Here is a 115,343-nt window from a genome sequence, read left to right on the forward strand (position 1 = left end):
TGACAGTATTGTTTATACAGATCACTGGCATAGTTATAATGCTTTGGACATAGCAGGTTTTAGACATTATAGAATCAATCATTCAAGCCATTTTGCGAATGGGCATAATCACATCAATGGCATTGAGAATTTCTGGAATCAGGCGAAAAGAACGCTAAGAAAATATAATGGAATACCCAAGGATTCTTTTCACTTGTTTATTAAGGAATGTGAGTTTAGATTTAACTACGGTAGTCCAAAACAACAACTAAAAACTTTGCGGTTTTGGACTGAAATTTGAATCTTATCTAGTACAGCCCCTTATTTTCTAATTTTTACTCTTTTCAATCAGTTTAAACAGTATGCATAATCCTCATTGAAATAAATAACAGGAATAAGTGCGATGGATTTAATCGAATGGCAGGATTTTTTAAAAGTAGAACTGCGTGTCGGTAAAATTATACAGGCTGAGGTTTTTGAAAAAGCACGTAAGCCTGCGTATATCTTGCATGTGGATTTTGGCGAAGAATTGGGGATTAAAAAATCCAGTGCGCAAATTACCAAGCTGTACCAACCAGAAGATTTAATCAGTAAACTGGTGGTTGCAGTGGTGAATTTTCCTAAAAAACAGATTGGTCCGATTCAGTCCGAATGTCTGGTCACTGGGCTTCATAATGCAGAGGGAGATGTGGCGCTTTGTGTGCCTGATTTTGACGTGCCAGTGGGAACAAAATTATTATAGTTTTAATGCATTAAAAAACCGAGATTCAGCAGAAATCTCGGTTTTTTGAAGCGGTCAATCGGACGTTAACGTCGTGATTTAAAGCTGACATCGACTTGTTTGGGGCGATAAAACCAACCCATGATTAAGAGTAACAATGAAAAGCCTAAGATTGGCCAGTCACTTAAACGGGTATATAGCGTTTCACCCTGCATCGCAGGCAATTCACCACGGAGCACGGCTTCTTTATCAATGGGTGCTTGTTTAACAATATGACCATTCTGATCGATAAACGCAGTTACACCTGTATTGGTGGCACGAATAAACCAGCGTCCATTTTCTTTAGCGCGCATCTGCACCATTTGTAAATGCTGCATGGGGCCTGCGGTTCCAGTAAACCATGCATCATTGGAAACCGTCACCAGAAAGTCACTATTTTCCGCATTACGTCGGGTTAAATTTGGATAAGCAATTTCATAACAAATGGCTGCTGCAAGTGGATGGCCTTTAATCATCAAGGGTTTTTGATCACTCGCCCCCTGACTAAAACCACTCATCGAAGGATCATTTTGTAAGGCAGGCAACACCCAACTCAGTAGTCCAGAAAGTGGAATATATTCACCAAAAGGGACTAAACGTTGTTTTTTATACAGTCCTGATGAATCACTGCCCGAGGCCATAATACTGTTGTAGTACTGTGGCGTTCCAACCTGCTGAGAAGCGTTCATATCCCAATACGGAATACCTGTCACCCATGCTGAACCTGTTTTCTTGGCTTGCTGCTGCATGGCATCTAGAAAAGGTTCGATGTCGGTTTGAAACATCGGAATGGAGGATTCAGGCCAAACGATTAAATCACGCCCCCATTCTGTACGGGTCAAATTAGCATAGATCATTAAGGTTTTAACTTGATATTCAGTCAGCCATTTTAGATCTTGCGGAATATTACCTTGAATCAGAGATACAGATAGGGGTTTGCTGTTTTTGGGCTGTACAAATTCAATTTTCGACGCTCCCCATGCACCCAATAATAATAGGGCTGATGGAATCACCCAGAAAATACGACGTTGTAAAATTTCAACCAATGCGCAGGCCAGTATGATGACCGCAAAGGAAACTCCGAAAATTCCGAATAACGGCGCATAACCATCCAGAAAACGTTCGGTGAAAGCATAACCTGCAAAAAGCCATGGGAAACCTGTAAACACCCAAGTTTTTGCCCATTCAAAGAAGATCCAGAGTGGTGCAAACGTCAGCGGTGTTTCTGGGAAAAACCGACGATATAGCCAAGTTTGAACTGCGGTAAACAGTCCCATGACTAAGGCCATAAAGCCAATCATGAGTACACTTAAAACAGCATTGGTATCGCCGTAGACATGGATCGAGGTATAGAGCCAAAATGCTCCGACAAACCATAAGCCAAAACCATAGGCCCAGCCAATCCCAAACGCTTGTTTGGCTGTACGGTTTTTGAGAGAAGCATATAATAATGCTGGCGACAAAATCGCCAGCCACCAGTAATAGTAAGGCGCAAGTGCCAGACTAAAAATAGCACCAGCACAGAGTGAAATCAGCAGGGGAATAATAAAGGGGAGTTGTTTTTGTTGCTGGGAAGATCCTAACAATGTATTAAAATATGTTCTCATTTACGAACAGCTCGAATCAGATGAATGGTACGTGCATCTGCTTCAACGATGGTAAATTCCCAATTTTCAAGTTCAACGGTCTGACCCTGCAAATCACTGACTAAACCAATTTCCTGAAGCAATAAACCGCCCATAGTTTCTACTTCATCGTCAGAAAAGTCTGCATCTAAAACTGTATTAAAGTGTTCAATCGGTGTAAGTGCCTGTACCAACCAAGTGTTTGCTGTTTGCTGTGTTGGATCCGGCACAATGTACTGCGCCTCTTCATCGGCATTGTCATGTTCATCTTCAATTTCACCGACAATTTCTTCTAAAATATCTTCAAGCGTGACCAGACCAGATGTCGTCCCGTACTCATCAATCACAATCGCGATATGCGTTTGCGTGTGTTTAAGCATACGTAAAACCTGATCCGAACGAGCACTTTCTGGAACAAACAGCGGTTGTCGCATTAAGGCACGTACATCAACTTTCGCACCTTGTTCGGTCAGAAAAGGCAGTAAGTCTTTAGCAAGTAGAATTCCCACTACATTATCAGGTTGATCGGATGAGAAGACAGGAAAACGAGAATGTGCTGATTCAACCAGAACGTGCAAAATATCTAGTAATTCATCGTCTTCTTGCAAGCTGATCATGGCAGTGCGTGGAGTCATGACTTCACGAATTTTGGTGGCAGGAAGGTCTAGAACGCCTTCTAGCATTGCCACAGTATCGGGTTCTAAAAAACGCTGTGAATCCTGAACGAGTTTTAACAGTTCGTCACGGGTTTCTGGTGCAGTGCCTAACCATTTTCTTAAGCCACGCATACCCCACGATGGGCCTGATTCCTCTTGCATGATCTTTCCTAAAGACTCTTAATGTGTCAATCAATGATTTTTAATCATACCGAAGAAAAATGGCTTATGCATTATTAAAACGATTGGAAAACGTAAATGATTCAAATTGATGAGTCAGCTTTTTTTGCTTTTTCTAGGAGACTTAACTTTATGGTAAACTATGCCCCTGTTTTTGAACTCAAGTATAGGCATGTTTTCACCAGATTTAACTCCGACCATTCAATTGAATACACGCGGTTTGCGTTGTCCTGAACCTGTGATGATGCTGCATCAAGCCATTCGGAAGTCTAAGTCAGGGGATGTGGTGGAGGTATTGGCGACTGACCCATCCACTTCATGGGATATTCCCAAGTTTTGTATGCATCTGGGACATGAATTGTTGGCTCAGGAAGAATTGCTGGATGCAGCAGGTTTAAAAGAATATCGTTATCTGGTGCAAAAAGGATAATGATGTCGACCTATTTTTCAGGTTTATTACTAGGGTTTTCCTTAATCTTAGCGATTGGCGCACAAAATGCTTTTGTTTTAAAACAGGGTTTGCTCAGACAACATGTCTTTTGGGTGTGTTTAATCTGTGCGGTTTCAGATGCATTGCTGATTTCATTGGGTGTTTTTGGTTTCGCAAGTTTACTCAGCAAACAAGTATGGTTGATTCAAGCAATGAAATGGTTTGGTGCCATTTTTTTATTCGCTTATGGTTTACGCAGCTTTTATAGCGCTTATACCACCAAAGACGGGTTACATGCGGCAGGGCAGAAAGTCAATTCTTTAGCACAGACTTTAATTTTATGTTTAAGTTTTTCGTGGCTGAATCCGCATGTTTATCTGGATACCGTTGTGCTATTGGGTTCTATTTCTTCTCAATATACCAATAAAACTGCTTTTGCTGCTGGAGCGGTGACAGCATCGTTTGTTTTCTTTTTTAGTTTGGGTTTTGGTGCAAGATTGCTTGAACCCGTATTCGAAAATCCAAAAGCTTGGAAGGTTTTGGATATCATTATTGGTGTAGTGATGTGGTTGATTGCATGGTCTTTGCTTGATTCATAAGCTTGCAATGCGTCAGTAAAATGATCAAGCCTTATACAAAGGCTTGATTTTATAAATTTAAATTGCATATCGACTCAGTAAAGTCACTGGGGTTTTGCCACTTAAATACGCTTCGGGTAAAAATACAATATGACCGCCATGCGTCTGAGCCGCATCGATGATATGGTGAATAACATCGGTAGGCGTAGAGTCATCTTCTGGTGCGGCGCTAAATTCTATACGCTGCTCGTTTTCGTCAATAAAACCATTTACCGAATAACCTTGTTGTACATAGAGCGTGTCGATATTGCCCTGTAAAGCAGCCTGATAAATGTGTTGTAAATCAGTCACAACCCGCTCACTTCCATAAACTTGATCCAGTTGATTGGCATGATTTTGATGAATTTTATTCTGATAATCTTTTAATGCATTTTGAACACTGTCTACGATATGGCGTGGTTCGCTATTCTCCAGTTGAGTGACATTGTCGACCTTGATAATAATTTGGTTAGGATGATCGCAGATGGTTTCGTAGAAACTGATATTGCGACGATCAGCAACAAGCACAATTGGCAAAGGTTTTTGTGCATGAATCACCTGTACATTTTTATCCACTCGATTTAAAAACTCTTTAAGATAACGATCTTCCTGTGCAGCAGCAGATCGCTCTGCGGCAGTCAGACTATATAATGTTTCATTTTTGACTGGAAAAGCCCCATGTGGCAAAAGCGGAGTGAGTTCAAGATCCAGTTCTGAAAACTCATGAATAACGCGATTATTGGATGCTTGTATCAGGCGGCCCATTTCGCGGGTCACGACCACAATATAATAATCCAGTGCATAAGATAGTTCTCGAATAAAGTCGCGCAATACAAATTGCGTATCAATCATAATTCTGGCTTGAGTTTTAAACGGTAAACAAATCACCTCGACCTGATCAGCGGTCGCAAAAATGGCCAAAGTATCTAGATAATAGTTGGGATTTAATTCATCCGTTTTTTCATGAATACGCTTTAAAAATTGGGCAACAAAAACTTTGTCATAAGTTTTCAGTAATTGTTCTTCGAGTTGTTTGAGTTGATTTTTTAGTGCGATATGGTCTTGTTGATTATCTGGAAAAGTACGATGGGTCGGAACAAAAATCGAAACTGCGGGGTTAGCACGTATATTTTGAAGTGATTGCAGTGTGTGTTTTAAATCAAGCATGACTCTCATCCTTTTTTCAAATCATGTGAAGAAAAGTGATCCCTTGCCCAAGATGTGATCTGAATATGGATTCATAGACAAAGACTTGAGTAAATTGGCTAAAAGGTGATAAACCCGCAATTAACAAAGGAATCAGAAAAAATAAAATGTTTAAAAATTAGTCTATGCATTTCTGCGCTCAAATTAGGTAACAAAGATTGATAGAAATGTAAGCAGATGAGCAGAATGAAAATAACGCACTGGCAAAAAATAAAAATGCACCGCAATTTAAATTACGGTGCATTTGAAAACAGATTAAGTTTTATCGTTCGGGGGGATGAGAAGCCGTTATAGCTTCGCAAGATGAGATATAGCAAAGCACTGCTTTGCTATAACGCAAGGAATTTACATATTCGGATAATTCGGACCACCGCCACCTTCAGGTGTTACCCAAGTAATGTTCTGTGATGGATCTTTAATATCACAGGTTTTACAGTGGACACAGTTGGCGGCATTGATCTGGAAGCGCTTATTGCCTTCACCTTCATCCACAATCTCATAAACCCCTGCTGGGCAATAACGCTGTGCAGGTTCATCCCATTTCGGTAAATTGACATTGACTGGAATACTTGGATCGGTCAATTTCAAATGCGACGGTTGGTTTTCTTCATGTACCGTGTTGGAGACAAACACTGAAGATAAACGGTCAAAAGTCAACTTGCCATCTGGTTTTGGATAAGTCGGTTTAAAGGTGGCTTTATCCTGAGTCTTTAATACGCTGTAGTCTGGTTGTAAGTCATGCAAGGTAAACGGTACTTTAAAGATATTTTGATCCAGAAAGTTAAACGCACCACCAATCCACAAACCAAACTTATGCATTGCAGGGCCAAAGTTACGGCTACGATGTAACTCTTCTTTGAGCCAGCTATTGTCAAACTTTTGCGTATAAGCGGTGAGTTCTTTATCAAAGAAGTCTTCACCTTCGAGCACACGGGCAATGGCTAAATCACCACCTTTTTCTACACCACGCGCAATCGCTTCAAAGACTGCTTCACCACATAACATGCCTGATTTCATGGCAGTGTGAGAGCCTTTGATTTTGGCAAAGTTTAAGAAGCCAGCATCATCACCAATCAGACAGCCACCCGGGAAGGTGAGTTTAGGTAAAGAGTTTAAGCCACCTTTCACAACCGCACGAGCGCCGTAAGAAATGCGTTTACCGCCTTCTAAATACTGCTTAATCAGAGGATGGGTTTTCCAGCGCTGCATTTCCATAAATGGGAACATATGCGGATTTTCATAAGATAAATCCACGATCATTCCCAAAGTCACTTGGTTGTTTTCAGCGTGATATAACCACCAACCACCCGAAGAACCAGTTTCAGTCAGTGGCCAGCCTGAACCGTGCATGACCAGACCTTCTTTGTGTTTGGCTGGATCAATTTCCCACAGTTCTTTAATCCCGATACCGTAATGCTGCGGATCTACATCTTTATCCAGATTAAATTTGCTGATTAAGCGTTTACCTAGATGACCACGACAGCCTTCTGCAAACAAAGTGTATTTGGCATGGAGTTCGTAACCTGGCGCAAAATTATGCGTCGGCTCACCATCTTTACCAATGCCCATGTCGCCTGTTTGTACGCCTTTGACGGTACCATCTTCATGATACAAAATTTCAGCAGCAGCAAAGCCCGGGAAAATAGACACTTCTAATTCTTCAGCTTTTTGACCTAACCAGCGCACCACGTTGCCGAGCGAGATGACATAATTGCCATCGTTATGCATGGTTTTTGGCACCATCCAGTGCGGTGCTTCCTGCGATTTTTCATCAGAGAGCAGGAAGTAGGTTTTGTCTTCAGTCACAGGGACATTTAAAGGCGCACCTTCTTCTTTCCAGTTCGGAAATAGCTCATTGATGGCACGTGGCTCAAGGACCGCACCAGACAAAATATGAGCGCCCACTTCGGAGCCTTTTTCGACGACGCAGACGGATAGATCGGGTAAATTATGTTCAATCGCAAGTTGGCGAATTTTAATCGCAGACGATAGACCCGCAGGTCCAGCACCAACGATCACTACGTCAAACTCCATCGCTTCGCGTTCGATGTGCTCCATGTAGGACTCCTCATATTGCTAAGGGTGGCAACCGTCACATCAGCGCTTCGGTGCTGCCATGAGTGTTCTTTAATGTCTAGACACAAACAGACAATCGTGTCTTAAATAGTTTGCGGCTAGTATAGTTTCAAACCCTGATCTAGCCAATTGGCTGAGTCGTTATATTTTCTCGTCAGCAAGGCATAAACCATGGTAAATCATCATCATTCGTCTCAAGAGACAAACCAGTCAACATCGTTAGATGATAAAAACTTAATGAGTATCGCACAATATCTAAAAGATGCACAGCAAAGTCACAAAAGGTCAATTCCACCTCTTGACCAATGGCATCCAAAGCATTGCGGTAAAATGGATTTGATCATAAAAGCCAATGGAGAATGGTGGCACGAAGGTCAATTGATCAAGCGGCAGGCGCTTTTAGACCTATTTTCTAAAGTGCTTTGGAAAGAGGATGCAAAGTATTATTTAAAGACGCCCGTTGAGCAAATTGAGATTGAAGTTGAAGATGAACCTTTGCTGGTCAATCAAGTCGATGTGGTCGAGATTGAATGTAAATCTTTTATCCAATTAACCACCACCAATCAAGATATTGTGATTGTGGATGAGGAACATCCAATTTTTATGCGTGGTTATGTAAGTGAAGCAGGGGAAGAGGAGTTACGCCCTTATGTGCATGTGCGCTTTGGTTTAAATGCTTTAATTCAGCGCGCCGCTTTTTATCATTTGATTGAGTTGGGTGTTTTGACTGAAAATTCTGATGGAGAAGCTGTTCTTGAGTTAAAAAGTGGTGATTTGCTCTTGCAATTGAGCAGTTGAGGTTTAAGCTTAATTCTGAATCTGACATGATGGATTTATCCAAAGAAATGACCGCAATACACCCTATTCATGCTGAATTAAAATCCAGACTTCAAGCATCTAAAGATGCGCCGATTGGTATTTTTGATTCTGGTGTGGGGGGATTAACCATTGCACAGGAAATCGTTCAGCATTTACCCAATGAGCAGATTATTTATTATGCCGATACTGCACATGTTCCTTATGGGCCACGCTCAGATCAGGAAATCCGGCAGTTAACCGCACAGGCGATTGAATGGTTATATCGTCGTGGTTGTAAAATGGCAGTTGTGGCATGTAATACAGCCTCAGCATTTAGTCTGGATTATTTGCGCGAACATTATGGAGCGTCTTTTCCAATCGTTGGCTTAGTGCCTGCGCTCAAACCGGCAGTGCTACAAACTCAGTCTAAAGTCGTTGCAGTATTGGCAACACCTGCAACATTTCGTGGGCAACTGATTAAGGATGTGATTCAAAATTTCGCGCATCCAGCAGGGGTAGAGGTTTTAGCTGTCACCTGTCTGGAACTGGTGCCTTTTGTCGAAGCAGGCGAACAAATGAGTCCCGCTTGTTTAACGGTATTACAACAATGTTTACAGCCTGTCGTGGATCAGCATGCGGATTTTTTGGTGTTAGGCTGTACTCATTATCCGTTTTTAAATGAAGCAATTACTCATCTTTTTGGGCAGAAACTGACATTAATTGACTCAGGTTTGGCGGTGGCGAGGCAAACAGCCCGCATTTTGATTAAAAATGAGTTATTATTTGACGAAATTCGTCAGAATCATCTACAAATTGAGTGTTTTGTCAGCGGAAATAATGCAGATGAGTTAAAGTTTGTGTTAAAACATATGATTAAAGATCATATGACTTGGCGTATTCACAATATTGATGATTGAAGAGTATGGCGATGACTGCATAAATTTTAGATCTAAATTTGAGGTTGTATATTCGTACATCACACGGAACGTGGTGAGGAATGTTAAATTTTAGGGGATAACCATGCTGGATAAGCGTTATCAAGTGTTTATTTCAACTTCTGGTGCAGAGATGCAACCAGAACGTATGGTATTGGCACAGACACTCATCGGAATGGGATTTTTTTCATGGGGGCTTGAGCAACGTACACCACTGAGTACCTCCATTGCGCGTCGTCAAATTGACGATTGTGATTATGTTGTATTATTGCTTGGTAGTCAGTACGGGGAACAATCAGTTTCAGGGGTAAGTTATCTACATCTTGAATATATTTATGCCGTAACCAAACAAAAACCGATCATTGTCTTTATGCATGATGCGCCAGAAAGCCGTGACGCTGCGTTGCAGGATAGCAAACCAGAATTAAAAGAAAAATTTCATGAATTTCGTAAACAGCTCCAACAAGAGGTCGATCAGGTTTTTTGTTATCACAGCCTGCGCGACTTAGAGCTGGCGGTGCGTTTCAATATGTCACAAATGTTGGAGCGTTATCCTGTATTGGGTTGGGTCAGACCGCAAAATACCCAAGTTTTACAAGATGAAATTGATAGTTTACGCGCTAAAGTCACTCGTCTGGAAACCGAGCAAGGTAAGCGTGAAAATGATCCTTTGGTCGCAATGCCAAGAGTGTATACCAATGAAATTTATTCTTTTGAATACCGTGTTCATGCCTATCAGGATGGTAATTTTCAGGAACTCAAACCTGAACGTAAGCTGACTTGGTTGCAGATTTTATCCATTTTAAGTGTGGTCTTTAAAATCCCGACACCTGAGGAATATTTTTCTAAAAGGATTAATGATTATCTGAATGAAACGGGGCTCGAAGATGCAAGGTTAGTCTTACCGCGAGCACATGCAGTTGCGCGTTCGCAAATTAATATCCGTGCATTGCATCATATTAAAATGCAGATGCGACAAAATGACTGGATTGTCCCCGCTGGTCGTGATGAGCGTCAGCGTTTATTGTGGCAGCTTACACCTAAGGCTTTGAAATTACTGGAAACTCAACAGCCAGAACCTCAACGCACGACGCAAATAAAAACAAATTAGTCATTTATTTTGAAAAAGCCATAAAACTGTTAAAGTAAGCGTACTCCACAGATTTTCATGTACGCATTGAACAGGAAAAAGAATGTCTACTGCATCTAAGCCAAAAGTGACTGTTATTTTAGCCAATTTGGGAACTCCTGATGCAGCCACTGTTCCAGCAGTGAGGCAGTTTTTAAAACAGTTTTTGTCAGATTCACGGGTGATTGAAATTCCCGTACTGCTTTGGCAAATTATTCTACGCTGTTTTGTTCTGCCTTTTCGTCCTAAACGCGTGGCGCATGCCTATGCAACAGTTTGGCGTAAAGATTCACCCATGCGAGAAATTCTTTTTGCGCAGACTGAACGTTTGAAATCTGATCTTACGGATGCTTATCCGCAGTTTGATTTAAGGGTGGTTCCTGCCATGACTTATGGTCAACCGGGAATCACCTCATTATTGCAACAATTGGCGCAATCTCCTCAGGATCATATTTTATTATTGCCTTTATTTCCGCAATATTCTGCGACCTCAACCGCGCCACTTTATGATGCTTTTGCCAAATGGATTCCACAGCAACGTAATTTACCGGGCTTAAGCATTGTTAAAGAATATTATCGCCATCCTTTATTTATTCAGGCGCTAGTGCAAAGTATTCGGGATTTTCAGAATCAGCATGGGACAGCAGAAAAATTATTAATGTCTTTTCATGGAATTCCCCAGCCGTATGCTGATAAAGGTGATCCTTATGCAGATCAATGTCGGGAAACCGCGCGTTTAGTTGCCCAAGCACTGGGGCTCGAACACAATCAATGGGCCATTAGTTTTCAGTCACGTTTTGGCAAACAGGAATGGGTTAAACCTTATACAGATCAATTGCTTGGAGAGTGGGCGCAACAAGGTGTGAAATCTGTACAGATTTTGAGCCCTGCTTTTTCTGCGGATTGTCTGGAAACCTTAGAAGAACTCGCGATTCAAAATGCAGAATTGTTTTTGAATGCTGGTGGTGAGGCTTATCAGTACATTCCTGCATTAAACGACTCAGATGCCCATGTACAATTACTCCGCAAACTCGTTCAAGCCCATTTAAATGCGCTTGAAATCACCTTAGCTCAATAAAACATCATGATGTTTCGCCAGAGGTTGTTATGCTGCAAGTTAAAATAGTTCCTGTAACGGCTTTCGCTCAAAATTGTTCTATTGTTTGGGATAGCCAAACTAAAGACGCAATTTTAATTGATGCAGGGGGAGATGCAGCCAAACTAAGACAAGAAGTCGAAGCACTTGGCTTAAAGGTCAAAGCATTGTGGTTGACCCATGGACATCTTGATCATGCAGGGGCAGTTGGTGAATTAGCTAGAATCTGGAGTATTCCTGTGATTGGCCCGCACAAAGAGGATCAATTTTGGCTAGATATGATTCAGGACGTGTCCCAACGTTATGGATTTCCAGTTCCTGAATTTGTACATGTAAATCAATGGCTTGAAGGTGGTGAAGTCTTGACATTAGGTGAGCATCAGTTTGAAGTAAGATTTGCGCCTGGACATACCCCTGGACATGTGATGTTTTATAACCAACAATATGCATTATTATGGACAGGAGACGTGTTGTTCAAAGGCTCGATTGGGCGGACTGATTTTCCGAAAGGCAATCACCAACAACTACTGGATTCGATTCAGCGTGAGTGTTTTAGTCTACCCGATGATACACAGTTTATTTCAGGACATGGGCCGATGAGCAGCATTGGCTATGAAAAACAATTTAATCCTTTTGTTGCAGGTAAAGCAGGTTAAAAGAGATACAATAAAAGGACAATGATTGAACTTGCAATCATTGTCCTCAATTTTAAGAATGAAATAAGCTGTGAAATCTTTGTTTGGCTTCCCATACGACTAAACCACTTGCAGCTGCAAATAGTAAAGCAATAATAAATAAAACGGCATCTGAAGCCATAAAACCTAAAACGAGGAAGATTAAACAGCAAATAGCAAAAACGGCAAAAAGTATTCTCAATAAAAGCATCCAAATTCTCCTATGAAGAGAAGATTTGTATTATTGACAAGTATTTTAATCTCTGTATGTGTAATTTTGTTTACAAATTACACGATTTTGAGTAAATTTTGCAACGAAAGATGACCATCGAGGCGGGGATATCAGTTTAGCTATCGTAATCATAAGGGTTGCCATTTTCCGATGTTGGAGCATCTTGAGTCTGTAATTTATAGTCCTCATTGGCCCATGCGCCAAGATCAATCAGTTTACAACGCTCTGAACAAAAGGGACGAAACTCATTGCCTTCCCAGACAGAGGGTTCTCCACAACGGGGACAGGGAAATGTGCGTGGCATAGTAAAATCCTCAAATTCATCATCAAGATATTAGGCAAAGCTCAAATCACTTGTTAGACTTAGCCTGATTTCAATACCTAGTTTGAATAGTTTGCTGTGATTATCTCGATTCGTCAATTTCAAGCCCAGCGCATGCAGGCGCCGCGTGATTTTAGTTCCATTGAAAATATCCCCATTTGTGTTGAAATTGGTGCGGGTAAGGGCAAGCATGCCTTGTTATTTAGTGGTGAACATCCAGAACAAACATTGTTTGCCATTGAGCGTACCAAAGAAAAATTTTTGGCGATGCAGAAACAAAAAGGATTGGAACCGCGGGATAATTTATACCCCGTCCATGCGGATGCTTTGCCGTGGATCGTCCATGCGCTTTATCCGCAACAAGTACAACATTTTTTTATTTTGTATCCTAATCCTGAACCGCATAATCCTGCACAGCGTTGGCTGAATATGCCGTTTTTTGAGTTTTTGCTGTCACGTTTAAAACCGCAAGGTACGATTACTTTAGCGAGTAACATCCCAGATTATATTGATGAAGCGGAACAGCAACTTTTGCACCTCTGGCATTTGCCTTACGTTAAACAGCGCATTGCATCTGATTCGGCACGTACCCATTTTGAGATCAAATATCTAGAGCGTGCTGAACTTTGCCAACAGCTCATCATCACGAAACCTGAAAGCTATCAGACTCGGTTTGATGAATTTTTGCCATTGCAAGGGCAAGGTCATGCCGAGTAAGCAGGTCGTGATCGTTGGGGCGGGTCCTGCGGGACTAGCCTGTGCCGAAGTTTTGTCTGAACTGGGTGACTATGACATTACCATCTACGAGCAAAAGCCATCGGCAGCACGCAAGTTCTTAATGGCGGGAAAAACAGGACTCAATATTAGTCATGCTGAAGATTTAGATCATTTTATATCACGCTATGATCATGCCAAATGGTTGCGCCCGATGATTGAAGGTTTTCATGCTCAAGACATTCAGGCATGGATGAAAGGTTTAGGGATTGAATCGTACATTGGTAGTTCAGGACGAATTTTCCCCAATGAGATAAAAGCCGCGCCATTATTACGCGCATGGCTCAAGCGTTTGCAAGATCGCGGCGTAAAATTTCGTTACCGCCATCAAGTCTTGGCAATACAGAATCAGTCTTTGACGGTTCTGGATTTAGTGCAGCAACAGCAGCAGCATATTACGGCTGATGCGATTGTAATGGCGTGTGGGGCGGTGTCGTGGCCACAACTGGGAAGTGATGGCAAATGGCAAAACTGGTTAGATGCATCGATTATTCAGCCTTTTATTGCCAGTAATGTCGGGGTGTTAGTCAATTGGTCTGAATATTTGCAACCCATTTTCGGACAACCGCTTAAGCGGATTCAGGCGTGGGTAGCTGGTCAAATACCTCAGTTTGGCGAAATGGTGATCAGCCATTATGGACTAGAAGGTGGCTTGGTTTATCGTTGTAATCGCGATTTGCGTGAAGCGATGCAGACGCAAGGTCCCGCAATTTTATATTTGGATTTACTGCCAGACCTGAGCCAAGAACAAATTTTACAAAAGTTACAACAAGGCAAAAAGCAGTCTTTAAATACCTTATGGCAAAAGATTGGCTTGGATAAAACCAAAATTGCTTTGATTCGTGATGTCGTCAGTAAAAATGACTGGAATGATGCGATCAAAATGGCGCAGCATATTAAACAAATTGCCATTCACATACAGGGTTTTCGTCCAATTGAAGAAGCGATTAGCTGCGCAGGCGGTATTCGACTCGATGCATTAAATAAGCATCTGATGCTAAAGAATTCCCCTTATATTTTTGCTTGTGGTGAAATGCTGGATTGGGATGCACCCACAGGGGGGTATTTACTTACAGCCTGTCTGGCGACAGGACGAACAGCAGCACAAGGTGTTCATGCACAACTAAATTCTGATTAAATTGAAATTCACTATTTTTGTTATCCTCAAAACCTGTTAATTTGTCTGAAAAATCAATAATTACACGGAGTATCTTCATGTCACAAGCTGCATTATTGACGGGAAGCTGTTTATGTCAGGGCATTCGTTATGAGATTTCAGGTCATGGCTTGGGTGATATTATTCAATGCCATTGCCAACGTTGCCGTAAAGCCAATGGCACAGCTTATGCAACCAATACGCCTGTGCATGTGGATGATTTTAAAATTGTGCAAGGCGAACATCTGCTTAAGAAGTATCAATCCACTCCAACCACGCAGCGTTGTTTTTGTAGCGAATGTGGTTCGCCCATCATGAGCATAAAAATAGATACCCCTGAATTTTATCGTTTGCGGATTGGAACTTTAGATACCAAAATTGAGCAAAAACCGAGTATGCATATTTTTGCCGCGCATAAAGCAGAGTGGGACACGATTTGTGATGACTTACCGCAGTATGCAGAACGACCATAGGTCGAAAAGCTAGGAGTTTACTGTTTTTATCTCAAATAGCGGACTTTGATAGAGTTTAAGTGAATCGTTGAAATAGTATCTAAGATTTTGATAAAAAGAAAAATTAATTTTACTCAAAAGGCGGGAGGGCCGTTTTTATTAGACTGCCTTATTATCCCCAACTTCTGCAAAGACATGACTGGCATTATCCATCTTCTATTGAGCTAAATTTCTAAACATGAATTTGGTTCATCTTTTAATGAAACAAAATCGTTTTTATTCATGTTTGTCTTTAGGTATAAATGACCCTATAGAATTTAGGGGAGTAGATTTTGCCATGAGTAAAGAGTTTGCATGTTCAATTAAACGTATTCGTTTTGATGAAAACTATCAACCCGCAGATAGTACACGTCTTACAACTAATTTCGCCAATTTGGCACGTGGTGAAAGCCGTGAGCAGAATCTGCGCAATACCCTCCGCATGATTAATAATCGTTTCAATGCCTTAGCACAATCAGACAATCCCAATGGTGATCGTTACTCACTTGAAATCGATATTATTTCTGCCGATTTGGATATTGAAGGGAATGGTACAAGCTTCCCAATCATTGAAATGCTGAAAAGTACAATTATTGATCATAAAACCAATCAGCGTATTGAAGGAATGATTGGAAATAGCTTTTCATCATATGTTCGTGACTACGATTTCAGCGTAGTGCTTAAAGAACATAATAAAGAAAACTCAACATCTTATGCACCTGAAAACTTTGGTGATTTACATGGCAAGCTGTATCAATATCTTGTAAATTCTGACACCTTTAAGGCAGAGTTTAATCAACAACCTGTGATTTGTCTGAGTGTTTCGACCGCGAGAACGTATCATCGCACGAGCAATGAACATCCTATTTTAGGCGTTGAATACAAACAAGACCAATACTCACGGACTGATGAGTATTTCCATAAAATGGGCTTACAGGTTCGCTTCTTTATGCCAAAAGGGAGCGTTGCACCTTTAGCCTTCTATTTTGCAGGTGATTTACTGCGTGATTACACTGATTTTGAATTGATTAGTGCAATTAGTACCATGGAAACTTTCCAAAAGATTTATCGCCCTGAAATTTACAATGCAAACTCATCAGCGGCACAAGTCTATCAAGCAAGTCTGGAATATCCAGATTATTCATTAACACGCATCGTCTATGATCGTGTGGAACGTGGTCAATTAGCAGTAAAACAAGGTAAATGGACTGAGGAAAACTTTATTAAGCCTTACCAGAATATTCTTGAACGATGGGCTGCCAATTACTCCGATAAAAACAATTCGGATAAAAGTTTGGATAGAAGTCACCCGAATAAAACCGCTGCTGTGTAACTAAATATAGAAGATTATTGAAGATGAAACGATTATTACCAACCTCAACTGCGGGTAGCCTACCAAAACCATCATGGATTGCAGAACCTGAAAAACTCTGGTCACCGTGGAAATTACAAGGTGATGAGCTGGTACAAGGCAAGCGTGATGCTTTAAGTTTATCGCTACACTAGCAGCTATTGGCGGGCATTGATATCGTGAGTGATGGTGAACAAACTCGCCAACATTTTGTCACCACATTCATTGAACATCTGGATGGCGTTGACTTTGAAAAACGTGAAACGGTTCGAATTCGTAATCGTTATGATGCCAGCGTACCGACCGTTGTCGGTGCAGTATCGCGTCAAAAACCCGTATTTGTAGAAGATGCCAAGTTTTTACGTCAGCAAACGACTCAACCGATTAAATGGGCATTACCTGGTCCAATGACCATGATTGATACGTTGTATGATGCGCACTATAAAAGTCGTGAAAAATTGGCTTGGGAATTCGCCAAAATTTTGAATCAGGAAGCTTTGGAATTAGAGGCGGCAGGTGTCGATATCATCCAGTTTGATGAGCCTGCGTTTAATGTATTCTTTGATGAAGTCAATGATTGGGGTGTGGCAACGCTTGAACGTGCGCTTGAAGGTCTGAAGTGTGAAACGGCTGTGCATATTTGCTATGGCTATGGTATTAAAGCCAATACCGATTGGAAAAAAACACTGGGTTCAGAATGGCGACAGTACGAAGAAGCTTTTCCTAAGTTACAACAATCGAAGATTGATATTATCTCACTGGAATGTCACAACTCCCGTGTACCGATGGATTTGATCGAGTTGATTCGTGGCAAAAAAGTCATGGTCGGCGCGATTGATGTTGCCACCAATAGCATTGAAACGCCTGAAGAAGTCGCTGATACCTTGCGCAAGGCACTGCAATTTGTGGATGCAGACAAACTGTATCCATCGACTAACTGTGGTATGACGCCACTTTCTCGTGATGTGGCACGAGGCAAGTTACAAGCACTCAGCGCAGGTGCAGAAATTATCCGAAAAGAACTCGCAAACGGGTAATACTCGGTATAGTCAGATCTAAGCTCAATCGTTTGATGCTATGGGTGATCAAACGATTGAGCTGATTGAGGAATAAAATGATGATTGAAGCGTCAGACTTTCGAAATGCAATGTCTTTATTAAGCAGTGCGGTCAGTGTGGTAACCACAGCAGGCGCGTCTGGTCGTTATGGCTTTACTGCCTCTGCGGTATGCAGTGTGACGGATACGCCACCGACATTGTTAGTTTGTATGAATAAAGCATCAAGTTCCCATGCACATTTTTTAGAAAATAAAATTTTAACGGTGAATGTATTAGGCGCAGATCATCAGCATATTTCTCAAGCATTTTCGTCAAAATTCAGTCCTGAACAAAGATTTGAACATGGATTCTGGACGGAACTCGCAACAGGTGCGCCAGTTTTAGAAGATGCTTTAGTGAATTTTGATTGTGAAATTGATCAGGTTCAGGACGTTGGAACCCATACGATTTTGATGTGTCGTATTGTGGCGATTCAACAAAGTCAGCAGACTCAAAGTTTGGTGTATTTTAATCGTGGCTATCATCAAGTTGGGCATCAGATTGTGCAGCATGAAGAACATTCTATTGTGCATCGTGTAAAACAGATAGAAAGTGTTTAATATGATTTTTGCATGGAATGATCTAGGTCAATGATTGATTCATCTTGAATCATGGTTAGAAATAAACTGATTGATGTGGGGGAGTTGTGAAATTTTAGGAAATCTGAATAGAAACAAGATATATAGCCAAAATTATAGAATGCGATGAAAATCTTGAATTTATTCTAAACATTAAAGTTTATAATGAGATTCTAGAGCTATTTAGTTCTTTAATATCCGCATCTATTGATCTCAAAAAATGACCTTAAACGAGATAGCATGTAAGTTCTGGCTTACATCAATTCAGGAAAATTGCCCATAGTCATCACAATCCAATTTTCCTATGATGAACTCATACAGAACAGGATGTTTGAAGACGTAAAACAACAACAATTAGTCAATCATCAGGATCGTGAGGGATGACAGGAGTTAACCCTAAAACGGAAATGCGAAAAAACCCAGACAGGATGTCTGGGTTTTTTTATGACTTTATTATTTTATTTTGCAGTGAGTGCCTGACCTTCAAAAGTCACACCATCCCAGCCATGTTGCATAAACTGACGAATATTTTGATGATCTGTACTTTCTGGTGTTGCAAGCACAGAAGCATAATGTTCTGCAAACAGACTTAAAGTTTGTGCTTGATCCAGACCTTCAATTTGAGCAAAAGAAAATACTTTAGCACTGCCTTGATTTTCAGTGGCAGCATTGTGTTGTTGACCGTTTTTAAATGCTGTTGGGTGATGTTCAAAACGTGCTTCGATATGCGCCAAAACATCAGCAAATTTGGCTTCACCATTTTGAAGCTGTTGCAAGAGTTCGTGTACCATGATTTTCCGTGATTCAATGACAAGTCAAAAGTATCACGAAGCATAGCATTGAATTTATGGGTTTCAGCATTCATTTGAGCAAATAAGCTAAAGAAAACTTAGTTGCAATTACTTTTACCAACAAGAGCAGGGACAACTGTGGATAACTTCATGTTTATACACAAGGCCGAATTTTGGCCAAAAAAAGAAGCCTAAGTGGAGGAGATAGTTGCTTAGGCTTCGAATAGGATTCAGTATAAAACTAAAAACTTAAGGCAAGATTAACGCTTAAAACGTGAAAAACGTTTGTTAAAGCTTGCGACACGACCTTCGTTACTGGCTTGACGGACTTCACCTGTATAAAACGGATGAGATGCACTAGAAATATCCAAAGTCACATAGGGATAAGTCTTACCTTCATATTCACGCGTTTGCTTGGTTTGGATAGTGCTACCAATCACAAAATAGGCATCTGCATTGGTGTCATGAAAGAGCACTTGTTGATAGTCAGGATGTATACCGTTACGCATGGGAAACCCTCCAATTGAGTTATTTTTAGTTATGTTATAATATTTCATTTAATAAGTCAAATAAGGACGAACTTCGCTAAAAGTTCAATGCCCGCGATTAGTTTGGAACAAGTTCTTCAAATAAATCATTCAGGTTATCATCGACTTTTAAATGGATAAGATTCCAATAATGTCCTGAAATGGTTCGATTCACCATCAGCGTATCAGGTGATGGCTTAAATACATCCCAGTATTTCAAGGATTTTTTCACTAAAATAACGCCATCATGATGCGCAGAATTCTGAGCAAAATCATATTGGGTTGTGAGAGGGCGTAACAGGACTTCTAGCCATTCTAAATAAAGCGCTTGGGGGAATAATCCTTTCTCTGAAAGCGAATGTAAAGCATCCAGATGATTTTCGATTGCTGCAACATCTTGTTGGCGTGCTGCTTGTACCAAATGTTTAAAATGTTCAATAATTTCAATATCTAAGGTTTTTACACCGCCAAAGTCATAAATAATCACACTGCCATCTTCACGAAATGCAAAATTTCCCGGATGTGGATCACAATGGAAGCGTTTTAAATAAAAGATTTCCTGACCTAAGGCGCGTATTAGACGACGACCAATTTCATTACGAATTTCGATAGGCCATGTACTGGCGGTTTCAATCGACTCTCCACGCTCCAGACTTAAAGTTAAAATACGACGTGAAGAATAGTTTTTATATACCGTTGGAATAATGATTTTATCATCTAGTTGTTCATGGAACGTTTTAAAAACCTCAAGGTTTTGCGCTTCAATTTCATAATTTAATTCATCAGACAGACTGTCCTGAATTTCTGCAAAAAGTTTATCCTGAAGTTTCTTATCAATCTTGATCACACCCATCAAGCGTAAAGCCAAACGAACCTGTTTGAGGTCACTTTCACAAGCTTCATCTACGCCCGGATATTGCACTTTGACTACTACCTCTTGTCCATTGGGCAGAACAGCACGATGAACCTGTCCAATAGATGCAGCGGCAAAGGGTTGTTGTTCAAAAGATTGAAAAATGGTCAGTAAAGGTTGTCCTAATTCTTTTTCAACTTGTTGCTGAATTGCGCTAAATGGAACAGCAGGTGCTTGGCGTTGCAGTTTGGCAATGGCTTTGGCGACTTCTGGTGGAAAAATGTCTTTGTATTGTGAGGCGATTTGTCCAACTTTCATGACCGCACCTTTCATTTCGCCCAAAGTATCTGCAATTTGAACGCCAATATCCTGAAAAAGTTTGGTTTTCGCCGCAAGTTTTTGTTCATCATCCGCGGTTAAATTTCGAATCGAGCTTGAGACTGTTTTAGTCGCGATACTGGCAGTCATTCCCGCAAGTTTCATAAAACGTCGACCTGGAGAACTCGTATTTTTAGCCATCTCTATTTTACCTTTTATCCGCGCTGGATTCAGTCTTGATCATAGGTGACAAAGTCCAAATTGCCTACTTCAAATTGTTAATAAACTAGAATCAATTCTAAAAACAAGGGTTTAAATATATTGCATTTTTTATGCAAAGTATTACAAAAACCATTTCATAAACAATGCGTTAATCACTATAACAGCTTCATTTTTTTGGTGCTATGTTGATTTGCATAGCCTAAAAAACACTGAAGAGATTTTCCACTATGAGCCAACTAAATACAGCGGTTTCTTCCCATACTTCTTATGCTCATCGAGCAAATTCTGTGCCATTACAGGTGTTTGAACAATCACAAAATGCACATATTATTCAAAACGATGCCGAAGCAATTCAGGTTGCCAAGCAATTGGCTCACGAATTTGCCAAAGAAGCTTCCTTGCGTGATCAAGAACGCCGTTTGCCTATCAATGAAATCCAGCAATATTCACAAAGTGGTTTATGGGGAATTACCATTCCTAAAGCATTTGGTGGCGCACAAGTTAAATATCGTACTTTGGCGGAAGTGGTCAAAACCATTTCTAGTGTCGATTCTTCACTGGGACAATTACCACAAAACCACTGGGCATTTTTAGAGCATTTACGTCTGGATGCCAGCTTGGAGCAACAACGTTTTTTCTTTGATCTGGTGCTCAAGGGTATTCGTTTTGGTAATGCTTTTTCAGAAAAAGGCAGTAAAACGGTCGCAGATTTGACCACCACCATTCATAAAACCGCAACAGGATATGAAGTCAATGGACAAAAGTTTTTTGCCACAGGCGCATTGTTAGCGCACTGGATTCCAATTGTAGCGATTAATGAATCAGGTCAGCCTTTTGCTGCTTTAGTGCCACGTGAAACCGAAGGGGTGAATGTTATTAATGACTGGTCTGGATTTGGGCAACGCACCACTGCCAGTGGTAGTGTTGAATTGAAAAAAGTTCCTGTACGTGAGGAATATGTCGTTCCGATTTATCAAGCCTTTGAACGACCGACCGCAGCAGGCGCGATTTCCCAGTTCATACAGGCGGCGGTAGATGCGGGGATTGCGCGTGGTGCGATTGAAGAAACCATTCAATACGTAAAAAAATACAGTCGTCCGTGGATTGATTCAGGTCTTGAACGTGCGACCGATGATCCCTACACCATTGCCAGTATTGGTGACTTAAAAATTAAACTTCGTGCAGCAGAAGCGGTATTGGATTTGGCTGCCGACCAGATTGATCTGGCGATTGATGAGCCGACAGAACAGCATGTTTCTCAGGCGACTTTACTGGTTGCAGAAGCAAAAGTGTTGACCACTGAAGTGGCAATACTCGCAGCGAATAAGCTATTTGAATTGTCAGGCACGCGCTCGACTTTGTCTGAGCTCAATCTGGATCGACATTGGCGTAATGCACGTACCCATACGCTACATGATCCTGTGCGCTGGAAATATCACATTGTTGGAAATTATTACCTAAACGGTGTTCAGCCTCCGCGTCATGCGTGGAGTTAAGGACTTGAACATAGGACTTCTTTCATCATTGTTTATACCCTCTTTATTTTTCTCCTAAAGGCAGAAATGAAAAGGACTTATGAAAGAAGTCTATAACAAAAAACAAAATGAGGATAAAAAGATGAGTCAGTTTGAGCAAATTAAAGATCAGCTTTCTTTGGGCGCAGATTATGAGGCGGTCGCTGCGAAGTACCGCCCTATTTTTAACAAAATTGAAGCAGGTGCCTTAGAACGTGAACAACGCCGTCAATTGCCTTATGAGCAAATTCAATGGTTAAAACAGGCGGGTTTCGGTGCATTACGTGTTCCTGTTGCCTATGGCGGGGCTGGTGTGTCATTGCCACAGCTTTTTCAATTATTGACTGAATTAGCTCAAGCCGATTCTAATATCGTACAGGCATTACGTGGACACTTTGCTTTTGTAGAAGATCGTTTAGTTGCGCATAGCACGCAGCCACAAAATGACTGGTTTGAACGGTTTGTATCGGGTGATATTTTTGGCAATGCATGGACAGAAGTGGGTTCTGTCCAGATTGGCGATGTAAATACGAGAATTACGCAAGATGAAGCAACAGGTAAGCTGCTGGTCAATGGAGAAAAATATTATTCAACAGGCAGTATTTTTGCAGACTGGATTGATTTATTTGCCTATGATGAAGTCAGTCAGCAGCATGTGATTGCCGCAATTGATCGGCATGCTTCAGGAGTTCAGGTTGATGATGATTGGGATGGTTTCGGTCAAAAAACCACAGGAAGTGGAACACTCCATTTGGAACAAGTAGAACTGCCTGCTGCGCATATTATTCCCTTTGATCAGCGGTTTAAATATCAGACCGCTTTTTATCAGGTGGTGCATTTGGCAACATTGTCTGGGATTGCTCAGGCTGCGGTGGAAACCTTTAGTGAGGAAGTTCGTGAGCGTAAACGTATTTTTAGTCATGCCAATACTGATCTGGCACGACACGATCCACAAGTACTTCAAGTGATTGGAAAAGCATCTGCACAGGCTTTTGCCAGTGAAGCAATTACGCAAGCTACAGCCGAAGCATTACAACAGGCTTATCTCAGTCATTTTGCCGAATCTGATGAGAAAGAACGTCTGGCCAACATTGATGCTGAACTGGAGTCTGCACAAGGGCAAGTGGTCATTGCAGATTTGGTGCTGGATCTGACCAGTAGACTGTTTAACGCGCTCAGTGCATCTGCGAGCAGCACTACTAAGCAACTGGATCGTTTCTGGCGAAATGCACGAACAGTATCTTCGCATAATCCACTTATTTATAAAGAAAAAGTCATTGGTGACTGGGTGGTGAATCAAACCGAACTTCCTTTTGTCTGGCAAATTGGTGCCAGTCCGAAAGCCAAGTCAGCCTGATAAAAAAATAGGTAATAAAAATGCCAATCAAATCCGATTGGCATTTTCTTTTAAATCAAACATATTGGATGATCAGATTTCTTTCATGTTTGTTCAAATCCTATTTATTTTTCTCATATAGGTAAAAGAAAAGGAACATGAAACAAGTCTATGGTTGTGCCGCAAGTTTACGATTATTGCTATACAACCGCGCCAAAAGTAGAACGCAAGCAATGCTGAGACCAATAATAAGTCCGAGCCAAACTCCAGCAGGCCCCATCTTTGCAACCCGTGCCAGATAGATCCCGACTGGAAATGCAATCACCCAATAAGCAATCAGCGTAATCCACATCGGGCCTTTGGTATCTTGCATACCACGCAGACAGCCTGCCGCACCTACTTGCCATGCATCCATCAATTGATATGCCATTGCAAACAATAACAAATATAAAGCCACGTTAAATACCGCAGGATCCTGAGTATAAATCGCCACAATTTGTGGACGGGCAAACCAGATTAAACTCATGGTACAAATCGCAAAAAAAGTCGCAGTTGCTAAACCCAGTTTTTGTACATGACGCATGGCCACCCAGTTTTTTTCCCCATAATACATACCCACCCGAATGGTCAGTGCAATTGCGAGTGACATTGGAATCATAAACAACTGAGAGGTGACTGACATCGCGATTTGATGTGCAGCAACCAACGTATCGCCGAGTGGACTTAAAACAATCGCACCTGTACTAAAAATGCTGACTTCAAAAAATACAGCCAATCCAATAGGAAGCCCCAGTTTTAAAATTCGTTTCACTAAAACAGGATTGATTTTTTCCCAATGTGAAAATACTTGAGTTGATCGATAAGCTTTGGCACGATAAATATAATTGGCTAAGGTGATCAACATGAGCCACTGTAGGGTTGCTGTTGCAAAACCACAGCCCGCACTACCTAGATGAGGTATTGGGCCAATGCCATACATAAACAGATAATTGAGTGGAACCAACACCACGAGCGCCAATAGGCTAATTACCGTCACAGGGCGAGGATAACCTAAGGCTTCGGAATAGCCACGTAATGCGGCATACATCGTCACCGCAGGCATACCAAAACCAATCGCGTGTAAAAACAATCCTGCTTTCGCTTGCAAGCTTTCTGGCACACCGAGCAATGGCAACAAAAATGGCATGATCTGTAAAATCAGCATCGCGATGATGCCCAGAATAAACGCGACCCACAAAGACTGCCTGACAATCACAGGAATATTTTCTGGCGTTCTTGCCCCTTTGGCTTCAGCAACCAGTGGGGTAGTGGCAATCATGATCGCACTAAACAGCAACATGACTGGCATCCACAAACCGACACCGACCGCAATCGCAGCCAAATCATTGGCAGATAAATGTCCTGCCATAATGGTATCGATCAGACCTAATCCTGCTTGTGCAAATTGTGTGATCAGAATCGGCCACATTAAGTGAAACAGTTGTTTTAGTTCAAAGCGGAATCCCGCGACATTTGACACAAAAAATACTCATCTATAAAAGAAAATTATCGCTGTAAGGTCAACATGACCCCAACGAAAATGATGATCGCCCCAAGTAGGCGTTGCCAATTGACAGGCATTTTCTCTGTCCCGAGCCAGCCAAAATGATCTAACAATAATGACATTGCCAGTTGGCCAAAAATAATCAATCCAGATAATGTGAGAAAACCCAATTTGGGAGCAGTATAAATGCTCAGGCTAATCGCAAAACCCCCAAAAAACCCACAAAGCCACAAAAACCACGGGATTTGGCTGAATTGTTGCAATGAAGGTTTAGGCTGATTTTGTAATAAAACCATCAGCGCCAATAAAATTGTACCGACTAAAAAAGATAAAAAAGCAGCTTGTAAAGGGGAGTGGAGATAACTACGTAACTGCGTATTTAATGCCGTTTGAATCGCCATCGCAACGCCAATCCCAAGCGCTAGAGGTAAAAAGAATAGCAACTGTGAACTGATTTTGAGCATTGTTTTTCCATGTCATTATTCTTCATTTCACTTCAGTCTAAAGCAATTCAACGCGCTTCGGCACAACGAATTGCGGTAGTCATGTTACACTAATGCAGTTGTATTGCCTGAGCGTTGTTCTTGACTGGTTTACTTGATCCTACCCAAATTCCACTTTCTTTATATATTCATATGCCGTGGTGTGTGCGTAAATGTCCTTACTGTGACTTCAATTCGCATGCTGTACCCAACGGTGCATTGTCATTGGAACTTGAACAACAATATTTAAATGCATTGGTGGCCGATTTTCAGACACAGCTTGATTTTGCTCAAGGACGTAAAATTCACAGTGTGTTTATCGGCGGGGGGACGCCTTCGCTGATTTCGGCACAAGGTTATCAATGGTTATTTACACAATTACGATCTTTGCTTGAGTTTGAACAGGGCTGTGAAATTACCTTGGAAGCTAATCCGGGCACAGTGGAATATGATCCTTTTGCCGATTATTTAAAATCTGGGATTAATCGCTTGTCAATTGGGGTGCAAAGTTTCAATCAGGAGCATTTACAACGATTGGGACGTATTCATAGTTCAGCCAATGCGATTGAGGCGATCAAACTGGCAAAACAGGCAGGTTTTGAGCGTGTTAATGTTGATTTAATGCATGGCTTACCTGAACAAACTTTAGAGCAAGCCTTACTTGATTTAAAACTCGCGGTTGAAAATGGCGCAACGCATATCAGTTGGTATCAACTCACGATTGAACCGAATACCGTATTTTTCAGAACGCAACCTGTCTTGCCACAGGATGAAATCCTTGAACAGATCCAATTACAAGGTGAGCAATATTTAAAAGCACAGGGCTTTATCAATTATGAAGTTTCGGCATGGCGTAAAGAGCGACCCTCTGCCCATAATTTAAATTATTGGCAGTTTGGCGATTATCTGGCGATCGGGGCGGGAGCGCATGGCAAAGTTACCCAAGCAGATGGGATTTATCGTTTTCAGAAAACACGCTTACCGAAAGATTATCTAGCCAAAATCCCTGCTGATCATCTCCAGATGAAAAAGATTGAAGCGGATGAATTACCCTTTGAATTTATGATGAACGCCTTACGTTTAAATGAGGGTGTGCCAACCTATTTTTATGAACAGCGTACCGGTTTATCCCTGTCTGAAATAGAACCTGCCCTAAATGGTTTACGTCAGAAAAAATTACTCGTCGCTGATTCTGAACGTATTGCCTGTACGGAACAGGGACATTTGTTTTTAAATTCGGTACTTGATGCTTTTTTGTAATCTTGCAATAAAAAACACAAATCCTGAAAATAAAGAGCGTCCCTAAATCAGTGTCATTCATTCTGATTTGGGGCGCTCTCATTTTGATTATTTAGAATTTATAGGTGAATGTTGCGGTAAAGTTTCTTGGATCACCATAGACGTTATAAACGCTTTGTTTATATTCTTCATCAAATAGATTGGTCAAATTGATACGAACGTCCATATCTTTATTAATTTGATATTTTGCCATCGCATTCACCAGTGCATAGGATTTTTGTCGATCTTCCTGTAGCTGCAAAGGCTTTAGATTTGCCACTTGACTGTATATTTCACTTTGCCAATTCACACCAGCACCAAGCGTTAATTGATTGATTTTATAACTGGTAAATAATTTGAATAATTGTTTAGGAATTTCTGCTGCATTTAAGCGAATACCATTATTGTCTTTGGCATCCGTATAAGTATAGCCTGCCTGAATATTCCAGTTTGGTAAGATTTCACCTGCAACGGTTAATTCCCAGCCTTTGGTTTTCGTGTCGTTGGCTTGAACATAATAAGTCGAGCCATCTGCTTGAGTACCACCAACCACCGAGGTATCCATTTTCGACATAAAATAAGCAAGACTGGTATTCAGTAGACCATCGTAAAATTCAGATTTTAAACCAAATTCAGAGGTATTTCCTTCTTCTGGATCGAGGTAATTATTGTCAATATCTTTACGTGATGATGGGTTAAAAATCGAAGTGTAACTGGCATACGCAGATAAATAATGATTAATGTCGTAGATTAAACCTGCATAAGGTGTGAACACACCATTTTCTTTTTGTTTGTTCTCTGGGCCATTGTCACGTTCCCAATAACTCAAACGGCTACCTAAAACTAATTTTAGCGGATCAAGCAGTTGCAGATTTGCTGCGCCAAAAATCCCCAGTTGTTTTGAGTCAACATCCGTTGCCAAGTCTTTGGATGGAATATCTCCATAACTAATCGGTTGTCCATTCCAGTTTGAAATAGATGCAACGCCATTACGAGCCAGTTTAAATAAATTTTTATCGGTGAGGGTGTAGCCATTTACACCAAATGAAAGCGTATGCTCATGGTCGAATGCTGTAAATTTCCCAGTTGTATACAAGTCTAAAGAATGGACTTTAGGGGCAGTATAAATACGACCATACACAATAGACATTCGATCCTTGTCTGGATCAAAGAAAGTCGAACCTGCCACACCCACCACACGATCCATTTCCGAGTCAGAGTAGCTATAGTTTGCAACGCCTTTCCAGTTGTCATTAAACTGGTGTTCGACACCTGCCAGTATATTTAGACGCTCCGTATCTGAATAGGCGAAATCTGTTGCAGGATTATCCTTTCGGTCAAAGATGGTCTGTACTGAATTAATTACACCCGTCTGGGTTCGGGTATAAAAAGGGAATCCTTGTGCTGTTGCGTCATTGGCACGTGTTTTTTCATAAGTCAACGCACTGGTCAGTACCGTTTTATCGCTGACATCATAATCCAATGCACCGTATATGAGTTTGTCGGAAAAATCATAGCGATCTTGCCAGTTGTCTCCCTCCTGAGCGGACATGACCATTCTTCCTTTAAGATCGCCTGTTTGATCAAGTGGGCCTGATACGTCTACTGTGCTGCTATAATTGTTCCACAAACCTGCTGAAACTTGGACAGAGCCTTTTAGATCATCAGTTGGTCTTTTTCGGACTAAGTTAATACTGGCGGCTGGATTTCCTGAGCCAGTGGTTAATCCTGTTGAACCACGAATGACTTCAATTTTTTCATAAATTGCCGAATTTTCTAATGCGGCAATATCCTTGCCATAAGTTGCCCCATAAGACGTGGGAATACCATCGCGTAAATAGTTTGAAATGGAAAAACCACGAGCACTAAAGGTACGATAGCCTGCGGCGCGTTGTCCTTGTTTGAAGGCTGAAATACCTGGCGTTTGATCCATGACATCTTCAAGTGAAGTCAGATGTTGGTCTTCTATCTGCTGACTGGTAATGACTGAAATAGATTGAGGCGTTTCTTTCTGGGATAGATTGAGCTTGGTTGCACTGGTAGATTTACGCGAGGTATAAGTTGGATTGTCTGCTGTCACTGTTATCAGTGGAAGCTGTGCAGAATTAGATGTCTGACCTTGCTGTGTTGCAGTTGAATGAATTGACTGTAACTGACCAACTTCACGCGGCTGAGTTTTAGAATTAATGATGCCCCATGTCCCATCCTGACGCTTCACTAAAGTTAAGCCTGTTCCTTTCAATAATCGGGTAATCCCTTGTTCAAATGTATATTGGCCATTTAAACCTTGTGTCTTTTTACCTGCGACCAATATTGGATCATAAGAAAGTTCTGAATTGGTTTGGCCTGCAAATAGTGCCAGAGCTTGATCTAGATTGCCTGCGCGAATTTGAACAGACTGAGTCTTAGATAAAACAGGAGCTGTTTCTGCGGCTAAAGAGATTGTTGAAAAACTACTGAACAAGGTGCCTAACATGATCGAATGGATAGCGATGGTTAAAGGACTTTTAAATCGAAAAAGTGTAGTAGATGCTGCTGACATGAAGATTCCCCATAAAAATTGTCTGTGATCAAAAGATGTTCTGCTTATAGCCTTATCACCTGAGAATCAAAAACAGCTCATAGATTGGTTATTTATTTTTTATTTTGATTAACTGTATGAAATTTATAGTTTTAAAAATTATAAAGATTAAGTTATTTACAAAACGTCACATAGTATCGATAATTATTATTATTTTCTCTTTGGTTTAGCAAGATGCTTTCCGATCAGATTTTGACAAAACAACAAGTCAATCAACACATTGATGGTTTATATCGCGAACATCAATCATGGTTATATGCTTGGCTGTGTAAAAAAATGAGTAATCACTGTGATGCAGCCGATTTGACTCAGGATACTTTTGTCAAAATTATGAGCCGTTATGCTGACTATTATTATTATGAACCACGGGCGTTACTGACGACTATTGCCAAAAGCTTGATGTTTAATTTGTATCGACGCAAAAAAATTGAACAAGCCTATTTGAGTGCTTTAGCCGACGCTTATCCTGAACATAGCATTTCTCTAGAAGAGCAGATGTTATGGATCGAAACCTTATGTGAGTTATGTGACATTATCGACGCACTACCAGAACGGCAGAAGCAGGTGTTTATGCTGTCACAATTACAGGGTTTAAATTATGCCCAAATTGCACAACAACTTGATATCTCAATTTCAACGATTAAGCGTGATTTAACCCATGCCATGGCAGCTTGCTTTATGGCGATGGAATGATGCCAGTTTTAATATTTTGGCTGTTATATGAATATCCCTTTAAAGACTAAAATAGATCGTGCTAGACAGCGTGCCTATCGTGAAGCTGCTGAATGGTATATGCAGATGCAGGAACAGGCTTTTGATGCAAAGCAAAAAACATGTTTTGATCAATGGCTAGCTGCTGATGTATTGCATCAAGAGGTCTGGGCAAATGTCATCATGTTTGATGAAAAATTGGGTCGAGTTCCCAAGACGGTCATGGCTCAAACCATGCAGCAACTCAAGCCAAAACCGCAAATTGCGACTAAATTTAGCCTCATTTTGTTTGCGCTATGCATTGCGCTTTATGCGGTGCAGGGAATTCGTCAGCAAGATTATTTACCTGAGATGTTGAGTTTTGACCCCGTTGATATTTATAAAACACATATCGGGGAGCAACAACAACTAACTTTGGCCGATGGCAGCCAACTTTGGTTAAATAGTAATAGCAAGATTCGGGTCAAATACAATACCAAGCAACGCCGTATTGAGCTTGCTCGTGGTGAAATTTATATTGAAACACATCAGGATATTCAGCAGCGCCCATTTACGGTACATACCGCAGATGAAGATTTACTGGCACTGGGAACGGTGTTTAATGTGCGCCATTTAACAACCCAAACTGAACTGATCGTCAAACAGGGTATTGTGCGTACCCAACCACGTTATGCTACCGATTATCAGGATATTGCTGCACAGCATACCGTGAGATTTGATGCACAACAGATCTACCATGAAAATTATAGTGATATGCCACTACTCTGGCGACAACAGCTTTTGGTGGTACATAGTATGTCGTTAAAACAATTTATCACTGAGTTATCCCGCTATCATCAACAACAAATTGATATTGACCCTAGTCTGGAAAAAATTCTGGTTTCTGGTGCGTATTCTACTCAGGACTTATCCAGAACATTGAATATGTTGCAAACTACTTATCATTTTAACGTTGTGCATAACCAACAGAATCGCATCGCCCTACAACCATAAAAAAAAGCTATCGCATCGCCCTACAACCATAAAAAAAAGCTGAGGAAAGAGGACCCTCAGCCTATAAAAGATAGTTTGATTAACGTGTGGTATAACCACCGTTGGCAAAAATCGTTTGACCTGTAATCCACCAGCCTTCTGTCACCAGAAAACGTACTAAAGGTTCGATATCTTCAATTTTGGTAAGCCCGCCAAGCGCAGAAGCTGATTTATGATAAGCCACTGCTTCTGGTGCTTCCTGACCATAGAAAAATGGCGTATCCATTGGACCTGGTGCCACCGCAGTCACTGAAATACCGCGTTCACCAAACTCTTTAGATGCAGCGCGAGTATAATGTTCAACTGGTGCTTTTAAGCCCTCATACGTCGAATAAAGCCCTGTATATGCTGCGAGTAATGAGGTCACAATGGTACAAATTTTGCCACCATCATTGAGATGACGACCTGCCGATTGAATAAAGAAATAGGCAATTTTGGAGTTGATGTCGCTCATCGAATCGAATTCAGCTTCGGTGGTATCCACAATCGGTTTTTTAAGAACTCGGCCTACAGTATTAATGGCAATATCTATTCCACCAAAATGTTGTTTAGTTTTGACAAAAAGTTCCTCAATCCGATCAATTGAACTGAGATCTGCTTGTAGCAGAATTGCATCGATACCTAAAGCTTTCACCTCAGCCAAGGTTTTTTCTGCATCAGCTTTGCTCGATTCACTGTTGTAATGAATGGCCAGTTTGGCCCCTTGTTCCGCAAATTTACGCGAGATTAATCCGCCTAAATTTTTCGCACCGCCTGTAATTAAAACCACTTTATCTTTTAACGTTTGTGCCGCCATGATGTTCTTTCCTTTAATGGAACTATTTTTGGATATTTATTAGTCTAGTTCTGAATCATGTAACCATCAATTATGCTAATTTAGTTTCACTATTCAGAAATCACGAACAATCAGATGGATCGTTTACAGCAATTTGAAATCTTTGTAGAAGTTGCCAAAAGGGAAAGTTTTAGTGAGGCAGCATTACGGTTGGACTTACCCCGATCTACGGTGACTTCAGCCATTCAAAGTCTGGAGTCATTTTACAAAGTCCGATTGTTTCAACGAACCACACGACGGGTGAGCCTGACTCAGGATGGAAAACGAATTTTGCCCGATTGTCAAAATCTTCTCATGGATTATCAACTGCTTGGACAGATGATTCAGACTCATCATCAGGATTATCAGGGGATTTTAAAAGTGGATATGCCCAGTCGTATTTCGCATCAAATTGTGGTGTCTGCATTGCCTGATTTTTTTCAACAATATCCTGATATCAAAATTCAACTGCATAGTTCAGATCATTTAACCAATCTGGTCGAACAAGAAGTTGATTGTGTGGTGCGTGTCGGAGCACTTGAAAATAGCAGTCTGATTGCCAAGTCTGTCGGGTTATTAGCGATGGTGAATTGTGCCAGTCCAATTTATTTACAGCGCTGTGGTGTTCCGCAAACATTAGAGGATTTACAAAATCATATTATGATTAATTACCCAAGTGGCGTAGGTGAGCAACAGGGTGTCTTCTTTTACGGGCAAGAGCGGGTCAAATTAATGGCTCAATTAAGTGTCAATAATACTGAGGCTTATATTCAGGCAGCACGTTCTGGACTCGGAATTATTCAAATTCCTTATTATGATGTGCGTCAGGATCTGGAACAGGGCAGATTGATAGAAATTTTAAGTGATTACACCTGTCCTGCCTTACCTTTAAATGTGCTGTATCCTAATCGGCAGTATATACCGCGCCGTCTGGATGTATTTATGAGTTGGCTGATTCCTGTGTTGAAACAGCAGTGTTGCTTAGAGTCTTAAAACAAGACCACCTCCATGTTAGGACGTGGTCTACAAAATGATCGAGCTCTATTCAGTGATGTGATGGCTCAGGTTTAGATTTTACCCACCAGATCAATGGATGGCGCAAGCGTTGCATCACCTTCTTTCCACTTGGCAGGGCAGACTTCACCCGGGTGATTATAGACATAAACGGCTGCTTTGACTTTGCGTAGTAATTCCTGAGCATCACGACCAATACCCCCGGCATTGATCTCTACGATTTGGATTTTACCTTCTGGATCAATTACAAAGGTTCCTCGATCAGCCAGACCTTCAGCTTCAATCAGCACTTCAAAGTTTTTAGAAATGGTCCAAGTCGGATCGCCAATCATAGCGTACTGGATTTTACCAATCGCATCTGATGTATCATGCCATGCTTTATGCGTGAAGTGAGTATCTGTAGAAACAGAGTAGATCTCGACACCTAGCTTCTGAAATTCTGCATATTGATCGGCAAGGTCTTCAAGTTCAGTGGGGCATACAAAGGTAAAGTCAGCAGGGTAGAAAAATACTACAGACCATTTTCCTTTTAGATCAGCGTCAGAAATATCAATAAATTGACCATTTTGGTAAGCAGTAGCTTGAAAGGGTTCGATTTCAGTATTGATTAAACTCATTGTCTTGATCCTCTTAATGGTATGAGAAAGCTCTTAATGTGAGAACCAAGATAACGCATTTATGTAAATCGTAAAAACAGTTATTTTTTATAAAATTAATCGAATATTTAGATTTTAAATCGTATTGAATGTCATGAAATATTCATGCTGAGAAAATAAAGTATCCATAAAAAAAGCCTCAATATGATGTGTTGAGGCTTTTTAGAATCTGGTGGGTCGTCCGCGACTCGAACGCGGGACCAACGGATTAAAAGTCCGCTGCTCTACCAACTGAGCTAACGACCCTGAGCAAGCATTTAAGCCATGCTAGGAGTATCAAAACAATCAATGGTGGGTCGTCCGCGACTCGAACGCGGGACCAACGGATTAAAAGTCCGCTGCTCTACCAACTGAGCTAACGACCCTGAGTGAGGATAAGTAAACTTAAAATATTGCTTTAAGGATTTACCCGAACGCAAAAAGAAAAATTAATTTCAAAAATTGTTCAAACTCGACTGGATTCAGAGGAAAGTAAACTTTCTAACACTGTATCGTTTTGATGGAGCGTATTTTAGCAAGATCTTCAACTAACACAAGAGAAAATTGAAAAACAATCGAATAACTGTTTATAAAAAGCACGATTTTCTCTTGTTTAGTCAAAAAATATGCTAGAAACGGTATTTATACGCCTGAATGTTCTCAAAAATCTCAGCAGTTACATCACAATAGGCTTCTGCATTTGGTAACAGTACCAGTAAACGCTCATCGGTTTGACTCGGATCAAATGCCTGTTCCTTGAGTTTATTTTTCTGATATTTAAAGGTTCCAGTGGTTTCGACCACTGCTTGAACACGTAAAAATACAGGGATAGCATAGGCTGGCAAATTCTTTTTGAACTGATTGACCATTTCGGTCAAATCCTGCTCATTTAATTCTGCGCCATCGCTCAGTGTGATAGCCGCCATACCTGCTCGACCATTGGTATTTGGAATTTCAACGCCATAGACCACTGCTTCTGCGATTTTGTCATAGTCGCAAATCATATTTTCTACTTCAGTGGTCGATACGTTTTCACCTTTCCAGCGGAAAGTATCACCCAGACGATCGACAAACTGTGCATGGCGAAAGCCAATGTCACGGACCAAGTCCCCAGTATTAAAGTAAGAGTCACCTTTTTTAAACACATCTTTTAAGATCACAGACTTATTTTTCTCAGGATCGGTGTAACCATCGAAGGGGGAGCGACGAGTAATTTTACCAATGAGCAGTCCCACATCGCCTGTTTCAACTTTGATACAGTGACCTTTTTGATCGCGAATGGCTTCCCCTTTTTCTTTGTCATATTGCACAATTGCATAAGGAGTCGGAGAGAAGCCAACAGTATTGTCAAAGTTGAAAATATTGCTAAAACCGACATTGCCTTCACTCGACGCATAGAGCTCTAGGACTTCTTTTACTCCAAAACGTTGTTTGAATTTGTCCCAGATATTAGGACGCATGCCATTACCAATCATTTTCGTCACACGATGGGCACGGTCAATTTCTGAGGGTGGTGCATCCATAAGATAGCGGCACAGCTCGCCCACATAGCCAATCGCAGAGGCATTAAATTTTTGTACATCTTTCCAGAAGGCACTGGTCGAATATTTACGACGAATAGCAAGCGTAGCACTCCCCGCAATCACGCCACACCAACACACCACAATACCCGTTGCATGATAAAGCGGTAGGGTAACATACATGACATCATCAGTTTTTAAATCAAGGATATGCCCATAGGTTCCATACGCCAGTGTCCAGCGACTATGGGTGAAAATCACCGCTTTAGGTAATCCTGTAGTGCCTGAGGTATAGATATAAAACAATCCATCCTTACCCTGAACAGTATGAGTGGTCGCTGGATTGAATTTGGCAAAATGATCAATTTTTTCTGCCAGATTGACATAACCAGCTGGAGCAGAACCCACGTTTTGACGTGTGGCCTGATCTGCAAACCAATGAAAGCGATCTTCAGCAAGTTTGATATCGGCACGAATGTCATCAATACAGGATTGAACTTCCTCGCCCAAAATCAGCGCAATTGGATTGACCAGATTGATACTATGCGTGAGTACCTTACCTGTTTGAGAGGTATTGACCAAGGCACTGGTGACACCAATTTTAGCTAGACCAATAACTGTTGCGATCAGCTCGGAACGATTTTCCAGCATCACCGCAATAACATCACCCTTACACGCACCTATCGAAAGATAATAGTGTGCAATCTGGTTGGCCCATTCATTTAAATCTTGATAGCTGTAGCGCTCATCTTCAAATAATAAAGCATCACCTTGAGGATTACGTTTGACTGCTTTTTCAAAGGCAATACCCAAACCTGCTGGTGTAGATGAAGTACGCAAATAGGCTTGCTTAAGACCTGCAAGAATGTGCGGTACTTTGGGCAAAAAAGCAGGGAGGCGTGAAGCAACATTAGCAAGCGTAATGATATCGGGTTGTGCAGTCTGGCTCATATACATCCTATTATTTTTCGATCTATCCAATACAGTTTTATGACTACGGGCTACGACGACGTAGACATTAAAATGACGCAGAAGTTGTTTTAAAGGTTTTGCACTAGTGCAATCAACCTAATCTGACATAAAGTATCAAAAAAAACCTAGTCACCGAAATGACTAGGCTTTCATAACTTACATGCAATTGTGCAAATTATTCCGTAGTTGTGCTGGCCTTTTTCGGTGGACGACCACGTGGACGACGCGGACGACTTGGTTTATCCGCATCGGCAGCAGTCTCTTGAGTGGCTGATTTTTCAGTTGTTTCATCATTGGCTTTCACTTCTGATGCTTGCTCTGAAGCCGTTACTTCATTTAATTCAGCTTGCACAGGTTGAGTTTGAGCTGCGCTCGAAACGTTTTCTGATTCAGCTTTTACTTCAGGCTGTGCGGTTTCTGTCGGTGCTGTCACTTTTTGCTTAGAAACAGGTGTTGCTGTTTCAGGCTGTTGCTCAGGCGATGCGACAGTTTCAGAAACATCAGTGGCACTCGCTACGGTTTCAAAAGCAACGGCTTCGATTTCTGCGTCTTGTTCATTCACCGTTTCAGCTTTTGGCTCAGCTTGAGCTTGTTTGGCTTGCTCATGTGCTTGTTCTGCGGCAAGTTTTGCTAAACGACGACGTTCACGAGGGTCATTTGCTACACGTGTTGCAGGCGCCTCTGGTGGCGTTAATGGTAACACCTCCGCTGCCTCACTTTCTTCAAGCGCTTTCTTGCTTGGAAGTTGTGCATCACGTGTTACAGGTTTTTTGTCTTCCTCAACCGTTTTTGCTTCTGCGACCTGTGAACTGGCATATTGCTCAGTAAACTTGACCAAAGCACGATTAAACGTTGGCACAAGTCCAAACTGTTCGATCAGTACGGTACAGTCTTCACCATAGACATGGCGAATGAGGCTACCCAAAGTATAGTTAGCCAACTCAGGAATTTGTGATGGCTGTACTTTTGGTGCTGCTACTTTAGATTGCTGTGCTTCACGTTGCTGACGACGACGCATACGCGGATCATTGCTAGCACGTTTCACTTGTGAGCGAGTTTGCTCGGTCGCAACTTCAGTGGATTTAGTCGCTGCTTCAGAAGGTTGAGCTTCAGTTACAACGGCTTCTTCAACTGGATTTGCAACAGGATTTTCAGCCTGTTTTGGTGATTCCTTTGGTTCAACTTGTGGATTTAATGCCACAATTTCGCTTTGCGCTTGATCGACATTAATCACCAGTGCTGTCGTCATCATTTCATTACGTGGCGCATCAACCACATCGACTGTGACCTGTTTTGCATCATTGGCTACAGGCTTATTGGTCGTTTGATGGGCATTGTCTAATACACTTTGGTCACGGTTGCGATGTGGGCGATTTGGACGTTGCTGATTGTTACGGTCACGACGTGGTACGGCTTCTTCAGCATGTACTTCAGTTTGCGCCTGATTTTGCGTGTGGTTTTGTTCTTGTGGCTGCTGACGCTTTTGCTGACGTTTGAGTTCACGTTGCTCATGGCGTGACAGTTGGACCACTTCTTCATGAACTTGAGCAGGTTGTTGCTCTTGATTTGGCTCACGTTGTTGTGGTTGTTCACGCTCGGTACGTTCGCGCTGATCTTTGTGTTTACGCTTTTTGTTGTTGTTTGGACGATTATTTTTCTCGTCACGTTCAGTGATATTGTCACGTGCTTCCTGTTTAGCTACAGGCGTTTGAGACATATACGCATTATTGCCAGATGCCGCAACAGTGACGGTTTCGGTCACACTAGCAACGTTCACCTGACCAAATTGACCACGACTAACTGCACCACCATTCACCATTTGCTCAATCGCTGATGCTGCATTTTGGGCAGAGCGTGACTGATCAACGGTTTGGGCCTGTTTTTGTACAAACAGATTTTCTAACCATGCGCATGGGCTTGCAGCTTTAGGAGCAACCGTGGCTTGTGCTGTTGGCGCAGGTGTTTGAGCCGTAGCTTTACGTTTATTTTGCTCAGACTGAACAGGTGCAGCAGCATGACTATGATCTGCTTCTTCCAGATGCCATTCAGATGACTCGTAGCCAAGTTCCTTTTCACTTGAACGTGTCGCTTCAGTACGCTCATAGCTAGAAGGTGCAAAACCTTCAGGATTATACTGAATTTCGTAGTGAGGTGTTTCCAAGTGAGGGTGTGGCAACACGGTGACACGAACACCTGAAGTTTGTTCTAAATACACCAGACTATGGCGTTTTTCATTCAGCAAAAATGCTGCAATTTCAACAGGAACTTCAACCTGTACTTCACCATGGCGTTCACGTAGTGCAATTTCTTCCACTTTACGCATAATCGAAAGTGATAAAGAGCGTAGATCACGCACCATGCCTGTACCATGACAACGTGGGCAGACATAACCTGTGGCTTCTTCTAAAGATGGACGTAAACGCTGGCGGCTCATTTCCATCAAGCCAAAACGTGAAAGCTGACCAAACTGGATACGTGCACGATCACTTTGGGTTGCTTCACGCAATTTGGCTTCGACCATACGCTGGTTGCGGTCTTTGGTCATGTCGATGAAATCGATCACCACCAAACCACCAATATCACGCAAACGCAATTGACGTGCAATTTCTTCAGCCGCTTCAAGGTTGGTATTCAGTGCAGTTTCTTCAACATCATGCCCACGTGTTGATTTAGCCGAGTTAATATCAATCGAAACCAACGCTTCAGTCTGGTCAATGACAATTGAACCACCAGATGGAAGCTTCACTTCACGTTCATAAGCGGTTTGAATTTGACTTTCAATACCAAAGTGAGCAAACAAAGGCTCATTTAATGTATAGGTTTTTAGCTTGTCTAATTGACGCGGCATCACTGCTTTTACAAAGTTATAAGCTTCGTTATAGGCCTGTTCGCTATCAATCAGGATTTCAGAAACATCATCACGCAGGTAATCACGAATCGCGCGAGTCACCACACCTGCTTCTTGATGTACCAACATCGGAGATGGACCCGAGTTTGCTGTGTTTTGGATTTGATTCCATAAGTCGAGCAAATGTTGCAGGTCAAGCTGTAATTCTTCTTGTGAACGACCAATCCCCGCAGTACGTACAATCACGCTCATTCCACGAGGAATATTGAGTGATGCCAACATTTCTTTCAATTCTTCACGAACTGAACCCGAAATTTGACGACTAATACCGCCACCTTTAGGATTATTTGGCATGAGGACCAGATAACGACCTGCAAGTGAAATAAAGGTGGAAAGCGCAGCACCTTTATTGCCGCGCTCTTCTTTTTCCACCTGTACCAAAAGCTCAGTACCTTCGGTAATCAGTTCGCGGATATTTGAAGTTTGACGTGGGTCAGCCTTAAAGTAAGTATTGGCGATTTCGCGCATGGACAAAAAGCCCTGACGCTGCGCACCATATTCAACAAATACGGCTTCTAGAGAAGGTTCTACGCGAGTCACATGACCTTTGTAGATGTTGGATTTTTTTTGTTCGCGGGTACGATTTTCTAAGTCAAAATCGTAAAGACGATTACCAGTGATAAGTGCAACGCGTACTTCTTCAGCATGGGTTGCATTAATCAACATACGTTTCATGGGTGTGACACCTAATAGTGACTCACTCAGACAAAATGCGAACATCGATAAAGCGGACAACTGTCGGCAGTCATCATGCATCTTATTTAACCCAGATCACAAAAGTTTTTTGCTCTGGCTGCTAAATTCCCTGATCTCACGTGTAGCTTCGGTGAATGATGCTGGTGATGATGTCAGCAGTCGCGTATTCATCCCGTTTCGATTAACGGCGAGTCCTGACTTTTCACTGGCGAGTGAGCGGTGCATTGGATGATGACTTTCACTGTCACGGAGCTTGAAGACTTATCTTGTAAAGTCTTGATACGGAATGATCATCGTATCGGTGCTCGGCAGTTCCAATGCATCAACGCTTGAGCCTGAAAGGTCATGATGACGCAACGTGTCTGATGTGCATCAGTTTACGTTTAATAACCAACATTAACGGTTGGCGACATATATTTTTCAACAAACTGCATATGCAAAAGCATAATTAAACGCAACAGTTTGTCATTTTGCCGATATAATAAGCCTTCGGCGTCGGCATATTCTTTTGGGACCTTTCCGAGATTTTGATGAAATCTTGAACGAAAATCAATTTCATAAACATTGAAATATTTTTCGTTTTGGTTCACTTACGGCGGTATCCGTGCGCTGACTATATCAAACCTTGCAGCATCTGCCTATGGGCTAAATAGATGTTTCTTGTGAAATCAACTGTCTAAGTGGTTATTTTTCACTCAAATTTAATAAATAATCGGGTTTCAAATACTGTATGAATTCTACACAGCAATGGCAAAGTGTCACTTGGTTTGACGTGGACGAGCATCAAGCAGGGCAGCGCATTGATAATTTTTTATTTAGCCGATTAAAAGGTGTGCCGAAAAGTCGAATTTATCGGCTAATTCGTGAAGGACAAGTGCGGGTCAATAAAAAACGAATAAAAGCGGAAAGCAAGCTCAATATTGGCGATCAAATTCGTGTGGCTCCGATTCGTTATGAACCCAAAGATGAAACTGCTGCGCCTGTGAGTGATCAAGTGGCACAAAGCTTATTAAAGCGTGTGGTCTATGAAGATGAAGGCTTATTGGTCGTGAATAAACCAGCGGGAATCGCGGTACATGGCGGGAGCGGTGTTGCATACGGTTTGATTGAGGCAATGCGCGCCGCAACAGATAAAAAGTACTTGGAACTGATTCATCGGATTGACCGAGATACCTCAGGTTTGGTCATGATCAGCAAAAAACGCAGTACTTTAAAACATCTACAGGATCTATTACGCGAGCATAAAATTCGTAAGACTTACGCCGCCTTAGTGAAAGGTCAGGTCAGTCTGGATAAGCAACTGATCGATGCACCATTGTTACGTTATGAACTGGCCAATGGCGAGCGTCGTGTCCGTGTGTCTAAAGAGGGCAAGCCGAGTAAAACCGAATGGGTGATTGCAGAACGCTTTAAGGAAGCCACTTTGGTTTATGCTTCGCCCTTATCTGGGCGTACCCATCAGATTCGGGTACATGGTTTGAGTATTGGTCATCCATTGGTGGGTGATGATAAATACGGGCATCAAACGGTTTACACGGGCCCAGAAGCGCGACGTTTATGTTTGCATGCTATGCGTCTGGAAATTCCTGATTATCCCGTCATTGAAGCACCATTGCCTGAAGATATTCAAAGTGTCGTGGCACAGTTGAGAGCGCAAAAATGAATCGACCAGAACTGATTATCTTTGACTGGGATGGCACACTATTTAATTCAGTGGGACAAATTGTGGAAAGCCTTAAATTTGCCGCAGCAAAATATGAACAACCTTTAACAGACGAAGCTGCCCAAAGCATTATTGGTCTGGGTTTGCCTGAGGTGATGCAAACCTTGTTTCCGCAAGTTCCACATTTGCAACAGGATATCTTGGTCAGTTATGGCGAGCATTATGTGCAAAATTCTAAGCATGACGCATGGTTTGACGGCGTAGCCGAACTTTTGCAGGATTTAAGAGATCAGGGCATGAAACTGGCGGTTGCCACGGGTAAAAGTCGTCGTGGCTTAGATCGTGTTCTCACCCAGACCCAGAGTCATGAGCTCTTTGATATTACCCGCGCAGCCAGTGAAACTATGTCTAAACCGCATCCCTTAATGCTTGAAGAGATTTTGGCGTTTACAGGCGTAGATGTGCAACATGCGATTATGGTCGGAGATAGTAGTTATGATCTTGAAATGGCGATGAATATAGAGATGCCGCGTATAGGAGTGAGCTATGGCGTGCATGATATAACCGTGCTTCAACAATATCAGCCCTTAACTATTGTTGATGACATTGCGGGATTACATCATTATTTGAATCAATTGATTCAAATAAACATAGACGCATAAAATTCAAATCATTTTTTCCAGCGCTAGTTTTAGACAGGTTTAGACTCGTCTATTAACCCGATATAAAACTGGCCGCGATATTAATACAAATGGCTAAAATGGTCGTATTAAAGCCAAAAGCCAACATGGCATGGAAAATATTGAGTAGCCGCATGGGGCGGGAAGTAATCGACACATCAGCGGTTTGAGCTGAAGTACCAATGATATAACTAAAATAAACAAAATCTGGATACATCGGATCTTGAGTTTTGGGGAAATCTAAACCGTCATCTTTGCCATCAGAACGCGCCATATAAAAATCATGGGCATAATGTAAAGCAAATGCAGTATGCATAAATAGCCATGCCGAAATAATGGTTAATATGGATAAACCTAAGTGCCAATATTGAAAAGGCGTATTTTTAGTGATCGAGGAGAGTTGCATCACAATCGCAATAAGACACATCAATAGTGCCAGAATGACCAAAAGCATGATCACCCATTTACTTTCATCCTGTTTTTGAGCTTGAGATTGCATGGCAGAATGATCTGCCTGCCACATCATTTTTTTGGCATGAATGAGATATATGCCGACAGAAATATTCCAGCTCAACAAAATGATTGTTGACCAATGCCAAGTTGTGCTGAACGTTAACACTACGGCAATCACGACGCCAATGCATAACGAAATAAAAAAGTGGGGACGATTATAAATACCGCTTTTCAGCCCCTGTAATCCAGTTTTCAACCCATGTAATACAGATAACATGCTCAGGTTTCTCCTGAAAAAATCGTTTTAATTTATTTGAGTGTTAGGTTTATTGATTTTCATAGAACTGATGTGGCGACTGTGCCTGTGATATTCATCGATCATGCAGCCCTGATCATTTACTTTAGTCAGGATTTACTCAGAACAAAATACTTTTGATAGCTGTTCGAGTAATATTTTTGTATGGTTTGACGTCTGCTGCGAATTAAAATTGATAAATAAGGGTAACTTTGGCAAATCAATCGCCAATGTCGCAATCACAAGATCAGAACTGAACATGTTCTTTGCATATGCAGGTAAAATCGTGCACCAATTCTGGTGTTTTAGCTGATTGATTTTGATCAAAACATCAGTCATTTCCTGAGTATGTAGAGTAAAATCATGCTGCTGGATAAATTCGTAAATAAGTGCATATAAGCTGGGAAATTGTTCTGCACTAGGTAATACAAAATCCAGATAGCCCAAGGCATGTAAAGGAATCACTTTTTCTTTGGCGAATGGATGGTTCTTTGGCAAGACAAAAATTAGAACTTCATCGAATATTTTTTGACTGCAAATGGTCTCGGTATTGAGATTTTGATGCGTAAAAGCAATGTCGAGCTGATTTTGCATCAAGGCTTGAATATTCTGTTGTTCATCCAGATAAGTGAACTCAGTGATCAGTTCGGGGTGTTGAATACGTAATTGCGGCAGTACTTGCGGGAAAATGTGTGCCTCGGCTGTTGCTACAAAACCAATGCGTAAGCGTTGCTGTTTTGTTTTTGCAATTTGCCTTGCTGTGGCGACTGCCTTATCGGCTTGCATCAAAGTCAAACGAGCTTGCTCTAAAAAAGCCGCGCCTTCCTCGGTTAGTTCAACTTTACGTTTGGTTCGATTGAATAATTGAACACCGACATATTCTTCTAAATCTTTAATCTGTTGGCTTAACGACGGTTGAGCGGTATACAGTTTTAGCGCTGCTTTGCTAAAATTTAATTCTTCAGCAACAGTGACAAAGTATCGAAGATGTCTTAACTCCATCGAATGAATCCAAAAATATGAGCAATACAATTGGATTTGAGTATAAAGCACAAATCAGGCAAGCAGAAACAACAAGTAGAACCGATATATTTTAAACGCTAATATTCAGGGTAAAGGATCATTATAGAGACCCTTTAACAACAAATGACAACAGGAAAAGTCTTTGTAAATAAATCGAGTACCGCTATAACAACAATGAATGAAAAAATAAGAACAGGGTTTTGCGATGGCTGAATCAAATAAAATCGTGGTATATGCGGCATTATTGGGCAATCTCATCATTGCTTTGGTTAAATTTGTCGCAGCTTATATAACGAATAGTTCGGCGATGTTGAGTGAAGCCGTACATTCTGTGGTGGATACACTCAATGAAATTCTATTGTTGCATGGATTAAAACAGTCACAAAAACCGGCCAATTTTCGCCATCCTTTTGGTTATGGCCGTGAACTTTATTTTTGGGCTTTTATTGTATCTTTGCTGGTTTTTGCATTGGGTTCGATCGTTTCAATTTATCAAGGTATACAACATATTCGCCAACCCGAAGAAATGGTTTCGCCCATGATTAATTATATCGTGCTTGGCATTGCGATTATTTGTGAAGGGATATCCTGGCGAGTCGCACTGAAAGGATTTCGTAAAGAAAAGGGCTCATTGGGTTATTTTGAAGCATTTCGACGCAGTAAAGATCCGACGACCTTTACTGTATTATTTGAAGACTCTGCCGCATTGATTGGTCTATTTATTGCTTTAATTGGGATTACCGCAGCGCATTATCTAAATATGCCTGTATTAGATGGGGTGGCATCTATCTTGATCGGTGTTGTATTGGCGATTTCTGCTTTTTTATTGGCGCGTGAAACCAAAGGTTTATTAATGGGTGAAACAGCCAATCCTGAGTTGCGTGAAAATCTATTATTGATTGCCCAACAAGATCCAGCAGTTTTTTCGGCAAATGGTGTCTTGACTGAACAAATGGGCGCTCATCAGGTTATTGCATCTTTAAGTCTTGAATTTAAAGATAATTTAACTTCAGATGAGATTGAAGCTTGTGTCAATCGTATCGAAATGACAGCAAGACAGATTTATCCTGAAATTGTCGCACTGTTTATTAAACCTCAATCTAAGCAAGTCTGGTTGCAGCGAATGAAAGGTCGGTTACAAGAGAAATAAATTGAGGAGTAGCATAATTTGATTTAATCGTTAAGATGGATAAACACCCGACCCTAAACTATTGCTGTATAACCGAATTACCCTATGAAAGAGAAGCCGACATTAACGTATCAATTGCCGACTCAATCCTGCTGGACACATACATGGAGTAAACCACCATTTCGGTATGCAGATTCAGAACATGCGAGCAGCAATCACTTTCACAATCAGATTAAACGCTCTGGTGCAAAAGGATCAAAAGAATTATTACGTTGGCTTGCCACGCGTGAATCATTTACATGGCAGGTCGATATTCAGCAGGAATATGAGTCTAGAATCAATACACCAATTGGATTACCTAAGAATCGTCCTAATGCGGATATGGATGATTGGCAAGTCTGGTTTGTGGGACATGCTACTGTTTTGATTCAAATTGGCCCCTTTAATTTTTTGACGGATCCAGTCTGGTGTGAATATGCCAGTCCGTTGCAGGGGCGTGGTCCTCGTCGGGTTTGTCCAGCAGGCATTGCACTGGAGCAATTGCCGACCATTCATGGTGTGTTGCTCAGTCATAATCATTATGACCACATGGATCTGGCAACGTTACACTGGCTACACCAGAAATTTGCCATGCCGATTTATACAGGGTTGGGCAATCGTTATTATCTTTCTAAAGATTTTCATGTGATTGAAATGGATTGGTGGCAAATGATTCCGTTTCATGATGAAGTCACCATTGCCTACACCCCTGCACAACATGGTTCAGGGCGCGGCTTGCGAGATCAAAATAAGGCATTGTGGGGCGGATTTTCACTGATTACTCAAAAGGGACACTGTTTCTTTGCAGGAGATACCGCTTATTCTCCACATTTTAAGGAAATCCATGAACGCTTTGGAGATGCACGAATTGCATTGTTACCGATCGGAGCTTATGAACCTCGTCAATTGATGCATTATGTGCATATGAATCCACAGGATGCCTTGCATGCACATTTAGACTTACAAGCACATCGCTCTATGGCAATTCATTATCGAACCTTTCAACTGACGGATGAAAGCCGTGATGAGCCTGAGCAGGAGTTGAGTCATTTACTCAAAACTTCATCGAAATTTGTTAATCCATTTTATTGTATTAGAGAAGGACATAAGTTAACGGTTTAATTCATTTTTTCCTATTTTATGTGAAAAGTAAAATAAATTTTCACGAAGTGACAAGCATATTATGTTAAACGTATGCTATAAAAAATAAAAAGATCAAAAAAAGAGGTCACTTCAGTATGAAAATAATGAGGATTTTAATCATTCTCATCACGCTATTTACCAGCTTATTTCTCATCATTGGAGGAATAAGCTTAATTAGTGCAGGTGGATCGTTTTATTACCTTTTACTGGGTTTAATTTATCTAGCAAGTAGCTTTTTATTATATAAAAATAAAGTACTTGGTTTTTATTTAACGATTATTGCGTTGGTTTTGACTGGTCTTTGGGCAATTTCCGAACGCGGTTTTGCGTTTTGGCCAATGCTAGCGAGAATTATGGTTCCGTTGGGCTTGGCTTTTGTTGCGTTATATGCGTTACGAAAAGAGCATTATCATGCCAAAACGTTAGGCTTGAGTTTAGGCTCACTGGTGATTTTCATTGGGATGGCAATTGCAGCATTCTTTCCGCATGATGCCCAATATGCAAATGGCAAGTCCTATCAAGCGCATACGCCTTTTGGAATGCCTGAAAACTGGACAGCCTATGGCCGTACCAATGAAGGAACCCGATTTTCACCGTTTACCTTGATTAACCGTGATAATGTCAAAAATCTGCAAGTTGCTTGGACCTATCAAACTGGCGATAAAGGCCCTGGGGTCGATCAAAACACGCCACTACAAATCGACAACTTGCTCTATAGCTGTTCACGTAACGGCATTATTGCTGCTTTAGATGTCGATACAGGAAAATCAGTCTGGAAGTTTGATGCCAATGGTCGATCGCCTATGTGGCAACGCTGTCGAGGTTTGGGATATTTTGATGCACGTGTGGCAAGACCTCAACGTTCAATTGGGCAAGTCGCATTAACCCGTGAAAATCATCGGGCACAATGTCAGCAGCGGATTGTACAAACCACCAATGATGCACGTTTATTAGAGCTGGATTCGAAAACGGGTCAGCCTTGTCAAGAATTTGGTCAGCAAGGATATGTTGATTTGAAAGCAGGCATGGGAGAGGTCAAACCTGGTTTTTATTTTCAAACGTCAGCACCACTGGTTGCAAACGATACTATCGTGATTGGTGGATGGGTGGTCGATAATCAGGAAGTTGCTGAACCATCTGGTGTGATTCGTGGCTTTGATGCCAAAACAGGCGAACTGAAATGGGCATGGGATTTGGGTAATCCTGCGATTGATAAATTACCGCCTGAGGGGCAAACCTATACACGAGGTACGCCAAATTCATGGACGACTTTAAGTTATGATGACAAACTCGGGTTAGTTTATGTTCCACTTGGCAATAATACGCCTGATTACTATGGTAAAGAACGCCCTGAATTTTCGAATCAATATAATTCATCTTTGGTGGCATTGGATGTTGATACAGGCAAAGAAAAATGGCATTTCCAAACCACGCACTATGATCTTTGGGACTATGATTTGCCATCGCAGCCTGCATTGATGGATGTTCCAGATCAAAATGGTCAGATCGTTCCAGCGGTAATGCAAACCACGAAACGTGGACAAATCTTTCTGCTAAATCGTGAAACAGGTCAGCCAATTGCTGATGTCGTGGAAAAACCAGTACCTTCAAAAAGCCCGATTCCAGATGAAAAACCACTTTCTCCAACTCAGCCATATTCGGTGGGTATGCCAACCATTGGTGCTGATCATTTAAATGAGAAGAAAATTTGGGGTGTTACCTTATTTGACCAACTGGTATGTCGGATTCAGTTTAAAAAAATGAGCTATGAAGGCGACTTTACGCCAGTCGGGTTCAATAAAACATTGGAGCAACCTGGAAATTTAGGCGGAATGAACTGGGGAAGTGTGGCCTATGATGCTAAAAATCAGATTGCCTATATGAACGATATCCGTATTCCATCTATATTCTGGTTGGTAAAACGCGATGAGTTTGCACAGGTTAATAAAAAATATCCATCCGATGGTACAGGACATGGACCTTCACCACAGACGGGTACGCCGTATGGGATGGTCACCATGATGTGGACATCTGCCATGGAAACCCCATGTACTGAGCCACCATTTGGTACCATTAGCGCGATTGATATGAAAAGTAAACAAGTGCTGTGGCAAGTTCCAGTAGGAACCACAAAAGACTTAGGGCCTTGGGGCATCAAGTCTCATATTCCTTTAGCGATGGGGATGCCAACCTATGCAGGTACATCGGTAACTGCTGGCGGGGTGCTATTCTTTGCGGGGAGTCAGGATTATTACCTACGTGCTTATGATGCAGCAACGGGTCAAGAAATCTGGAAATACCGTTTGCCAGTGGGTTCTAGTGCCACTCCAATGACTTATGTGTCGCCTAAAACAGGGAAGCAATATATTGTGGTTTCTGTCGGTGGTGCAGCACATTCTAGCGAAGTGGGAGATTATGTGATGGCTTTTGCCTTAAATCAGTCATGATCAATTAATAGATTAAAATGTAAAACAGCCAGTAATTTTACTGGCTGTTTTATTTTAGATAAAAGATCACTCAAATAAGTTAATCTTCATCTCTAGCAATGAAACTTACAATAAACCAGGATTTCCCTGTGCAGGATCAGTGGCACGAGCTGCTTGTGCATCTGCAACAGTTTTACCCAATGCTTTTGCGACACCTTCGCCATAAGCTGGATCGCAGGCATAACAGTTACGAATATGACGATATTGGATAAAGTCTAATGCGCCACCGACATTACGTGCGGTATTGTCAAATAAAGCCTGTTTTTGTTCAGCATTCATCAAATTGAACAAAGCACGTGGTTGGCTGAAATAATCGCTGTCGTCTTTACGGTAATCCCAAAAATCTGCATCCCCATTAATTTTTAATGGTGGTTCGCGGTATTGAGGCTGTTCTTGCCACTGATGGAAACTATTTGGTTCATAGTGTGGAAGCCCACCATAGTTACCATCCATACGGCCTTGCCCATCACGGCGGTTACTGTGAACAGGACAGCGAGGAGCATTGACTGGAACCTGAATGTGATTGACACCTACGCGGTAACGATGTGCATCAGCATAGTTCACCAAACGTGCCTGTAACATACGGTCTGGAGAGTAGCTGATACCAGGAACTAGATTACTCGGTGCAAAAGTCGCTTGTTCAACATCTTGAAAATAGTTTTCAGGGTTGCGATTCAGTTCAAATTCACCGACTTCAATCAGTGGATAATCGCCATGTGGCCAAACTTTGGTTAAATCAAATGGATGGTATGGGACTTTTTCCGCATCAGTTTCGGGCATAATTTGAACACATAATTTCCATTTTGGAAAATCACCACGTTCAATGGCATTAAACAAATCAGATTGACTACTTTCGCGGTCTTTACCAATGAGAGCTTCGGCTTCAGCATCGGTTAGGTTTTTAATGCCTTGTTGAGTGCGGAAGTGAAATTTAACCCAGAAGCGTTCGTTATTGGCATTGATAAAGCTATAAGTATGGCTACCAAAACCATGCATATGACGATAACCATCTGGAATACCACGGTCAGACATTACGATGGTAACTTGGTGAAATGCTTCAGGTAAAAGTGTCCAAAAATCCCAGTTGTAAGTAGGATTACGTAAGTTGGTTTTAGGATCACGTTTAACTGCTTTGTTCAGATCAGGAAACTGGCGAGGATCACGGAAAAAGAAGACCGGCGTATTATTTCCCACCATGTCCCAGTTACCTTCTTCGGTATAAAACTTTAAGGCAAATCCACGAATATCACGCTCTGCATCAGCTGCACCACGTTCACCTGCCACGGTAGAAAAACGGGCAAACATTTCAGTTTTTTTACCAATTTCACTGAAAATTTTAGCGCGGGTATATTGAGTGATGTCATGAGTTACAGTAAATGTTCCAAATGCACCTGAACCTTTGGCATGCATACGGCGTTCTGGAATGACTTCACGGGCAAAATTGGCTAACTTTTCATTGAGCCAGAGATCTTGAGTAAGAAGAGGGCCACGTGCACCTGCCGTCATACTATTCTGATTGTCTACAACAGGCGCACCTGCATCAGTAGTAAGGTGGGTGACTGGACACTTTAGTTTATCGTCACTCATTTTAATTCTCCATAAACAGGGTCTTGTGATTAAAATTCTAATAATGTCATGGGTATAGCAATACTATATAACTAACATTCCCAACCTTAAATGACATTGGATATTTTGTAAAAAATAATCGAATCTGTGATGCCTGAGGTCAATATCTTATGCAACATAAAAGCGCTGTATTGCAATGTGATGAATCGACTTAAAGAGGGCAACCATTCCATGTAAATGATTCATGCATTTAACATACGCTGTATTTTGTACAATGTAAAAACGATTAAATTTATTTTTATAAGAGATAAAATCGATTATTATCAAGATGTTTGGATAAATCCATAAATGGCGATTTGAATATCCTGTTCAAGGCGTTCCCAGTCAGTTATTTGATCGTGTTGCGAAACCATCAGCGTTTGGGAAATAAAACCATAACTAATACGATGAATATTGAGTGCAAGCCATTCAACATCCATCAGCACATGTTCGGGATGTTGCTTTAGCACAAAACACCACGCCTCTACGTGTTGTGAATAATGCTTCTGATAAATCTCGGTATTTGAAATTTGTCGTTCCAGAAGAAATAATTTCTTCCAGAGAGGGCCGTGTTCAGCAATCCGTTCAAGCTGTAAGTGGATCAATGCCTGAATATAGGTATTCAAATCGGGACTTGGTTTGAGAGCTTTTTCAGACGCTTGCTGTAGAGACAGTGCATTACGCTGTACATAATGATGAATGGTTAGCGCGAGTAGATCTTCTTTTTGGCTGAAATATTCATAAAAAGTGCCGAGACCAACACCTGCCAGATCGGTAATTTCCCGAATCGTGATTGCACTCGCTTCTTTCTCCAGTAAAAGCTGAACAAAACTATCCATCAGTGCATCCTGAGTAAATCTGGCTCTCGACTGCTTGGGCTTTCTACGTACTTTGATACTGGTGATTTTCATAAATTAAATCCGAACACTTCAGGTCTGATTTGTTCCTATACTGTTATAAAAAGAATCAAGGATAAGCAATGAATACAAGGATGATCCATCAGATCGAAAATCAGTTTGATGAGCTACAGAACTATAACTTATATCGAACCGATCCTGTTTTACAAGAAATCCTGATGCGTTATGGCAGTCAGGATCAAGCGTTGCTTGTAGAATTGGGCGAGAAAGTCGGTACTACTCAGGCCTATCTATGGGCTGATCAAGCCAATCGACATACGCCTGAATTACACGCCTTTGATGCGCGCGGTCGTCGTATCGATAATCTGGAATTTCATCCTGCATGGCATGCGTGGATGAAGTTAAATCGTCAATATGGCGTACATGCGCATCCGTTTATTGCGGCGCAGTCTAAGACAAACTGGGTCGACTGGGCTGCGCGGTTTTATCTCAGTGGACAAGTGGAATGTGGAAATTTATGTCCAAATGCCATGACTTTAGGCGCTATTCCTTTATTACAGCGTGAACCCAAGCTATGGCAGCAGTTAGGAGAAAAGCTGTTATCGACAAACTATGATGAGCGTGATGTGCCCATTTCAGAAAAATCATCGATCTGGATTGGCATGGGCATGACTGAGAAACAAGGTGGCTCAGACGTTCGTGCCAATCAAACTTTGGCAAAACCGATTGCAAGGTCTGGTCGGGGGCAGGAATATTTACTCACAGGGCACAAATGGTTTTTTTCAGCCCCGATGTCGGATGCACATTTAGTGGTTGCACAAACCCCTGAAAATGGATTGGGTTGTTTCTATGTGCCGCGTTGGTTAGACGATGGCACAAAAAACAGTGTGCATATTCAGCGTCTTAAAGACAAAGTCGGCAATCGTAGTAATTCAAGCAGTGAAGTTGAGTTTCATGATGCATGGGGCATGATGATTGGAGAGGAAGGGCGAGGTATTCCGACCATCATAGAAATGGCAGCATATACTCGGTTGACCTGTGTGGTGGGGAGTTCTGCCATTTTGCGTCAGGCTTTTGTGCAATGTCTGGCTTATACGCGTCAGCGCAAGGCATTTGGCAAAGTCCTCGCTGATCAGCCTTTAATGCAGGCTGTTTTGACAGATTTGGCATTAGAAAGTGAAGCAGCAGTCCAACTCAGCATGCATTTAGCTGCGAGTTATCAAGATCAGAATGATCTGTCACAGGCATGGGCGCGTATCATGACCCCTGCTGCAAAGTTCTGGATTTGTAAGCTAGCCGTTGAACTGACAGGTGAGGCGATGGAAGTGTTTGGTGGTAATGGTTATGTCGAAACTGGAATGATGGCACGACTATTTAAAGAAGCACCTGTCAATTCAATTTGGGAGGGTTCGGGTAATGTCATGTGTCTGGATGTATTACGCGCGATTCAACGTCATCCAGCATCGATTCAGACTTTATTTGAATCTTTTTATGACGTGACCTCGCAGGTGCCACAACTGCACAATGAAGTTAATGAACTGTTGGATGTTTTGAGACAATCGCCTGAACAACTGCAATTTATGGCAAGAAGTTTTGTGAGTCGTTTAGTAATACTTGCTCAAGCCGTATTATTAAAACGTTATGCACCTGATGACGTTGCAAATACTTTTATCCAGTCGCGTTATAGTATGTTTCATGGTCGTGTGACAGGATTAATTTTAATGCCAGAAACAGATCCAGCAGCAAGAGTAGTACAACAGATATTAGAGCGTAGCTTACCAATCTAAAAAACGCTCAATTGAGAATCTAAGATAAAAATAAGGGCACAATCGATGTGCCCTTATTTATCAGAATCTTAGTTGGGTCAATTTAAACGGATAAACGATTGGATTTAACCATATCGCCCAAACCATGCTTTTTAAAATAATATTCCATCCAGCTTTTAACCATCAACGGATTATTCATTTTAACCACTTCACTCAGTAACTTTTCTGCATCACTCATGGGTACGTGGCAAATGGCTTTACGTACCCGTAAAATATTACTCGAACTCATGGAGAGTGTATTGAAACCCATGGCCATCAATAGAATCGCGGAGAAAGGGTCTCCCGCCATTTCGCCACAAATACTCACAGGCTTTTCATATTTATGGCATTCTTTCACCAGACGTTGCAAAGCACGTAATACCGATGGATGAAAATGTGAATACACGCTAGAAACGCGAGGGTTATTACGGTCAACCGCCAGTAGATATTGAATCAGGTCATTTGATCCCACAGAGAAAAAGTCGACCAATTCTGAAAACTCATCGATCTGCAACAGTACGCTTGGAACTTCGACCATAATCCCAATTTTGGGTTTGGTAATTTTAACCTGTTCTTCTTCCTGTACGGCAATCCAGTCGCGTTCCAATAAATACAAGACTTCTTCGACTTCGCTGACGCTCGTCACCATAGGCAATAAAATATGCAGGTTATTTAAACCAATGCTCGCTTTGAGCATGGCGCGAACCTGCGTCGAGAAAATCTCTGGATGATCAAGGGTAAAGCGTAAACCACGCCAGCCCAGTGCCGAGTTTTCTTCCTCAATACTAAAATAAGGTAGGTCTTTATCTGCACCAATGTCCAGTGTGCGCATGGTCACAGGTTTGTTGGCAAAGTGACTGAGTTGTTGACGATACATGGCGCGTTGTTCTTCTTCGCCTGGAAAGCGATCACGCAACATAAATGGAATTTCACTGCGGTACAAGCCCACGCCTTTGGCACCACGCTGAACACCGCGAACCACATCAATCATTAAGCCTGTATTGACATATAAACGGACTGCAACACCATCAGGCGTAATGGCATCGCGGGTTTCGTACTGTTTTAAATCTTTGGCGATTTGTTCTTCTTCTTTTTGAATCTCTTTATAACGTTGGCGCATCCGTCGTGGGGGATTGATAAAAACACGTCCCTGATAGGCATCGACAATCATCTCTGCATCATCAAGCGTGTTAATTGGCAGCTCAGTGACACCAACCACGGTTGGAATGCCCAATGCACGTGCCACAATCACCATATGTGAATTTGCCGCGCCTTCTGTGGTGACAATGGCAGCAATATTATCGACAGGCAGTTCTACCAGTGCGGCTGTGCTGATTTCTTCACCAATAATAATACTGTCTGGGCTAATTTCACGATGACTAGAATCGGCTTCCTGTAATGAGGCCAAAATCCGTCGCCCAAGATCTTTTAAATCTGAAACGCGTTCACGCAGATAATCATCTTCCATTTGCGCAAACAGACTGATGTGTTTATCAATCACACGGCGTACCGCACCTTGCGCCCAGTTTCCTGCCCGAATCAGTTCCTTAATCTCGGCAGGCAGCGCATTTTCATCCAGCATGCGTAAAAATACGCTAAAGAGTGCGCGTTCTTCTGACATCAGTGAATCTTGCATCTTTTCATCAAGCGATTGAATTTCAGTGCGTACTGAAAGAATGGCTTGATCTAGAAGTTGTAATTCATCACTGATATCTTCGGCTTCACGATCAGGAACGGCTGCCAAGTCCGCAGGAGGATAAAGCACAATCGCCCGACCTAAGGCAATACCTCCCGCGCCAGAAACACCTTGAAAGGTCTTATAAGCTGCGCCTGAGGTAGGCTTGCGAAAGACATCGATATTACCCACCGCATGGGCATGTGCAATCACCCCCGAAAGTTGAGCGCACAATGTCACTAAAAACGATTCTGCTGCTTCACTAAAATCCTGAGGTTCTTTATTTTGAACCACCAATACACCCATCACCTTACGGCGATACATGACGGGTACGCCAAGAAAGGAGTGATAAATTTCTTCACCTGTTTCAGGTAAATAGGCAAAGCGTTCGTGTTTGGAGGCATTTTCCAGATTGACAATTTCTTCGCGCTGTCCGACCAAGCCGACCAAACCTTCACCGACATGCAATGAGACATTGCCGACAGAATCTGGATTGAGACCTTTGGAAGCCATGAGTAAATAACGCTGATTGCGTTCATCCAGTAAATAGATAGAACAGACATCAACTTTCATGGCTTCGGCGACTTGATTCACCATAATGTCCAAAGATTCATGCAAACTCACCGACGCATTGATCTCCTGAACAATCCGTCTTAAGGTGTCGAGTTGCATGTTTGACATGAATATATGCTCCAAAAAATGAATCGCGCTTAGTGATGTTATAACAGCACTCAGTCAAAAAATCACTTGCTAAAGAAGTGATTTTTCAGCCGATTGTTGTTGCGGCAATAACATACATAATTCCATCATGGCTCTGCGGTAAACATCACGTTTGAAGTTCACTACTTGACCCAGTGGATACCAATAGCTGACCCATTGCCATTCATCAAACTCGGCAGGGTCAGAGAGGTTTAACTGAATATTGCCCGCAGGAGCGGTGAGTTTCAGTAAAAACCATTTTTGTTTTTGTCCGATACAGACAGGATCTGAGTCCGGTCGAATGTATCGGTGTGGCAAACGATAACGCAGCCAACCTTTGGTTTGCGCAATAATCTGGACATGTTCAGGCAAGAGGCCGACTTCTTCTCTCAGCTCACGGTAAAGTGCCTGTTCAGGGGTTTCTCCAAACTGGATTCCTCCTTGTGGAAATTGCCAAGCATTGTGACCAATGCGTTTTGCCCATAAAACCTGTCCGTTATCATTTGCCAAAATGATCCCGACGTTGGGTCGGAAACCTTCAGAGTCGATCATTTGGCTACCTAAATTTTATCAATATCGTTGACTTTGAAATCGGGGGCGGTCACTCTTGAAGCCCAGCGCGAAAAGATCAAAGTAAAATGCATTTAAATTGCTATGATCTTAACGAATTTCTATCGACTAGCGGAGATAGATTTACATTTTTTTTCTTAAATTTCAGTTTTAACGAGTATTTTCATGAAATTGGCTTTGTTTGATCTTGATCACACCTTACTCAATACAGATTCTGACCATTCTTGGGGAGAGTTTTTGGTCAATGAAGGTTTGGTCGATCCCGTACATCATCGTCAGATGAATGATCAATTTTATGAAGACTATAAAGCTGGGCAACTTGACCCGATTGCTTATAATGAGTTTGTTTTTCAGTTTTTGACGCGGCATGACAATGCCTATTTAACCGAATTGCATCAGTTATTTATGCAAAAGGTGATTCGCCCACAAATGCGTCCACAAGGTTTTGTGGCGATTGAACATCATAAAGCCTTGGGGCATGAGATAGTCGGAATTACCGCGACCAGTGATTTTATCACTGCGCCTATTTTTCGTGAGTTTGGGATTACAAACATTATTGCCACCAATGCCGAAGTGGTCGAAGGCGCTTATACAGGCAAGGTCGCAGGATTGCCATGTTATCAACAAGGTAAATTACTTCGTCTGGATCAATGGCTGGATGGGCGTCAAGTGAACGAATCTTGGGCGTATTCAGATTCGATTAATGATCGGTTCTTATTGGAATATGCAACCCATGCCATTGCGGTAAATCCAGATGATCGTTTAGAGAAGTTGGCGCAAGAGAAAGGATGGGAAGTTCAAGATTGGTCGATTTAAGTTTTCAGTCTAGAGATAGGTTTAGTTTGTACTTTGATTAAACAAAGAGTCTCTACATTTTTAGATTTGGGTCGAGGTTGTCTATTTTTATGTATATCTTACTTTTCAAAGATGAGATGAAAAGTAACAAAAATCTTTTGCTGGATTGACGGTGCATCCCTGCAACCGCAATCCAGCGTGGCGACATCCATGTCGCCTGTCACGATGACCCTCATGGGTTAAGCATTTTATTTCCTATTCATTGATACGTTCCCAAAATGTCACGTCCGATAAAGTGTGTTGGAACTTATGTGCAGTTTCTCGAATCACAAAGGGAACTTTTTGCGATGGTGCAATCAAACGAAAATGTTGATCTAATAGCGCATGTAAGCCATCCAGTGTAGTGAAATTCTCGCCGTCTTTTTTAAATCCACCAATCCATTCTTCGCGTGGGGTATGCTCTTCTAGCCACGTGTAAGGTGAGGCAAGCATCAGCACACCGCCAATGTTTAAACGTTCATGAATTTGCTTTAAAAATTTACTTGGGCTATATAAACGATCTATGAGGTTAGACGCGAAGATAAAGTCATAAGCGGTAAAATGAGGTTTGAGATTACAGGCATCTCCTTGATAAAACTCAACCCGACTTTGAATAGATTCAAGACCTAAATCACGTAAGGCACAGGACTTATAGTCGACTAATTCACCTTCAGTGGTCAGGGTGTAACGCAAAGTTTCTCCTTTGGCGAGTTGTACACCATGTTGGATAAAACGTGCTGAAAAATCGATACCCGTTACATGTTCAAAATGTTGAGCTAATTCAAAACTCGCGCGACCAAGCGCACAGCCGATATCGAGTGCTTGTATTTTGGGGCGATCTCCCAAGGTTTGAATGGCTAAATCAACCAGTGCTTTGGAAAAGTTTTTGATCCCAAAATATTCGTCGCCATAATGAAATTCGGCATATTGGGAGAGCAACTGGTCTGTTTCATAGTGGGAGTCTGGATGTATAGCATTTTGTTCGGAAACCACGTAGCGAAATCCTGCATGTTGGAAAAAATGACGGCGAAATGCGTATCGGGAAGAAGACAAACTTTCATTCCCACAAGAAATCCACGAACCGCCTTTAATTAAGTTGTGCCGCCCATCGAAAGTGGGCGTAGTAAAATCGTCATAAATCGGATGAACATCAAAACCTTCAAATGGATAAATCGGGGTTTCTGTCCATTGCCAGACATTACCTCGCACATCAAAAAAATCGCCATGTTGAAATTGATTAACTGGGCATGAAGATGCGCCGTAGTCCAGATGTAAATTGGAGTCGGCAGGATGTTCATTGAGTTCGTTTAAACCTGCAATATCATACAAACGATACCATTCATCCTCTGTCGGTAAACGAACATTTAAGCCACTCGTTGTTTTTTTCCAGAGACAAAATGCTTTAGCTTCATGGTAGTTAACTTCGACAGGCCAATCCCAGCGCATGGGTACCTCTTCGGTCATCAGGCGTAAAAACCAACCCTGTTTTTTCTTGATCCAAAAAGTAGGATGACTTGCTTGGCTAAATTCTAGCCAAGATCGACCTTCTTCAAGCCAGTATTCTGGGGTTTGATAGCCTTGCGCTTCAACAAAATTTAAATATTCCTGATTACTGACCAGATATTTTGATGCTTCAAATTCCTCAATCTCGGCTTCATGTCGCCCGTATTCATTGTCCCAGCCATAGTAAGCGCTGTCTTTTTGTTTATTTAAACAGACTTGACCCGCAGGCACTTTCATCAAGGTATTTTTGGGTGGATTGTGGCTGTGCTGATGGGGGCGCCAAAAGGGATGGGATTTTACAAAATCCAGATCATGTTGGCGAATTAAAACCGAAGAGGTTTCCAGATGAATCCGTTCATGTTCAATCCCCATGATGATCGCCCACCACGGATGATTCCAGTCTATAGGCATGGTCAGTGGTGCATGTTCGATTAAATCTAATATGAGGTGACGGACTTTATCGCGATAGGCTTTGACTTGTTGGGGCGTTGGCCATTCATAATGGGTATCATCCAGATCATCCCAACTCATTTCATCGACGCCGACCGCAAACATCGACTCCATTTTCTGATCAACACGCTGTTCAATCATGCGGGTCAATAACAGCTTATTCACAAAAAAAGTCGCAGTATGCCCGTAATAAAAAATCAGGGGATGGCGTAAGGAAATTGGTTTTTTATAAAACGCCTCATCACTCGCCAGACATTCAAATAGGCATTCATAAGTATCAAAAGTATTTAAGAAATAATCTCGTAAAATCACGCGCATGCTGGCACTGTCATGATCACGTAAATTGGGTGTCCGTAGCAATTTCGGACGAGTACTGTTTGCAGACGTATTTTGACTTAAAACTTCAGGTGTTTTGATCGCACAAGTGGCTGGGGTTGGATCATCAGTATTTTGTTCGCTGGCTAATTTTGAAGTTTCGATCAACATGCTGGGGCTCCATCTTGGCAGGCTATCATTCGATTTTTATTTAGCTTCACCATGCTTTGATATTTCAGTACTTCGATATTTCAATCATATTGATTTGTTATTCTTGAATAGGAATAAGGCATGGCTTAAGCACCAACTTACTCCTATTTGTCTTTAAGTTTTTTATAGTTCAGTAAACAGCGGTAAATCTGGGTTACATAGGTCTCAAAGATTTATTGTGTAAAAGATTCATTATGTAAATGACATTGTACGAAATGAATAAGCGCTTGAGCTGCTTTGGATTGACTACGTGATGGATGCCAGACCATGCCTAATTGTCGATGTAGTTCCATATTTAGATCGAGTTGCTGCAAGTCCTGATTCACCAGCGTTTTAGGTAAAACAGACCAACCTAAACCAATCGAAACCAGCATTCGAATGGATTCAAGTGGATTATTACTCATGGTGATTTTGGGTTTGAGGCCATGTTTTTCAAACTCAGCTAAAGTGATTTGACTGGTATAGGTTTGTGCAGAAGGCAACAGACTTGGATAATTCAGTAAATCTTCAAGGGTTAGATTTTTTTGCTGTGCCAATGCATGAAATGGTGCTGCTACAAAGACGAGTGGATCTGTCCAGACATTCATATAGCTTAAACGTTCATCGCCTTGCGGGGGAAGTGTTAAAAAAGCGAGTTCCAGATCACCTGCCAAGACTTGTTCATGTGCCTGTTCAGAATCTACAAAATGCACATCCAGTTTTACATTTGGAAACTCTTGTACATATTGTTTTAAATAATAGGGCAGATGATGCAAGCCAATATGATGGCTTGTCCCTATTTTTAAACGACCTTGCACCTGATCATGTTCATGGCTGAGTGTGTAATGAATGTCGCCAAGTTCATTCAGCCAGTTTTTGACTCGTGGTAACAAGGAGTGCGCTGCATGAGTGGGTTGTACGCCACGACCTGCGGACTCAAATAATTTGACTCCAAAATACTCTTCTAGACTATGGATTCGTTTGGTGACAGCAGGTTGGGTAATAAACAACTGTTCGGCAGCCAGTGAAATTGAACCTGTTTGCATCACTTTTACAAAGGCTTCAAAGGCGGCGAGATTCATGCGTTGCAACTCATAACAGTTTTTTGTATCAAATCTATTATTAAAAATAATCAAGAATAAATCAAAGAATGATTGTGTTGAGTCAATTTGACTTTGCTAGATGTTTAGGGAGTGCTTTATGATCATCTCTTAACCTTGATTCTGATAAATAAATATTACGATGCTACCAATAAAATTAAAGGGGCTGTAGTAGATAAGCTTAAATATCTGTCCAAATGAGTAGAGTTTTTAGCTGCTCTTTTGGACTGCCATAGTTGAATCGAAATCTTGCGAAGCAGTGCTTCTCATCTTTAATAAACAATATAAAGGCATTTCGGTCAATACCATTATATTTTCTTAGTACTCGTTTTGCTTGATTCCAGAAATTTTCAACACCATTGATATGATTTTTATCCTCAACAAATTTTTCTGAATGATTGATTCTATGATGGCTAAAATCACTGACATCAAGGGCATTATAACTACGATAGCTATCTGTATAAACAATGCTATCTGGAGCAATTTTTCTAGTAATTATTGGCAGTAAGGTTGCTGTCTTTGTATCTGGAACAATCTTGACGTAAACTTTGCCACCACGTTTAAGCATACCAAATACAGCTACTTTTCCCACAGCTCCACGCCCACGTTTTCCCTTACGAACACCACCAAAATAACTTTCATCTAGCTCAATTTGTCCCTCAAAAACCTCTATGGCATCTTGGTCAAGATGATACATGATGACTTGGCGTATTTTCCTATAAAACAAAGCAGCAGAATTAGGTTGAATACCGAGTAAATCTGCTGCTGTTCTAGCGGTTACCTCTGCAATAAAAAACTCAAGTAGTTTTCTTTGAGTTTTTTTACTTAATTTACATCTAGTTATCTTCATAAAAGTAGACTATCACACTTCTAATCTACTACAGCCCCAAATTAAATACTATGACAGGAACAATTCAGAATATTCAGCATATCAAGAAAGACCACATCATTTGGAAAGAACCGAATCCAAGACTTCAGGATTTGACACGACAACATCAACGGAATCGAAGTTTTAGTGCCGATCAGTTTTCAGCACAGCTTGATGAAGTCATCATTTTTGGCACTTTTACCCAATTCGTGGTGGAAGATAATGAACATGTCGAGATGATTGTGAGTGATGAAGATTATAATGGTCTTCATGCCAAAAAAGTGATTGTATTGAAATCAAGCGCAGGGATATTGCATATTGACCCCACACTGGCAGAATCCTATGTTCAACGCTATCCAATAAATATACCTTTTTGGATTCATATTTTAGCAGTGATAATTTTTACTGGTATTGTAGTTTATTTTCAGACTTGGCAAAGTTTGAAAGGTGCCATATTTTTGATTGTAATGATGTATTTAGTAGTTGGATTTTTCTTATTACAAAAAACAGGTTACAAACAAGATAAATACAAACGCTTTGAATTACGTAAAGCTGTTGATAATCATCCTATGTTACAAGGCTATTCTTTATCAAAATTACAAAATGATCAGTATTATTATCGAACAAAAGAATTTGTGATTAATTTAAAAAAGTTAGTTTAGCACCTTATTAATTCCAAAAAGTTTATTAATTTATAAAAATGATAAATTAGTTTTATGGAAAACATTCGCTATAATCAAGATAAGATTAGCATTACCCAGTCCAATGGCAAGCACGGTGGAGAGCGACGACATGGCAGGCAATACCCAAGGCGCAAAAACTTTATATGACAAATTATGGGATGACCATTTGGTCTCACAACGAGACGATGGTTCAAGCCTCATTTATATCGATCGTCATTTATTACATGAAGTGACCAGTCCGCAAGCTTTTGAAGGTTTACAACTTGCAGATCGTAAGCCTTGGCGTTTAAGTGCCAATATCGCAACGCCTGATCATAACGTTCCAACCTCAAAAAAAGAACGTGAGCAGGGGATTGCGGGTATTGAAGATGATACTTCACGTATACAAGTACAAACCCTTGATGATAACTGCAAAACTTTCGATATCGTTGAATTTGGTATCAATGATATTCGTCAGGGTATTGCGCATGTGGTGGGGCCTGAACAAGGTTTAACTTTGCCAGGAATGACCGTGGTATGTGGTGATTCACATACTGCAACACATGGTGCATTTGGTTGCTTGGCACACGGGATTGGAACATCAGAAGTTGAGCATGTCTTGGCAACCCAGTGCCTTGTTCAAAAGAAAATGAAAAACATGTTGGTACGTGTCGATGGCACTTTAGGCAAAGGCGTCACCTCGAAAGATGTGGTCTTGGCAATTATTGGAAAAATCGGGACTGCGGGCGGTACGGGTCATGCGATTGAATTTGGTGGACAAGTTTTCCGTGATATGTCGATCGAAGGTCGTATGACGGTCTGTAACATGGCGATTGAAGCGGGTGCGCGCGTGGGCATGGTGGCAGTCGATGATAAAACCATTGAATATGTGAAAAATCGTCCGTATGCACCAAAAGATGAACAATGGGATCAAGCAGTCGCCTACTGGAATACTTTACATTCTGATGACGATGCACACTTTGATACAGTGGTTGTTTTGCAGGGTGAAGAGATTGAGCCACAAGTATCTTGGGGCACTTCACCTGAGATGGTCATTCCAGTATCGAAAGCTGTTCCGACATTGGAACAAGCCAAAGATGACGTACAACGCAATGACTGGACACGTGCTTATCAATATATGGGTTTAACTGCGGGTCAGGCATTGGAAGATATTCAGTTAGATCGCGTCTTTATTGGTTCATGTACCAACTCACGGATCGAAGATATTCGTGCAGCAGCAGAAGTCGTCAAAGGTCGTAAAGTGGCTTCAAGCATTAAGCAGGCGATGATTGTGCCGGGTTCAGGGTTGGTTAAACAACAGGCGGAGCAAGAAGGTTTAGACCAAATTTTCTTGGAAGCAGGTTTTGAATGGCGTGAACCAGGTTGTTCAATGTGTTTGGCTATGAATGCAGATAAGTTACAACCGGGCGAGCATTGTGCTTCAACGTCAAACCGTAACTTTGAAGGACGTCAGGGCAATGGTGGACGAACGCATTTAGTCAGTCCAGCGATGGCCGCAGCAGCCGCAATTGCGGGTCATTTTGTTGATGTTCGTTCATTCTAAGGGAGCAAACCATGAAAAAATATACAATTGAACAGGGTATTGTTGCACCTTTGGATCGTGCCAATGTCGATACCGATTTAATTATTCCAAAACAGTTTTTAAAATCGATCAAACGTACAGGTTTTGGCGATAACTTATTTGATGAGCTACGCTATTTAGACGAAGGTTATTTGGGACAGGATATTAGCAAGCGCCCTAAAAATCCTGATTTTGTTTTAAATAAGCCACGCTATCAAGGTTCAACCATTTTATTGGCACGAACCAACTTTGGCTGTGGTTCAAGCCGCGAACATGCACCGTGGGCATTAAATGAATATGGTTTTCGTACCGTGATTGCGCCAAGTTATGCGGATATTTTCTTTAATAACTCGTTTAAGAATGGGATGTTGCCTGTAATTTTGCCAGAAGATATTGTAGATCAGTTATTTAAAGAATGCGCTGCAAACGAAGGATATCAACTGACTGTTGATTTAGCGGCGCAGGAAGTACGTACACCATCGGGTCAGGCATTTACATTTGAAATTGATTCGTTCCGCAAGCATTGTTTGTTGAATGGTTTGGATGATATTGGCTTGACCCTACAAAATGCCGACGCAATTCGTGCATTTGAAGCGCAGGCCAAACAGTCACGCCCTTGGGTATTTCAGGAGTTGCAGAAGTAAATAGGAGAGCGGTACTTTTTAAAGATAGCAATAGCATAGAAGCTCAACTCTTGTTACCATGCAGGCTAAAAGATGTTGAAAAACTTTACTCTGAATAAGGTTGGGCTCTGACAATGAAGAGGACATTTCTCCATAGTGTGATGCTTGGAATATGCTCAGTTGCACTGAGTGCATGTCAAAGCACAAACACAGTTGTTGATACATTACGTATTAAACAAGCGGGGATAGGAAATACTCGGGCCAATGCTTCTATCTATTGTGCTGGTGTCAAACATTGTGAGTTTGAGCGTCTAAATACAACGCCCATTATGGATGCAAATAGTCATCGGGTAAGTTCGGAAAGTCTTGAGCAGGGCATTGTCCGCTTACAGGGTTCTGTTTTTAGCTCACATAATGTCATGTATTTGTCTGTACCCGCAGATCAATATGAATTAGTGATTCGTTTCTATCCTATTTCACCTGATCGTGCTGAAACTTTTCATGTGATTCATCAGTTTAAATCGAATCAGCACTATACCTTTAAAATGTACCGTGATCGCTCCAAACATACAGGCGGAAGCTTACTCAATGTGTCTGCACCAGAGCCGTTATGTGTCGCAATGGAAGAGGGTCAGCGTACCATTCGCCGTTTTTGTCGTCCTTTTAACGCTGTGACAGGTTTGGGTGAGTTTGTAGAGCAAAAGGTTTAATGACCCATCAGCAAATTGGCTGATACAGTGAAAAAATGGAAAGAAGAAATGTCGAAACAAATTTTAATTTTAGCGGGTGACGGTATTGGCCCAGAAATTATGGCTGCCGCTGAAAAAGTATTAACTTCAGTCAATCAAAAATTTAATTTAGGTTTGAGTTGGGAACATGGACTGTTAGGTGGTTCTGCGATTGATGCACATGGTGAACCGTATCCTGCGGTCACTTCGCAACAAGCCAAAAAAGCCGATGCAATTTTACTTGGTGCAGTCGGTGGGCCTAAGTGGGATACGATTGAGCGCTCGATCCGTCCAGAACGTGGCTTATTAAAAATTCGTAGTGAATTAAACTTATTTGCAAATTTACGCCCAGCGATTCTTTATCCGCAATTGGCAGATGCTTCAAGCTTAAAACCAGAGATTGTTGCTGGTCTGGATATTCTGATTGTTCGTGAACTGACAGGTGGTATTTACTTTGGTCAGCCACGCGGTATTCGTGAACTGGAGAATGGCGAAAAACAAGGCTACAACACCGATGTTTATAGCGAATCTGAAATTAAACGTATCGCCAAAGTTGCTTTTGAGATGGCAGGGTTACGTGGTGGTAAGGTTTGTTCAGTCGATAAAGCCAATGTGTTAGAAGTGACTGAGCTGTGGAAGCAAACCGTGACTGATTTGCAACAGGCTCATTATTCAGACATTCAGCTTTCACATATGTACGTGGATAACGCAGCTATGCAATTGGTGCGTGCGCCAAAGCAATTTGATGTGATCGTCACAGGCAATTTGTTTGGTGATATTCTGTCTGATGAAGCAGCGATGTTGACAGGCTCCATTGGTATGTTGCCATCTGCATCACTAGATGAAAATGGCAAAGGCATGTACGAACCTTGTCATGGTTCTGCGCCAGATATCGCCGGACAAAATATTGCAAACCCACTGGCCACGATTTTATCGGTTGCCATGATGTTGCGTTATACCTTCCGTGAAGAAGCAGCAGCAAAAGCGATTGAAGATGCTGTAGGCAATGTATTGGATCAGGGCTTGCGTACGGGCGATATTATGTCTGAAGGCATGACGAAGGTCAGTACTTCAGAAATGGGCGATGCAGTCGTTCAAGCTTTGGTCTAATCAAAATTCGTATATAAAAACGCGCAGCTTCGGCTGCGTTTTTTATTGGCGTTTAGCACTTAAATTCCAAATCAACCTTAACAGGCTTTACCTTGATATTGAATGGATTCAGCGATTTGGTTATTGAGATTAAAGATAATTTTGCAATTAAAATTTACATCATAAGAGTTGGCGGAATGGTTTCCCAATTGTAGAGGTATAGCGTTTCCACCGACCTCAACATTACTGACCATTGGTGTTGGAATATTCATGGGGCGCAAAATAGTATAAGTAAGTTGCTTCTCGGTGATGCTAGGCTGATCTAATACTTGATAACCTAATGATTTGAGATCGAGATTCTGTTGAATTTGCTGTGCAGACTGGCCAATAAACTGCTGTAAATAATCTTGCAAATTTACTTTGGGCTGAGTATGTGTGGCACAGGCTTGAATGAACAAAGTAACACCTATCACCGCATAAATTTTGTGGTTCATCATAAAAATCCTTTTCTATTTATTCTACGATTAAAAATGATGACTCGGTGAGAGTCGAGATAATTTGAGTAAACTCGACTGATTAAGCGATGAAAATCAATTTTAAAACAATAAAAAAGCCACATTTGGAAAGTGGCTTTTTTGCATTCACTAAACGGAATTAGCGCGCACGATAAGTAATACGACCTTTGGTCAAATCGTAAGGGGTCATTTCAACTTTAACATTGTCGCCCGTTAAAATACGAATATAGTGTTTACGCATTTTACCAGAAATGTGTGCAATTACTTCGTGACCGTTTTCTAAACGTACACGGAACATCGTATTAGGAAGCGTTTCGGTGACAACGCCTTCGAACTCGATGAGTTCCTCTTTATTGGCCATAGCCTACCTGATGATCAAATTGGAAAGGCGCAAATTGTAGTCAATTTTTTATCAAAAAACAAGACCAATGCCCCAATTTATGGTGCTTGTCAAAGTGGCAAATGGGTCAAATTCATTAAAAAAAATGTGTAAAAATGACCTGAATTGAGTTGTCAGTTTGGTCAATCAGCGGTAATCTAAATTACGTTTTTAAGTATAAATGAAGAACATACAAGGAAGGATGTCACGTGGGTCAGCTAACAGATGCGTCGGTTGTATTACGATTTGGCTATCAGGCGATTCGTCGTGCGGGATTGCCAACCGAAGAAATTTTAACAAAAGCGGGTGTTGCCTTAAATCAGGTGGATACCAATACCCGTACTCCTTTAAATGCGCAATATGCCTTTTGGATTGCGGCAGAAGAAGTGAGTAAAGACCCCGATATTGGTTTGCATTTGGGTGAGCATTTACCTTTATATCGTGGTCAGGTGATTGAGCATTTATTTATTAGTAGTGCAACATTTGGTGAAGGACTCAAACGAGCATTAGCCTATCAACGTTTAATTAGTGATGCTTTACAAGCGCGCTTAGTGGTCGATGAAAATGGATGTTACTTGACCAATGGCGAACAGTCATTCTCTGACAATATTGTCAATCGACATTTTTCAGAATGCGCTTTATCAGGCATCTTACGATTTTTTAAATTTATTACCGAAGGTGCGTTTAAGCCTATTTTTATTGATTTTGACTTTAATCAAGGCGCAGCAGAAGATGAATATATACGTGTGTATGGCTGCCCAGTCAGTCTAGGTCAAAAAGAAACACGGTTATATTTTGATGCCGATATTCTGGATTATCCACTGTGGCAAGCGGAACCAGAGCTATTGCAGTTACATGAACAACTTGCGATTGAAAAGCTTCAGGAGCTGGCACGCTATGATTTAGTCGGTGAAGTCCGCCGTGCGATTGGTTCAACCTTAGAAAGCGGTGAAACCACACTGGAAACAGTTGCAGCGCAGTTACACATTACACCGCGTCGCCTAAGAACTCAATTGAGCGAAGCCAATACCAGTTTTCAGCAGATTTTGTCAGATTACCGTTGCCGTTTAGCCAAGAAACTACTGGCTAATACCAATGAAAGTGTTGAACGTATTGTTTATCTAACGGGTTTTTCTGAACCAAGTACTTTTTATCGAGCATTTAAACGCTGGACCAATGAAACGCCAGTAGAATATAGAAAGCGTAAGCAGCGTTCTTCTTAAGACAAAGCATCCTCAATGGATGCTTTTTTTTGAGTCAACCCCGCACTACGGAAATACCGCCGTCAACGTAAAGGGTTGAGCCTGTCATAAAACTAGATTCATCACTCACCGCAAATAAAGCAGCTTGTGCAATTTCTTGAGGCTGTGCCATTCGTTTTAAAGCATGTAAATTCTGAATATGTTGACGTGCTGGTTCGTTATCTACAGCAGCACGTCCCATTTCTGTATCTGTACCTCCAGGGATGATACAGTTACAACGAATACCGAAGGTGCCATACTCTGCGGCAATCACCTGAGTTAAGCCAATTAAACCTGCTTTACTGGCAGCATAAGCCGCCATATTTGGAAAACCTATGCGATGCCCAACAAACGTCGAGGTAAATAAGATACAACCATTTTTTTGTTGAAGCATGGCGTTTAATTGCATTTGTGCAGCATAGAAATTTGCAGAAAGATTGGTGTTTAAAGTGTTTTCCCATTCAGTTTGACTGATTTGATGCGTAGGTTTTAATGCACCTAATATACCGGCATTGTTAAAGGCAATATCAATGCGACCAAAATGTTGTAAAGCTAAGTCTAAAGCACGTTGCATGGTCGATGGATCACAAAGATCACCAACCACAGAGAAACACATATTGCCTTCTGCTTTAATGCGTTGCTCAAGCTCTTGAAGACGTTCAGCACGTCGAGCCACATTGATCACGATTGCACCTTGCTGCGCAAACAGCAAAGCACTTTCTCGGCCTATGCCTGAGCTTGCGCCTGTAATAATGACGATTTTATTTTCAAGACGTTTCATTATGAGTCTCAATGATATTGAAAGACTCATTTTGAAAATTTTCTGGGCATGTGACGACCCGATTCTTGCGTTAATACAAAAAATTAGGCAAATGCATCAGGCAGGTTCAGCCAATGTGGTCCAAGTGGTGGTTGAGGAAGCTCAAATTGTTCTGGATAATAAGCCTGAATAAAATATAAGCCATGTGCTGGGGCTGTGACGCCTGCGGCTTTACGATCCTGCGCTGCAAACATGGTATCAATATGATCTACGCCGTACAGTCCTTGCCCAATTTCAAGTAGACATCCCATGATATTACGTACCATATGATGTAAAAAGCCATCAGCTTGAATATCGAGTACCAAATAACGACCATGTTCAATGAGTTGACAATGACTGACATGACGCACGGGTTGGTTGGATTGACATGCCGCTGCCCGAAAGCTTTCAAAATTATGTGTACCTTCAAATTTAGCTGCGGCTAACTTCATTTTTTCCACATCTAGCGGCTGATAAATATGTGTAACTTGTTTATAAAGTAAGGCGGGACGATAGTTTGTGTTATACACCACATAACGATAGCGACGCGCTATGGCTTTAAAGCGCGCATGAAAATCAGGGGACATTTCCTTGATCCACTGGATCGAAATGTCTTTAGGCAATTGGCTATTGGTACCCATCATCCAGCCACGTTCAGGGCGTATGGCATGGGTATCAAAATGCGCCACCATATTGGTGGCATGCACACCCGCATCGGTACGACCTGCACCATGCAAAATAATCGGTTCATCTGCGATGGTACTTAATACACGCTCCAACGCTTCCTGCACACTTGGAACGCCCGCTTGTTGCGTTTGCCAGCCCCGATAACGAATACCGCAAAATTCAATACCGATTGCAAAGCGCTGCATATTTAGACCTCAAAGATTAAGACAGTGCCCAGTGTTGCTCACGCAGTTCTGGGGAGTCAAATTGTAAATAAAGTTGCAATGCTTTGGCATATAAATCGGCATGGCTAAGGGTATTATTGATCAATATTTTGGCGCTATGGATCCATTCACTGACTGCATAACGCTGATCCATCTGACCAAAACAGACTTGAGTAGTTAAGATACTCAGGCAGCCTTGTTGTCGAAGCTGTTGCAAAAGTGAAATGAGTTCTTCATCAACCGCCAAGTTACCTGTGCCAAAACCTTGCAGAATTAAAAAATGCGGTGGATATGAAACTAGGTTTTGTAATTGTTGCTTAAAAGCGTGTAGACCAATCGGCTGTGCCATTATATTTAAAAGCGATAAATTCTGGCTACGTAATATCGTTTCATCATTGACCAGATAGGATTGTTGCACAGTTTCGCAGTCTTTTTCGGCCAATGTCCCAGTAAAAGCATCTAGTTCAGTGGTTTGTATTTTTAACGCGGTTTGTGCATAGAAAACCTGATGATGAAATGCCAGATAACTTCCTGCGGGTAACTTAACGACTTGATCAAGTGCGTAATATAAATTATCCAGTGCATCAGTAAATTCACGGGTATCTGTTCCAGCTTTGTTGAGTAGAGGGTACTGACTCCCTGTAATGATCAAATGACAGGATTGCCCTAAGAAACGTGCCAATGTGGCAGCGGCATAACTTAGGGTATCTGTGCCATGAATGACCACAAAATGAGCATAGCCCTGTAATTGTAACTGTTGTATTTGTTGAGCCAACATAAGCCAGTCTGGCGCAGTACAGGCGCTACTATCTTTGATGGCAGGTGCAGAAAAACAATCGACATGCAGCTCTATAGGAATGATGCGTTGTAGTTGGGGCATAAACTGAATATAAGGCATGGGTGCCAGAGGTTCTCCAACACAGCCAAAAGTTCCACCCATATAGATTAATGCAATTTTCTTCATAATAAAAAAAGCAGTCTGAACAGACTGCTTATGGTAGAACGATCTTTTTTAAGATGCTATGCGATTGAGTAAGTTTTTTGAAAGTTCTCGCTGATCAGCACTAAAAATTGTCTCATTTTTAGTTAATAAAATCCGTGCTGAATCATAGGCACCCAATTCAACATATTTTATTGCAAGATCAAGATCTAATTGAGTTTCATTAACCTGAGCAAGTTCTGGAAAAGATTGAACCAATGGATCATTTAAATCCAAGGCAGAAGATGTAGTAGAAACCTGAGACGGAGGCTGGGGAACGGGCTCCGCTACTTGATCAAAGGATAATACAGGTTCTGCAACTGGTTCTAACGGTGTTGCTGTTGGTTCAAGTTCTAACTGATCAAACTTAAATTCAGGTAATGTCTCTGCTAGCTGCTCTGGAGGGGCTTCCTGAGTGGTGTTTTCAGGACTTAATCCAGGTTGAGGAGCAAAATCTAAATTGGAAAAATCGAGATTGCTTGGTTCTGCTAATTTTGCATCTGTATTAGATTCTTGTGCAAAATCGACATTAATATTTTGCGCTGTTTCAATATGATGATTTGAAACTTCTCTAGGTTCTAAGGTTAATGAAAACTCAGTTAAATTCTCAGATGGCGCTTCAGGAGGTGTCGGTATTTGTTCGCTAGGTTTTACTGTTTGATCAAAAGAAAAATTAAATTCCAGTGCTTCTATTTCAGCAGAATCTTGCTTTTTGCTTTCAATATGATCTGTGGTAATTGCATTGTTTTGCTGCACTGGCTGAACCAAAGCATCAAAATCGGCATCACTGATGACAGGGGGCGCTGTTGCTTCTGCTTGTGGTGGTGCAGTTGAAGGAAAATCTAAACCGGTTGCAGAAAACTCGATTGAATCAGGTTGCTTTTGTTGATCATACTCACGTTTTTTAGCTTCTGCCTGCATCACAATATCTTGTAAATCAAGTGCACGCAGGTGAGTAATTAATTGATCAACAGCAAATTCATCTTTTTGTAGAATATGAATATCTAACAGGTGTAGATATAATCCGTGTTGTGAATTATCGCGGTTTAAAGCCTGATTAATTTGTGCTTCTGCAGTAGAATAATTTCCAGATTGGATCAGTGAAATAATCTTTTGATGTAATTCCTGAGAAACGGGTGTGGTCTTTTTTTGTTCAGCAATAATCGTAGGTGTAACTTCGCGAGACTCATTACGAGGACGAGTTACCGATTTTCCTGCAACTTTTTTTCCTTTTTTATTTGCATTGGTCTTGTTTTTAGGTTTTTGTTCTTCTTTGCTGGCTTCCCGTTTTTTTAAAACAACCGCAATGACCAATAAAATAATAAACGGAATCACATACAACATGCTTATACCCCTTCAAGCATGAGCCATTTTCTTTGACTCATTTAAATATCTATGCGTTTGACTTTAACGAACTGACTTTTTTGCATTTTCTCGCTCTTTTAGCTGTTGCTGTAATTGTGCCAGACGTGCATTTAAAAGCTGGATTCTTTGATCCTTTTGTCTCAGAGCCAGTTCCATTTCAGTGACGCTTTGCTGTAATTTAACGGTTTTTTCTCGTGCTGTCATAACTTTTAATGACAACTCGGCAGTGCTTTTATCTTGTTTTGTGCTGTGTTTTGCACTTACTTGTGTAGAATCTTGTTCATTGTCTGCAACTAAGTTCATTTCAGCCTGATTGAGGCGATATTTTGCTCGTCCTGATGCTTGAGTCGAACTCGGCGCAGTTTTGACGGTAGCGGTTTTTTGTGGGCTCTGATCGACTGCCGCAGATAAGTTAAGTGCAACCCCCTGTCTTAAACGGTTGACATCACCCTGAATAAACGCGTGACTATTTTGTGCTTTGATTTGTTGCATGACCTGTGCAATAGGTTGATTGGTTTGAGTCGCAATTCGATTTGCAATACTCCATAACGATTCATTACGTTGTACAACATGTTGATTTTCACCAGATGTACGAGTTTCAGATGCTGTTTTTTCCTTCACTTTTGCAGTCTGATTTTTGGTCTTTATTTTTTCTATATTAGGCTCAGGTACTTTCGTTGGCGAGGCAGATTTTACCTGTTCTTTCGCGGTTTTTTCAGGGCTTTGTTTAGCGACTTGAGCAGAAGAGACTACAGTTTGTGCATGATTAGAAGGAGCGATTGCTGCTAACTCATCAGAGGGTTTGACTGTTTCTTTCATATTGGAATGAGAGGGCGGTGTTGCACGGTCTGTAGACTGCTGTATGTTTGTCTCCGTGGCTGCTGTAGTTGTCGTATTTGTTTGTAGGGTGGGTGGAGGAGTCGTGTTGATAGCCAAGACTTGTGAGCGATTTAAACTAGGCTCTGTTGTTGAGTTTGACGTACTTTGTATCGTATTGACGCTTTGCGAAGTACTGGCAACGTTGTATTGCGTACTTTCAGGTAAATTCAACGCAATATCCTTTTCACTCACAATAAATTTGGGTGTAAGTGGTTTTTCATTGGCTGTTTGAAGTGCTGGTACAGCTTTTCGATTAATCGACTGTTTGATGTGCTGTAATCGCGTACCATGACCTTCCTGAATTTTAAGTACAATATCCAGTTCGGGTTGGGTAAATGGGCGTGAAGATGTAATCACAATGACGCCCGTACCTTGCCCATTACGTCTTGCAAAAAAATTCAGTTGTGCAGACGGTTGAGATGCAATCCCCAAATCCATTAAGTCTTCTGGCGTTGCAAGACTGACCTGTAAATTGGACGATATATCGGCCTGACTGAAATTCATTTCAGCATAAAGCAAATCCCCAGGAGCAGACATAACTTGTAAAGGTTCAAGCGTGATCGCATGTATGGTCTGTGTCGCCAAAATAGTTAGAATCGCAATTTTTAATTTGTTATAGACAGTCATCTTGTTCCATGAAGCAGGAGTAAAGCGGTCACGTTATACAATACCGAGATGTTAACCGAATGTAAAACTTTTACAGAAGAAGTACATAAAAAAAGCCGATCAATCGATCGGCTCATGGGCTTAAATCGTGTATTTAAGCATTTTTATATTCAATCAGGATACGTAACATACGGCGTAAAGGTTCAGCGGCACCCCAAAGAAGTTGGTCACCGACAGTAAATGCGCCTAAATATTCTTTGCCCATATTTAGTTTGCGTAAACGACCCACTGGAACTGAAAGTGTTCCTGTTACAGCAACTGGGGTCAAATCAGTCATTGAAGCTTCACGTGTATTCGGCACGACTTTTGCCCATTCATTGGACTGACGAATCATAGCTTCGATTTCGTCCAGAGGAACGTCTTTGCGAAGCTTAATCGTGAGAGCCTGTGAATGACAACGCATTGCACCAATACGCACACAATGACCATCAATTGGAATAATTTGCGAATTACCTAAAATTTTGTTGGTTTCCGCCTGACCTTTCCATTCTTCTTTGGATTGACCATTTTCAAGCTGTTTGTCGATATAAGGAATCAATGAACCTGCCAATGGCACGCCAAAGTTGGCTTTAGGGAAGCCTTCGCCACGTTGCAATTCTGCTACATGGCTATCGATATCCAAAATGGCTGATTTAGGATCGTCCAGTAACTCTTTGGTATTGTTATATAAATAACCCATACCCGTGAGTAATTCGCGCATGTTTTGTGCACCTGCACCCGATGCTGCCTGATAAGTCATCGCACTCATCCATTCCACCAAATTGTTTTGGAAGAGTGAACCCAAGCCCATCAGCATAAGAGAAACCGTACAGTTCCCACCGACAAATGTTTTAGTGCCTTTGGCTAAACCATCTTTGATAACTTGCGCATTCACTGGATCAAGTACGATGATGGCATCATCTGCCATACGTAATGTTGATGCGGCATCAATCCAATAGCCATTCCAGCCTTCAGCTTTGAGTTTTGGAAAAACTTCAGAAGTATAGTCACCACCTTGACAGGTAATAATGACATCCATTTGTTTCAGACTCTTAATGTCTGAAGCATCCATAAGTGCTGGGGCAGTTTTACCACCAAATGAAGGGGCTTCACCACCTGCATTACTGGTAGAAAAGTAAAATGGCTCAAAATGAGCAAAATCATTTTCTTCAACCATACGTTGCATAAGGACGGAACCAACCATCCCGCGCCAACCGACCAGACCTACTTTCATGTCACTTTGCCTCGGTGCGTTAAAAAATGTAAAAGGGGCTTGAGTGTATCAAAAGCGACCACAACTGCAAGTATTATCCAATGAAAACATGCTCTTTATTGTGAGTAAATTTATGAATATGCTACACAGGAATCTTGAAGAATGAAAAATCAATAAAATCTAGGGTGGGTCAGGAATTGTTACTATTTATTGAAGTGTGTGCTGTAGTGGTGATTTGGCTGACATTCTGGTCACTTATTCCACGCGACGAATGGTGGATTCGAGGAGCAGATTTCCCCAGACTGCAAATTTTAGCTGTCGGTGTAGTGACTTTATTGTTTGTATTGTTTTGCGATGCGCCGTGGAATCTGCCTCGAGAATTGATCGTTATTGGTTTAATCGCGGCAATCGCGTATCAGCTAAAAATGGTATTGCCTTATACCTTTATCTGGAAGAAACAGGTCAAACAGGTGAAAGCCGAACAGTTCAATCCAGATCAGCAAATCTCGTTGTTAGTGTCCAATGTCTTAACACCGAATGATCAATATCATTTATTGATTGAGCAGATTCAAAAGTTAAAACCAGATCTGGTTCTGACTTTAGAGACTGATCAAACATGGCAAAATGAATTGAGTGTGATTGAAGCAGATTATCCGTATCGGGTTCCTGTGCCACTAGATAATTTATATGGTATGCATTTGTACAGCCGATTGCAGCTCAAAGATACTGAAGTCAAGTTTATCTTGAGTGATGAAATTCCATCGATTCATACCACGGTGATTTTACCCAGTGGTTTGGCCGTGCAACTTTATTGTCTGCATCCCAAACCACCAAGTCCAACAGAAGCGAAAGATTCAACTTTGCGCGATGCTGAGTTGCTAATGGTGGGCGATCAAATCAAGGATCTAGATGAAAGTTGTATTGTGATGGGTGATCTTAATGATGTGGCTTGGTCACGAACCACCCGTTTATTTCAGCGCATTAGTGGGTTGCTTGATCCACGAGTCGGGCGGCATTTCATTAATACCTTTCATGCCAACTATCCTTTGTTGCGCTGGTCTCTCGATCATATTTTCCATAGTACCGATTTTGCTTTAGTCAAAATGAATCGATTACCGAATATTGGATCAGATCACTTTCCTGTGTATGTCGTGTTACAAACAGGACGGATTTTTGAGCAAATTCAAGAAGAATTGCCAGAAACGCAAGATGATCATGAGGCCGCTCAGGACGCGATTCAGGAAGGGATTAGTAAAGCAGAGAAAGAGGAAAAAATCGTGACGGCTGACATCGCACAGGCTTATAAAAGTTAAGCTGCCACCACAATATCGGTGTAAGCAATTACTTACACTAAATGCGGTCTTGAGCGAATAGGCAGTCAAGTTCCCAGAAGGTATTCTATATCTATCAGCACAGGAATAGGGAATGGAATATCCCGACTATGGAAGACTAAGCTGAAGGATGAGCATCAAGGATTTGATGACGCTAGGGAAGCAACTCTTACAATAACAAAAAAGACTGAAAGCACAACCTCATTTGCCCGAGTTTTGCAGGATGCAGAACTCGGGTTATGATTTTTTTGATGTATCATTTTAATTGTTCAAATCTTTTCTAGACGTATGTATCACTCAAATTTTCAAGAATTTAAAATCTATATCGTCAATTTGATTGATTTGACACGCGATGCTTTGCATATTTATGCAGGTTTGTTGGTTTTTTTCTGCGTGGCTTTTTTAGATAAACGCCAATTAAAATCCATTTGGGCTTTATTTGCAGTGGTTTTGACTGCGATTGGCGCAGAATTGCTCGATGCCAGAGACGATTTGATTAACTATGGATATTGGCGGTTTGATGCAAGTTTGCACGATATTCTGAATACGATATTTTGGCCTTTGGTATTATGGCTTATCGCAAAATTTAAAATTTTGAAATAGAAAAATCTGAGATCATTTTTGAAGGTATTTGCCTGTTCTTTGTTCATTCATTTCTTTTGTTATCGCAGTATTGGTTTTTAAATAAACAAGTTTTGATTAATAAAACTACAGAATAAGTCTATTTTTTGATTTTTTATTTGAGTTTTGATCTATTTTTAAACGGTTAATTCTTGTTAACTATATAAAAGTTATAAATATATTTTTTATTAAAAGGGAGTTGGCTGATTTTCTGCTGGTTTAGTATTGTTAAATAATAAAATCTCTCTAGAATGTGCCGCTTATTTATCGCTCGTTGTCCGTAGAAACCCAAATCTTGAGCTGATGGGTCAAGGGCTAGACCTCATCTCGGATCGAAAAGGAATTTTACGAACGTATTGTTTGTTATAGAGCGCATCTACTCTCCTGTTCTTATATCGTGCTTTTTGAGCATAAAGGATTGTCTTATGAAGAACTTTAAAATTAGCCTTGCATGGCAAATTTTAATTGCTTTGATCCTTGGTGTGGTTGTCGGGGCTATTTTGCACAACCAACCTGAAATAAAAGACGCCGCGGTTAATAATGTGTTGAAACCTTTGGGTCAGATTTTTATTAGCTTGATTAAAATGATTGTGATTCCAATCGTTTTTTCTACGCTCATTTTGGGTATTGCAGGTGTTGGTACCACAAAAAGTCTGGGAAGACTTGGCTTTAAAACAATTTTGTATTTTGAAATCATTACCACGATTGCGATTATTGTCGGTTTAGTTGCCGCCAATATTTTCCAGCCAGGTGCTGGTGTGGATATGTCGGCGTTGGTGAAAACAGATATTTCTCAATATCAACATACTACGCAAGAAGTTGAATCGCATTCTCATGGCATTATTCAGACGATTTTATCGTTAATTCCAACGAATATTATTAGTTCTATGGCACATGGTGAAATGTTGCCTGTGATTTTCTTTGCAGTATTGTTCGGTATTGGTTTGTCATCATTACCAACCACCACTAAAGAGCCTTTGTTGCATGTATTCCATGCGGTCTCTGAAACCATGTTCCGTGTGACGCATATGATTATGAAATATGCACCAATCGGGGTATTTGGTCTCATTGCTGTCACGGTAGCGAATTTCGGTTTTACCTCTCTGATTCCTTTGGCGAAGCTGGTTGTTTTGGTATATGCCACTATTTTCTTTTTTGCTTTTGTCGTGTTAGGTCTTACTGCAAAATTGTGCGGTATTAATATCTTAACGTTGATGAGAATTCTCAAAGACGAATTGATTTTGGCGTATTCCACTGCCAGTTCAGAAACTGTTTTGCCGCGTATTATGCAAAAGATGGAAGCTTATGGGGCGCCGAAAGCGATTACCAGTTTCGTGATTCCGACTGGTTATTCATTTAATCTGGATGGTTCAACGCTGTATCAGAGTATTGCTGCCATCTTTATTGCACAGCTTTATGGGATTGATCTGTCTTTATATCAACAGGTGATTTTAGTGATTACCCTAATGATTACCTCTAAGGGAATCGCAGGGGTACCTGGTGTTTCTTTTGTCGTGTTATTGGCAACGCTAGGCAGTGTCGGCATTCCACTTGAAGGCTTGGCATTTATTGCGGGTGTTGACCGTATTTTAGATATGGCACGTACTGCACTGAATGTCGTAGGTAATGCGCTAGCGGTACTGGTGATTAGTAAGTGGGAAAAAGTCTACGATGTAGATAAAGCCAAAGCGTATGAAGCCAGTTTAAATCAGCCAGAAGCCAGTTAAGCATCTGTCGGTTGATACACCAAAGAAGGAAGCGCGAATGCTTCCTTTTTTTATTTGACTGTAGTTTGATTCAACATGTATTGATACAGTTGGATGGTTTCATTACACATCTCATCCAGACTAAATTGAGTGACGGGTTCAACCTGTTGGCGATGATCAATATGATGCTTCACACAATTAAGTAGTGCTTCGAGATCATCGACCTCAATCAGACCTTGCGGATAAAGCCGAGATAAGATTTCAGCAACACCGCCTCGATTCCAACCAATCACAGGCGTTCCAACTGATAACGCTTCTAGCGCAGTTCGCCCAAAAGTTTCAGCCTGATTGGATAAAGAGAGCACAATATCACTCAACGCGAGCCACTCACGAATTTCTGAAGTGTGTCCTACAAAAGTGATTTTATCGCGTAGACCACGATTTTGAATGGTCGCTTCGAGTTCATCCAGATAGGCTGCTTTTTTGGGATCCGCACCGCCCACCACAATCGCATGAATATTTGGATGCTCTGTCTGTAGGCGCTCCATCAACTCTATCAATGTTTCATGTCCTTTAAGACGAGTAATTCGTCCAGGCAAACAAATTAAAAATTTATTTTCCAGTTGTGGAAATAACGTGTATTGATGGTTGATCCATTGAGCAGAAGGTTGATAACCATGTGGAAATGCTTTTGGATCGATGCCGCGATAAATTCGAATAATGTCTTCTGGAGGGCAGTTTTTATAATGATCTGTAATGTATTTCACGACACTGTCAGAAACGGCAATGACTTTTTCAGCTTGAGTCATGATTGCACTATAACGATTGACTGAATAAAAACCGTGTACAGTACTGATCAGATGTGGTCGACGCTGTGCAGGAATGCCACGTAAGGCAAAATGCGTTAACCAGGCAGGTACGCGGGAACGAACATGGACAATATCGGGTTGGTGTTGTTCAATGAGTTTACGCAAAGGTCGAATTTGCCATAGGCTAGACAATGATTTTTTATGGATGGGGAGTGATATATGGCTAGAGCCTTCGGCTTCCAATTGTGGAACTAAACGTCCGCCATTGGATACGACCAGTGATTGATGACCTTGGCTAACCAAAGCATGTGCAATTTCAACTGTTCCGCGTTCAACGCCACCACTATTTAGTTCGGGAAGAAGCTGCATCACTTTCATGCTCAGGTCTCAACTTTTTTCATTTTTAAATATTAGTAAATTTTCTCGTATCCATCTGGACGAGTTTTAAAGCGGCGATGAAACCACATATATTGAGTCGGTGCAATACGAAGCTGATTTTCAATGATTTTATTGACACGGGTGGCATCATCAATTTCATTATCACTTGGCATATTTTCAACGGCTGCTTCAATTAAAACATGATATTTGGGATCACGAATATCACCGTGACGATAAAAATACAAAGGCACGGCGGCGGCTTTGGAAATTTTTAATAAGCGACGATGTGCAGTGACCGTTGCGGCGGGGACGCCAAAAAAAGGGGCCATAACGCCTTGTTTAAGGCCGAAATCCTGATCGGGACTATACCAGATGGCATCGGTATCTTTGAGTTTGCGAATAAGACCACGCATATCATCATGATCAATCTGATGTTTATAAATCGTGGCACGACAACGATAAATCAACATATCCAGTAGTGGGTTGTTTTGTGGTCGATAGACCACATCAGGCTCAAAATATTGCGAGCAAATATAGCCGCCAGCATCCAGCAAAGTGCTATGCGTTCCAAGTAATAACACACCCTGACCTTGAGCTTGTGCATGGGTGATATGTTCCAGACCTTCAATACTCGAGCGGCCTTTAAACCATTGCGGTGAATACCATGCGTTGAGCGTTTCAAACACGCCGAGCATCATATCGACAAAAACCTGTCGACCTTGGCATTCAACTTCTTGTTGAGACCATTCAGGAAAACAGACTTCAAGATTACGAATCGTGGTTTTGCGTCGTGACTTTAAATATTTCCAAGCTAAATGACCCATAGCTTGCGCCAAACGCCATTGAATGGCCCACGGCAAAATCGCAAGCAGCATTAAAAAAACAATCGCAATCCAAATGCCCCAATATTTTGGTAGCAAAAAAGACCATTGAAACTCGCCCGGTGTGTAGGGATTTTGTTGGCTCATCTTGTTCTGGATAAAGTTAAATATTAAAAAGTTTGGGGCAGTGTAACATGAACTGATTTTTAACTTACAGTTGAGAGTCGGAAGTATTCAAAATGGTACTTAAGAAGAAAAGCTTAAATCTAAAAATTATAATTTTAGTGGGGATCATCATTGCTCTAGATATGTATTTACCTTAAACACGACCCGTTTCTCAAAATAGGCCGTTTTGTTTATATTAGTTTTAATAACCAGCAGCAAGTCCATCACTACGTGGATCAGTTGCGGCACTAATCACGCCTGTTTTTCGATTAATTGCAATCGCACCAGCATGTCCCATGGTGTCAGTATAATCGTCTAGTATTTCAATAGGCTGACCACGGTCCTTGAGTGTCTTAGCGACATCGCTAGCAATACGCCCTTCAAGTTTTAAGGTATTTGATTCTGCACCCCAAGTGCGTCCATATAGCCAGCGTGGCGCAGCAACCGCTTCTTGTACACTCATGCCATAATCAATCACACGAGTAGCAATAGCAGCTTGAGTTTGTGGTTGTCCTTCACCGCCCATCGTGCCATAAATTAAAACAGGTTGTTGATTTTGATCCAACATCATTGCTGCATTTAAGGTATGGAATGTCCGCTTTTTCGGTTCTAAATGATTGACATGTTTGGGATCAAGCGAGAAAAAGCTACCTCGATTTTGTAACAGTACGCCTGTACCTTTGGCTACAACGGCAGAACCGAAATCATGATAAATACTCTGAATCAATGAAACGGCATTACCATCTTTATCAATCACACCCAGCCAAATGGTATCCCCTTTCGGTTCAAGTGGCGGGGTTTTACCTGCGGCTTTGCTCATATTAATGCGCTGTGCCTGATCTTTGCCATGTTGCTCTGAAAGTAAAAAATTAAGCGGAATTGGAGAAAATTTTGGATCGGTTAAATATTTATCCCGATCAATAAACGCTTCTTTGGTGGCTTCAACCAGTAAATGATAATAATCTGCTGAACCTTCAGGAATGGCACTAACATTGAAATTATTCAGGATATTCAGAATTTCTAAAGAGGCCATGCCCTGGGTGTTGGGGGGTAAATTATAGGCGGTATATTGTCGATATTTAACCGATAATGGATCCACCCAATCTGCGGTATGTTGCTTGAAGTCATTTAAGGTTAAAACACCGCCATTTGCCTGTAGATCTTGCACAATCGCTTTGGCAATCGAGCCTTGATAAAACTCTTTTGCACCTTTGGTCGCAATAGTATTTAGTGTTTTGGCTAAATCGGGTTGTTTAAATACCTCACCCACCTGATAAGGTGAACCATCAGCTTTAAGATAAACCCGTTTAAATTCATCGAAACGTTGTAAATTACGAGCAACTGAATCTTTGGTATCTGTATTAATTGCTTCCCAACGTGCTAAAGATGGTGTAACTGCAAAGCCTTGAGAGGCATACATGATGGGTTTATTAAATAAATCTTTCCACGCCAAACCTTTGTTGGTCGTCATGGAACCTGAGGCATATTGATAGGCTTGATCCCATCCTGAAACGATTCCAGGCACGGTGTTGGCGGCCAGATAACCTCGGCTTGGAATTTTTTCATAACCTTTGGATTTATAAAAATCGATGGTAACATTTTCTCCAGCGCGACCACTGGCATTTAAGGCACGAACCTGTTTAGTTTTGGCGTTATAAATCAGCCAGAAGTTATCCCCACCAATCTTATTCATCTGTGGATAAACAACTGCTAAAGTTGCAGCGGCAGAAATTGCAGCATCGACGGCATTTCCGCCTTTTTGTAAAGTCTCGACAGCTGCCTGTGTAGCTAAATAGTTTGGCGTAGTGACTGCGGCATTGGTCAGCATCGGATCAAGGCAGACTGATGCTGTATGACAATATTTGCCAGGAGATTGTTCAGCATAGATTGAACTATTGATCAGCGTTAAAAAAAGTGATGCAGTAAGAAAAGAGAGTTTATTCATCGTTACAATGACCTGAAAGGATTTTTTTCAGAATTGAAGTAGAAATAAATATGCCATTTTTACAATTGGTTATTTTTAATTTTTCCAAATTTAAGTTTTCATTAAGAGTATGTCTTTAACCAGCTTTTTTTATCTTTTTGAGGAAGTAGGTGTGCATAATTTGCCTTTATTTAGCTCAATCTAAAGTTTGAATAAATCAGATTATGCGTTTATACGCTGATATTTATTTTCGCTGCTCAAAAAGAATGCTTACAGCTCAGCATCGCTAAAACTATTTCCATCAACCATTGTTGTAACTTTACCCAAATAGGTTTTGGTTGTAAAAAACGCGATCGTTGCTGCCGAAAAAACGGTGATAGCATTGACTGACACACTGACAAAAAACTGGATCAGACCTAATTGAATAGATTGAAATAGGCTATTGCTATGTTGTGGATGAATAAATTGTGGTAGTAATGATAGATACATTATTGAAATTTTCAGATTGAGTAAGTTGGTAATAAATCCAGCATAAAAATTTTGACTAAAACCTCTCGATCTAAAACCAGATGAGAGGTTTCAATACAATGATTAATTCCCTTTACTTAAATTTTCCAGTTCATCCCAACGTTCCAGTTTTTCAAGCAATTGCTCTTCAATTTCGGCTAAACGCTGACTCGCCTGAGTGGCTGCTGCGGCATCTTGAACAAACCATGAACCGTCGGCAAGTTGATCAGATAAGGTGCTTTGCTCAGCTTCCAGTTTTTCAATCTCGGCAGGCAGTTGTTCCAATTCACGTTGGTCTTTAAAACTGAGTTTTACTTTTTTGCTAGGAGCAACAACTTTGTTGGCTTCTGCTTTGGCCTGCGCTTTTTTAACATCAGATTTTTGATCAACTACGGTTTGATTTGGACGTTGCAACAGATAGTCCTGATAACCGCCAACATATTCTTCGATACCGCCTTTACCATCAAATACCCAAGTTGAGGTCACAACATTATCCATAAAGGCACGGTCATGGCTAATCAACAGCAATGTGCCTTTATAATCTGCCAACATTTCCTCAAGAAGCTCTAAAGTCACCATATCCAGATCATTGGTTGGTTCGTCCATCACGATCAGATTTGATGGTTTAAGCAATAGTTTCGCCAATAAGACGCGATTACGTTCGCCACCAGACAGCGCTTTGACAGGGGTACGAGAACGTTCTGGTGAAAACAGAAAGTCTTGTAAATAGCTATAAATATGACGGCGTTGACCGTTTACATCGACAAAGTCCGAACCTTCCGAGACATTCGCCATCACAGATTTTTCGAGCTCAAGCTGATTGCGCAATTGGTCAAAATAAGCGACTTCAAGCTGGGTGCCTGTTTTCACTGTACCTGTGTGTTCAATTTCACCCAAAATCGCTTTGATCAGGGTGGTTTTGCCGACACCATTATCACCGACCAGACCAATACGGTCGCCACGTAATACCACCGCAGAGAAGTCGCGAATCAAGAGGTTGCTATCGTAACTAACACTAAGATTTTCAATATCAAAGACCAGCTTACCTGAACGCTGAGCATCCTGAACGCCCATATTGACTTTGCCTTGCTGGAAGCGACGGGCTTTGGATTCTTCACGCAAAGCTTTTAGGGCATGAACGCGGCCTTCATTACGGGTACGACGTGCTTTAATGCCTTGACGGATCCAGGCTTCTTCTTCTGCCAGTTTCTTTTCAAATAAGGCATTTTGTTTTTCTTCAGCTTCGAGTTGCTGTGCTTTTAAATCTAAATAACGTGAATAGTTGCCTTCATAGCTACGCAAGATCCCTCGATCCAGTTCCACAATACGGGTTGCCAAACGATCTACAAACGAACGGTCATGCGAGATAAACAATAAGGTTAAATTATTTTGCTCAAGTAAGAATTTTTCTAGCCATTCGATACTTTCAACATCCAAGTGGTTAGTCGGCTCATCAAGCAGTAAAATATCAGGTTGGGTCAGGAGTGCGCGTGCAAGTAATACGCGACGTTTACGACCACCTGATAGGTCTGCAAGATCTGCATCTGGATCAAGCCCCATTTTCCCTAAAATAGTATTAACCTTGTTTTCGAGTGCCCAACCATCTACTTGATCCAGTTTATGCTGTAAATGCCCCATTCGGTCACAAGCGTCCATATCGCCCAATACACAGGCATCACTGGCTTCATGATATGCTTTGAGCACAACAGCAGCTTCACCCGCGCCATCTGCGACAATATCGGCAACTTTGCCTGAATCCATGGGCACGTCTTGCGCCAACATCGAAACGGTGAGGCCATTTTGAATAGAAACTTCGCCGCGATCAGGTAATAAACTTCCCTCAATCAGCTTAAGTAAAGTAGACTTGCCTTCGCCATTACGACCGATCAAACACACTCGTTCGCCGCGCTCCAATACAAAGTTCGCGCCGTCGAGGAGGGCGGGTCCACCAAATGCCAGTTGGACATCCCTTAAAGTAATATAGGCCATAATGTTTTCCAAAATCCCAAATGAGGAGAGTTAAATGACTAAACCAACAGATTATGATGATCATGCGTCATTTTCCGCACCCATTGAAGATTTGCAAGTCCGAATTGCATTTTTAGACGATTTAGTTGATCAGCTCAATACGCAATTGGCAGTTCAGTCTAAAGAAATTGCTGATTTAAAAAAACAAATGCAGCTTTTGTATCAACGTGTTGAATCGGCAGATTTATCAGAAGGCATTGCACCATTTGACCCTTTAAGTAATAAACCACCGCATTACTAATGTGTATATCGTTTTTATTAAATATTGAAGCAAAGTGATTTGTACCATGAAAAATGTTGTTCTCATTGATCTTGAAAAAAATCCACTCCAAGCCAAAACGCTACGTGCTTACATTGAACATGATCAATTGGTTTATCTATTTAATTTAACGGGTCAATTTGACTATACTTTGGAAGATATGACCGAGCTTGCAGGTTGGGTGACTTCTGGCATGGTCATGATGTTGGATGTGCCTCCTATTTCCAAAAAAGAATTGGCTTATGCCATGCTCGCTGGACAATTACTGGCTTTAACCGAAGAACATATTGAAATTGAACTGATTTCGACTATGAGAGAGATTCATTTATTGATTGAAATTTTGCAAAATTCAGGGCGAAAGGTGGTATTACAAACAGCGTATAAAAACAATGATAAAACCGAATATCAGTTACCGACAGCGGCTAGTTTTCAGGCACAGCCGATGTTGCTGCAAGTCAAAAAATATTGCGATGCGCTGACCAATACGAAAGGTTTACCAGCAACTCTTGAAGGATTACACAATTCAATTGGCAATATTTTGCAGGTTTCAGACGAGCAAGTTTCACAGATGGTTGCCATGTTAATTAACTTAAAAATTATTCGACGTGACACTTCTCAATTGAGTTTCCGTAAGAAAATTTTAAAACAATGGATTAGTCTTGATTTAAATCAGCATGAAAACCGTAAAGCGAAACTTCCAACTCAAATGACTGAATCCGTCACAAAAGAAAAAAATTCAGTGCTAGCAATGCCACAAGTGGTGGTAGGTGATGTAGACACTATTATGCAATTTTTACAACAACAGCAACCTGTCGTAGAAGGCCCATTTCCCCCAGAGCTGGATGAATTGCAATGGCAAGTATTACAAAAACTGGATGAGCTTCAGCATGATCGTCCCAAAGATATTTTTAGTTTAAGAGATCGATTACAGGGCTGGTTTCCCAAAGCCGATATTCAAATGCTAATGAAATCTTTGCTGGATAAAGGCTATATTCAACTTGATGATGACCAGTTACATTATACTGCGCAAATGGTGATCCATTGATTTTGCATGATAAAAGTAGCATGAAGCATGAAAAACTTGCGTTTTATATTGAGCTTATGCAAATCTAATAATAGAACACGATAGGGTTAGGTATGGAACATTTAGGTTTATGGGTGACGATCATTATCGTCGTTTTTGTTTTAGGCTCAATTTTTGGCTTGCGTGTCAGTCCACGTGAAAAAGCTTTAGGATTGATGCGAGACAAAGCACGTAAGATGGGGTTACACCCGCGCTTGGTTGCGGCACCTGAATGGACAAAAATCCCGAAAGCCACTGAGAACCGTGCCAGTATGGTCGCTTATTATAGTGTTCTTATTCCAGAGGCTCGATTACCATTAATGCGCGCTCGTGTCGTGGATGGTCATCTCAATGTGATTGAAGGAGATCAGAAATTTAATGATTCTCCCATTGCATTAAAAGGGATTTATGCTATTGATATGCAGGCAAACTGTGTGGGCTTGTATTGGGATGAAGAAACGGATCTTAAAGCCACACAACTTGAAGACATGAAAGCGTATTTATTACAACTCGCTACGGTCTAACTCTTTATTTACCAACAGGAATAACAGTTTATTATGGCGAATGCCCCTCGATCCACAAGCAAAAAAAGCACGGCAGCATCTTCTGAGTCTGCTGCAAACAAACGTGCCTTAGTGATTGTGGAGTCGCCTGCAAAAGCGAAAACCATCAACAAATATTTAGGTTCACAATACATTGTGAAGTCTTCGGTGGGTCACGTGCGTGATTTACCGACAGGTGGTTCAGCCAAATCCAGTGAAAAAAAACCAGCAACACGTGCCAAACTGACTGCCGAAGAAAAAGAGCAAAAAGCACAAACGGCACTGATTAATCGTATGGGCGTAGATCCTGAACATGACTGGAAAGCACATTATGAAGTGCTACCAGGCAAGGAACACGTAGTTGCAGAGCTTAAAAAACTGGCTTCTCAGGTCGATGAAGTTTATCTCGCAACGGACTTGGACCGTGAAGGAGAAGCCATTGCTTGGCATTTAAAAGAGGTGATTGGCGGTGATGACAGTCGTTATCAACGTGTGGTGTTTAATGAAATCACTAAAAATGCCATTCAGGAAGCTTTTAAGCATCCTTCACGTCTCGATACCAATAAAGTCAATGCACAACAGGCACGTCGTTTTCTAGATCGTGTCGTAGGCTTTATGATTTCTCCACTCCTTTGGGAAAAAATCGCCCGTGGTTTATCAGCAGGACGTGTTCAATCGGTAGCCGTTAAATTGGTGGTTGAGCGTGAACGTGAAATTCGTGCTTTTATACCTGAAGAATACTGGCAGATTTTTGCGGACACCACTTCGAAAAAAGATGACATTCGTCTGGAAGCCTTTAAGCAAGCGGGAAAAACCTTAAAGCTACGCAATAAAGCTGAAACAGATGCAGTTCTTCATCTTCTGAAAGATGCAGAATATAAAGTCGCGCAGCGTGAAGATAAGCCAACCAAGGTTAATCCAAGTGCGCCGTATATTACGTCGACCTTGCAACAAGCAGCGAGTACTCGTCTTGGCTTTTCAGTGAAAAAGACCATGATGTTGGCACAACGTCTGTATGAAGGCGGCTTTATCACGTATATGCGTACCGACTCCACTTTTTTAAGTGATGATGCGGTGAATATGGTACGCGATCATATTCAGCAAAATTTTGGCGATAAATATGTTCCTGCCAAGCCAAACCGTTATGGGAATAAAGCGGGTGCGCAAGAGGCGCATGAGGCGATTCGACCTTCAAGTGTCGCGCTAACAGGAGATCAACTTGCAGGAATGGAGCGAGATGCACAGCGGTTATATGATTTGATTTGGCGACAATTTGTTGCTTGTCAAATGACACCTGCTGAATATTTATCTTCAACCCTGACGGTAGAAGCCAACAATGTCGAGTTACGTGCCAAAGGACGTACTTTGGTATTTGATGGTTTCACCAGAGTTCGTGGTGCCAATAAATCGGATGATGATGTATTACTCCCAGCAGTAAAAGTGGGTGAAATTCTTAAGCTTGAAAAGCTTGATCCAAGTCAGCATTTTACCAAACCCCCTGCACGATTTACCGAAGCCTCACTGGTCAAAGAACTTGAAAAACGCGGAATTGGTCGTCCATCGACTTATGCTGCGATTATTTCAACCATTCAAGATCGTGGTTATGTGAAACTGGAAAATCGTCGCCTATTTGCTGAAAAAATGGGTGAAATTGTCACCGATCGTCTGGATGAAAGCTTTAATAATCTGATGAATTATGCTTTTACCGCAGATCTGGAAGGTCAACTTGACCGTGTGGCAACAGGAGATCGTAATTGGAAAGAGTTGCTCGATAGTTTTTACGGTGACTTTAAAAATCGTTTAAATACCGCGGCTAGTGCAGAAGGTATGCGCCGTAATCAACCTGTTGAAGTTCCTAGTGTTGCCTGTCAGTTATGTGGACGACCCATGCAGATTCGTACAGGTACTACAGGCGTATTTTTAGGTTGTTCTGGCTATAATCTTCCACCAAAAGAACGTTGTAAAGGCACCCTGAATCTGACACCAGTCGAATCATTAGCTGCCTTTTCCGATGATGATTCGGCGGAAACTGCTGATCTGATGTCTAAGCATCGCTGTGCAAAATGTGGTACCGCGATGGATAGTTATGTGATTGATGGCGGTCGCAAATTACATGTTTGTGGTAATAATCCAGACTGTGATGGCTATGAAGTCGAAGAAGGCGAATTCAAAATCAAGGGCTATGATGGTCCAACCATTCCATGTGACAAATGTGATGGTGAAATGCAATTAAAGACAGGCCGCTTTGGCCCATACTTTGCCTGTACCAGTTGTGACAATACACGTAAAGTTTTGAAAAATGGACAACCTGCACCACCGCGTGTTGATCCGATTAAAATGGAACACTTGCGTTCGACTAAACATGATGATTATTTTGTGTTGCGTGATGGAGCAGCAGGTTTGTTTCTAGCAGCCAGCAAGTTCCCGAAAATTCGTGAAACTCGTGCGCCGAAAGTTGCAGAACTACGTACTGTTGCAGATCAACTTGATCCAAAGTATCAATATTTGCTTCAAGCTCCTGATGTTGATCCAGAAGGTAATCCGACGTTGATCAAGTTTAGCCGTAAAAATCAGGCACAATACATTGGTTCTGAGACGCCAGAAGGTAAACAGACTAAATGGAGTCTGCTGTATCAAGATGGGAAATGGGCTGAGGCTTAAATAGTCAATAAATGAGTGATAAAGGCGAATAAAATTCGCCTTTATCATATCTAAAGTAAAATATTCTGAGATAGAAATGGACATTAAAATAAAAAAATTAGCGGTTCTAATTGATGCTGATAATTCTTCAGTGAATTCTATAGAGTCGATTCTTGAGGAAGTTGCCAAATATGGTATTGCGAGCGTAAAGCGGGTATATGGAGATTGGAGTAGTGAGTCTTTAAAAAAATGGCGCGATGTTTTGCTTCCGCATGCCATTACACCTGTCCAGCAGTTTGCCTATACATCTGGCAAAGATGCTACAGACATGATTTTAATTATTGATGCAATGGATTTGCTCTATGGGGGGGCTTTAGATGGATTCTGTATCGTATCAAGTGACAGTGACTTTACTCCACTGGCTTCCAGAATCAGAGAAAGCGGCCTAACCGTTTATGGTTTTGGTCGTAACAAAACACCCGAAGCATTTCGTAAAGCCTGTGATAAGTTTATCTATGTCGAAAATCTTATTTTGAATGACGCTAAGCAAGAGGACAATTTAGTAAAAAAAGAGGATATTAAAGATATTAAACAAGGAACTGATGAAAAAGTAGTAATTAAACATCAAATTGACGTAGCGACATTAAATCTTATTTATAAAGCAGTAAAAGATAATTCTGATGATAGTGGTTGGGCATATTTAGGAACAGTAGGAACTTATATTTCAACTGTTAAGCCAGATTTTGATACTCGGAATTATGGATATGCAAAACTATCCGGTTTAATACAAGCTTTGGATTTATTTGAAACTAAGATGCAAGGCAGCCAAATGTATTTAAGAAAACGTAGTTTTAGCACTTTTGTGAAATTCGTACAGAAAGCCATTGCTCAACATGCAGATATTCATGGGTGGGCTAAGATTTCTAGTCTTGTAAAAATTCTTGAAACTTCTGACTTTAATATTAGAAATTATGAAGAAGCTATAAAGTCCATTCATAGTGGATGGATCGTATTCTCTGAAAAAAATGATAAAGTAAAAGTCGCTAGGCTAATGCCATAGTTTCAAGGATATGTATGGCATCACCCAAAAAAGCTTCATTTTGGATAAATATTCGTATCGCCATCTTACTCTTGATTTTATTGGTGGTGCTAATCAATAACTGGCGTGACCAGAATCAAAACTGGAATCGGCCAATTGTGGTGTTATTGCACCCAGTGAATGCAGATGGTCACGCCTCTACATCACAATATATCCAACAACTCCAGTTGAGCCAGTTTGTCGAAGTAAAAAGCTATTTAGAACAACAGTCTGCCAATTATCGACAGCCCATTTTCGTGATCATGAAACTGGGGCGAACCTTAACTGCTAAACCACCACGAGTTCCTGAAGAATCATCCATTTTAAACGTCATGTGGTGGAGTCTCAAATTTAGGTTTTATGCGTGGCAACAACGAAAATCTGACGATCAGCATGCATCTGTGACCTTATATCTGAACTATTATGATCCTCAATACATCAATCAACTTAAGCATTCCACTGCTTTGGAAAAAGGACGAATTGGATCAGTTAATTTATTTGCATCAAAAAAACAAGATTCACAAAATAATATTGTCCTGACACATGAATTACTACATGCATTTGGAGCAACAGATAAGTACGATTTACAAACAGGGCAACCGATTTATCCAATCGGTTATGCTAAGCCTGAACAGCAACCTCGCTATCCGCAAAAACAGGCTGAACTAATGGCGGGGGAAATTCCTGTTTCAGATCATGAAAATAAAATGCCTGAACACTTAAACCAAACCATATTGAATCATTTAACTGCTCAAGAAGTGGGTTGGTTAAAATAGATGAAACTTTTTGTCTAATTAAAAGATTAAAAACATTATTTTTCATTTTATTTTTACATAAATTGATGTTTTTAAATAGATATTGACATTTATACTGAAAGACTGATAATTTGAATAAATAAATAAATAAATAAATAACTTGTGATCTAAATCACATTTAAAACAAAATCAATATCCATATATTTAACCAAGAATCATCCATTTTCAAAACAGACATCTGGGGCAGATATGATCGATTGTCAAGACTATCAATTTTATAAAACCTTATTGGAATCCACCCGTGCTATCCCGTGGAAAATTGATTGGCGAACCAAAGAGTTCAGCTATATTGGGCCACAAATTGAAAGCGTTTTGGGATGGCCTCAAGATAGTTGGAAAACTGCACAGGACTGGATAGATCGCATTCATGAAGAAGACCGTGAAAAAACGGTATCTTATTGTGTCAATCTCTCCAATCAGGGTACAGATCATGAAGCAGATTATCGCGCGTTAACGCCAAGTGGTGACTACATCTGGATTCGGGATGTGGTTTATGCCGAGATAGAGGAAGGGGAAACTGTCGCGATTATTGGTTTTATGTTCGATATTTCTGAACGTAAAAAATTGGAGCTGGAACTAGAATCACTGAATCAAAAAAATCAGCAGTTGCTATTACTAGATGCATTGACAGGTGTTGCTAATCGCAAAGCCTTAAGTGAACAAATTGAATATGAATTTAGTCGTTCACTCCGTTACCAGCGTCCTTTGTCAGTCTTATTTATCGATGTCGATTTTTTTAAGGATTATAATGATCGTTATGGCCATCTTCAGGGCGATGTGTGCCTTATCACGATTGCAGGTCAGTTGAGGAGTATGTTTAGTCGTGCTTCTGATTTTGTAGCGCGCTTTGGTGGGGAAGAGTTTGTGATTCTTCTACCTGAAACCTGTTTACAAGATGCGATTCAAATGGCTGAAAAATGTCGATGTCAGATTTTTGAACTGAATATTCCGTGTAAAGCAGAAAATATTTTTTCCAAAGTTACGGTGAGTATTGGTGTAAATACACTGGATACAGAAAAAAATTATCTAGATGCGACTACTTTTTTAAAGTCGGCAGATGAACTGCTGTATTTGGCAAAATCTCAAGGACGTAATCAGGTGCAATTTCTTCAATAACGACTAACTTTGACTTAGTTGCTGAATTTTTTGTGGATAACATTGATTTTATCCACAAAAAAGTGCGATTTGAATGCAGTTTTTATACAGACAAATGCTTGAAATTTACTCAATATAACTATGTATTCATTATAACGAGACTAAATTATGAAAACAGTGGGTAATGACTTAATTCGAAACGAGCTGCATCAACAACGAAAATGGTATCTTTTATTTGGCATTCTATTGATCATTTTTGGGATCATTTTACTGGGTTCACTTTCTATCGCGACTTTCTCTGTCATTTTGCTGTTTGGCGCATTGATGATGATTGGTGGTGTGTTGCATCTTATTGCGGCATTTAAATTTTTTGAAGGTGGTAGCCGCTGGCTTTGGGCATTATTTGGCGTATTGTATCTATTGGCGGGTTATTATGCGTTTAAAACCCCAGTAACGACAGCGATTGTTCTGACGAGCTTGCTGGCTATATTTCTGGTTATCGCTGGAATCTTTCGCACGGTCAACGCCTTTGTTTTGAAACCAATCCCAGGTTGGGGCTGGACATTATTTTCAGGAATTTTGACTTTTGTAACAGGCGTACTGATTTTAATATCACCTGATGCGCCATTTTGGGTGCTTGGCTTATTTTTAGCAGTCGATATTCTGTTTCAAGGGATTAACTATTTGACTTTGGCTTCTGCGATCAAGCACTTACCAAATAGTTCATCTACAGCAGCTTGAGTTTGATGAAAACCAACGAAAAGACAGATGTAAGCGTAAAAGAATAGACTCTGCTACACTAGGGTCTATTCTTTTTTATATTTGGTCTTATGAGTTTTGAGCAGTTAATTGGTGAGTTAAATCCTCAACAGTATCGAGCCGCTACGACGGATGCACAGCATTGTCTGGTATTGGCGGGGGCTGGCTGTGGTAAAACCAAAACGATCGTTGCAAGAGCAGCTCATTTAATTCATACAGGTACAGCGGCCGATCAAATCCAGATTTTGACCTTTACCCGACGTGCTGCCAGTGAAATTGTGACTCGTGTCGAGCAGCATTTGGGCGCACCTGCAAAAGGGCTGCGCGCTTCAACATTTCATACTTTTTGCATGTACTTATTGCGCCGTAATCCGCAAGCTTTTGGACTTGGACATTTCACGATTATTGATCGAGATGATCAAATGCTAATGTTTCGGTTACTGCGCGGTAAAGATAAAGACAATGTCTTACCCAAAGCGGCGCAGCTTTGTGATGTGTATTCTTATGCACGTAATACCCAATCAAAACTATCCGATGTCTTAATCAAACAACTGCCTGAAGCAATGGAGCATAAAGCTCAGATTGCAGAGTTGATGCAGACCTATGAAGCGCGTAAACAGGAACGCCATTTTCTGGATTATGACGATATTTTGGCGATTGTGGCGGTGAATTTGCAAAACTCATCTGAACTGGTGCAGTGGGTTGCTAAATTTTGCAAAGTGCTTCTGGTTGATGAGATGCAGGATACCAATCCGCTACAATGGGCCATTTTGCAACCTTTGATTGAGCATGTCAGCTTATTCTGTGTAGGCGATGATGCGCAGTCAATTTATGGATTTCGCGGTGCAGATTTTGAAAATATTCATCACTTTAAAGAGCGAATTCCAGAGGCAGAAATTTTAACCTTAGAAGAAAACTATCGTTCAACTCAGGAAATTCTGGATCTTTCTAACTGGCTTTTGGCAGATAGTCCGATTCATTATGATAAACAACTCAAAGCGCATCGTGGTCATGGTTTAAAGCCACAGTTGCATATTTTCAATAATGAATTTGAAGAAGCCAACTGGATTGCTCAGGACTTGATGGCACGTCAACAGCAGGGCGCAAACTGGAATGAGCACATGCTGCTAGTTCGCTCTGGCTTTTCAGCGCGTTATCTCGAAGGTGCATTCATTTCAAGCAATATTCCCTATCGTTTTATTGGTGGCGTAAAACTGCTTGAATCGGCGCATGTCAAAGACGTTTTGAGTATGTTGCGTGTGGTGATTAATCCACAAGATGATATTGCTTGGATGCGATTTCTAACGCTTTGGAACGGTGTCGGTGATGTAGGAGCCAGCAAACTGGCGCATGAACTTATTGCCTTGCCAGATATTGAAGCCCGCTGTCAACGCTTGGAGCGTCACGGCAAAGTAGCAACATCGGCAATTTTAATTTTAAAACAACTGGATGTACTGCAACAACATGTTGAAGCCTCAATTGCGTTAGCATTGGAGGCTTTATCTGAGCAGTTAGAGCAAAACTATAAAACACAGGATTGGTCGCGTCGCGTTAAAGATTTTGATCTGGTTAAGCAACTTGGGCGTAAGCACGGTGCATTGTCCGAATTTTTGGAAGAATATGTGTTAGAACCAATTTCTGTGTCTGAAATTGAACGCGCAGGTGATCAGGACTTGGTGACAATCATTACCATTCATTCAGCCAAAGGCGCTGAACAGAAAGTTTGTTATGTACCGCATGTTTCTCCCAACTCTTATCCGCATGCGCGGGCGCAGGGCGACTTTGACGAAGTAGAAGAAGAACGCCGTGTCCTTTATGTTGCTCTAACCCGTGCTGAAAATGAGTTGATTATCACCAAGCAAAACTATAATACGTGGGCACAAGATCAATACGATGAACAAGGTCGTAAAATTGAGAGTTATTTTCTGAATGACTTACCGCAAACACTGGTAGAGGCAGAAATTCATCAAATCGTCCCTAGATTTCCACAAAAAACGCAAGTTCGGCAAAAACGATTTAGTTTTGGGATCGATCTCGATTAAACTGTTTCATATATTCAAAGTTTCAATGCGTATCACGCTGTCTAAAAGGTTAAATCATGAAAATCCTCGTCCGTAATCTCGAACGTTCCATTACTGAACAGGAACTGCTCGAGTTGTTTCAACCTTTTGGGCAAGTAGAGTCCTGTGTATTAGTCCTAGATCCAGCCTCAGGCAAATCCAAAGGCTTTGGTTTCGTGGAAATGCCGCATGCGCGTGAAGCCATAAAAGCAATTAAAGGTTTGAATACCTTTAAAGTTAAGGGTGCTGGGATTCGAGTCAAAGCAGCAGAGACCTGATAATTTTTTTCAAAATTTTTGTTGTTTGGCGTATGTCTTTTCGATTTGAAAAAGTTGTCGAATTGCCCCATATCCAGTTAAGCTAATGTATAGCATTCGTTGAGTTCAGTTAAGGAAAAATCATGTCTCGTGTTGCTCGTTATCATGCCGATCGTACCAATCAAAAGTTGTATTTTGCACGTCTGGCGTGTCAACAAGCCGAGCAAATTGAACACGTACAACAGGCACAAGCGTATCGAGAAACCGCAGTGTTTCATTTACACGGTGCAGTGCTGGCTTTTTTACAGGAGCTAGTACGTTACTATCGCTTAACAGATATGCAACCGACCCTAAAGTCAATTGAAGATAAAATGGCTGAGAAAGGACAGGTTTCGCCTGAAGTGCTGGTGCTTCAGCAACTCGCGAAAGATGGCTTTATTGCTGAACTTAAACGCGCTTATCGGATGTGCCAATACGCACCTGAACCCACTGAACCAACGCCTGAAGAAGAAACGTCTTCACACTTGATCATCAAAGTCACGCAAGGCCCGCAATCATGGTTGCCTGATGTCAAAATTCTACGTGAATGGCATCGTGAGTTAAGTCATCTGATTGATGGCTTTCGCAATGAAATGGTCGAGTTTTAAACTCAATTCCTATAGAGAACTTGAAATCTGCTACAAGAGTTCCTATATATAAATCTCATACAGTGCAAAGTGCAGTTGCCCTTTGCCACCATGTTGAACATGGAGGATTTATGTCTATTCAACAGTTGAAAGAATTATTTGGTAGCCAGGAAGCCATTCTGGAACTGGTTCAACTTGAAGGTGGTGAATTGGCACTGCGAAATGCTGATTCAGAACAGGAACCTTTGGTTAAGATTCAGTTTAATGATGAAGTCAAAGCACTTCTTGGAGACCAAACTCCTATGGTTGCCCAGCATATGATTCAGGCTGCGTTATTTGGTTTGTTGGAAAAACAAATGAATCAATGGCAGGCTGAGGTGGTGGATGAACAACCCCAACATTTAAGCTAAAAAAGCGTACCCAGAGTACGCTTTTTTTATGGTTGTTTTGATCAGCTTTAATGATTGCTGGTAGTTGTATGATGTGCCAACTCAATCTGATGCAAAATATGCTGACTCATATTCTTCGCCATTTCCTCTTTAGCATAGAACACTAACCCGACATTATCCTGCCGAATGACCTCAGCTTCTTCATGGCTTTCTGCACAGCAAAGCACTTCAATTCGAGGATTCAGCTGTTTGGCAATATCGACAATACGATGAATATCGATAATATCCATGGGTGATAATACCAATAACCGCGCATGCATGATATGAGCCTGAATCAGCACACTTGGCTCCGTGGCTTCACCACTTACCGCTGGAATGCCTTTCTTACGCAGATTTTCGACTATTTCACGATTTTCTTCTGCGATCACCACACGAATATCCTGTTCCATCAAAGTTTTGGTGATTCGTCGCCCAACTTCACCATAACCCACCATGACCACCTGATCACGTAAATAGTCTTGATCGACTTCATCTGGCAACATGGCCAATGGATCGCCGCTACGTTCCAGTAACCGTGCTAAATGTGAACGTTCACGGATCCAGCGCTGAATGGGTTCAATGGCTGAGAAAACAAATGAATTCAGTGTAATGGAAAATAGAGCGCCTGCTAAAATCAGGTTTTGTGCATCTAGCGTCAGTAACCCTAATGAGACGCCGAGGGTAGCCAAAATAAAAGAAAACTCACCAATTTGAGCCAAACTCGCGCCAACAGTCAGAGCTGTATTAATCGGATAACGGAAGAATAACACCAGTGCCATAGCCGCCAATGTTTTCCCGACCATAATAATCGCGATCACCGCCAAAATATGTAAGGGTTGTTCGACCAAAATCTGTGGATCAAAGAGCATGCCGACAGAGACGAAAAACAGAATTGAAAAAATTTCACGTAAAGGTAGCGTTTCTTCTTCGGCTCGATGACTAAAATCAGACTCTTTAACCACCATGCCTGCAAAGAAGGCTCCCAATGCCATGGAAACTCCAAAAATGGCATAAGAGCCATAGGCGATGGATACTGCTGCGGCAACAACGGTAAGCGTGAATAACTCACGTGAACCTAAGCGCGCCACGAATTGCATAATCATCGGTACGAGACGTTTACCAATAATCAGCATAAAGGCAATAAAGCCAGCCACTTTAAGTAAGGTAATGCCTAATGTGATCCATATACTCTGATCCGTTGCGGCATGTGCCAATGGCTTGCCACCCAGTAAGACGGCTGTGGCAGGGAATAACACCAACACGAGCACCATCACCAAGTCTTCGACCAGCAGCCAGCCGACGGCAATTTTGCCATTGACTGAGTCTAATAAACCGCGATCGCCTAAAGCCTTGAGTAATACCACGGTACTTGCACAAGAAAGACTCAAACCAAACACGAGGGCTGAGCCAAAACTCCAGTCCCACCACATGGAAACCCCCACACCAAGCAAAGTCGCTACAGCGATCTGCAAAATCGCACCTGGTAGGGCAATACGACGTACCTGAAGTAAGTCACTCAGGGAGAAATGCATTCCCACACCAAACATGAGGAACATTACACCAAGTTCAGCAAGCTGATTGGCGAGCGCCATATCTGCCACGATACCAGGTGTATTGGGACTGATGATAATGCCCGCGATGAGATAACCAATCAATGGAGGAAGGCGTAGACGTGCGGCGATATAACCAAAAATCAGGGCAATACCAAATCCGACAGCGAGTAATATAATTAGATCTACGTCATGTGGCACTCGGTACTCCTTAATCTTGAAGTAAAGTAAATAAGCATAATTAATGCCAATCTTAAAATGATGAAAAGTTTAACAAGCTGCATAAAAAGAATGCAAAAAAAAACGACTTCATTTGAAGTCGTTTTTTAAAGAATCTAAAATTATTTGATTTTAGCTTCTTTGAAGATGACGTGTTGACGGATTTTCGGATCAAATTTTTTGATTTCCATTTTTTCCGGCATAGTACGTTTGTTCTTAGTGGTAGTGTAGAAATAACCTGTACCAGCTGAAGAAACTAGGCGAATCTTGTCACGCATTGCAAGGACTCCTTAGATCTTTTGGCCTTGAGCACGAAGATCAGCAACAACCTTTTCAATGCCCAATTTGTCGATAATACGCATACCTTTAGTGGTTAAACGAAGACGTACAAAACGTTTTTCGCTTTCTAACCAGAAACGGTGGTGGTGCAGGTTCGGCTCGAACCGGCGCTTGGTTTTGTTGTTGGCGTGTGAGACGTTGTTACCAACGACTGGACGCTTGCCGGTAACTTGGCAAACCTTAGACATGGTGGAACTCCATTGATTTAGCCAACAGCAAATCTGTGGCCAGTCATACAAATAAACAGATTGAATTTATTCAAGGGGCGTTTTATACCAAAAATACGATTAAAAGACAAGCGAATTTGGTAAAAACGCAGCATGATCTGGTGTGATAGATCATGCCTTGATCATCCTAACGTAGAAGCGTTTTGTAAAGTAATCTGTGAATCGGCTTATTAAATGGTGGCAGAATATATTTTAAGCTATAGAGCTTAGGATTCGACATCATTGACCGTCCATGAGACAGATTGAAAAAACCTTCTGGACCGTGATATTTACCCATTCCAGATGCACCGACACCACCAAAAGGAAGGTCGTCCTGTGCAACGTGAGTTAACACGGTATTTTGACCAAAATGTCCCGAATGTGTACGTTCGGCGACATAATCGGCACGTGATTGATCAAAGTCGAAATAGTATAGCGCAAGTGGGCGAGGACGGAGATTAATAAACTCAATCACATCCTCGATATGATCATATTCAAAGATCGGTAAAATTGGACCAAAGATCTCATTTTTCATGATGTCCATTTCTGTGGTTACACCTGTTAATAAGGTAGGTGCAATTTTACGAACATCTTCTAGCTGTTCTTGTTCTGGATTAATTTCAATGATTCGTGCACCTTGAGTGCGGGCATCTTCCAGATAGTTTTGCAAACGATTATACTGTTTATCATTGATAATCGACGTATAGTCTTGATTATCATGATAATAAGGATACATCCCTTTCACAATGGTTTTAAAGTTTTCAATAAACTCGGCTGCACGACCTTTGGGTAAAAATAAATAGTCTGGTGCAACACAGGTTTGACCTGCATTCCAGAGTTTTCCAACAGTGAGACGTTGTGCGGCATCTTTCATGTCCATGGATGGATGGATAATGGCAGGAGATTTTCCACCGAGCTCTAAGATCACTGGAACTAGATTTTCAGCCGCCGCCGCCATAACAGTTTTACCCACACTGGTTGAGCCAGTGAAAATAATTTTGTCGAAAGGCAAATGGCTAAAAGCATCAGAAATTGCACCACCCCCATTAATCACTGTTACAAGTTCTTGTGGAAAGGCTTCAGAAAGCGCGTTTTCCAAGACTTGTCCAAAGTGCGCCGAGGCACTTGAAATTTTGATCATGGCATGATTACCCGCTGCCAGTGCACAGATGAGTGGCCCGACAGAAAGGAGTAAAGGGTAGTTCCAAGGTGCAATAATACCGACAACACCGAGCGGTTGATATTGAACCCAAGCTTTGGCGGGTTGGTGAATGAGACTGACATGACGTTTGGATGGCTTCATCCATTCGGTCAAATGCTTGCTATAATAGCCTACCTGTTCAATACAAGTGAGTAACTCGCCAATTTTGGTTTCGCCCACAGAACGATTACCATAATCGGCATTGATGGCTTCAACCATCTGATCCTGATATTTGACTAAAACCTGTTTGAGTCGGGCTAATCTATCAATACGATCTTTTGCTGTTGGAACAGGATAACGCTGGTATGCTAGCTTTTGATGTTCCAAAATCTCTTTGAGATGTTGGACATTAAATGAATGAGGAGTCATCGACATTGTTTTTGTTTGACTGTTCATGACACGCTTCCATAACTAAAATTTACGATATATATGGTATTTTTTAGAGTAAATACTCTAAATAGTCAAGCTGGTTTATGTGTCCGCGTTTTAACTTTTTGAATTTAGGTACGGTTATTAAATAATGTCTCTCAGTAAAACAGTCAAAACCAAAGATCGTATTTTGCAAATCAGTTTGCAATTATTCAATGAGCGCGGTGAACGCTCAGTGACCACCAATCATATTGCTGCCGAGCTTGGGATCAGTCCTGGCAATCTGTATTATCACTTCCGCAATAAACAGGAAATCATTAAAGAACTGGCAGAACAGTACCAACATGAAACATTGAAGATGCTGGCATTGCCAGATGACCGTCTGGTCAATGCCAATGATAAAATCCGTTATTTTCAGGTCTTGAGTAATCAGCTTTGGGCTTATCGTTTTTTGCATCGCGATGTTTATCATTTAGTTGAAAGTAATGATGACTTTAAAAAGATTTATCCGCGATTTGCAGGCAAGGTGATGCAGCAGGGACAAAAAATCTATCAGGCATTTGTAGATGCAGGTCTGATGAAAATGACCAATTCAGAAATTGAAGCATTGGTCATTAATCTGTGGATCGTGTTAACTAACTGGACCAATTTCCTTTATATGTCAGGACATATCAGTGACAGTAGTCACCTAGAAGAAAAATGGATTTGGCAAGCCTTGCGTCAGATGGTGTTTTTAGAAGGACCATATTTGATGGGGGAAAGCCGTCAAACCTATGAAAGCTTACTTGAAAGTTTTGGTAGTTCAGAGCTGTTTGCAAGTTTATCTGCAAAAACCCAGTAATTTAGGGCGTTGCAAGCGGCGGGTTCAATCTTGTCAATTGAAACTGTTTCAGTCTCTTGCAAAAAAGCGCTAGAATACTCGGCTTATTTTATAAAATTGACTTATAAGTGATATTAATCAAATGAACACGACCACCGCCAATACAGCACGTTTACTTATCACCTGTGAAGACAAACCGGGCATCGTGCAAGCTGTATCGAGCTTTTTGTATCATCAGGGAGCAAATATTACCGCACTTGATCAATACGCCACAGAAGCTCAGGGCGGACGTTATTTTATGCGTGTGGAATTTGAGCTAGAGCATTTACAAAGCCGTAAAGATACATTGATTCAGACTTTTGCGGCAAACGTCGCTGAGCGCTATAACATGCAATGGCGTTTGGCTTTTGTCAATGAACTGAAAAAAGTCGGGATTTTAGTTTCTAAAGTGGATCATGCCTTACTTGAGCTCTTATGGCGACATGCCCGCGGTGGTCTGGCTTGTGAAATTACTAAAGTGGTGTCAAATCACGAAGATTTACGTGAAGCGGTGGAAAACTTTGGTATTCCATTTGAAGTTGTGCCCGTGAATAAAGAAAATAAACGCGAAGCGTATGCGCAAATTGATGAACTCATGCAAGGCAATGATTTATTAGTATTAGCACGTTATATGCAAATTCTGGATGAAGAGTTTGTAAGACATTGGGAAATGAAAGTGATTAATATCCATCATTCATTCCTGCCAGCATTTGTGGGTGCAAATCCATATAAACAAGCCTATGAAAAAGGCGTTAAATTGATTGGTGCAACGGCGCATTATGTAACGGCTGATTTGGATCAAGGGCCGATCATTGAGCAAGACGTAGAACGCGTGAGCCATGATTTTACTGTAGAACAGTTGCGTGAACTTGGACAAGATGTGGAACGTAATGTCTTGGCAAGAGCAGTTAAATGGCATCTGGAAGACCGTATTATTGTCGATGGAAATAAGACGGTAGTGTTTCAATAATTAAGTCGTAGATTTAAGCATGCCAAAGTGCATGCTTTTTTATTCACAGCAAGTGTTATGATATATCATAATAATTATTTCCGATCACGATTTAAATTTATGAAGAAATTTTCTATACTTAAATTTATAATTTATCTATATGAAATATAAATAATTTTATTGTGGTAGTTACAGTTCTATAAAATAACGGTTGCAAATGAAAACACTTCTCATTTATTATTGCGTTACTTTAATTGTTTGAACCGATGAGCTAAATCGTTCCAACATATTGTTACGGACATTTGGTTTTCAACAAGGTAATTAGATTCACATGAGTCAATCTCCTGCAATAACTTTGAATTCTACTCCTCCGAATTCTCCTCATCCGATGAAAAAAAAGGTCATCGCTGCACTGATTGCGGTTGTGATTGGTCATGCTGGAGTGTTATGGGCGGTCAGTCATCTTAAGACTCCTGAACTTAAACCGATTGAGAAACAACCGTTAAACGTTCGGTTTGTTAAAATTCAGGCGCCACCTCCATTACCTCCTAAGCCAAAGGCTGAACCGAAGAAAGAACAGCCAAAACCGAAAAAAGAGGTGAAAGAGGTCAAGGTGGTAGAAAAAGTTGCACCACCACCAAAAAAAGTGGAAAAAGTGCAGCAGGTAAAAAAAGCGGAAACCCCTAAAGAAGTCGTTAAAGCTGAACCTAAGGTTGACATGAAACCATTAACGACCACCACGACAGTGACTGAAAAAGTGGTTGAAAAGGCAAAACCTGCTCCTCAGCCTGCGGCAGAACCGCAGCGCGATCCATCGCCAAAAAGCGTATCGATTGGAGGTTCAGGTGTACAGTGGAGTCGTTCTCCACGTCCTTCATATACTAATCGTGATCTACAAGGCGAAACCCGCACTGTAGTGGTCATGATTGAAGCAGATGAAAGTGGCAAAATCACCAATGCGCGTGTGACGCGTAGTAGTGGGGTTGCGTCACTTGATGACAAGATTTTACGCGCAGTGCGCAGTGCAAAATTCAAACCGTATAAAGAAAATGGTGTGGCTTACCCAATTCGGGCTGAACAACCATTTGAATTAACATTGAATCCTAACGGCTAACATTTTCAGGAGTTCGAGTATGAACTTTTCAGTTTATTGGCAACATGCAGATGCAGTCAGCAAAACACTGTATTTTGTGCTTTTGGCAATGTCGATTGCAACCTGGACGATTTTCATCTTGCGTTTGATGGGAACCCGCCAATTAAAACAACAAGCTTATGCTCAACTGTCTAAAGCATTATCTAGCTTAAAAGCAAAATTTATACATTTGCCATTTGATCAGCGTAAGGCGGTAGCGGAACAAGCGTTGCTACGTCAAATTTCTGCTGAAAAATCTAATGCAGAAAAAGGTGTGGCAGTTTTGGGTACTATTGCTTCGATTGCACCTTTCGTCGGCTTGTTTGGTACAGTATGGGGTATTTTCCATGCTCTGGTTGCTGTCGGTAAAAGTGGTCAGGCAGGTTTGGCTCAGGTTGCCACGCCAGTCGGTGAAGCATTGATTATGACGGGTTTGGGTTTGGCTGTTGCGATCCCAGCGGTACTGGCTTACAACATTTGTGTGCGTTTTAATCGTGGTTTAGCGCATGATTTACAGGATCAGGCACATAGCTTGTTGATCGACACCATGTTATTACAAGACTCTACAGAAGCAAAAGCAGACGTGAAAGCAACTTCACAAAGCTATGTTGGAGGTCAGGTTTAATGGCTTTTCAATTGGGTGAAGACCACGACAGTGGCATGAATGAGATGAACCTCATTCCGTTAATTGACATTATGTTGGTATTGATGATCATTTTCCTTGTCACCGCGACGGTCGCCAACCCATCAGTGCCATTAACGCTACCAAAAACAACGGCTGAAATTCAGCCACCTCCCGATAAACCGATTACGATTAGCATCAATGCTAATGGTGATATCGCTTGGGGACAAGAAAGCATTACGCTGGATGAACTACAAAAACGTTTTAATGAAGCAGGTCAATCCGCTCAAAAGCCAACTGTTCAATTACGTGCAGATAAAGAATCACGTTATGATACGGTGGCGCAAGTTATGTCACGTGCGAGTGAAGCCGGACTCAGTGATATTGCCTTTGTGAGCGAAAACTGATTTTCAGTCTTGCTGTAAAAAAGCAACTCAGGTGAGTTGCTTTTTTTATCTCAAAATTTTATTCACTCAGTTTTAAGTAAATCTTGAAACTTTCCTCTAAGCTTTGACAGTTTGGGCGGGATTGCAAAGTTACAATAGCCCTGTGACGGATTTTTAGCATAAAAGTTTTGATGATAGTCTTCTGCTGGATAGAAAGTTGGTACAGGACTGAGTTCGGTGACGATATCGATACCTTCCTGTTTTAACTCTGCAATAAATTGCTCAGCTTGCTGTTTCTGGGTTTCATCAAAATAATAAATAACAGAGCGATATTGAGTGCCGACGTCATTTCCTTGACGATTCAGTGTAGTTGGATCATGTGTGGCAAAAAACACATGAAGCAATTGTGTATAGCTAATCTGTTGTTCATCGAAGTCAATTAAAATCACTTCTGCATGCTGGGTTTGCCCCGTACACACAGCTTCGTAGCTAGGGTTGGGAATGTCTCCACCTGCATAACCGCTAACGACTTTAATGACACCCTGAATTTGCAAGAATACCGCTTCGGTACACCAAAAGCATCCTCCACCAAATAAAGCTTGCTGCATATCCTGATCCCTTTCTTTATTGCTCATCACTTAATACTATAGTGTTAGCACAATTTATTCATAAAATTAAATGTATTGGTCTGAATCATGCGTTTATGTATCTGCCTTTTTAAAGGCAATAAGAGTTTGTCCATTTTGATCAAATAAGACCAGTAGTTGTGAACTGGCACGATAACTCGTAACTTTTGCCAATGCTTGTTGATATTGAGTGGCGGTAAGACTATTTGCATCTGGACACATCATTTTGGTACTTGCGATTTCACCAAAGCTTAAATGGTCATCTGCCGTGTTAAAACTGCCCATAATCTGGTTGCAGCCATCTGAACCACTAAAACGTTTAGAGCTTGAATCAAACTGGATTTGGGGTGTTTTTTCAGAAGATTCCACCTGAAAACCATTAATTTCGGTAGCGACCCAGTGTTGCTGATATAACAGCGTAGGTTGCTGAGATTGAGATGAGGCGCTGGGTGTTGCTTTGGCTACAGATGCAGTGGGCGCTGAAGTGGTAGCGGCACAACCTGTGATGGTTAGGCAAGAAATAAGACCTGTTGAAATTATCCAATGCTTGAGCATGAAAATAACCCTTAATATACTAACGCAATTGCTAGATATAAGAGCAAAAAAACACTTAAAACGCAGTGAAAAAACGTGAAATTGTGTAGTTAATTTTTAGTGTGCTCTCACATTATCTTCACAATTTAGTGAGCCTGTTAATTGGGCTGTGGCAAGCCTTCACGGATGGCCGCGGAAAAGTTGGCACTGCTTTTATATTTAAATGTTTCGTACTCGGCTGCGCGTGCATTGATATATGCCATTTGATACCACTCAGGTACCGTATAGTGATGACTGAGCACGTTCAAATCATAAAGATAATTGGGTAAATAACCAGACACGATTAGACGATAATCTTTCGGCAATTCATTTGGATTGATGGCTTGCACCATATCAAACACCAGTGTGGTGCAATTACTGGTCAGCGTATTATACCAGCGTGCTTCTTTTTGAAGTTCATCGACTGTTTTTAAATATTCATTAAACAGCGCTTTAGCCTGTGTATTGGTCATCTTGATTGGAAATAAATAGACTTGCTCTTTACGCACATTACTACGTGTATAAATAATATCTTTTTCATCCGCTGCAACCAGACTCAGTTCAAACTGTCTAAAAAAACCGCCGACTGCTGAAAAGTTTTCGTTCTTTTCCTTACGAATTTCAATAGAAAAGACCAGAGGGGCTTGATCACTAAAATTAAAACTGACTAAAGTATGGGCAATTTGTGGACCCATCCAGTAAGAAGTTACAATATTAACCCCACTAATTTTATCCAGATTTAGATGTCGGGTTTCCCAGCGTTCGGTATAACTTCCATCAGGTTTCCAGTCAAAATTACGAATATTGTGCAAGGTGACCAAATTCCCTGTACGTTCATAGGATAAAATTTTAGCGACTTCAGGATTCCAGTCACGATTTTGTAAGGCTGGGATTGAAAAGTACCAGATCAGTACCGCAATAAAAGCCACCAAATAAATCGCCAAATCGACCCGTCGGCTAATCAAATGTTGAGTGACATAAATCCCTAAAATACTTAAGGCAAAAACGATCCAGACGCCAATCAGCACACGACTGAAAAGCCAGCCCAAGGGTTGCTGAATCCAGATGGCCATGCATACCCATATACTGGAAAAAATAATAAATAATCCAAAGGCTGCCAGAATCAGTCCTTTGCCTAGAGCGGTTAAAAATTCTTTTTTTCCAATGTGCTGCATAAGTTTACGCTAATTCTATTGTTATGTACTATTTATGATAAGTTGCGAATTCAAAAGCAATACCAGTTTTGTCATCAGTGTGTTGTTCACTGGCTATCTTGTTAAAACTGACTGGAATGGCAGGGTAATGCGCATCTCCCTGTACATCGAGTTCAACATGAGTAAGTTCCAGACGATCAGCAATCTCAAGAGTCTGACTAAAAATTTCACCGCCACCTATAATAAATAGCGCGGTTTGATTGGATAGTTTTGCATCTTGTGCTGCACCGATTAAAGCCGCTTCGATGCTATGAGCTACTTTGGTTCCATCAAAGTGCCAACTAGGATCACGGGTAATTACCCAATTGACACGATTGGGCAAGGTACGGCCCATCGATTCAAGGGTTTTACGACCCATGATCACGATACCGCCTTGTGTAATTTCCTTAAAATGTTTCAAGTCAGCGGAAATATGCCACGGCAGAGCATTGCCTTTACCAATGCATTGTTGCTGATCCATAGCGACCACATGGACCACTTCTAGGTCTTGAAAAGCCATTGTGAAATTCCTTAACCTTATACTGCGACAGGGGCTTTAATTGCAGGATGCGATTGATAATCTACAATCTCGATATCTTCAAATTTAAAATCAAAAAGATCATGAATGTCTGGATTTAATTTTAATTGACATAACGCCAGTGGTTCACGAGTAAGTTGCAACTGTGCTTGTTCAAAATGATTGGCATAGAGATGAGTATCACCACCTGTCCAGACAAAATCACCAACGCCTAATCCACAGACTTGCGCAATCATATGGGTGAGCAAAGCATAACTGGCAATGTTAAACGGCACGCCTAAAAATACATCGGCGCTACGTTGGTAAAGCTGACAGGAAAGTTTGCCATCTTGAACAAAAAACTGGAACAAAGTATGGCAGGGGGGTAATGCAACCTGTCCCGCTTCATTTGGGTTCCAACCAGATACAATCAGACGACGAGAATTTGGATTGGTTTTAATTTCATTGATGAGCCATTTGATTTGATCAAATCCATCAGAGTTGTAGCTCCCATCTGCTTTTTTAGTTGCGCCAAAGTTACGCCATTGATGACCATACACTGGACCAAGCTCACCTTCAGGGCGACCGAAACGAGCCGTTTGTTCAGCGGTCGACCACTCATCCCAAATGCTGACTTTATTGTCTTTGAGATATTGGACGTTGGTATCGCCTTTTAAAAACCACAAGAGTTCAATCACAATCGAACGGAAATGGACTTTCTTGGTGGTGAGTAAAGGGAAACCTTTAGATAAATCAAAACGCATTTGATGACCGAATACTGAACGTGTTCCTGTTCCTGTACGGTCACCTTTGTCACCGCCATTGTCGAGGATATGTTGTAAAAGATCTAAATACGCGCGCATGATGCTCTCTAATCTGGATGGATATTAGTCGGTTCATTACCGATCAAATATTAAAAAATCGATGCTAAATCTTAACTGCTTTTACGCAGAATGAACAGCACAGCAGATCTCATCACGTTTTAACGTGGTGCGCGATTTTGATAAATCGAAACAATAAATAAACCTAAAGCACTGAAGCCGATGACCTGTATGGCTAAGATCCATTGATGTGACTGAGGCAAAAAAGCAATCAGGGTGATAAGCGCAATAATGGGAAGTACAAAACCAATGATTGAAAACCCTTCTGCATAGGGGTTATCAGCTTGAATACGACTTATTTTTTGCTGTAAAAAATGATGGATCATTCCAAGTAACAAACTCATGACAACAAAAAGCGCTGGTAATTTTTCAATGGTGGAACTGAGGTAAATGATGACACACGTGGCAATACAAATCCCCAGTTTGATACCACGGGTACAACGCTCAGAATACCAAAAATCTAACATGTTAATGATCTTTCGATGAGTTGATCGGTGGCGCTTTAAGTAAAAACTGTGGGGAAAAGACAAAGACTGCAAGTGCCATAAAAGCAATGCCCTGAATACCCCACCACATCAAATTATTCATGGTTTTCATAAAAAGCAGAGTCAATAACAGGGCGATTGGAATCCATGTCAATAAACGATAAAGCAAGCCAGTTGGATTGTTTTGAGCAAAATGTTGTTTTAAATAGCGACAGATTAAAAAAATGATACCCGTTCCAGCAAACATTAAAATCACGTCTAAGGGCAATGGATGATAACGATATAAGCCAAGTGCAATCAGTAGCGTAATGATCAAAATCAAAAATTTTTTCGAACGCGAAATATCAGAACTAAACCAGAATTCAAGCATATTGATTGGATCAGAATGGAAACCCTGAAAATGTAACATACAAATCTATCGTTGGAAGGTCGAATCAATATAAAGAGGTGGTTTTGATTGGTGGGATTGATGATGTTTTTTATTTTATGCATTGGAAAATTAACATTATTTTATAAGTAAGAGTGATCAACTTAGATTTAAAATTGTTTAAATAATTTTGTATCGTTTCGCTGTCTTGATGAAAATTTTTTGAATTTTCGGTTTGATTCCCAACCAAACCGAAAATAAAGATGACTTTACAAATCAGGTTGAACGATTTTTTAAAGGACCCCAATCATAAATTTTACGTTGATAAGCGTACCAAAGCATCCAGAGGCCAATCAAAATCATCGGAACAGTTAAAATCTGACCTTTGGTCATCCAGCCCAATAAAATGAAGCCTTGATCAGCATCGGGCTCACGGAAGAACTCCATGCTAAAACGAGCGATGCCATAGCCAATCAGGAACAACGCAGAAACAGCCATGCGTGGACGCGGTTTACTGCTAAACCACCACAGCACTAAAAATAGAATCAGACCTTCACAGATGGCTTGATAAATTTGCGATGGATGACGGACCAGATGCAAGGGATCTGTTGGGAAAATCATGCCAAATGGATAATTCGGATCCTGAACGGCACGACCATATAATTCGCCACCGATAAAATTACCAATACGACCGAACATCAAGCCTGTCGGAACACAGGGCGCAATAAAGTCCAGTGTTTCAAACCATGTTTTTTGGTATTTGCGGCACCAGAGAATCATGGCCAGCATGACTCCGATAAACCCCCCGTGAAAACTCATGCCGCCCGTCCAGACCTGAAATAGCCAGATTGGGTTCGCCAGGAACTTGTCAAACTCATAAAACAGGACATAGCCAATACGCCCACCCAGTACCACACCAAGCGCTCCGTAGAACACAAGGTCGGAAACCATGTCGGCTGTCCAACCATCACGTTGTTTAGCACGATAAGAAGCAAGTCCCCAAGCGCATAAAAAAGCCAAGAGATACATCAGCCCATACCAATGGACTTTTAATGGCCCGAGCGACAGTGCAACAGGGTCAATATTCGGGTAGGTCAGCATTCCTATTCCTTGATTTTTTATCTTCGTGAGATTCTAACGGAATAAAAGAAAAATGTTGTACATTCAATGTGTAAAAGATGACGAGAAAAAAATCATGTGTATTGTCGCATTGGCTTGGCAAGTTTTAGAACAAACACCGATCTGCTTATTATCAAATCGGGATGAGTTTTATGCACGCCCCACCACACAGCTTTACCAATGGTCAAATCTTCCGATTGTAGCGGGTCAGGACTTACAGTCAGGTGGTACGTGGATGGGCGTGACTGCTTCAGGGCGTTGGGCGGTTGTCACAAATTTTCGTGATGGTCAGGATAAAAAAACGTATGACACATCGAGAGGTGCATTGGTCGAAGATTTCTTGTTGTCTGATTTAACGCCGATACGTTTTGCCCAACAGCTTGAGCAAAAACAGCATCAATATGCAGGTTTTAATTTATTTATGGGAGATCAAGCTCAGGCGGTTTATATGAGTAATCGCGGGGAAGCCCCGCAAGTATTAGCCAAAGGTGTGTATGTGGTTTCTAATGGTTTAATGTCAGAGCATTGGGAAAAAACAGCGCATCTGCGTAAACGGTTTACGCAAGAGTTTTTACCGATGTTGCAAGACAATGCGAATCAAGATGATATTGAAAATGCAGCGTGGGATATTTTAGAGGATGAACGTCAAGTGATTCCTGAGCTTTTACCCGCAACTGGAATAAGCCCTGAAATGGAACAACTTTTATCATCTACATTTATTCAAAGCCCTATATACGGCACACGTTGTTCTAATTTTTTAAACATGAGAAATCAACAATGGAATTGGCTGGAAAAAACTCAAGCTGGTGAATTAAAAGATCAAATCATAGATTTGAATATTCCCTTAAACCAACAAAGCTGACCGAAGTCAGCTTTGTTTGAAATCACTGAAATTATTTTTTAACAACAGATGGTGCGATTGGATCTGCGGTAATGTAACCCACTGATGCAGCAAAGCCATTGTTATAGTTTTTATTGATGGCATCAGTCAGCACTTTTTGGTCATTTTCACTTAAACCAGTACGTACGCCTGTTTTGCTATCTACTTTATAGAAACGATCCCATTCATCGCCCGCATGCTGGAAATTACTCATGATATATGTCCAGCCATTGACGTTATCAACTGCATGTAAACCTGTTGATTCTGCGCCAGCAGGTGCTGAAAGTAATCGAATCAACTGTTTAGTATCGACATTATATGCCCATAAGAAGTTATTAAGGTGATTACCACTGTCTTCACCAATAAACAGCGTACGCAATGTTTCTGAATATTTGAGGTTATCTGGGCTTGCGATATTGTTTGGATCGGCTGTATTACCTAGATTATCCATGCTGGTATCAACACCCATAATCAGCATATGGCTTTGTTTTGCTGCCCAGCTACTATTGATGACTGCGCCAGTACTATCGACTTGACCAGATGCGAGATCATGCGCCAATACACCGCCCGCTTTGATGGTTTTGCTAAAGGATACGTTATTGCTTTCAACCCATCCAGAAGCTCCTTTCACCATAGAGTCTTGAATGTTGGCCAGTGCAGAATAGCCAACTTTGTCTTTGATATTGACTGTGGTGCCTTCCATTTTAGTAAAGGCCATACTTGCGCCTTTGAGTGCAGCATAACGATGTGTTTCAAGGAAAGCCGCAGCAAGTTGAATTTCTGCATCCGTAAAGCCATTGTTGGCAGCTTTGAGTTTGACCCAAAGTTTTTTCTTGGCGAGAACAATCGGGGTATAACTTGCATCATTTGGATCAGTGGTTAAACTTTCCATAATGTTTTCAGGTTTAATACCACGAACGTTGACCAAATCTTCAATTGTTTTACTGTTGGTTGATCCCAGTTTAATCCATTGAATACGCGCTGTTGTTGATTCGGTTAATACATCCAGATATTTGGCGACATAGAGTGTTCCCGCAGATAAATCTTTTTCTTTATCTGCCACGAACATAAAGAAACCGCCATTGGTATAGTCATCGCCCATAATCGCAGTACGATTATCTGGCATCACTTGAATCAATTCATGTGAAATACGGCCTAAACAGAAATGTTTTTTTGCTGTACCTGAACCGTCTTTATTCACCACAATTTCTGGTAAATGCCCATAGTTATAAGGGTTTGCTTTTGTGGCATCGCCAAAATAGTATGTCCCAATACCATCCGCACTTGGGCCACCAATCCCTTGTTTAAATGCATCTGGTTCATATTCTTCGCTAGAAAGGTGGGTATTCCACGGAGAAAGACTCGCACCACAGGTAATCCATAAGCCATGAACTTTGGACATATCCACGTTAAAATATTTTTTAAGCGTTAAATGGCCTGTTTTTTGATCTTGATCAAGCGTCAAAATAGCTATAGGTGATGGCAGTTGACCATACATGCTGGTTCCTGCCAAATTTTTAGTCGTGTATTCAAATTGAACTACATGGAACACAGGATTGGTAACACCTGCAACAGAAGCGCCTTCAATTTGGATCAAAGATGAGCCATCTGGACAGTCAGAGAAAAATTGGCGCTCTGAACCTGCAACAGACGTATCTTTGATTGGGTTACCATTGACATCAAAATAACCACCAGCAACGATCGTACCGCCATTTAAAGCAGGAACGCTTTCACCTGTTTTAAAAAATGAGCTGTATCCAAGTTGATAGTCTGTTTTTGAGCCATCATCCCAAGAGATACTTAATTTTGAACCGACAGACGTGGTTGCCATTGCTGCTGGATCAGCCAATGTCGGTGCTGTCATTGGGGTAAATGTTGCATTTTTAAAATTAGCAGGTTTAACTGGTGTTGTGGAGCTGTCATTATCACTGTCATTGCAGCCCGCTAATGTTGCCGCAGTTGCCATTGCCCCCAATGGTAAAAAAGGAATTCCGCTGAACCATTTTAGTAAATCACGACGGGTAGGATGATTGCTTGCCGATGTCATAATAAATCCATAACGTTTGTGGGTATATTTGTGGCATTGATTCTAGGCAACTTAGATGACATTTTTTTTACGGTTTTAAGTCAATTTAAAGACAATATATTTTGTAAAATCAAATAATTAATTTTATAAAAATAAAGCCTGAATATATTGAATATTCAAGCTTTAAAAGATGTTGTTGTTTTTAATTTTAAAGTTTTAATGTGCTGGTTTTTCTAGTAGTTTCCCAAAAAACAATCCCATCTCAAATAATAGCCACATCGGGACAGCGAGCATCACCATCGAAATAGCATCTGGTGGAGTAATAAACATGGAAATGAAGAAACAACCTACAATAATAAAACGTCGTTTTTCAGCGAGGCTTTGAGTGCTCACCACACCAATCAAAATGAGGAGTAAAGTCACAATAGGAATTTCAAAAGTAAAACCAAATACCAGAAATAATTTAAGACAGAACTCAAGATAACTATTGATATCGGTCATTGGTGCGACTGTTTCAGGTGAAACACTAATGAAAAAATGCAAGATAGCAGGCAGGGTAATGAAATAAGCAAAAGCAATGCCTGCAAAAAATAAAACGATGCTGCCTACAAGTAAAGGCAATGCCAAATATCGCTCTCTGGCGTACAGTGCAGGTTTAATGAATAACCAGAGTTGATACAAAATAAACGGCATAGCGAGAACTATCGCTACAAATAAATTCAGCTTAAATGGAGCCATAAATGTGGCAGTAACATCCGTTGCAATCATAGAGGATGATGCAGGCAACTGCATGCGCAAAGGTTCAGATAGCCATTGATAGGTATAATTACGAAACGGAAGTAAGCAAAAAAATAAAAACAGTGTTACTCCCACGATTCTAAATAAATGCTTGCGTAATACCACCAAATGATTGGTCAATGGCATTTGTTCAAGTGTTTCGGCTGCGGTATTGAGCGTATTTAAGGGTAGCTGGTTCATACGGCAATCTTCAGTTCAATAGGGGCGGTCGGTTGCAATGTGGTGTGTAGACCATCAACCGTCTTTTCTTTTTGCTGCCAGTTTTTAAAGGGAACATAGCTTGCGGTTGAAATAAATGAATACACTCGAACAATTTTTTGTTGTTCCTGATGATTTTGAGGCGTTTGTTCTAATTCGGAAAGTTTTCTCTTTTCTATTTCTTCCAGTTGAGATTGTACTTTGCGTTCGAGTGCTTCAATTCGATTTAACTCATCCTGCATTTCTTTACGGAATTCAGAAATTTTGAGTTCACGGTCAATTTCATTTTGAATATTGCTGATATGACGTTTAATTCTGGCATACCAGCGTCCTGCAAAACGTGCCGCTTCAGGCAGCTTGTCAGGGCCCAAAACCAGTATGGCGATGACTGCAAAACACAGAATTTCGGTCATTCCAATATTCAACATGAGGGACGTTCCTTAGCCTTTTACAGATGATACAGGTTCAGAATTTTTCACATCTGCATCGATCGTTTTAGGTTGATTAAGCGCAGACTTTTCTTCGTCTTCACGAATTGACTTTTTAAAGTCTTTGACTGCACCACCCACATCTTTACCCAAATTTTTAAGTTTTGAGGTACCAAATAAAAGCACCACGACAATCAAGAAAATCACTACATGCCAAATCGATAAGCCTGCCATTTTTGTATCCTCCAAAAGTTTGTGGATATTTCAACAGTCTGTAGTGACAGTGCAGTGACAGAAATATTTCATTTTTAAGACAATTCAATTTTAGCTTTAGAAAAATGCTAGTATTCCACGTGATGATTGAAACCTTATTTTAGAGCATGTTGTGAATCTTATTCTCCCACTGATCGCCTTTGTTGTTGGATGGATACTGGCTCAAACGCGATTCGCTGTTGGTCTCAAACCTGCATTTGCGACTTTATTGGCCCGTGTCTTTATTCCGATTGTGATTATTTACAATATGGTGTTTTATCAGACGGGTAGTTTAAGTCTGATGCTCTTTAGTTTCGTCTCCGCAGTTTTGTTATATGCGTTGTTTATGCAATGCTTTAAAGATCGTTTAGGCGCAT

The 115,343-nt window shown here is 41.1% G+C and carries 108 protein-coding genes, 2 tRNA genes and 2 pseudogenes (1 of these 112 running past the window's edge); 56 read left to right on the plus strand and 56 right to left on the minus strand.

Annotated features, from left to right (window positions below; translation table 11 throughout):
- Both J500_RS07670 and J500_RS07675 read left to right on the plus strand, forming a co-directional pair.
- Positions 1–280, plus strand: a 280-nt coding sequence (locus tag J500_RS07670) for an IS1595 family transposase (RefSeq protein WP_034698995.1), incomplete at its 5' end; no start/stop codon positions are given.
- Positions 281–382: 102 nt separating this feature from the next.
- Positions 383–721, plus strand: a complete 339-nt coding sequence (locus J500_RS07675) for a tRNA-binding protein (protein ID WP_004994172.1) — start codon at positions 383–385, stop codon at positions 719–721.
- A 65-nt stretch (positions 722–786) separates the two neighbouring features.
- On the opposite strand, the gene lnt is transcribed toward J500_RS07675, so the two are convergent.
- On the minus strand, positions 787–2,346 hold the full coding sequence (gene lnt / locus J500_RS07680; protein WP_004994167.1) for an apolipoprotein N-acyltransferase: 1,560 nt from the start codon (positions 2,344–2,346) through the stop codon (positions 787–789).
- On the minus strand, positions 2,343–3,182 hold the full coding sequence (locus J500_RS07685) for an HlyC/CorC family transporter (protein WP_004991545.1): 840 nt from the start codon (positions 3,180–3,182) through the stop codon (positions 2,343–2,345). Before J500_RS07685 ends, lnt begins: the two co-directional genes overlap by 4 nt.
- A gap of 190 nt (positions 3,183–3,372) precedes the next feature.
- Here J500_RS07685 and tusA point away from each other — a divergent pair, with 190 nt between their 5' ends.
- Positions 3,373–3,630, plus strand: a complete 258-nt coding sequence (gene tusA, locus J500_RS07690) for a sulfurtransferase TusA (RefSeq protein WP_004994165.1) — start codon at positions 3,373–3,375, stop codon at positions 3,628–3,630.
- 2 nt (positions 3,631–3,632) lie between these two features.
- A complete protein-coding gene (locus tag J500_RS07695; protein WP_004994159.1) occupies positions 3,633–4,229 on the plus strand; it encodes a LysE/ArgO family amino acid transporter in 597 nt (198 codons plus the stop codon).
- 57 nt (positions 4,230–4,286) lie between these two features.
- Here the strand turns inward: J500_RS07695 and J500_RS07700 are convergent, their stop codons facing one another.
- Together J500_RS07700 and J500_RS07705 are read right to left on the minus strand one after the other, a co-directional pair.
- Positions 4,287–5,414, minus strand: coding sequence for a hypothetical protein (locus J500_RS07700; RefSeq protein ID WP_034698997.1), 1,128 nt, complete (start codon positions 5,412–5,414; stop codon positions 4,287–4,289).
- Between the two features lie 384 nt (positions 5,415–5,798).
- Positions 5,799–7,511, minus strand: coding sequence for an electron transfer flavoprotein-ubiquinone oxidoreductase (locus J500_RS07705; protein WP_004991534.1), 1,713 nt, complete (start codon positions 7,509–7,511; stop codon positions 5,799–5,801).
- Between the two features lie 189 nt (positions 7,512–7,700).
- Here J500_RS07705 and J500_RS07710 point away from each other — a divergent pair, with 189 nt between their 5' ends.
- The 5 genes from J500_RS07710 (at position 7,701) to J500_RS07730 (ending at position 12,143) form a co-directional block, all read left to right on the plus strand.
- A complete protein-coding gene (locus tag J500_RS07710) occupies positions 7,701–8,327 on the plus strand; it encodes a DUF1285 domain-containing protein (protein WP_004994152.1) in 627 nt (208 codons plus the stop codon).
- 47 nt (positions 8,328–8,374) lie between these two features.
- Complete coding sequence (gene murI, locus J500_RS07715) at positions 8,375–9,244, plus strand: glutamate racemase (protein ID WP_034699118.1); 870 nt, start codon at positions 8,375–8,377, stop codon at positions 9,242–9,244.
- A gap of 103 nt (positions 9,245–9,347) precedes the next feature.
- Complete coding sequence (locus J500_RS07720; protein ID WP_004994149.1) at positions 9,348–10,373, plus strand: DUF4062 domain-containing protein; 1,026 nt, start codon at positions 9,348–9,350, stop codon at positions 10,371–10,373.
- Between the two features lie 82 nt (positions 10,374–10,455).
- The gene (gene hemH / locus J500_RS07725; protein ID WP_004994146.1) at positions 10,456–11,469 is read left to right on the plus strand and encodes a ferrochelatase; all 1,014 of its coding nucleotides are present in this window, start codon (positions 10,456–10,458) and stop codon (positions 11,467–11,469) included.
- 29 nt (positions 11,470–11,498) lie between these two features.
- The gene (locus J500_RS07730; RefSeq protein ID WP_004994142.1) at positions 11,499–12,143 is read left to right on the plus strand and encodes an MBL fold metallo-hydrolase; all 645 of its coding nucleotides are present in this window, start codon (positions 11,499–11,501) and stop codon (positions 12,141–12,143) included.
- Between the two features lie 52 nt (positions 12,144–12,195).
- Here the strand turns inward: J500_RS07730 and J500_RS17520 are convergent, their stop codons facing one another.
- On the minus strand, positions 12,196–12,372 hold the full coding sequence (locus tag J500_RS17520) for a hypothetical protein (protein WP_004994138.1): 177 nt from the start codon (positions 12,370–12,372) through the stop codon (positions 12,196–12,198).
- Positions 12,373–12,508: 136 nt separating this feature from the next.
- Positions 12,509–12,697 carry a DNA gyrase inhibitor YacG gene (locus J500_RS07735; RefSeq protein ID WP_004991521.1) on the minus strand — a complete coding sequence of 63 codons (189 nt, stop codon included), beginning with the start codon at positions 12,695–12,697 and terminating at the stop codon, positions 12,509–12,511.
- A gap of 96 nt (positions 12,698–12,793) precedes the next feature.
- Between J500_RS07735 and J500_RS07740 the strand changes: the two genes are divergently transcribed.
- From J500_RS07740 to J500_RS07765, 6 genes and pseudogenes are all read left to right on the plus strand, one after another.
- The gene (locus tag J500_RS07740; protein WP_004994135.1) at positions 12,794–13,432 is read left to right on the plus strand and encodes a hypothetical protein; all 639 of its coding nucleotides are present in this window, start codon (positions 12,794–12,796) and stop codon (positions 13,430–13,432) included.
- Positions 13,422–14,627, plus strand: coding sequence for a TIGR03862 family flavoprotein (locus J500_RS07745; protein WP_034699000.1), 1,206 nt, complete (start codon positions 13,422–13,424; stop codon positions 14,625–14,627). The genes J500_RS07740 and J500_RS07745 overlap by 11 nt, the downstream gene beginning before the upstream one ends.
- 77 nt (positions 14,628–14,704) lie before the next feature.
- On the plus strand, positions 14,705–15,118 hold the full coding sequence (locus tag J500_RS07750) for a GFA family protein (protein WP_004994122.1): 414 nt from the start codon (positions 14,705–14,707) through the stop codon (positions 15,116–15,118).
- Between the two features lie 316 nt (positions 15,119–15,434).
- A complete protein-coding gene (locus J500_RS07755; RefSeq protein ID WP_004994120.1) occupies positions 15,435–16,469 on the plus strand; it encodes a DUF1852 domain-containing protein in 1,035 nt (344 codons plus the stop codon).
- A gap of 23 nt (positions 16,470–16,492) precedes the next feature.
- Positions 16,493–17,524, plus strand: a pseudogene (locus J500_RS07760) (methionine synthase).
- Positions 17,525–17,604: 80 nt separating this feature from the next.
- Positions 17,605–18,144: a flavin reductase gene (locus J500_RS07765; RefSeq protein WP_034699120.1), complete on the plus strand. Its 540-nt coding sequence runs from the start codon at positions 17,605–17,607 to the stop codon at positions 18,142–18,144.
- Positions 18,145–18,620: 476 nt separating this feature from the next.
- Here J500_RS07765 and J500_RS07770 read toward each other — a convergent pair whose 3' ends face one another.
- The 3 genes from J500_RS07770 to J500_RS07780 form a co-directional block, all read right to left on the minus strand.
- The gene (locus tag J500_RS07770) at positions 18,621–18,953 is read right to left on the minus strand and encodes a HopJ type III effector protein (protein ID WP_004994116.1); all 333 of its coding nucleotides are present in this window, start codon (positions 18,951–18,953) and stop codon (positions 18,621–18,623) included.
- Positions 18,954–19,213: 260 nt separating this feature from the next.
- Entirely contained in the window at positions 19,214–19,462 is a 249-nt protein-coding gene (locus tag J500_RS07775) for a type B 50S ribosomal protein L31 (protein WP_004991503.1), read from the minus strand.
- A gap of 97 nt (positions 19,463–19,559) precedes the next feature.
- Positions 19,560–20,852, minus strand: a complete 1,293-nt coding sequence (locus J500_RS07780; RefSeq protein WP_004994113.1) for an ABC1 kinase family protein — start codon at positions 20,850–20,852, stop codon at positions 19,560–19,562.
- Positions 20,853–21,100: 248 nt separating this feature from the next.
- On the opposite strand from J500_RS07780, the gene J500_RS07785 reads away from it, so the two are divergent.
- Complete coding sequence (locus tag J500_RS07785) at positions 21,101–22,369, plus strand: SfnB family sulfur acquisition oxidoreductase (protein ID WP_004994111.1); 1,269 nt, start codon at positions 21,101–21,103, stop codon at positions 22,367–22,369.
- A gap of 121 nt (positions 22,370–22,490) precedes the next feature.
- Complete coding sequence (locus J500_RS07790; RefSeq protein WP_004994108.1) at positions 22,491–23,744, plus strand: acyl-CoA dehydrogenase family protein; 1,254 nt, start codon at positions 22,491–22,493, stop codon at positions 23,742–23,744.
- A gap of 148 nt (positions 23,745–23,892) precedes the next feature.
- On the opposite strand, the gene J500_RS07795 is transcribed toward J500_RS07790, so the two are convergent.
- Positions 23,893–25,242 (minus strand): MATE family efflux transporter, encoded by a 1,350-nt coding sequence (locus J500_RS07795; RefSeq protein ID WP_004994107.1) that lies wholly within the window; start codon positions 25,240–25,242, stop codon positions 23,893–23,895.
- A 26-nt stretch (positions 25,243–25,268) separates the two neighbouring features.
- On the minus strand, positions 25,269–25,730 hold the full coding sequence (locus J500_RS07800) for a DMT family transporter (RefSeq protein WP_034699003.1): 462 nt from the start codon (positions 25,728–25,730) through the stop codon (positions 25,269–25,271).
- A 120-nt stretch (positions 25,731–25,850) separates the two neighbouring features.
- Here J500_RS07800 and hemW point away from each other — a divergent pair, with 120 nt between their 5' ends.
- Positions 25,851–27,008 carry a radical SAM family heme chaperone HemW gene (gene hemW / locus J500_RS07805; protein WP_004994104.1) on the plus strand — a complete coding sequence of 386 codons (1,158 nt, stop codon included), beginning with the start codon at positions 25,851–25,853 and terminating at the stop codon, positions 27,006–27,008.
- A 91-nt stretch (positions 27,009–27,099) separates the two neighbouring features.
- Here hemW and J500_RS07810 read toward each other — a convergent pair whose 3' ends face one another.
- Positions 27,100–29,568: a TonB-dependent siderophore receptor gene (locus tag J500_RS07810; RefSeq protein WP_004994101.1), complete on the minus strand. Its 2,469-nt coding sequence runs from the start codon at positions 29,566–29,568 to the stop codon at positions 27,100–27,102.
- 213 nt (positions 29,569–29,781) lie between these two features.
- Here J500_RS07810 and J500_RS07815 point away from each other — a divergent pair, with 213 nt between their 5' ends.
- Entirely contained in the window at positions 29,782–30,300 is a 519-nt protein-coding gene (locus J500_RS07815; RefSeq protein WP_004991490.1) for a sigma-70 family RNA polymerase sigma factor, read from the plus strand.
- A 27-nt stretch (positions 30,301–30,327) separates the two neighbouring features.
- Positions 30,328–31,311: a FecR family protein gene (locus J500_RS07820; RefSeq protein WP_004994099.1), complete on the plus strand. Its 984-nt coding sequence runs from the start codon at positions 30,328–30,330 to the stop codon at positions 31,309–31,311.
- A gap of 79 nt (positions 31,312–31,390) precedes the next feature.
- Here the strand turns inward: J500_RS07820 and J500_RS07825 are convergent, their stop codons facing one another.
- Positions 31,391–32,146, minus strand: a complete 756-nt coding sequence (locus J500_RS07825) for an SDR family oxidoreductase (protein WP_004991488.1) — start codon at positions 32,144–32,146, stop codon at positions 31,391–31,393.
- Positions 32,147–32,260: 114 nt separating this feature from the next.
- On the opposite strand from J500_RS07825, the gene J500_RS07830 reads away from it, so the two are divergent.
- Positions 32,261–33,157, plus strand: a complete 897-nt coding sequence (locus J500_RS07830; protein WP_004994094.1) for a LysR family transcriptional regulator — start codon at positions 32,261–32,263, stop codon at positions 33,155–33,157.
- A gap of 74 nt (positions 33,158–33,231) precedes the next feature.
- Here the strand turns inward: J500_RS07830 and ahpC are convergent, their stop codons facing one another.
- The 5 genes from ahpC to J500_RS07855 form a co-directional block, all read right to left on the minus strand.
- Positions 33,232–33,795 (minus strand): alkyl hydroperoxide reductase subunit C, encoded by a 564-nt coding sequence (gene ahpC, locus J500_RS07835; protein ID WP_034699006.1) that lies wholly within the window; start codon positions 33,793–33,795, stop codon positions 33,232–33,234.
- A 209-nt stretch (positions 33,796–34,004) separates the two neighbouring features.
- Positions 34,005–34,080: transfer RNA gene (locus tag J500_RS07840), tRNA-Lys, on the minus strand.
- A 43-nt stretch (positions 34,081–34,123) separates the two neighbouring features.
- Positions 34,124–34,199, minus strand: a tRNA-Lys gene (locus J500_RS07845).
- Between the two features lie 243 nt (positions 34,200–34,442).
- Positions 34,443–36,284: a long-chain-acyl-CoA synthetase gene (locus J500_RS07850; protein ID WP_004994090.1), complete on the minus strand. Its 1,842-nt coding sequence runs from the start codon at positions 36,282–36,284 to the stop codon at positions 34,443–34,445.
- A gap of 196 nt (positions 36,285–36,480) precedes the next feature.
- Positions 36,481–39,888: an Rne/Rng family ribonuclease gene (locus J500_RS07855; RefSeq protein ID WP_004994089.1), complete on the minus strand. Its 3,408-nt coding sequence runs from the start codon at positions 39,886–39,888 to the stop codon at positions 36,481–36,483.
- Positions 39,889–40,639: 751 nt separating this feature from the next.
- On the opposite strand from J500_RS07855, the gene J500_RS07870 reads away from it, so the two are divergent.
- Both J500_RS07870 and J500_RS07875 read left to right on the plus strand, forming a co-directional pair.
- Positions 40,640–41,572 carry an RluA family pseudouridine synthase gene (locus tag J500_RS07870; RefSeq protein ID WP_004994086.1) on the plus strand — a complete coding sequence of 311 codons (933 nt, stop codon included), beginning with the start codon at positions 40,640–40,642 and terminating at the stop codon, positions 41,570–41,572.
- The gene (locus tag J500_RS07875) at positions 41,569–42,234 is read left to right on the plus strand and encodes an HAD-IA family hydrolase (protein ID WP_004994085.1); all 666 of its coding nucleotides are present in this window, start codon (positions 41,569–41,571) and stop codon (positions 42,232–42,234) included. Before J500_RS07870 ends, J500_RS07875 begins: the two co-directional genes overlap by 4 nt.
- Positions 42,235–42,286: 52 nt before the next feature.
- Here J500_RS07875 and J500_RS07880 read toward each other — a convergent pair whose 3' ends face one another.
- Positions 42,287–42,982 carry a DUF1345 domain-containing protein gene (locus J500_RS07880; RefSeq protein ID WP_004994081.1) on the minus strand — a complete coding sequence of 232 codons (696 nt, stop codon included), beginning with the start codon at positions 42,980–42,982 and terminating at the stop codon, positions 42,287–42,289.
- Positions 42,983–43,117: 135 nt separating this feature from the next.
- Positions 43,118–44,002: a LysR substrate-binding domain-containing protein gene (locus J500_RS07885; RefSeq protein ID WP_004994070.1), complete on the minus strand. Its 885-nt coding sequence runs from the start codon at positions 44,000–44,002 to the stop codon at positions 43,118–43,120.
- 226 nt (positions 44,003–44,228) lie between these two features.
- On the opposite strand from J500_RS07885, the gene J500_RS07890 reads away from it, so the two are divergent.
- The 3 genes from J500_RS07890 to J500_RS07900 all read left to right on the plus strand — a co-directional run bounded on the left by J500_RS07890 (position 44,229) and on the right by J500_RS07900 (position 48,781).
- Positions 44,229–45,173, plus strand: coding sequence for a cation diffusion facilitator family transporter (locus J500_RS07890; protein WP_004994067.1), 945 nt, complete (start codon positions 44,229–44,231; stop codon positions 45,171–45,173).
- Between the two features lie 84 nt (positions 45,174–45,257).
- Positions 45,258–46,313 carry an MBL fold metallo-hydrolase gene (locus J500_RS07895; protein ID WP_004991466.1) on the plus strand — a complete coding sequence of 352 codons (1,056 nt, stop codon included), beginning with the start codon at positions 45,258–45,260 and terminating at the stop codon, positions 46,311–46,313.
- A gap of 125 nt (positions 46,314–46,438) precedes the next feature.
- Positions 46,439–48,781: a membrane-bound PQQ-dependent dehydrogenase, glucose/quinate/shikimate family gene (locus J500_RS07900; protein WP_228130671.1), complete on the plus strand. Its 2,343-nt coding sequence runs from the start codon at positions 46,439–46,441 to the stop codon at positions 48,779–48,781.
- A 105-nt stretch (positions 48,782–48,886) separates the two neighbouring features.
- Here J500_RS07900 and J500_RS07905 read toward each other — a convergent pair whose 3' ends face one another.
- A complete protein-coding gene (locus tag J500_RS07905; protein ID WP_004991461.1) occupies positions 48,887–50,407 on the minus strand; it encodes a catalase in 1,521 nt (506 codons plus the stop codon).
- Between the two features lie 302 nt (positions 50,408–50,709).
- Positions 50,710–51,264 carry a TetR/AcrR family transcriptional regulator gene (locus J500_RS07910; protein ID WP_004994058.1) on the minus strand — a complete coding sequence of 185 codons (555 nt, stop codon included), beginning with the start codon at positions 51,262–51,264 and terminating at the stop codon, positions 50,710–50,712.
- A gap of 140 nt (positions 51,265–51,404) precedes the next feature.
- Between J500_RS07910 and J500_RS07915 the strand changes: the two genes are divergently transcribed.
- Positions 51,405–53,069 (plus strand): acyl-CoA dehydrogenase family protein, encoded by a 1,665-nt coding sequence (locus J500_RS07915; protein WP_004994057.1) that lies wholly within the window; start codon positions 51,405–51,407, stop codon positions 53,067–53,069.
- An 82-nt stretch (positions 53,070–53,151) separates the two neighbouring features.
- Here the strand turns inward: J500_RS07915 and ptsP are convergent, their stop codons facing one another.
- Together ptsP and J500_RS07925 are read right to left on the minus strand one after the other, a co-directional pair.
- Positions 53,152–55,443 (minus strand): phosphoenolpyruvate--protein phosphotransferase, encoded by a 2,292-nt coding sequence (gene ptsP, locus J500_RS07920; protein ID WP_004991456.1) that lies wholly within the window; start codon positions 55,441–55,443, stop codon positions 53,152–53,154.
- Between the two features lie 69 nt (positions 55,444–55,512).
- Complete coding sequence (locus J500_RS07925) at positions 55,513–56,013, minus strand: RNA pyrophosphohydrolase (RefSeq protein ID WP_004991453.1); 501 nt, start codon at positions 56,011–56,013, stop codon at positions 55,513–55,515.
- A gap of 183 nt (positions 56,014–56,196) precedes the next feature.
- On the opposite strand from J500_RS07925, the gene J500_RS07930 reads away from it, so the two are divergent.
- A complete protein-coding gene (locus tag J500_RS07930; protein ID WP_004994052.1) occupies positions 56,197–56,847 on the plus strand; it encodes an HAD family hydrolase in 651 nt (216 codons plus the stop codon).
- A 234-nt stretch (positions 56,848–57,081) separates the two neighbouring features.
- Here the strand turns inward: J500_RS07930 and ovoA are convergent, their stop codons facing one another.
- The 3 genes from ovoA to J500_RS07945 all read right to left on the minus strand — a co-directional run bounded on the left by ovoA (position 57,082) and on the right by J500_RS07945 (position 61,272).
- Positions 57,082–59,304, minus strand: a complete 2,223-nt coding sequence (gene ovoA / locus J500_RS07935) for a 5-histidylcysteine sulfoxide synthase (RefSeq protein ID WP_004994048.1) — start codon at positions 59,302–59,304, stop codon at positions 57,082–57,084.
- 212 nt (positions 59,305–59,516) lie between these two features.
- The gene (locus J500_RS07940; RefSeq protein WP_004994046.1) at positions 59,517–60,404 is read right to left on the minus strand and encodes a LysR family transcriptional regulator; all 888 of its coding nucleotides are present in this window, start codon (positions 60,402–60,404) and stop codon (positions 59,517–59,519) included.
- 199 nt (positions 60,405–60,603) lie between these two features.
- On the minus strand, positions 60,604–61,272 hold the full coding sequence (locus J500_RS07945) for an IS1595 family transposase (RefSeq protein WP_004994042.1): 669 nt from the start codon (positions 61,270–61,272) through the stop codon (positions 60,604–60,606).
- Positions 61,273–61,322: 50 nt separating this feature from the next.
- Here J500_RS07945 and J500_RS07950 point away from each other — a divergent pair, with 50 nt between their 5' ends.
- From J500_RS07950 to leuB, 5 genes are all read left to right on the plus strand, one after another.
- Complete coding sequence (locus tag J500_RS07950; protein WP_004994041.1) at positions 61,323–61,952, plus strand: hypothetical protein; 630 nt, start codon at positions 61,323–61,325, stop codon at positions 61,950–61,952.
- A gap of 130 nt (positions 61,953–62,082) precedes the next feature.
- Positions 62,083–63,516: a 3-isopropylmalate dehydratase large subunit gene (gene leuC, locus J500_RS07955; protein ID WP_004994037.1), complete on the plus strand. Its 1,434-nt coding sequence runs from the start codon at positions 62,083–62,085 to the stop codon at positions 63,514–63,516.
- 11 nt (positions 63,517–63,527) lie between these two features.
- Positions 63,528–64,178: a 3-isopropylmalate dehydratase small subunit gene (gene leuD, locus J500_RS07960; RefSeq protein WP_004994031.1), complete on the plus strand. Its 651-nt coding sequence runs from the start codon at positions 63,528–63,530 to the stop codon at positions 64,176–64,178.
- A gap of 113 nt (positions 64,179–64,291) precedes the next feature.
- Positions 64,292–64,867, plus strand: coding sequence for a hypothetical protein (locus tag J500_RS07965; RefSeq protein WP_004991435.1), 576 nt, complete (start codon positions 64,292–64,294; stop codon positions 64,865–64,867).
- Positions 64,868–64,915: 48 nt separating this feature from the next.
- The gene (gene leuB / locus J500_RS07970) at positions 64,916–65,995 is read left to right on the plus strand and encodes a 3-isopropylmalate dehydrogenase (protein ID WP_004994021.1); all 1,080 of its coding nucleotides are present in this window, start codon (positions 64,916–64,918) and stop codon (positions 65,993–65,995) included.
- Between the two features lie 77 nt (positions 65,996–66,072).
- Here the strand turns inward: leuB and J500_RS07975 are convergent, their stop codons facing one another.
- Positions 66,073–66,471 (minus strand): hypothetical protein, encoded by a 399-nt coding sequence (locus J500_RS07975; RefSeq protein ID WP_004994018.1) that lies wholly within the window; start codon positions 66,469–66,471, stop codon positions 66,073–66,075.
- Positions 66,472–66,628: 157 nt separating this feature from the next.
- Positions 66,629–66,850, minus strand: coding sequence for a translation initiation factor IF-1 (infA, locus tag J500_RS07980; protein ID WP_004718087.1), 222 nt, complete (start codon positions 66,848–66,850; stop codon positions 66,629–66,631).
- A gap of 227 nt (positions 66,851–67,077) precedes the next feature.
- Here infA and J500_RS07985 point away from each other — a divergent pair, with 227 nt between their 5' ends.
- Complete coding sequence (locus J500_RS07985) at positions 67,078–68,091, plus strand: AraC family transcriptional regulator (protein ID WP_004991427.1); 1,014 nt, start codon at positions 67,078–67,080, stop codon at positions 68,089–68,091.
- A gap of 34 nt (positions 68,092–68,125) precedes the next feature.
- On the opposite strand, the gene J500_RS07990 is transcribed toward J500_RS07985, so the two are convergent.
- The 6 genes from J500_RS07990 to asd form a co-directional block, all read right to left on the minus strand.
- Positions 68,126–68,890 (minus strand): SDR family oxidoreductase, encoded by a 765-nt coding sequence (locus J500_RS07990; RefSeq protein ID WP_004991425.1) that lies wholly within the window; start codon positions 68,888–68,890, stop codon positions 68,126–68,128.
- Between the two features lie 83 nt (positions 68,891–68,973).
- Complete coding sequence (truA, locus tag J500_RS07995) at positions 68,974–69,780, minus strand: tRNA pseudouridine(38-40) synthase TruA (RefSeq protein WP_004991422.1); 807 nt, start codon at positions 69,778–69,780, stop codon at positions 68,974–68,976.
- Positions 69,781–69,796: 16 nt separating this feature from the next.
- Positions 69,797–70,762, minus strand: a complete 966-nt coding sequence (locus J500_RS08000) for an asparaginase domain-containing protein (protein WP_034699019.1) — start codon at positions 70,760–70,762, stop codon at positions 69,797–69,799.
- Positions 70,763–70,810: 48 nt separating this feature from the next.
- A complete protein-coding gene (locus tag J500_RS08005) occupies positions 70,811–72,121 on the minus strand; it encodes a hypothetical protein (protein ID WP_034699022.1) in 1,311 nt (436 codons plus the stop codon).
- A gap of 63 nt (positions 72,122–72,184) precedes the next feature.
- Positions 72,185–73,648 (minus strand): hypothetical protein, encoded by a 1,464-nt coding sequence (locus J500_RS08010; RefSeq protein WP_034699025.1) that lies wholly within the window; start codon positions 73,646–73,648, stop codon positions 72,185–72,187.
- A gap of 133 nt (positions 73,649–73,781) precedes the next feature.
- Positions 73,782–74,900, minus strand: a complete 1,119-nt coding sequence (asd, locus tag J500_RS08015; RefSeq protein WP_004991406.1) for an aspartate-semialdehyde dehydrogenase — start codon at positions 74,898–74,900, stop codon at positions 73,782–73,784.
- Positions 74,901–75,076: 176 nt separating this feature from the next.
- Here asd and J500_RS08020 point away from each other — a divergent pair, with 176 nt between their 5' ends.
- The 3 genes from J500_RS08020 (at position 75,077) to gltP (ending at position 78,558) form a co-directional block, all read left to right on the plus strand.
- Positions 75,077–76,192 (plus strand): endonuclease/exonuclease/phosphatase family protein, encoded by a 1,116-nt coding sequence (locus J500_RS08020; protein WP_034699123.1) that lies wholly within the window; start codon positions 75,077–75,079, stop codon positions 76,190–76,192.
- A 306-nt stretch (positions 76,193–76,498) separates the two neighbouring features.
- Entirely contained in the window at positions 76,499–76,813 is a 315-nt protein-coding gene (locus J500_RS08025) for a hypothetical protein (protein ID WP_004994003.1), read from the plus strand.
- Between the two features lie 443 nt (positions 76,814–77,256).
- Entirely contained in the window at positions 77,257–78,558 is a 1,302-nt protein-coding gene (gene gltP, locus J500_RS08030) for a glutamate/aspartate:proton symporter GltP (RefSeq protein ID WP_004994002.1), read from the plus strand.
- Positions 78,559–78,608: 50 nt separating this feature from the next.
- Here gltP and J500_RS08035 read toward each other — a convergent pair whose 3' ends face one another.
- From J500_RS08035 to J500_RS08055, 5 genes and pseudogenes are all read right to left on the minus strand, one after another.
- On the minus strand, positions 78,609–79,724 hold the full coding sequence (locus J500_RS08035) for a glycosyltransferase family 4 protein (protein WP_004994000.1): 1,116 nt from the start codon (positions 79,722–79,724) through the stop codon (positions 78,609–78,611).
- Positions 79,725–79,756: 32 nt separating this feature from the next.
- A complete protein-coding gene (locus tag J500_RS08040; RefSeq protein WP_004993998.1) occupies positions 79,757–80,692 on the minus strand; it encodes a hypothetical protein in 936 nt (311 codons plus the stop codon).
- 220 nt (positions 80,693–80,912) lie between these two features.
- Complete coding sequence (ggt, locus tag J500_RS08045; protein ID WP_034699031.1) at positions 80,913–82,655, minus strand: gamma-glutamyltransferase; 1,743 nt, start codon at positions 82,653–82,655, stop codon at positions 80,913–80,915.
- Positions 82,656–82,878: 223 nt separating this feature from the next.
- Positions 82,879–83,171 (minus strand): annotated as a pseudogene (locus J500_RS08050) (LysE family translocator); the annotation flags it as partial.
- Between the two features lie 54 nt (positions 83,172–83,225).
- Positions 83,226–85,130, minus strand: a complete 1,905-nt coding sequence (locus J500_RS08055; protein WP_004993994.1) for an ATP-binding cassette domain-containing protein — start codon at positions 85,128–85,130, stop codon at positions 83,226–83,228.
- Positions 85,131–85,164: 34 nt separating this feature from the next.
- Here J500_RS08055 and J500_RS08060 point away from each other — a divergent pair, with 34 nt between their 5' ends.
- From J500_RS08060 to J500_RS08115, 12 genes are all read left to right on the plus strand, one after another.
- Complete coding sequence (locus J500_RS08060) at positions 85,165–85,410, plus strand: SlyX family protein (protein ID WP_004991383.1); 246 nt, start codon at positions 85,165–85,167, stop codon at positions 85,408–85,410.
- A gap of 46 nt (positions 85,411–85,456) precedes the next feature.
- On the plus strand, positions 85,457–86,473 hold the full coding sequence (locus J500_RS08065) for a hypothetical protein (RefSeq protein ID WP_004991382.1): 1,017 nt from the start codon (positions 85,457–85,459) through the stop codon (positions 86,471–86,473).
- A 92-nt stretch (positions 86,474–86,565) separates the two neighbouring features.
- Complete coding sequence (locus tag J500_RS08070) at positions 86,566–87,015, plus strand: hypothetical protein (protein ID WP_004991379.1); 450 nt, start codon at positions 86,566–86,568, stop codon at positions 87,013–87,015.
- Between the two features lie 33 nt (positions 87,016–87,048).
- Positions 87,049–89,694 carry a type I DNA topoisomerase gene (gene topA / locus J500_RS08075; protein WP_004991376.1) on the plus strand — a complete coding sequence of 882 codons (2,646 nt, stop codon included), beginning with the start codon at positions 87,049–87,051 and terminating at the stop codon, positions 89,692–89,694.
- Positions 89,695–89,770: 76 nt separating this feature from the next.
- Positions 89,771–90,733, plus strand: coding sequence for an NYN domain-containing protein (locus J500_RS08080; RefSeq protein WP_004991375.1), 963 nt, complete (start codon positions 89,771–89,773; stop codon positions 90,731–90,733).
- Between the two features lie 14 nt (positions 90,734–90,747).
- A complete protein-coding gene (locus J500_RS08085) occupies positions 90,748–91,527 on the plus strand; it encodes a hypothetical protein (protein WP_034699035.1) in 780 nt (259 codons plus the stop codon).
- Positions 91,528–91,755: 228 nt separating this feature from the next.
- Complete coding sequence (locus J500_RS08090) at positions 91,756–92,682, plus strand: sensor domain-containing diguanylate cyclase (RefSeq protein WP_005001352.1); 927 nt, start codon at positions 91,756–91,758, stop codon at positions 92,680–92,682.
- A 147-nt stretch (positions 92,683–92,829) separates the two neighbouring features.
- Entirely contained in the window at positions 92,830–93,402 is a 573-nt protein-coding gene (locus J500_RS08095; protein ID WP_034699038.1) for an HdeD family acid-resistance protein, read from the plus strand.
- An 89-nt stretch (positions 93,403–93,491) separates the two neighbouring features.
- Positions 93,492–95,462, plus strand: a complete 1,971-nt coding sequence (locus J500_RS08100; protein ID WP_034699042.1) for an ATP-dependent helicase — start codon at positions 93,492–93,494, stop codon at positions 95,460–95,462.
- Positions 95,463–95,518: 56 nt separating this feature from the next.
- On the plus strand, positions 95,519–95,758 hold the full coding sequence (locus tag J500_RS08105) for an RNA recognition motif domain-containing protein (protein ID WP_004991365.1): 240 nt from the start codon (positions 95,519–95,521) through the stop codon (positions 95,756–95,758).
- Between the two features lie 122 nt (positions 95,759–95,880).
- Positions 95,881–96,384: a DUF6586 family protein gene (locus tag J500_RS08110; RefSeq protein ID WP_004991364.1), complete on the plus strand. Its 504-nt coding sequence runs from the start codon at positions 95,881–95,883 to the stop codon at positions 96,382–96,384.
- Positions 96,385–96,494: 110 nt separating this feature from the next.
- The gene (locus tag J500_RS08115) at positions 96,495–96,773 is read left to right on the plus strand and encodes a hypothetical protein (RefSeq protein ID WP_004991363.1); all 279 of its coding nucleotides are present in this window, start codon (positions 96,495–96,497) and stop codon (positions 96,771–96,773) included.
- A gap of 47 nt (positions 96,774–96,820) precedes the next feature.
- Here J500_RS08115 and J500_RS08120 read toward each other — a convergent pair whose 3' ends face one another.
- The 4 genes from J500_RS08120 to J500_RS08135 all read right to left on the minus strand — a co-directional run bounded on the left by J500_RS08120 (position 96,821) and on the right by J500_RS08135 (position 100,702).
- A complete protein-coding gene (locus tag J500_RS08120; RefSeq protein WP_034699045.1) occupies positions 96,821–98,542 on the minus strand; it encodes a cation:proton antiporter in 1,722 nt (573 codons plus the stop codon).
- A 140-nt stretch (positions 98,543–98,682) separates the two neighbouring features.
- A complete protein-coding gene (rpmG, locus tag J500_RS08125; protein WP_001205031.1) occupies positions 98,683–98,838 on the minus strand; it encodes a 50S ribosomal protein L33 in 156 nt (51 codons plus the stop codon).
- A gap of 12 nt (positions 98,839–98,850) precedes the next feature.
- Entirely contained in the window at positions 98,851–99,087 is a 237-nt protein-coding gene (rpmB, locus tag J500_RS08130) for a 50S ribosomal protein L28 (protein ID WP_000048256.1), read from the minus strand.
- A gap of 166 nt (positions 99,088–99,253) precedes the next feature.
- Entirely contained in the window at positions 99,254–100,702 is a 1,449-nt protein-coding gene (locus J500_RS08135) for a coniferyl aldehyde dehydrogenase (protein ID WP_034699048.1), read from the minus strand.
- Positions 100,703–100,826: 124 nt separating this feature from the next.
- Between J500_RS08135 and J500_RS08140 the strand changes: the two genes are divergently transcribed.
- The 5 genes from J500_RS08140 to J500_RS08160 all read left to right on the plus strand — a co-directional run bounded on the left by J500_RS08140 (position 100,827) and on the right by J500_RS08160 (position 104,644).
- On the plus strand, positions 100,827–101,516 hold the full coding sequence (locus tag J500_RS08140) for a TetR/AcrR family transcriptional regulator (RefSeq protein WP_004993985.1): 690 nt from the start codon (positions 100,827–100,829) through the stop codon (positions 101,514–101,516).
- A 121-nt stretch (positions 101,517–101,637) separates the two neighbouring features.
- Positions 101,638–102,504 carry a formyltetrahydrofolate deformylase gene (gene purU, locus J500_RS08145; RefSeq protein ID WP_004991356.1) on the plus strand — a complete coding sequence of 289 codons (867 nt, stop codon included), beginning with the start codon at positions 101,638–101,640 and terminating at the stop codon, positions 102,502–102,504.
- A gap of 310 nt (positions 102,505–102,814) precedes the next feature.
- Positions 102,815–103,597 (plus strand): energy transducer TonB family protein, encoded by a 783-nt coding sequence (locus J500_RS08150; protein ID WP_004993984.1) that lies wholly within the window; start codon positions 102,815–102,817, stop codon positions 103,595–103,597.
- A 19-nt stretch (positions 103,598–103,616) separates the two neighbouring features.
- Positions 103,617–104,240: a MotA/TolQ/ExbB proton channel family protein gene (locus J500_RS08155; RefSeq protein ID WP_004993983.1), complete on the plus strand. Its 624-nt coding sequence runs from the start codon at positions 103,617–103,619 to the stop codon at positions 104,238–104,240.
- Positions 104,240–104,644 (plus strand): ExbD/TolR family protein, encoded by a 405-nt coding sequence (locus tag J500_RS08160; RefSeq protein ID WP_004993982.1) that lies wholly within the window; start codon positions 104,240–104,242, stop codon positions 104,642–104,644. The genes J500_RS08155 and J500_RS08160 overlap by 1 nt, the downstream gene beginning before the upstream one ends.
- 62 nt (positions 104,645–104,706) lie before the next feature.
- Here the strand turns inward: J500_RS08160 and msrA are convergent, their stop codons facing one another.
- The 8 genes from msrA to lgt form a co-directional block, all read right to left on the minus strand.
- Positions 104,707–105,231: a peptide-methionine (S)-S-oxide reductase MsrA gene (msrA, locus tag J500_RS08165; protein ID WP_004993980.1), complete on the minus strand. Its 525-nt coding sequence runs from the start codon at positions 105,229–105,231 to the stop codon at positions 104,707–104,709.
- Between the two features lie 93 nt (positions 105,232–105,324).
- Complete coding sequence (locus J500_RS08170; protein ID WP_004993979.1) at positions 105,325–105,804, minus strand: META domain-containing protein; 480 nt, start codon at positions 105,802–105,804, stop codon at positions 105,325–105,327.
- A 137-nt stretch (positions 105,805–105,941) separates the two neighbouring features.
- Positions 105,942–106,997, minus strand: a complete 1,056-nt coding sequence (locus J500_RS08175; RefSeq protein ID WP_004993977.1) for a DUF4105 domain-containing protein — start codon at positions 106,995–106,997, stop codon at positions 105,942–105,944.
- Between the two features lie 28 nt (positions 106,998–107,025).
- The gene (locus J500_RS08180; protein ID WP_004993976.1) at positions 107,026–107,535 is read right to left on the minus strand and encodes a dihydrofolate reductase; all 510 of its coding nucleotides are present in this window, start codon (positions 107,533–107,535) and stop codon (positions 107,026–107,028) included.
- Positions 107,536–107,552: 17 nt separating this feature from the next.
- Positions 107,553–108,395, minus strand: coding sequence for a thymidylate synthase (gene thyA, locus J500_RS08185; protein WP_004993975.1), 843 nt, complete (start codon positions 108,393–108,395; stop codon positions 107,553–107,555).
- A 119-nt stretch (positions 108,396–108,514) separates the two neighbouring features.
- Complete coding sequence (locus J500_RS08190; protein WP_004993974.1) at positions 108,515–108,880, minus strand: hypothetical protein; 366 nt, start codon at positions 108,878–108,880, stop codon at positions 108,515–108,517.
- A gap of 1 nt (position 108,881) precedes the next feature.
- Positions 108,882–109,268 carry a hypothetical protein gene (locus J500_RS08195; RefSeq protein ID WP_034699126.1) on the minus strand — a complete coding sequence of 129 codons (387 nt, stop codon included), beginning with the start codon at positions 109,266–109,268 and terminating at the stop codon, positions 108,882–108,884.
- A 273-nt stretch (positions 109,269–109,541) separates the two neighbouring features.
- Positions 109,542–110,366 (minus strand): prolipoprotein diacylglyceryl transferase, encoded by an 825-nt coding sequence (gene lgt / locus J500_RS08200; protein WP_004993972.1) that lies wholly within the window; start codon positions 110,364–110,366, stop codon positions 109,542–109,544.
- 94 nt (positions 110,367–110,460) lie between these two features.
- On the opposite strand from lgt, the gene J500_RS08205 reads away from it, so the two are divergent.
- Entirely contained in the window at positions 110,461–111,246 is a 786-nt protein-coding gene (locus tag J500_RS08205) for an NRDE family protein (RefSeq protein ID WP_034699053.1), read from the plus strand.
- A 31-nt stretch (positions 111,247–111,277) separates the two neighbouring features.
- Here the strand turns inward: J500_RS08205 and J500_RS08210 are convergent, their stop codons facing one another.
- From J500_RS08210 to tatA, 4 genes are all read right to left on the minus strand, one after another.
- The gene (locus J500_RS08210; protein WP_004993970.1) at positions 111,278–113,311 is read right to left on the minus strand and encodes a PhoX family protein; all 2,034 of its coding nucleotides are present in this window, start codon (positions 113,309–113,311) and stop codon (positions 111,278–111,280) included.
- Between the two features lie 195 nt (positions 113,312–113,506).
- Positions 113,507–114,268 (minus strand): twin-arginine translocase subunit TatC, encoded by a 762-nt coding sequence (tatC, locus tag J500_RS08215; protein ID WP_034699056.1) that lies wholly within the window; start codon positions 114,266–114,268, stop codon positions 113,507–113,509.
- Complete coding sequence (tatB, locus tag J500_RS08220; protein WP_005001377.1) at positions 114,265–114,714, minus strand: Sec-independent protein translocase protein TatB; 450 nt, start codon at positions 114,712–114,714, stop codon at positions 114,265–114,267. The genes tatC and tatB overlap by 4 nt, the downstream gene beginning before the upstream one ends.
- Before the next feature lie 12 nt (positions 114,715–114,726).
- The gene (gene tatA / locus J500_RS08225; protein ID WP_004991333.1) at positions 114,727–114,948 is read right to left on the minus strand and encodes a Sec-independent protein translocase subunit TatA; all 222 of its coding nucleotides are present in this window, start codon (positions 114,946–114,948) and stop codon (positions 114,727–114,729) included.
- Between the two features lie 151 nt (positions 114,949–115,099).
- Between tatA and J500_RS08230 the strand changes: the two genes are divergently transcribed.
- On the plus strand, positions 115,100–115,343 hold the beginning of the coding sequence (locus J500_RS08230) for an AEC family transporter (protein ID WP_004991331.1). The gene runs 635 nt beyond the window's last position; only the first 244 of its 879 coding nucleotides appear in the window; it begins with the start codon at positions 115,100–115,102; the stop codon falls past the right edge of the window.

Origin of the sequence: Acinetobacter sp. 479375, from assembly GCF_000581715.1 — a bacterium.
GTDB lineage: Bacteria > Pseudomonadota > Gammaproteobacteria > Pseudomonadales > Moraxellaceae > Acinetobacter > Acinetobacter ursingii.

Bases quoted from the DNA above. Each gene is read 5' to 3' on its own strand.
- leuB (WP_004994021.1), top strand. From the start codon at position 64,916: ATGTCGAAACAAATTTTAATTTTAGCGGGTGACGGTATTGGCCCAGAA.
- J500_RS07885 (WP_004994070.1), bottom strand. From the start codon at position 44,002: ATGGAGTTAAGACATCTTCGATACTTTGTCACTGTTGCTGAAGAATTA.
- J500_RS07780 (WP_004994113.1), bottom strand. From the start codon at position 20,852: ATGGCTAAAAATACGAGTTCTCCAGGTCGACGTTTTATGAAACTTGCG.
- thyA (WP_004993975.1), bottom strand. From the start codon at position 108,395: ATGCGCGCGTATTTAGATCTTTTACAACATATCCTCGACAATGGCGGT.
- tatB (WP_005001377.1), bottom strand. From the start codon at position 114,714: ATGTTGAATATTGGAATGACCGAAATTCTGTGTTTTGCAGTCATCGCC.
- J500_RS08160 (WP_004993982.1), top strand. From the start codon at position 104,240: ATGGCTTTTCAATTGGGTGAAGACCACGACAGTGGCATGAATGAGATG.
- J500_RS08095 (WP_034699038.1), top strand. From the start codon at position 92,830: ATGAAAACAGTGGGTAATGACTTAATTCGAAACGAGCTGCATCAACAA.
- J500_RS07765 (WP_034699120.1), top strand. From the start codon at position 17,605: ATGATTGAAGCGTCAGACTTTCGAAATGCAATGTCTTTATTAAGCAGT.
- J500_RS07825 (WP_004991488.1), bottom strand. From the start codon at position 32,146: ATGGCGGCACAAACGTTAAAAGATAAAGTGGTTTTAATTACAGGCGGT.
- J500_RS07830 (WP_004994094.1), top strand. From the start codon at position 32,261: ATGGATCGTTTACAGCAATTTGAAATCTTTGTAGAAGTTGCCAAAAGG.
- J500_RS08105 (WP_004991365.1), top strand. From the start codon at position 95,519: ATGAAAATCCTCGTCCGTAATCTCGAACGTTCCATTACTGAACAGGAA.
- J500_RS07750 (WP_004994122.1), top strand. From the start codon at position 14,705: ATGTCACAAGCTGCATTATTGACGGGAAGCTGTTTATGTCAGGGCATT.
- topA (WP_004991376.1), top strand. From the start codon at position 87,049: ATGGCGAATGCCCCTCGATCCACAAGCAAAAAAAGCACGGCAGCATCT.
- J500_RS08085 (WP_034699035.1), top strand. From the start codon at position 90,748: ATGGCATCACCCAAAAAAGCTTCATTTTGGATAAATATTCGTATCGCC.
- ahpC (WP_034699006.1), bottom strand. From the start codon at position 33,795: ATGAGTTTAATCAATACTGAAATCGAACCCTTTCAAGCTACTGCTTAC.
- J500_RS07745 (WP_034699000.1), top strand. From the start codon at position 13,422: ATGCCGAGTAAGCAGGTCGTGATCGTTGGGGCGGGTCCTGCGGGACTA.
- J500_RS08100 (WP_034699042.1), top strand. From the start codon at position 93,492: ATGAGTTTTGAGCAGTTAATTGGTGAGTTAAATCCTCAACAGTATCGA.
- J500_RS07930 (WP_004994052.1), top strand. From the start codon at position 56,197: ATGAAATTGGCTTTGTTTGATCTTGATCACACCTTACTCAATACAGAT.
- J500_RS07870 (WP_004994086.1), top strand. From the start codon at position 40,640: ATGAATTCTACACAGCAATGGCAAAGTGTCACTTGGTTTGACGTGGAC.
- tusA (WP_004994165.1), top strand. From the start codon at position 3,373: ATGTTTTCACCAGATTTAACTCCGACCATTCAATTGAATACACGCGGT.
- J500_RS08025 (WP_004994003.1), top strand. From the start codon at position 76,499: ATGTATCACTCAAATTTTCAAGAATTTAAAATCTATATCGTCAATTTG.
- lgt (WP_004993972.1), bottom strand. From the start codon at position 110,366: ATGCTGACCTACCCGAATATTGACCCTGTTGCACTGTCGCTCGGGCCA.
- tatA (WP_004991333.1), bottom strand. From the start codon at position 114,948: ATGGCAGGCTTATCGATTTGGCATGTAGTGATTTTCTTGATTGTCGTG.
- J500_RS08065 (WP_004991382.1), top strand. From the start codon at position 85,457: ATGAAAAATGTTGTTCTCATTGATCTTGAAAAAAATCCACTCCAAGCC.
- J500_RS07735 (WP_004991521.1), bottom strand. From the start codon at position 12,697: ATGCCACGCACATTTCCCTGTCCCCGTTGTGGAGAACCCTCTGTCTGG.
- J500_RS07775 (WP_004991503.1), bottom strand. From the start codon at position 19,462: ATGCGTAACGGTATACATCCTGACTATCAACAAGTGCTCTTTCATGAC.
- J500_RS07810 (WP_004994101.1), bottom strand. From the start codon at position 29,568: ATGTCAGCAGCATCTACTACACTTTTTCGATTTAAAAGTCCTTTAACC.
- J500_RS07940 (WP_004994046.1), bottom strand. From the start codon at position 60,404: ATGAATCTCGCCGCCTTTGAAGCCTTTGTAAAAGTGATGCAAACAGGT.
- msrA (WP_004993980.1), bottom strand. From the start codon at position 105,231: ATGCAGCAAGCTTTATTTGGTGGAGGATGCTTTTGGTGTACCGAAGCG.
- J500_RS08040 (WP_004993998.1), bottom strand. From the start codon at position 80,692: ATGAGCCAACAAAATCCCTACACACCGGGCGAGTTTCAATGGTCTTTT.
- J500_RS07910 (WP_004994058.1), bottom strand. From the start codon at position 51,264: ATGGATAGTTTTGTTCAGCTTTTACTGGAGAAAGAAGCGAGTGCAATC.
- rpmB (WP_000048256.1), bottom strand. From the start codon at position 99,087: ATGTCTAAGGTTTGCCAAGTTACCGGCAAGCGTCCAGTCGTTGGTAAC.
- rpmG (WP_001205031.1), bottom strand. From the start codon at position 98,838: ATGCGTGACAAGATTCGCCTAGTTTCTTCAGCTGGTACAGGTTATTTC.
- J500_RS07730 (WP_004994142.1), top strand. From the start codon at position 11,499: ATGCTGCAAGTTAAAATAGTTCCTGTAACGGCTTTCGCTCAAAATTGT.
- J500_RS08110 (WP_004991364.1), top strand. From the start codon at position 95,881: ATGTCTCGTGTTGCTCGTTATCATGCCGATCGTACCAATCAAAAGTTG.
- asd (WP_004991406.1), bottom strand. From the start codon at position 74,900: ATGAAAGTAGGTCTGGTCGGTTGGCGCGGGATGGTTGGTTCCGTCCTT.
- J500_RS07785 (WP_004994111.1), top strand. From the start codon at position 21,101: ATGAGCCAACTAAATACAGCGGTTTCTTCCCATACTTCTTATGCTCAT.
- J500_RS07755 (WP_004994120.1), top strand. From the start codon at position 15,435: ATGAGTAAAGAGTTTGCATGTTCAATTAAACGTATTCGTTTTGATGAA.
- J500_RS07875 (WP_004994085.1), top strand. From the start codon at position 41,569: ATGAATCGACCAGAACTGATTATCTTTGACTGGGATGGCACACTATTT.
- J500_RS08180 (WP_004993976.1), bottom strand. From the start codon at position 107,535: ATGGCTTTTCAAGACCTAGAAGTGGTCCATGTGGTCGCTATGGATCAG.
- ggt (WP_034699031.1), bottom strand. From the start codon at position 82,655: ATGAATAAACTCTCTTTTCTTACTGCATCACTTTTTTTAACGCTGATC.
- J500_RS07945 (WP_004994042.1), bottom strand. From the start codon at position 61,272: ATGAAGATAACTAGATGTAAATTAAGTAAAAAAACTCAAAGAAAACTA.
- J500_RS07705 (WP_004991534.1), bottom strand. From the start codon at position 7,511: ATGGAGCACATCGAACGCGAAGCGATGGAGTTTGACGTAGTGATCGTT.
- J500_RS07965 (WP_004991435.1), top strand. From the start codon at position 64,292: ATGAAGAGGACATTTCTCCATAGTGTGATGCTTGGAATATGCTCAGTT.
- tatC (WP_034699056.1), bottom strand. From the start codon at position 114,268: ATGAACCAGCTACCCTTAAATACGCTCAATACCGCAGCCGAAACACTT.
- J500_RS07975 (WP_004994018.1), bottom strand. From the start codon at position 66,471: ATGATGAACCACAAAATTTATGCGGTGATAGGTGTTACTTTGTTCATT.
- lnt (WP_004994167.1), bottom strand. From the start codon at position 2,346: ATGAGAACATATTTTAATACATTGTTAGGATCTTCCCAGCAACAAAAA.
- J500_RS07895 (WP_004991466.1), top strand. From the start codon at position 45,258: ATGAAAGAGAAGCCGACATTAACGTATCAATTGCCGACTCAATCCTGC.
- J500_RS07790 (WP_004994108.1), top strand. From the start codon at position 22,491: ATGAGTCAGTTTGAGCAAATTAAAGATCAGCTTTCTTTGGGCGCAGAT.
- leuD (WP_004994031.1), top strand. From the start codon at position 63,528: ATGAAAAAATATACAATTGAACAGGGTATTGTTGCACCTTTGGATCGT.
- J500_RS08210 (WP_004993970.1), bottom strand. From the start codon at position 113,311: ATGACATCGGCAAGCAATCATCCTACCCGTCGTGATTTACTAAAATGG.
- J500_RS07950 (WP_004994041.1), top strand. From the start codon at position 61,323: ATGACAGGAACAATTCAGAATATTCAGCATATCAAGAAAGACCACATC.
- J500_RS07905 (WP_004991461.1), bottom strand. From the start codon at position 50,407: ATGAGTGACGATAAACTAAAGTGTCCAGTCACCCACCTTACTACTGAT.
- J500_RS08155 (WP_004993983.1), top strand. From the start codon at position 103,617: ATGAACTTTTCAGTTTATTGGCAACATGCAGATGCAGTCAGCAAAACA.
- J500_RS08135 (WP_034699048.1), bottom strand. From the start codon at position 100,702: ATGAACAGTCAAACAAAAACAATGTCGATGACTCCTCATTCATTTAAT.
- hemH (WP_004994146.1), top strand. From the start codon at position 10,456: ATGTCTACTGCATCTAAGCCAAAAGTGACTGTTATTTTAGCCAATTTG.
- J500_RS07815 (WP_004991490.1), top strand. From the start codon at position 29,782: ATGCTTTCCGATCAGATTTTGACAAAACAACAAGTCAATCAACACATT.
- ovoA (WP_004994048.1), bottom strand. From the start codon at position 59,304: ATGTTGATCGAAACTTCAAAATTAGCCAGCGAACAAAATACTGATGAT.
- truA (WP_004991422.1), bottom strand. From the start codon at position 69,780: ATGCAGCGCTTTGCAATCGGTATTGAATTTTGCGGTATTCGTTATCGG.
- J500_RS17520 (WP_004994138.1), bottom strand. From the start codon at position 12,372: ATGCTTTTATTGAGAATACTTTTTGCCGTTTTTGCTATTTGCTGTTTA.
- J500_RS07685 (WP_004991545.1), bottom strand. From the start codon at position 3,182: ATGCAAGAGGAATCAGGCCCATCGTGGGGTATGCGTGGCTTAAGAAAA.
- J500_RS08150 (WP_004993984.1), top strand. From the start codon at position 102,815: ATGAGTCAATCTCCTGCAATAACTTTGAATTCTACTCCTCCGAATTCT.
- J500_RS08140 (WP_004993985.1), top strand. From the start codon at position 100,827: ATGTCTCTCAGTAAAACAGTCAAAACCAAAGATCGTATTTTGCAAATC.
- J500_RS08070 (WP_004991379.1), top strand. From the start codon at position 86,566: ATGGAACATTTAGGTTTATGGGTGACGATCATTATCGTCGTTTTTGTT.
- J500_RS07890 (WP_004994067.1), top strand. From the start codon at position 44,229: ATGGCTGAATCAAATAAAATCGTGGTATATGCGGCATTATTGGGCAAT.
- J500_RS07855 (WP_004994089.1), bottom strand. From the start codon at position 39,888: ATGAAACGTATGTTGATTAATGCAACCCATGCTGAAGAAGTACGCGTT.
- J500_RS07820 (WP_004994099.1), top strand. From the start codon at position 30,328: ATGAATATCCCTTTAAAGACTAAAATAGATCGTGCTAGACAGCGTGCC.
- J500_RS08010 (WP_034699025.1), bottom strand. From the start codon at position 73,648: ATGACTGTCTATAACAAATTAAAAATTGCGATTCTAACTATTTTGGCG.
- J500_RS07700 (WP_034698997.1), bottom strand. From the start codon at position 5,414: ATGCTTGATTTAAAACACACACTGCAATCACTTCAAAATATACGTGCT.
- J500_RS08205 (WP_034699053.1), top strand. From the start codon at position 110,461: ATGTGTATTGTCGCATTGGCTTGGCAAGTTTTAGAACAAACACCGATC.
- J500_RS08195 (WP_034699126.1), bottom strand. From the start codon at position 109,268: ATGCTTGAATTCTGGTTTAGTTCTGATATTTCGCGTTCGAAAAAATTT.
- J500_RS08175 (WP_004993977.1), bottom strand. From the start codon at position 106,997: ATGCAGCACATTGGAAAAAAAGAATTTTTAACCGCTCTAGGCAAAGGA.
- ptsP (WP_004991456.1), bottom strand. From the start codon at position 55,443: ATGTCAAACATGCAACTCGACACCTTAAGACGGATTGTTCAGGAGATC.
- J500_RS08000 (WP_034699019.1), bottom strand. From the start codon at position 70,762: ATGAAGAAAATTGCATTAATCTATATGGGTGGAACTTTTGGCTGTGTT.
- J500_RS07695 (WP_004994159.1), top strand. From the start codon at position 3,633: ATGTCGACCTATTTTTCAGGTTTATTACTAGGGTTTTCCTTAATCTTA.
- J500_RS07990 (WP_004991425.1), bottom strand. From the start codon at position 68,890: ATGAAACGTCTTGAAAATAAAATCGTCATTATTACAGGCGCAAGCTCA.
- murI (WP_034699118.1), top strand. From the start codon at position 8,375: ATGACCGCAATACACCCTATTCATGCTGAATTAAAATCCAGACTTCAA.
- J500_RS08170 (WP_004993979.1), bottom strand. From the start codon at position 105,804: ATGCTCAAGCATTGGATAATTTCAACAGGTCTTATTTCTTGCCTAACC.
- J500_RS07720 (WP_004994149.1), top strand. From the start codon at position 9,348: ATGCTGGATAAGCGTTATCAAGTGTTTATTTCAACTTCTGGTGCAGAG.
- J500_RS08080 (WP_004991375.1), top strand. From the start codon at position 89,771: ATGGACATTAAAATAAAAAAATTAGCGGTTCTAATTGATGCTGATAAT.
- J500_RS08090 (WP_005001352.1), top strand. From the start codon at position 91,756: ATGATCGATTGTCAAGACTATCAATTTTATAAAACCTTATTGGAATCC.
- J500_RS08035 (WP_004994000.1), bottom strand. From the start codon at position 79,724: ATGAAAGTGATGCAGCTTCTTCCCGAACTAAATAGTGGTGGCGTTGAA.
- J500_RS07915 (WP_004994057.1), top strand. From the start codon at position 51,405: ATGAATACAAGGATGATCCATCAGATCGAAAATCAGTTTGATGAGCTA.
- infA (WP_004718087.1), bottom strand. From the start codon at position 66,850: ATGGCCAATAAAGAGGAACTCATCGAGTTCGAAGGCGTTGTCACCGAA.
- J500_RS07800 (WP_034699003.1), bottom strand. From the start codon at position 25,730: ATGCTCAAAATCAGTTCACAGTTGCTATTCTTTTTACCTCTAGCGCTT.
- J500_RS07770 (WP_004994116.1), bottom strand. From the start codon at position 18,953: ATGGTACACGAACTCTTGCAACAGCTTCAAAATGGTGAAGCCAAATTT.
- J500_RS07900 (WP_228130671.1), top strand. From the start codon at position 46,439: ATGAGGATTTTAATCATTCTCATCACGCTATTTACCAGCTTATTTCTC.
- J500_RS07925 (WP_004991453.1), bottom strand. From the start codon at position 56,013: ATGATCGACTCTGAAGGTTTCCGACCCAACGTCGGGATCATTTTGGCA.
- J500_RS07880 (WP_004994081.1), bottom strand. From the start codon at position 42,982: ATGTTATCTGTATTACATGGGTTGAAAACTGGATTACAGGGGCTGAAA.
- J500_RS08115 (WP_004991363.1), top strand. From the start codon at position 96,495: ATGTCTATTCAACAGTTGAAAGAATTATTTGGTAGCCAGGAAGCCATT.
- J500_RS08060 (WP_004991383.1), top strand. From the start codon at position 85,165: ATGACTAAACCAACAGATTATGATGATCATGCGTCATTTTCCGCACCC.
- J500_RS08055 (WP_004993994.1), bottom strand. From the start codon at position 85,130: ATGGCCTATATTACTTTAAGGGATGTCCAACTGGCATTTGGTGGACCC.
- J500_RS07850 (WP_004994090.1), bottom strand. From the start codon at position 36,284: ATGAGCCAGACTGCACAACCCGATATCATTACGCTTGCTAATGTTGCT.
- J500_RS08190 (WP_004993974.1), bottom strand. From the start codon at position 108,880: ATGTTAGATTTTTGGTATTCTGAGCGTTGTACCCGTGGTATCAAACTG.
- J500_RS07710 (WP_004994152.1), top strand. From the start codon at position 7,701: ATGGTAAATCATCATCATTCGTCTCAAGAGACAAACCAGTCAACATCG.
- J500_RS08005 (WP_034699022.1), bottom strand. From the start codon at position 72,121: ATGTTGTATGTGATTCCGTTTATTATTTTATTGGTCATTGCGGTTGTT.
- purU (WP_004991356.1), top strand. From the start codon at position 101,638: ATGAACACGACCACCGCCAATACAGCACGTTTACTTATCACCTGTGAA.
- J500_RS07675 (WP_004994172.1), top strand. From the start codon at position 383: ATGGATTTAATCGAATGGCAGGATTTTTTAAAAGTAGAACTGCGTGTC.
- leuC (WP_004994037.1), top strand. From the start codon at position 62,083: ATGGCAGGCAATACCCAAGGCGCAAAAACTTTATATGACAAATTATGG.
- gltP (WP_004994002.1), top strand. From the start codon at position 77,257: ATGAAGAACTTTAAAATTAGCCTTGCATGGCAAATTTTAATTGCTTTG.